The following is an 83,875-nucleotide window of genomic DNA, read 5'->3' as shown; positions in this document are numbered from 1 at the left end:
TACACTGATGTTGCGATGGCCGTTGGCCACGGTTAAGTGGAGAGCCGCATGCGCTGAAAGGTGCACGTGCGGTTCGGTGAGGAGAGGCAGAGAAATAGTTCGACTACGCTCTGTCTCTTACTCTACTTTGGATAGGAACGCGTTGGGCTTATTTAGCGGTAGTCATGGACTTGTTCGCAAGAAAACCTATAGGTTGGGCAATGTCATTATCGCCTGATACACAATTGACAGGTAAAGCATTATCAATGGCTGTTGAGCTACGTGAACACCCTAAAAATATCCTGTTCCATAGTGATCAAGGTAGTCATTATACAAGCATCAAATATCGGCAATTACTTTGGCGCAATCAAATAGAACAAAGTATGAGCCGACGTGGTAATTGTTGGGATAATAGCCCTATGGAACGCTTCTTTCGAAGCTTAAAGACCGAGTGGGTACCAACAACAGGATATGAACATTTTGCAGATGCTAAGAAAGACATAACTCAATATATTATTGGTTATTACAGCAAGATTAGGCCGCACCAATATAATGGTGGTTTAACACCAAATGAATCAGAGCGATTATTTAATGAAAGCTCTAAAGCACAGGCCAGTTTTCCTTGACCACTACATATTAACCTTTCAACTAAATCATGAACATTAACACCATTAGATATTAACGCATTAAAAATACCTTCTGGACTAGTTTGCTTTATGTTAAGGCTATCAACAGGCTCGCCATTCAGTCTTATGTCACCTTTATAATATGTATATGACGCTCTATCTTCTGGTGCGTAACTTACATTCTTAGCTTGATTGAATAGAAAATAAGGGTGATCTTCTTTGAAGCTAACTGCAATACCTCTGCCATCGCTACCGTAGTGAGTCCACATTAATTTGTTTGTGACATTCTTAGATAAAGAAAATACACCAATATTACAACTTAAAGCTTCTACAATCACTTGATTGAGCTTACCAACCATAGTTTTAAACTGGTATTCATCATAATCATCGATTGTTTTAAACCCAGTTTGGTCTTCAACCATAAATGGAAAAGATTCACCAAACCTTACTCCAGTTGGCTTTAAATACATGTTTTCAAGCATTTCTACAGAAGGAACTTTCTCTTTATTGTTAAATTGCCCTTGTAAATATTTTTTCTTTGCCCAAGCAATATCAACTGGAGAGAATTGATTGAAGTAAGGGTAAAATTTCGTTTCATTTTTATCATTGAGAAAAATAGGTTGAGTAAACCTAAAAAGACCATCCTCTAAAAAAGTGTAGCGAGGAACTAGCGTTTTTGTCTTTTTATAAGAAATTTCACCATAATACTTAACTAACAAATCACCAACCTCAATTTACGATGCGTAACATGTACGCTATGTTAAGTATCTGACTTTAAGTGGTAAAAATGATACTTATAGCCAAAGACCATACGTTATAGGGCATTTTAGCTCGTAATGTCTAGAAAATGATACGAGATGTATCCAAAAGTTATTGCTAATATCGGCGCATATGATGTTGATCATGTTATCAATTCTGATTCATTATAATTTGACAGTTAACCGCTCGAAACCAGGCATTTATCGGTTTGGTTAATAGTAAAAGCGGCTAGAACCTTTTTCTAAAAGGCCATCGGTCAATATGGAATACCAGAGAAAGTGATTATTAACAGCTGCCATTCCAACGCGTTAGCACTGCATTATGTCAATGTTTAAGATGGAAATTAGATGTGAGAGCAAGGGGCAGACTCGCTGGTGTAGGCTGTGGTCGATGATTTTTACGTGCGTGTAATTAGACTAAATTCTGCGACAAAATCGACAGATGAAAGCCCGTTAATTTTTCAATCAACTAGACCAACAGATGTATCTAGACAATTCAACAAAGCCGACGCAGGGGAGGGGGATTGCATGAATAGTTGGACAAAAGATCAAAGAATAGAACTAAAAATCAAGAATCTGTTTGGTTGACGTGCCACACCCACTAACCTTACAAAGTGAAGGGACAATGCCATTTCGGCATTTAAAGTAAGGGATTATAAATAATGAATAATAAAAAGATTGTTATTACGGCAGTTGCTGCCGCTATCTCGCTTGCGATATCAACACATGCCATCGCGACGACTTGTGATAATGCGGGCAGCCCTAACCCTGACACTGGTAATAAGGTAGATATTAGCCAGCAAATCTATGCAACCAGCAGTTCAAACGCTTGGGTGTATACAGACAAATATGAATACTTCCCTGATATGGCAGCGAAAGCGTTTGATAACATCGCTAGCAGCTCGCCGCATTGGGCAGAAAATACCTACTGGCGGCCCCAAAACCAAGAAAACGAATGGTTGGCACAAACTTTCCCGCAGCCCAAGCGCATCTCTGGATATACAGTAAAACCTGCCCACCAGAATATGGCCCCTGAACACTGGCAGTTCCAAGCCAGTGTTAACGGCACCGATTGGGTCACTCTAGACGAGCAACAAGGTGTCGAATTTACAGCAAGTAGAGACAAAATTACTTTTGCTATAACCGCTGAAAAAATAGCTGATTACACCTACTACCGTTTCTACTTTCCCTCTAACAGCAAAGCGATTGGCGTCAGTGAGATTGAGCTGTTCGAAGCCGAAGCATGTGAACCAACCCCGCCAGTGACTGACATAAGCAGTGTTGCTACCTACGAGTTCGAACGCCCTTGGTATGAACAATCCAGACAAGGATCCCATAGTTGGTATATAGGCTTGGATTACGCCCTGACGTATAACGGTCAATTGAAACTCTATGACCAGCTGGAAGGTGCGGTTGTAACTGGCGATCAAAGTGTAAAAATTCTGCAAATGGACAGCGGCTTGCCAGATTATCCCGGAATATCTGGAGGCCTAGATGCAAATGGCAGCAATCATTCAAACACAGTATCCAATATTCTCTATGGCTGTCTTGAGGAGGATGATTGGAATTCATACCGCTTTGTTCAAGGCTGCCAAATTAACGCTGACAAATATGCAGTCTCCTCTTACCAATTCCGGAGCCGTAATATCGAATATCAAAATCAGCCTCTGGAACAATTTGCCAACGATATATTTAACAGCAATACGCCAGATATAATGGCGATGGCCGTCGCCAATCCAACGAGCATTGCTCGTAAATCTTACGTTCACGGCGTACGGGTAGGTGATTTCATTTTTGATTCACTCGATATTCTCGCCATTAGCGCCCAACCAGGAAGCTACACCGATACTAACGCCACTATTGGCGGTAATTACTACAATGCCATTGTGGTAGGAACACCTACCGCAGGAAAAAATTACTCTACCGTTGCAGAAGTCGATAGCGAAGCAGGGGAGCGCTTCAAACCCGATGTCGTGACTACCACAAATAATGGCACTAATTCTAGTAGTTGGGCGGTTCCTTCAGTCGCGTCTTTTGTCAGCAAAATGCTCTCTGTTGCGGTACATAACCCCCACCTTGCCGATATCAATCATCCGGAAGCGGCAAAAGCCATCATTATGGCTGGCGCACATAAACAAGGCTTAACCAAGCAGGCCGATCCATCAATCGAAGATAGCCCTTTGGTTCCTTATGTTTGGAATAACATTCCGAGTAAGCCGCTTGACAGGGTGTTTGGCGCTGGCCAGTTTGACCAAGGTAACAGCTACCAGATATTTGATGCCGGTAAACAGCAAGCGGAGGCCGCTAACCAAAAAGAAACCGGTTGGGATACCACCGAAATCAGTGGTAACGGCAGCGAAATGAGTTACCACTTCACCTTGGCAGAAAATACCCCAGAGTTTTCAACCATACTGACCTGGAACCGGAAATTGACAGTTGAAAATGTGGAGTACACCAGCCACATGGCCGACTTGTCACTCGCGCTTTACCGAATCGACGCACAAGGCGAACAGCTTGTAGCAACAAGCGATGACACGGCGAACAATGTCGAACATATCTTTATCAATTCAGGGTTGGAAGCAGGTAACTACCAGTTACGTGTAACACTGAAAGACGATGTGGGATTAGAAATGATTCGCTATGGCCTTGCTTGGCAAAGTCGTGACAACTGGAAAGCGGATTCTATCTGGTAAGACAATTTAAACTGAGAAAGCCAGCGATAAGCCAAATACCGTTTACTTAACGTGAACGGTATTGTTCTCTTGTGGCTTTGTTGCCGCATTTACTATAAGTGTACTCTAAGTATTTAGATTTCTAGCTAGTCATTTTTATTTCTCAAACCAGCTTCTAGTGCTATTCCTCTCGTCTTTGCTGCTTCTTGGTACGCTTCAAATACATCTCCATCCTTACGGCCTGACAAGTGGAGCAAACCATGAACCACTAGCATGAAGAATGAGATTATGATGACAAAAATCGGAACTAAGCCCAATACGTCAAGTTTGAACAATGCAAACCCAAGTACCAAGAATATTGCTGAAATAATTACTATGGACTTACTACGTGAATGTTTTTTCATAGGAAAATAATATAAATAGAAATTTCGTATAGGCTACAAGCAATTAATTGCACATACTTTGAAATAGCCGACAAAGATAGAAGCTTATAACGTCTAACATAAGTTGCACCACGGCTAACTCACCAAGTACACTGGACTTCAGACCAAAACTGCGGAGTAAAACGTGTCAACTTGATGTTTTTATAGTTGGCGCCACATTTATTCGAACAATTTCACACTATTACTTCAAATGAGCTCTCATTTTCTCATCAGTCTGATCCCTCACTCGAATTTCTATCCAACACTAATTATGCAACGACATCAGTATGGTTAATATGCACAGAAATCCCTGATAGTTAGAAGAAAGACACATGCATAGCAATTCAGTTCCTTACACTTTGCCAAGAAAACCCAAATCACAATTACAGTTCTTAGCCAAAGTCACATCAATACCCCGCAATCTTCTGACTAATGCTGGCACACAAGAAATCGAAGCCTTATCAGCAATGATTCTATATAGACATTTAAATCGGCAACAAAGAATTGAAGCTATGACAATGATGCGCGCGGTTCAGAACAAAGCTTTAATGGGTACTTTAATTTCAAAAACTTTGGATACCACATTCGTTAATCCACAGTGGGGAGTATGGTCGCTTAACACTCAAGAGTTACAAAGCGACATTGAATTTCATTCATCTATCGATTCGGTGGCCGGATATGTAGGCGTTGGAGTTTCAGCATTAGGTGGAAAAGATTTCATAAAGAACATCTGGTCTCAAAAACGTATGGGTAAACAGAACTGGATAATGCTTGTTATTTGGGGTTGTGTTTACATCAATAAAAAAGAACTTAAAAAAGCACAAACAGAGCTGAATAATCGTACAACTATTAACACTTCAAGGCATTACTAATAATGATAAATTGGCTAGTCAAGATCGCTTTTTATGTCGTCCTATTCTCTTTCGTTATGTGGTATTGGGAAGAATCAGATAATACAACAAGAACAGGATTGTTCTATTTCCTGTTCTTAGTTTCTTTTGGACAAAATGCATATTACTCCCACAAACTATCCAAACTACAAGAGAACAAAAAGTAGCTGAGCGCCACCATAAGTGGCGCCATAACATTGAACATTGAACATTGAACATTGAACATTGAACATTGAACATTGAACATTGAACATTGAACATTGAACTTGAACTTCGTTGCTCGATGCCACATCCTCGTGCAACTACCACTAAATTTAAATTTTAGCCTGATTTCAAAAACAATAACCAATTACTTAAAATGGAGAAGTATCCTCGTAACCTTCAAATTCATTGCCACACTTTGAACATTTATAATGGCTAGTTTGCGCTGAAGTACTTAACATTTCTGTAAACAGGCCAATCACCATGTTCATTGCTTTTAGATAGATATTTGATGAACCTATATCTTTAGGCTCGAAACGTTCAGGCTCGATTTCATCGTGTGGAGTAACCTTTTCACATTCAGAACAATACAAGCGATATTGGTACTTCTGCATTATGATTTCCTTTTAAACTAGAGATAGTTAGACCAAATTCACCGAATGTAATGAGTCTGTTTGAGCGTCCTGTTAGTTTCTTTGGCTTAATTCACCTTCAGTTAGCAACTTGTACGCTAACGAAAGTGACGTTACTGTGATAATAGTAACCAAATAACTCAGGATACTAGTCACCACTTGTGGTATTCCAAATGTTTGTAATGGCACTAGGACTAAACTCAAAGTAATAGGAAATATTGCAACCACACTAAACATATATAGTGTTTTCCCTGAACTTAGGTGCCATGCATACGGAAAGGAAACACCTTTACCTATAGCAATTGCTGGAAACACAAGAGATAGGCGACACGCTACTACACCAAAAGCCACTATAATTATAATTACTGCTAAACCTAAAAAACGAGTCATAAACGTTATCGCTATAAATGCAGCCGTCAAGCAAATGTAGTGGCCAATAAACCAGATCTCAACTTTACCAAACTTAAACCTTCCCCATTTAGGTACAGAATCTACACCATGCAGAACGATTTTATGAACATTTATAGCAACAATTGCATTCAAAACGGTGAGAAAAACGTTATTCAAATAATGAAGAGGCTGGCTGTTAATGTAACTAAAGGCAAACTCCAAAACTAATGAAATAGTTATAGGTAAAATAGTTGCCAGAAATAATGCTTCTTTGTAGTACTTCGCATACAAAAATGAACCAACAACGGTTTTTCTAAACATATCGATAAGCTCTCTTAATAACACTAACATTATATTTAACGATCTAAGGTTGTATATTTCACAGTAATAGCACAACCACTTAAGGCCGACATAGCGCGATACTTGGAATAATATGTTCGCTCACTGACGAATATTCTAGCTCGTAATGTATTGTAAATTATACAAAACAGGCCTGTGAGTTACTGCTAACATCAATGCCTATGATATTGATCATGCTATCAATTCAAATTTGTTATGATTTGAAGGTTAATCGCATAAGATCATATCTTTATATATTGAGTTAAGAGAGAAATTAGCTTGGCAGTGTAAAGGGAAGTTAATGCGGGTTTTTGAGTCGACAGCGTTTCGACCAGTGAGTTATGCCGAAAAATTAGTATATATAGAGTGGCCTATATGGCTGCGTCATGGCACCAATCAAACATGGTGCGCTAAGTACAGCCTCATTGAAATATTCAGATCATGTCCGCAATACCAATAACGCAGTGCTCAGGGTAACTGCCTTAAATCCCTTATTTAGATAAATTTTTTAATTAAAACGAAATTTTTTACTTGGCGCGTAGGTCTTGTAGATAAGGCCGTTGGAATTACGGATGAAAAGTGAATAAGCAGGAGCAGTCAGATGACAGAACAGGCGATCGTGAATTGGGTTTATCAAATTGGGGCAGGGGATGCACCGTTTACCTTATTTTTCGCCATTATTCTGATGTCGTACTTACTGGAAGATGTCGCGATTGTTGCGGCTGCCGTGCTCGCTGCTAATGGTTCTTTGTCGTTGCCGCTTGCGGTATTAGCTGTTTTTGCAGGGATTGCGACGGGCGATTTAGCCTTGTATTACCTTGGGGCGTGGTCGGCACATTGGCGAGGCTTTCGTTACGCGATACTAACCAACCAAAGTATGCGCAGTGTACGCCTTCGGTTACAACGTAATACTGCAGCCAATATTTTCATTATTCGCTTTATTCCAGGCTTACGTACCTTGGGCTATGCCTTGTGCGGCATTTTCCGTGTACACCCATTACGATTTTTGACCGCAGTACTTGCCGCCACCGCAGTATGGACTAGCGTGGTGTTTACCTTGGTTTATCAGCTTGGCAGCCAAGCGTGGGTACAAACCAGCGCATACAAATGGTGGTTAATTCCGATTGCGGGGCTGATATTGCTTATCTCGAACCGCACGGTTAAACACCAGTTACAGCGGCCATTAAAGCGGCCGTCATTTTCATAGTTGTTACTTGGCTACACAAGAAACAGTTATCGTAATAACACTTATAACGATAAGCATATTTAATTTTAGGGAAGAGGCAAAAAGCCATGACAGTTAAGTCAATATTACAGTATCCACCTATTTCATCAGAGCCTCTTACGGCTGAGCATATTTCAGAACGAGCGGCTTCGCATCCTCCGCAGTTGTCGATCATTGAATCAGTTAGTCCTGTGAATATTGGCATGCCAGAAATGGAACCCGACACGGGTGTGAGTGTGTCGCGTTACGAGTTCTGGCCAGCATGGTTTTTCTATACGCCAGTGGTGATGCAAAGTCTGTGGCATGGGGTGAAATATCGTAATTTTGCGCTACCGTTAATTGCAAATCCGAGTATTGCACTTAGTGGCATGGTCGGTGAATCAAAGCATGACATTTTGTCTTTGGCGGGTTCAGAGGCAAAAAAATGGATATCGCCGTTTGTTACATTAACGCGTACCGATATGCCTGAATCAATGCAGTTGAACGATGCGCTGTTGGCGATGCAAGAAGAAGGCATCGATTTTCCTATCGTCGCGAAACCGGATATGGGGTGCCGTGGTGTGGGCGTGCAATTGCTCGATAGCGAAGCAGGAGTGCTGGAATACATATACACTTTCCCGCTGGGTGCCCGTTATTTATTGCAAGAAAAAGCGCCTTACGATGCCGAAGCAGGGGTGTTTTATATTCGTTACCCCGGCGAGAAAAAAGGCCGTGTAACGTCTATTACCTTGAAATACACCCCGTTTGTGGTTGGCGATGGTACGAGCACGTTAGCGCAATTGATTAAAAACGATCCCCGAGCAGGGCAGCTTAGTCACCTGTATTTACCGCGCCATCGAGACAAATTGGACTGGGTGCTAACTGAAGGGTGCCAGTTCCGTTTGGCGTTTGCGGGCAGTCACAGCCGAGGGTGTATTTTCCGTAATGGTAATAAATACATCACTGAACAGTTAGCTGAGCGTCTTGATCATATTTTTGATGATTTACCGGGTTTTCATTTTGGTCGGTTAGATGTGAAATTTCATGACATTAAAAGTCTGATGAAGGGTGAAAAACTGACTATTCTTGAGATAAACGGAGCCAGCAGTGAAGCCGCCCATATTTGGGATCGGAATACGCCTCTGAAAGACATCTTTAGCACCTTGTTGGTTCAGTATCGCACCTTGTATGAAATAGGTGATTTGCAACGTAAAGCGGGCCATAAAACACCCTCGCTATGGGCATTGTATAAAGCGTGGCGTGCCGAGAAAGCCTTGATTGAGCATTATCCCGCGACAGATTAAATCTCGTTGTAATTTAATGAATAAGAAGAGGTAATTATGACAATACCAGCTAGTTCAGCAACGCACGTTAACCCCAGTATTTCGCCTTTGGCATCGGATGTACATGTATTAGATTCTTGTGTAACAGGCAATGTGGATGTGATTGAACAAGGCATTGCGTTATTAGACACCTTGAGTGACGACGATTATCAACATGTGGCCATTCCGTATGTAAACAGCAGTATTGGTGAGCATTTTCGCCATAGTCTTGATTTGTATTACTCGCTGATGAATGAACAAAAAACGGGGATCATTGACTATGATTTTCGTCGCCGTGGTTCGCCTGTTGAGGCATGCCGCACAACAGCTTTACGCGAATTTGAACACATTAAACAATGGTTGCTGGCTTTGCGCAGTGGTGATATTTACCGTCATGTTGAAGTAAAAACCGAGGTGTCATTGCATCAACAATATTCTGAGCAGTTAACGTCGAGTATGGCGCGTGAATTGATTTTTGTAGCAGCACATGCGATCCATCATTATGCGCTAATTCGCGTGTCGGCATTATATTGTAATGCCGACGTTAGTGCTGATTTTGGTATTGCCCCCGCGACAGCGAGTTATTTACGAGGGCAAGCCTAATGTGTACGGCAACATGGATGTTAACATCCTCGGGTTATCAAATTTATTTTAACCGTGACGAGCAAAAAGGCCGACCAGAAGCTTTGCCGCCAACCCGCTTCGATAACACGGGCACTGAATTTGTGATGCCGGTGGATCCGGTAGGGGGAGGCAGCTGGATAGCGATGAACGAGCACGGCTTATCGTTGTGTTTGTTGAATTTTTATCAAGGTAAAATGCCGCAACAACCACTAATAAGTCGTGGTTTACTGATTAAACAGCTCGCCAATTGCCGCACTGCACATGAAGCATTAGCTACGCTGGATACCGTGCCTTTACTGCATTATGCGCCTTTCAGTTTAATGCTGTTTGATCCGGCGTTAACACAGTCACACGGCGAAGTGCTGGGTGTGTGTTGGAACGGTATTTCGCTTTCGACGATCACACCGCAAGCACCGATGGTGTCATCAGGGGTAGATTTGCACAATGTGACAGCGCACCGCCAAGGTGAATACCTGCGCTATATTGAACACGGGCTGACGGCTGAATCGCTGCGTGCGTTTCATGCCAGCCATGTGCAAAGAGATGAATCGTTAGCATTTAAGCGCAATGCATGCCATAGCCACCTTTCTGCCTGTATGCACCGCGACGATGCGCATACCGTTAGCTTTACGCACATTGAAGTAAGCCCGCAGTTATTAACCATGAATTATCATGCGGGATCGCTCTGTGCAGACAAAAACTGTGAAAAAAGAGAAATAAATGGCAATAAAAACCCGATATCCTCGTTCTTATTAGTCAGGAAGATGATTACTACACCAGCAGAACTCATTATTTAGAACATTTAAAACAGTACTTGAAATAACATTCGAAAAACATGACGTTCTGTTATAGGCAGAATGGTGATGAGCAAAAGGAAAGGGAAGACATGAAAGCATTAATGGGATTACTTTTATTATTAGTCAGTGGATCTGTATTCGCAGGCGACGCTATTTATACCGGATTATTTAGCAATAAAGCCTTAGACGGCTACGACACGGTGGCCTATTTCACCGAGGGTAAACCTGTAAAAGGGAACAGCGCCTACATTACTGAATATAAAGGCGCAGATTGGTATTTTTCATCTAAACAAAATCGTGATCTGTTTGTGAAGAACCCAGATAAATATGCCCCGCAATACGGTGGATTCTGCGCTTGGGCTGTAGCGGCTAAGAACGACCGTGCACCGGGCGATCCCCAGCAATGGACTATCGTAAAAGACACCAACAATGTGGCTAAATTGTACCTCAACTACGACAAGACAATTAAACAACGTTGGGAACAAGATATTTCAGGCTTTATCGTAAAGGGTGATAAAAACTGGCCGACACTGTTAGCTAATTAACAACTATAAATAAAAGCGCGTAAATAGAACTTATAAACCAGAACTCATAAGTTAACGTTTATAAATGAAAGTTCAGAAAAACGCGCTACCCATCCCTCATTTATTAATCGCCGTGCCGACACGGGGCGAGGGATACGTATATGCCTAAAAAAGAGAAGGATTACTTTATGAATATAACAACAACGACAGCTAATTCACGCCCTGCATTATTATCGTTAGCGGGTGGGCTCTCACTTTTTATTGCTTTTATCTTCGTGCAATCGCTGTTTTTTAAATTCACGAACTCGTACGAAACCCAATTTATTTTTGGCACCTTGGCGGGGTGGTCTGGCTTTACATGGTTTGGTGCGTATGGCGGTTATTTTATTGGTACAGCAGAGTTGATTGCGGCTGTACTGCTGTTTACTCGCTTTCATGGTGTTGGCGCTTTGATGGCGATAGGAATTATGACTGGCGCGATATTTTTCCACCTGTTTACGCCGCTGGGTATTGTGATGCCAGAATTTAATGCAGCAGGGCAGATGATAGGCACAGACGGCGGTTTGCTGTTTGGCATGGCGTGTTTGATTTGGCTATCGGCCGTTGTACTTGTTGTGCGTGATAGTCGTCAGCCACAAGGTTTTGTACATTATTTTCTGCATCGCTTTCTAAATCGTTTGCCACAAAAACTACAGGGGCATTCTGGTGGTACTGATACCGAAAATGGAGGTGCCGTATGAATCCGCAAAGCAGTCCGTTTCGTTTACCGCGCGTAACCCCCTTTGGTTTAGGTGAATCTGTTGCAGAATGGGCAACAGGGTTAAACCAACTTGATGCGCTATATCAGCAGCGACCAGCAGGGTTAAGTGCTCATGCTTTCATGCGCTATACCCTCGATGTGCTGGGTATTGAGTATCAAGTTACTAAAGGAAGTTTAGAGAATGTTCCGAAAAATGGCGCAACGGTTGTGGTGGCGAATCATCCGCTGGGCGCGATAGAAGGCGTGATGCTGGCAGAATTACTGGGGCATGTACGTAATGACATTAAAGTGTTGGCGAATCATTATTTAAAGCGTTTACCTGAAATCAGCGAGTTGTTTATTGCGGTAGATGTGTTTGAAGGCAAAGAGGCGATTAAAGCCAATATAAAAGCAATGCGAGAAGCTCATCAGCATTTGGCCGAAGGGGGATTACTACTGATTTTTCCAGCAGGCGAAGTGTCGAGCTATCAAGCTGCGTCAGATTCTGCCGAAGACGTGCAGGCTATGCCACACCGCTTGATCGACAAAGCATGGAGTCGCTCGGTGGCTAAATTGGTTAAACGTAGCCAAGCGACCACAGTGCCGATTTTTATTGACGGTCACAATAGTAAAACCTTTTACAGGGCTGGAACTATTCACCCTATGCTGCGTACCTTGTTGCTGGGGCGTGAGTTGCTGAATAAGCACAATCAAACCATGTCGATCGCCATTGGTGATGCAATTCCTTTTTCTGAATTGAAAGTGTTAGATCGCGACCAGAAAATCGTGAATTACCTGCGACTCAATACCTATTTATTGAGTGCGAATAATCCGTTACAAAGCAGTGACAATACTCAGCCATTAATCAATAACCCAACGCCTCATGAATCCACTACCCATGAATCTACAGCCTACGAATCTATTGCCCACGAATCTAAGGCTCATGGATCCGTCGCTTGTGAGTCAGAGACTGAAATCGCTGGTGAACCCGTGATTGCGGCTACTCCCCCTGCTGTGTTGCAAGCTGAAATGGATTTGCTTGAGCCGAGTTGTCACCTGTTAACACAAGGGGATTTCGATGTGTACTGCGTGCGATCTGCTGTGATTCCAATGATGATGCAAGAAATAGGACGAGTACGTGAAATCAGCTTTCGTGCGGTGGGTGAGGGCACTGGATTTGCGTGCGATGTGGATGACTATGATCCGCATTATCACCAACTTATTGTATGGCATAACACCCGTCACGAGTTGGTGGGTGCTTATCGTATGGGGCTGGTGGATGAGTTGGTCGAGAAACAAGGTATCGACGGTTTATATTCGCGTAGCTTGTTTAATTACGATGAAGCGTTTATCAATCAGTTAGGTACATCGATAGAGTTGGGGCGTTCTGTGGTCGCCGCGCCGTATCAGCGTAGTTTAAGTGCTTTACTACTGTTATGGAAAGGCATCGCGACGTTTGTTTCTCGTCACCCGCAGTACACCCATTTGTTTGGCCCTGTCAGCATTAGTAATGACTACAGTTTGGTGGCGCGTCAGCTTATGGTATCTACCTTAGCCGTTCATCATTATGACAACGACAAAGCGGTGTTAGTGAATGCCACTACACCATTGAAAGGCGATGGACAGGCCTTCTGGCATACCGATATGCTGTCTGCGTTAGGTGATGTGCAGCTGTTATCAAAAGTGTTAAGCCGATTAGAACAAGGTCGGGGTTTGCCAGTATTACTGCGTCAGTATCTTGGTTTGAAAGGTAAGTTGGTGTGCTTCAATGTCGATCCTGCATTTAATGATGCTTTAGATGGTTTGATTGTGGTGAACTTGGCGCAAGTACCCGAAAAAACCTTGGGTAAATACATGGGGCGTGAGCAAGCTAAAGCGTATTTGGCTACGCATAACATTGCCAACCAACCTCCTTCGTAAGGGCTACATCACCCAGAAGAATCCACAATAGGGCTGGTTGGTGTCAGCCTTCCTTGGCATTTGGTATTGATTAATTATTACTTATGTCTTTGATGTGTTTTAGCAAGTCATCACTATCAAGCGGTGGTAGATCTAGGTTGAGATCGGGTGGGGTGACCATGGGCACTTCATCGGGAAACAAGCCTTGAGGCAGCTGGTGTGCGATACCTCGATGGCAATCTATACAAGTACGTGCCGTACCGTACAAGAACTCGTGCTTCATTTTTTGTTGTACGTCAGGGTTCATATGCTGTAATTGGTGGCAATTTCGGCATTCGCGAGAATCGGTTTTCTGCATCGCCTTCCATACACGACGCGCCATAGTAAGACGGTGTTCTTCAAACTTCTCCATATTATCGATTGTGCCTACCATCTTGTGATAAAGCTCCATAGAGGCTTGCATCTTGCGTATCATTTTATCGACCCATGGTTCTGGCACGTGGCAATCAGGACAACCAGCCTGCACACCGCTTCGATTTGTATAATGCACACTTCTTTGCCATTCAGGAACAACAGCTTGCCGCATTTCATGGCAACTAGTGGCGCAAAAGGCTGTTGTATTGGTCATTTCCATTGCGGTATTAAAACCACCCCAGAAAATAATACCGACGAAAAAGGTAATTATTCCACCAATGGGAATTCCAAATAACCACCATTTTTTTGGTAGTGACCAAAGCTTTGCGGGTAATAACTTGAATTTCATTTGAGCCCCGACAACATAAATTAGTTTTCAACGATTAATCGAAAACAAGTAATATTCAGGCAGTATTTTGATTCTAGTATAATATTAAATGAAGTTGTTATTTGTTATCGAAAGTATTCGGGAGCGACTATGTTTCAGCTTATCGATAGGGCTATGCGTTGCTTTTTATTTATTCTAATTCTCTCTTTACCTTATGTTAATGCAAGTAATACTGGTCAATTAACTGGCTGTTTAAGCTGCCATGAAGGGATAGCCGATTTTTCTGAAGGGCCGATGACTCTGGCTATTACTGCAATATCAAAAACCTTTGATAAGCAAGGGTGTACAGTCTGTCATGGGGGAGACCCAACAGCTAAAGATAAAGAAAAAGCGCACGCTGGCTCCCCAGAATTACTGGTTGAATTAGGGGGCGCTCAGCATTTTTACCCTGATCCCGGCAGTATTTGGATAGCCGATAAAACCTGTGGTCTATGCCATGCTGGATATGTCGATCGAGTAAAAAAATCGCTCATGGGTACTGAAGCCGGTAAATTACAAGGCAACCTTTGGAGCTGGGGAATAGTTAATGATCATAATTCTAATTTGGGGAATTATGATATTAAAGATGAAGATGGCCCTGTTCCAAATATAGGTACACCAGCATATAAAAAATATATGACCCGTCTTGCTGAACAGCACCCGGATCAATTTCCCACTGAATTATCACAAGTTCAAGATGTAAATGTTGATGATATTCCCGACCACCCAAATCTTGCTGGTGTAACCTATTCTCGACAGCAATGTCAGCGTTGCCATGTTGGCGTTAGTGGTTCACAAAGACGCGGTGATTTCCGTGGTACAGGCTGTTCATCATGTCATGTTCCTTATGGCGTTGAAGGTTTATATGAGGGGGACGATCCCACAATAGATAAAACGCTGCCGGGGAAACTACTTGTTCACAAAATGCAGGCAACACGTAAATCAAAGATCACCCATAATGGGCTCACGTGGTCGGGAATACCTTCTGAAACATGCCGTAGTTGCCATAATCGCGGAAAGCGGGTTGGCCCAAGCTTTAATGGGATAATGGAGTTCCCTTATGGAAGCCCGTATACCCCAACGGGTGGTAAGCAAGAAAGCCTGCATGGAAAATATTACACTGAAATTGAAGCTGATGTGCATCACCAGATCCCAAGCCGAGAAGGCAACCCTTCTGGTGGGCTTCTATGTCAGGATTGTCATACTTCTATTGATATGCATGGTGATGGCAATATTCCTGGTACAACACTGGCGCAGGTTGAAATTGAGTGTTCAGATTGTCACGGCACACCAAGTCAGTTTCCTTGGGAATTACCGTTAGGTTATGGCGAAGAGTTCGGCGGTAAACTCGATGATAAAGCACGAGGTTTAGCCCATAAACTACCGAAGTTCATGAAGGTGGCGACAGTTTATGAAAAACGTGATGGTTACTTGCTGTCAGCAAGGGGGAACCCACTCGGTAATGTCGTTAAAGATGGCGATAAGGTGGTGGTGCACTCTGCTACTGGTTTAGATTTCAATGTGCCGGTATTAAAACAAATTGCAGACACCGATACTTGGAAAGATCCTTCAGCCAAAGTAGCAAAAATGGCCATTGATAAGCATATGGAAGGTATGGAGTGTTACGCCTGTCATGCCAATTGGGCTCCTCAATGTTATGGCTGCCATATAACCGTTGATTACTCTGAAGGAAAACAAGATGCAGACTGGATTGCGAATGTGAATTCGGTGGGCAAAGATGGCCTAACACCAGATGCCGTATTAGGTTCGAAAGGATTGAAATCGGCTGGTAAGGTTTCAGAAACGCGTTCGTACTTACGTTGGGAAACACCAATATTGGGTATTAATGGCGAGGGTCGGGTAACCCCATTAATGCCAGGGTGTCAGGTGATAACGACCGTTATCGACAAGGATGGAAATACCGTTGTTCATAACAAAATTTGGGGTACACCTGAAGGTAATGGATTAGATCACTCTCCTGTGCAGCCCCATACCATTGGGCGGAAATCCAGAGATTGTGAATCTTGCCATAGCGATCCTAAAACATTGGGTTACGGTATTAGTGATGGCGAGTATATGAGTAATATTAATAAGCCATACTATGCTGATCTCAAAGATGCTCAAGGTAAGGTTATTCCAAAAGAAGCCAAAGTTCAGATTCAACCCATCCCTGAACTCGAGCATGATCTTTCGAAGATCGTCGATCGTGACGAAGGTCAGATCGTTAGTGTTGGTTCTCACTGGCCATTGGCTGGTCCGCTGCCCAAAGAGATGCGTGACAAAATGGAACGTTCCGGTACTTGCCTAGGCTGCCATAACAAACAGCAAGATAAAGAGTTTTGGAACAAAGTTTCTCAGCCAGGATTCTTGAATAATGAGCAACACCAGAAGGCTGTACAAGAAGCAATTGAGGCGAAGGCCGAGTAACGGATTCAATAATGTATGGCAAAGGACGATTGTTTGCTAACTGAGTAGGAATTATGAAAGTTAAAGTGTTTTTTTCGTGGTTTCAAGCATTAAGTCTGACTATTTTGTTGTCGCTGAGTTCTGGGCTAAATGCAGAGTCTATTCATAAAAATGGTCATTTGAACTTTCAAGAGTTTGCTGAAATTTGTCTTGAAGGCGAGGCTGATGCCAGAGATGGTGCAGAATATGAGGTCTGGTGTGAGTTGTATCTCGCAGGATATGCTCAAGCTCTTGTTGCAAGTAAAACGGATAATATTTGTATATCACAAGAGCTCAATTGGTTAGACAAACTTAGATGGGATTTCGTCTATTGGTATTATCAGAATAAAGCGAAGCACCAGAACTCTTTAGCGAGTGGTATGTTGGCGTTTTTCCAAGAAAAATATGGATGTGGAACCAACCAGTCTGAATAGACAACGTTGATTTGTTCACCATAAGATCCGATGTGTAAATCATAGAAAGGCTGCCAGTAGGTGGTCTTTTTTACGTTATAAGGGCGTGCTTTTTATTTTATACCTTGCTCTTGACCTTCTAGTAACTGGAAGCTTTAAGCTCTTTCCATACCATCGAGAGATTCAGCTAATAACGCCTAAGAAGGTAACGTTATGAACCAGACAATTACAATGTTCCTCTTGGGAGTCTCGGTATTAGTAGGTTTAGCTTTTGCGAATTTTCTAATCATCGACGTTATGCCGCAGAAAGGCGGTGTATGGGGTGTTGTAGAGATAAATGATATACCACAAGCGGCTATGGATGTTGTCGTCCCACAGAGATTGGTCGGTGAAGATATGCACTCTAAGGTAATGACAACCATTAAAAGCTCAGGCGTGAAAATGATGGGACAAATGGACTGCTAGCACGGGCAACTAACAACGCATAGCAGCAGAAATAAACTCCAAGTGAATATGAAAGTACAAGCAAATTAATAAATCAATAATATAAAGGTTATTATCGCCATGAAAATGAACACTAAAAAGCTATGTAAAATACTCTGTGCACTGTGTTTAGGAATACCGGTAGCGTACTTTCTTTTTATTGGTAACTTTACGCTTGCTGCTGTTAGCGGAATAGCCATACAGTTGATTTTCTGTGGTGCAATGATGTTCATGATGATGAAAATGATGGGCTGTAACGATAAGAAAGACAAAACACAAGACGATGGCGACCAGCTTAAAGATACCGAGCGAGAATAGAAAAAGAAAGCTATCAGCGTTGACTAACTTTCTTATAATTATCGGTAGCATTCACATGCGCTCTAGACCGTCGTTATTTGGAGTCTTATTCAGGGAAGACGATGACTCTTAAGTTTTCAGCAATGATTAACGTGGCTTCGGTGGCCAGTTGAACCTCTTCTATCGTATATTCTGGGGCGATTTCTGTTAATAGCATCCCTTCTGGTGTTATCTCGATAACGCCCATTTCAGTGATGATCATATTAACTTGATGGGTGGCTGTTAGCGGCAATGTGCAGTGGTTCAATAGTTTATGTTTGCCTTTCGCTGTGTGCTCCATCGATACAATCACTTTCTTTGCACCCACCACAAGATCCATCGCGCCACCCATGCCGGGAACCATCTTGCCCGGTATAATCCAGTTAGCTAAATTACCTTGTTCATCGACCTGCAATGCACCCAAAACGGTGACATCAACATGACCACCACGAATAATCGCAAATGAGTCGGCACTATTGAAGTAGCTCGCGCCTGCTGCTGCGGTAATGGGCTGTCCGCCTGCGTTAACCAAATCAGGGTCGGTATTGGTAATATCAGCTAAGCTAGCAATGCCGAGTAGCCCGTTTTCAGATTGTAGAATCAGTTCGATATCACAATCAATTTCGTTGGCAACAAGAGACGGCATGCCGATGCCTAAATTAACCACATCACCATCGTTCAGCTCTTGTGCCACACGCCATGCGATATTGCGACGAATTTGATGTTTATCTAGCGCCATATTATTTTCCTCCCTGATAAACATAATCAACGAACAAACCCGGAGTATGAACGCACTCTGGTTCTATCTGACCCACATCGACGAGCTTTTCGGCTTCGACTATGACTAAGTCGGCCGCGGTTGCCATTAATGGGTTGAAATTCTGCGTAGTCTTTTTGTAAAATACATTGCCTTTGGTATCGACAATAGAACCTCGAATAAAGGCTAAATCAGCACGAAGGGGCTTTTCTAATAAGAAATCTTCACCATCTACTGTAATAACTTGTTTGTTTTCCGCAACGAGCGTGCCTAAGCCTGTTGGTGTTAGAATGCCACCGAGACCTGCGCCTCCCGCCCGAATTCTTTCGGCTAATGTACCTTGTGGTACTAACTCAACATCGAGTTCACCCGCATTCATCTGGCTCCCTGTTTCTGGGTTGGTACCAACATGTGATGCATACAGTTTCTTGATACGGCGTTCTGAAATAAGTCGACCTGAACCTGTAATTGGGGTGCCAGTATCGGTGGTGATCAAGGTGATATCTTTGATGTTATGTGCAAGTAAAATATCAATTAAGCCTTCAGGGGCGCCATTTGCCATGAACCCCCCGATCATGATTGTCATGCCGTCATAGAGTTTGCTGGCGATAGCTTCTGCTGAAATCATTTTTTTCATGTTGTGTTCCTTCTTACATTTTTAGGCTTATTTCGAGCAACGACGAACGATAACGGCTGTTCCCATGCCACCGCCAATACATAGCGATGCCAATCCATACTCTTTGTTTTGACGTTCTAATTCATAGATAAGGCTAACGAGAATACGGTTGCCTGATGCACCTAACGGATGCCCAAGTGCGATGGCACCACCGTTATGATTGGTGCGATCCAATATCCATTGTTGGTCGACATCGTGTTGTTCGGCTAATTGTTTAACCACGCCAAGTGCTTGCGCCGCAAAAGCTTCATTTAATTCAAAGTATTCAATATTACTCAGCGATAATTGGGTTTTATCGAGTACATTCGCAATAGCGGGTACTGGTCCTAGCCCCATCACGTCAGGTGAAACACCGGCTTGGCCGTAACCCACAATTTCAGCAATAGGTGTTAATTGGTAACGTTCAAGCGCTGATTTAGACGCCAGAATAATCGCCGCTGCACCATCATTGATACCTGATGCATTACCTGCTGTAACTGTTCCGTCTTTCTTGAAGGCTGGACGTAAGTTAGCGAGTGATTCTGCTGTGGTATTCGTCTTCGGATACTCGTCGGTTACAACGCAATTTTGCTGGCGACGGTGAGTCACATTTACGGGTTCTATTTCAGATTTAAAGCCATGACTTTCTAGTGCTATTGCTGCATTTTTTTGGCTAAAGAGGGCAAAGGCATCTTGTTCTTTTCGCGATATATTGAGTTTTTCTGCGATATTTTCAGCAGTAATACCCATGTGATATTGATTAAATACATCGGTTAGCCCGTCTTTAATAATACTGTCTTCAATGGTTTGGTTGCCCATTCGAACGCCAGCACGCATTTGATAAGACTGCAAAAAAGGGGCTTGAGACATGTTTTCCATACCACATGCCACAATGATTTCAGCATCACCTGAACGGATATGGCTAGCCGCATCCATGACGGTTTTCATGCCGCTACCGCAAATCATGTTAAGGGTATAAGCGGGCACCGTGTCGGGAATACCTGCGGCGATTGCTGCTTGTCTGCCTGGCCCCATGCCAATGCTGGCACTTAATACGTTACCCACAATCACTTCATCGATAAGCGTGGGATCAAGTTGGCACTGATTCAATGCGCCGCGAATGGCAATGGCCCCCAGTTCAGGTGCCGATACAGGGGCTAGAGAGCCGTTAAAACTGCCAATAGGAGTACGCTTTGCCGCTACGATGTAAATGGGTTCCATAACTTCATCCTGTTTTCATGGATTATCGAATACAGATTCAGTGTAAAAGGATGTTTGATTTGGGTGTTATCGCCATTAGATCAAACCCGGTTTGCAAAAATGCAAACCGCCACGATAGGAAAAGTCCGTATAGTAGAAAGAGTTAAAAATTCCTGTATATAAAAGGAGTAGAACATGAGTTATATGATTGCGTGTGCACCTTGCTGTTGGGGCGTGGAATCGGCTGGTAATCCTCATAATCCAGATTGGCTGCATGTATTACATGAAACAAATGAAGCTGGCTTTGCAGGATTAGAGCTAGGGCCATATGGTTTTGTGCCGTTAGATGCCGATTCAGTGAATACGGCTTTATTTATGAAAGAGCTTGAGATTTGCGCAGGAACGATTTTCGAACCGTTATCTGATATCGATAGCCAAACTGACATACTCAACAAAACAAAAACGCTGTGTGCTTTATTACAAAAAATCGGTACCGATAAATTGGTTGTTATCGATTGTGTTAATGATGTGCGTAGCCAGTTTGCAGGGTTAAGCGATTTAGCGCCACGGTTAGAAAATAGTAAGTGGTCGGTGATGATGAATACCATTCGCCAGATTAGTGCGATTGCTAAAGCATTTGATATTCGTGCGGTTGTTCACCCCCATGCAGGTGGCTATATCGAATATGAAGATGAAGTCGACCGTATGCTGGCAGATCTGACTCATGATGAAGTGGGGCTATGCCTTGATACAGGTCACTTATATTATGCAGGAATGGACCCAGCTAAAAGCTTGAAGCAGTATGCTAACCGTTTAGATTACGTGCACTTTAAAGACGTAAATGATGCTGTATTGCACAGTGTTATCGAATCTCGGGTTGGTTTTTGGCAAGCATGTGCTGATGGGGTGATGTGCCCAATTGGCGAAGGTGCCGTCGATTATGATGCAGTTCAACAAGTGCTGACTGAAATTGGTTACACAGGGTGGATAACCATAGAGCAAGAGCGCGATCCCCGTAATTCTTCTACAACGCTACCTGATATAAAGCGCAGTCGTAAGTATTTAGCGAAAAGAGGTTTTGGCTAGGGTTGATCTGTTAAGAAACAGCTCTTTTATATTTATGATCGTAGATGGATAAATTATATGATCGTTTCCGATCCTTGGTTTTATGCCACTGCAATTCCTGCAGTATTAATCTATGGGATCGGTAAAGGTGGTTTGGGCGGTGCATTAGGTATTATTGCCGTGCCATTAATGGCATTAACGATTGCCCCCACTCAAGCTGCCGCGATTCTTTTACCCATCTTATGTTTAATGGATGTCTTTGCGATAAAAGAGCATTACCGACATGCAGATTATGCTCAGATCAAATTAATGCTACCCGGTGCAGTAGTAGGTGTTGTACTCGCTGGTTTATTTCTGAGTGTTACGCCGGAAGCGGGATTGAAATTGTTAATCGGTGGGTTATCACTCTTGTTTTGTTTGCAGTACATTGCCTCTAGCCACAAAGTAAAGAAAAAACCGGGTGTGATATCGGGTGTAATAACGGCTTGGTTTTGGAGTGTACTGAGTGGTTTTTCGAGTACTGCTATTCATGCTGGTGGCGGCCCCGCTAGTATTTATTTATTACCGTTAAAGCTTGATAAAGTCGTGCTTGTTGCGACCATGGCTGTACTATTTGGCATTATCAATTTATTTAAATTAGTGCCTTACACATTACTTGGCGAGTTTGATCAAACCAATTTATTAACTGCGTTCATATTAATGCCGCTAGCCCCAGTTGGCGTAAAATTAGGGATTAATATATTGCACCGTGTTAGCCAAGATTTGATATATAAATTGTGTTATTTCTTTCTCTTTTTATCTGGCAGTAAATTATTTTGGGATGGGCTTGCGTTCTAACGCGTAAGTACGTCACTTAAATGATGGAAGAATAAAGAAGTAATACATTGTAGTCTTAGTGCTCAATATTGCCCTCAAAGCTTAGCTTGAGGGCTTTTTCGTTTGTATATTCTCTAAGCTTAATACAACCGCTATTACGCTGAACAAGCGTGACAATTAGCTACCGTAATAAAGGCAAATACGTTTACCGTTCACTTCTTGAATATCAAACGGAATATTGTAGATATCTTCCATGATATTCTTTTGGATTACATCATGTACTTTGCCACTTTTAATCACTTCACCTCTGCGCATCGCGACGATATTATCGGAATAACAAGACGAAAAGTTGATATCGTGAATAACAATCACCACGGCTTTTTTTAGCTCGTGAGCGAGTTTACGAAGTGTTTGCATAATCTCGACCGAGTGTTTGATATCAAGATTATTTAAGGGTTCATCAAGAAAAATATAGTCAGTGTCTTGGGCTACAACCATCGCAATAAAAGCCATCTGACGTTGACCGCCACTCAGTTGATCAAGAAATTTATCTTGTATATTCTCAATATCTAAATGGCTAAGCGCTTGATCAATAATATGATTATCTTCAGCTTTAAGTCGCCCTTGGCAATGAGGAAATCGCCCAAAAGCCACTAATTCACGAACTGTGAAACGCATGTTAACGTTATTAGACTGACGTAAAACCGCTAAACGTTTAGATAATGCTTGGGTATCCCATTGTGATAAGGGCTTTTCTGCAATCAGTACTTCACCTGCGTCGCTTTCTGTTAAGCGACTCGCCATTGATAGCAAGGTACTCTTACCTGCACCATTAGGACCAATAATGGATGTGACTTCTCCTAATGGAAATAAGGCATCGGCATTTCTAACAACGAAAGTATCGTTATATTTTTTTGATAATCCAGTTAATTTAATCATGTTTAATCGAACTTATTACGCATTAAAAGAAAGAGAAAGTAGCCACCGCCAACAAAGTTGATGATCACGCTAATCGTGGTATCAAAGGCGAACACCTTTTCAATTAACCACTGCCCACCAACGAGTAAAACGATGGATAGCAAGCTAGAAGCAAGCATTAAAAAACGATGGTGATAACGGCTGAACATTTGGCGCGTTAAGCTGACAACAATTAAGCCAAAGAATAAAATAGGGCCAACTAATGCTGTGGATATTGCAATCATTAGGGTAATACTCATCATTACCTGCATGGTGATTTTATGCGTATCTACTCCCAAGCTTTTTGCGTTATCAATGCCCAGCCAGAATACATCTAACTTATTGGAAAGTCGGTATAGGTAGGCAAGGCAAAGTGCAAGCGGCAAGATAGACCAATAAACGAGTTCACTGTTAACGTTATTGAAACTTGCAAACATTGTGTTTTGTAAGTTAGCAAACTCATTAGGATCAAGCAGCATGGTAAAGAAATTCGCCACACTGCTAAATAAACTGCCGCAAACAATACCAATCAGTAAGAGTGTAAATACGTTGCTGTTTTTGCGTCGGAAATAAAGACTAAATAACAGCATAGAGAAACCACTCATAATGGCAGCTGATATCAGAAAGTTGATTTTTGCATCAATAAACCAAACGCTCATACTACCGAACATAACCACAATAATGACTTGAATCATGACATAGAGTGAGTCGAAGCCAAGAATTGATGGTGTCAAAATACGATTGTTGGTAATGGTTTGAAATACCAGTGAAGACGTAGAAATCGCGACGGCTGCCAATATAATCGCGAGTATTTTTGGTAACCTTAAAGAGAGAAAGAAAGCATAGTTTTGCGCATTAAGCCCTTGGCCAATGAAATAGCCAATAATTAATATGCTGATTAAAGCCAATGAAAGTACTTTATATGAATCACGCATTCGACTTGTCTCTTAGCACTAAAGTAATAAACACAACACCGCCGAATATACTAATGATCATCGAAATTGGTATTTCATAAGGGAAGATAAGGACGCGTCCGAGAATGTCACAAGCCAGTACCATAATCACACCCCAGTAGGCTGTCCATGGTAGGTTTCGACGCATATTATCACCCATAAAAATAGCGACTAGATTAGGTACAATAAGACCAAGAAAAGGTATTACCCCTACAATCATCACAACCGAAGATGCTAGAACCGCGACGATCAAAACACCGATTAAGATGATCTTCTGATAATCGAGCCCTATATTTTTTGCAAAGCTTTCCCCAACGCTAGCAGCGCTGAATTGGCTAGCATAATAGTAGGCAATCATTCCTGCTGGCAATGCGAGATACAGAAACTCATAGTTACCCTGTAACACTGAGGCAAAATTAGCGACTGTCCATGCTGACATTGTTTGTACTAGATCAAATCGGTAAGCAATGAAAGTGGTTAACGCAGAGACGACATTGCCGTACATGATGCCAATAAGCGGAACCAGTACAGTATTTTTGAATTTTAGTTTTTGTAGAAAGCGAACAAAAATCAGTGTGCCAACCACAGAAAAAAGAAAAATGATGGCAAGGTTTGCCCATTGGCTGACACCGGTAAAAAATACCAAACTCAGTACGTAACCGAGTAGGGCACAATCAACCGTACCCGTGGTAGAGGGGGAGGCGAAGCGATTTTGGCAAATTTGCTGCATGATAAGGCCAGCAACACTTAATCCAGCACCAGCAAGCGCAATAGATAATAAGCGAGGCAGGCGACTTGAAAAGAAAATTGTTTGGTTTTGAAGGTCGCCACTGATCACGCCTTGTAAACTGATGTCTGCAACACCAATGAAGAGTGACGTTATGCTTAGTGTTATTAGCGCGATAAAAGCAGAGAGAATTTTGATGTTATACATAGGTTATATAATGTGTAAGAGCCCAGAAAAACTGGGCATTCTATGATTATTTATTAGCAGAATTGACATCGTCAATCATGATTTGAGTTGCGTCCATTCCTGCAATGGTGAGATACCAAGCGCTAGGGTTTAAATAAACGATGCGGTTATTTTTATAAGCGGGTGTCGATTTCATTAATACGTTATTGAATAAAGCTTGTGCTTTACCAGAGCTTTCTCCAATGGCACTTTCACGATCGAGAATGAAGATGACGTCAGGCGCGGCTTCAGCAATAAACTCAAACGAAATCAAATTACCATGCGAATTTTGTGATTCTGAAGAGCGTGCTTCTTGAAAACCGAATTCATCAAAAATGACAGAGAAACGGCTTTTATGACCAAACATAGAGATGTTATTACCACTATTCATAATGGCTAATGTCTTGAGGTTTTGGCTCTCAATTTTTTTACGAGTATGAGTAAGCTGCGATTGTGTATTAGTAATAATCGTTTCAACTTGTTCTTCTTTGTCGAAGATTTTCCCTAGCATGCGCCAATTTTTTTGAGTGTCATTCCAGTAGTCACCATTATCCACCATATACATTACCGTAGGGGCAATTGAAGACAGTGTTGAATAGGAATCAACCATGCGGCTTTCGGCAATAATAATGTCAGGCTTTAGCGTGAAAATGGTTTCAAAATCGACTTCTTTCATGCTGCCGATTGAAGTCGTTTCACCTTCGCCGTATTCCTTTAGGTATTCTGGAAGCATATTAGTAACGACGCCAACAGGCTTAATACCCAGACGATTTAATGTATCTAAACTACCATGCCCTCCAACCACCACAACACGCTGGGGAGTGTTTTCAAGAGTTACTTTGCCAAGCGAATGTTCGATGGTAATGCTTTCAGCCTGCGCTATAGCACTTAACGTGAAAATGCTAAAAAGAGTCAGTATTTTTAGGTATGAAGAAAAACGCATTGTCAGATAAACCTAACGTTTAAGAAGTAATAATTCTCATTATTAGAACGCAAACGAGAATGATTTTTATTGATAATGATCATTTTTAAAAGCGTAAGTAGGGTTTTGACGGGGGAAAAGTGTAACGAAATACGTCTAATGCAGAGTTAAGGACACTTAAAGCCTGCAATGGGTTCTTTTTCTAGATTCTTTCTAGTGAAAAATATGAACTCAACTGCAGGCCTTATCAATTTTAGCTTTCGGTTTCAGCTCTCAGATTTATTGCTTTTTAAGTTGTAGAAAACTGAGTATTGCAAGCAATGTGAAGAAAGCGGGATCACTCCAGCCAAAACCAACGAATATCCCTTTAACACCGGCATAGACGGTAATAATCACACCGAGAACATTGGTGATGACTAAAGCGAGCAACAGCTTCTTCGCGATCACACCCTGGCCGATGTCTCTTAACATCAGGCTAATTGCGGCGATACCACCCAGAAAGATACTGGTATGTTGCGAAAGGAAATAGGCGTATTGGTCATTTAATTCCACACCATACATCGGCCATATCAGGTCAGGTATAAAAAACAGTGCCAGTGCAAATACTAGATATATACAGCCATGCAGGGTTAAAAAGGATTTGTTATTCATAATTTTATCTCTGGTTGATAGGGCCGTTATTGATTGCTGTTAGCGGTTGGTTGATGTCAAAGATGTGTCCGCGAACTTCACCTATTCCCATTTGCTGTAAACGTGCGGTGTGCATTTGTAGGTATGCCTGTGCACTGGCCTCGTCTTCAAACAGATAGATGCCACCACCCAACTTATCTTTGGCACTTTCAGTCCAAATTTTCCAGATCATGCCTGGTTCTCGGTTAATAGATTCGGCAAGTTCAACGAAGGCATTTGCCATATCTTCACCAAATGGACCGTTAAACTCAAAATCAACCTGTAGTAATTTTGTCATTGTTGTCTCTCCGTATTTGAGTAATACCAGTCTAGACAAGTATCTGACCAGTTACTTACCGAATGGTATAAGCCATTTTGTTGGCTGTGTTTTCTGTTGTTGGGTCTATTATTATCTATAAAAAATAAACAGAAAAGTTCATAATATTGCCATTAACTGTGGAAAATTTAGACCAATGAGATTAAAGACAACGCTCGACCAGTGGCTGACACTGTATGAAATAGATCGAGCTGGCAGTATTCAGGCTGCAGCTGTGGTATTAAACAAAAGCCATACAACGCTGATATATGCAGTTAAAAAGCTTGAAGGGCAGCTGGGAATATCACTGATAGAAGTACAAGGGCGCAGAGCTGTGCTAACAGAAGATGGTAAGTCATTATTGCGTCGTGCAAATACTTTGCTAGATCAAGCGCATGAACTGGAAGTGATCAGTGAGCAGCTATCGAAAGGGATTGAATCTGAGATCACTATTGCGATCGATCACCTTTGCGATCAGGAATGGTTGTATCAGCCTATGGCGGAATACTTAGCTCAAAATAGCACTACGTCGATTCAGGTAGTGGAAACGTCACTATCGAAAACCACAGAAATGGTTACCAGTGAACAAGCGGATATCGCTATTATTAATCTGCCTATTACAAATTACCCTGCAGAAGCTTTTGGTATTACGACTATGGTTCCTGTGGTTGCGGCACATCATCCGTTGGCGCAAAAGGCCTCTCTTAGCCTTACTGATATGTCTGCAACCAGTCAAATTGTGATCAGGGATTTAGGCAGCGAAACAGACAGAAACAGCAAGCAAGATGTCGGTTGGCTAAAATCACAGCAACGTATTACTGTAGATAATTTCGATCATGCTTTTCGTGCCATTGAGCAAGGTGTAGGATTTTGTCGCTTACCAGAGCACATAGTGAAAAGTCGTGCGAACGATAAAATAGTGGTACTTAAGATTGAAAATGCTGAGCGCTACCAAGTACCTCTGCACTTAACCTTACCCAAGGGTGTGAAAACAGGGCTAGCAGCAAAATGTTTTTATAATATGCTGCAAAATGCCGCCAGTAAAAGAATGTAAAATCAGTAATAACTCAAATAGACGGTGAAGAAATGTATAGCTTTGAACAACTTAAAATATTTGTAGCCGTGTGTGAGTGTGGTTCTTTTTCGGCAGCTGCCAGGCAGTTAAAACGCGCACAATCGGGAGTAAGTCAGTCGGTATCTAACCTTGAAATTGCACTAAACCAACAGTTGTTTGATCGTAGCCGTAATGTTCCAGTGCTTACTGCACAAGGCACGGCATTATTGCCAATTGCAAAATCTATCTTGCATCAACAGCTTCACTTTGATCAAAAGGTAGCATCGCTCGATCAGCAACATGAACACGAATTAGTATTAGCTATTGAAGAAAGTTTGGTGGATGCAAAACTGTTAGAAAAGTTAAGTGAACTTGCCGATCAATTTCCTATCACCAATATTGAGATAGTCTCTGCTTCTACTTTTGATGTTGAAAAAATGGTGAGTGAGGGGACTGCGCAAATCGGTATTATCTACGCTGATGGAAAGATGCAAAACGAGATGGATTTTTTCACGTTGGGTTATAACCGATTCATAACGGTTGTGTCACCCAGCCATCCGTTATCAAGTCTGAAAAGTGTGAAAGATACGGACTTAAGAAACTATCGCCAGATTGTGCAGCGATCTTCTCAAGGTAAAGAGCTCTGGTTTAGCTATGGAATAAGCATTAAAGCGTGGTATGCGAGTAACCATTTGATGCTACTTCATCTTGCTCAGCAAGGTATTGGATGGGCGGTTATTCCTGAAAGCTTGGCTGCTTCTGCCATACGAGAAGGGAAATTGGTATCACTCAATCTAGAATATGAACCGAATGGTTGGATCAACACAATAGATTGCATTACCTCGAGAAGACATCAATCAGGCCCTGTACTTCAAGCGGTATGCTCAATGCTTAAAACGTATATGAAAAGCGAAATATTTACGTGATTGTCGGCATCATTATGTTCGTTTTTTATTACCGTATTTATTATAGATTTTGAGTGATGGTACATAACCATCACTTTGATTATTAATGTTTTACTTCATGACTTATTCTTCTATCTAATCCTGCTTTTAATCCAATACTGCTTTTTTCATGGTTACTGCTGGTGATTCTTTTATTTTACTATTGTTGCATCTGCAACAAAAAGGAGTACACTTCTCGTGTCGAAATATTGTTGTATAGGTAACAAAAATGAAAAAAGATAAAATTTATCAATACGCCATCTATGTAGTTCTAAGTGTCACCATTGGGTTTTCTGCTTTTCTTATCACTTCTGACAATGTTGCCCCTTTTACGACTCAAGCAAGTATGCAAAAAACGGTCGCAAATATTGCCCCGGAAGTAACAGGCGTTGTTACGAAGGTAAATGTTGAAAATGGTGAAACAGTAAAAGCGGGTGATGTTTTGTTTTCTATTGATAGTCGCAGCTATGAATTAGCGGTACGTCAATCACAAGCTGAGTTACATCAAGTACAAGAATCGAACTCAGCAAAGTGGCAAGAACTACAAGCGGCTAACCAAACATTAGCGCAGCGAAAAATTGAATGGCAGAACGCCAAAACAAAATTGACACGTTACCAATCGCTGTTATCAAAAGGTTTGATCACCCAACAAGAATTTGATGATGTGCAAATGAATGACAGCGTTGCTGAAAGGGTTGTTCAATCTGCGCGTGCTGATAGTTTACGTATTCAGGCAGAGCTTGCGACGGAAGATAATAATGCTGCGGTTGAATTGGCAAAAGCCAAGTTAGAACAAGCAGAGCTGGATTTATCGCATGCGGTTGTTGTCGCTAAAATTGATGGCACTGTGAGTAACTTACAGCTTCAAGCGGGTACTTATATGAATAAAGGTACCGTCGCCATGTTTTTGGTTAATGAAGCAAATAGTTGGTTAAAAGCCGATTTTAATGAAAAAGGTATTTCACACTTAATGGTTGGTACCTCTGTGCTAATTGCTTTCGATGCGATGCCCGGTCAATTGTTTGAAGGACAGGTTATTAACCGTGATAGTGCTATATATGACGCATCTAGTCAGAACAGCATGTTATCAGACGTTACCAATGACAGCCGTTGGATTAGAGAGCAGCAAAAAATCCGTACACGTATTCAGGTTGATGGTGTCGACTCTGCATTAATTTCAGGCTCTAAGGCGAGTGTTATTGTCAAAAATGGCAATGGTTTGATTGATGCTATCGGTTATAGCTGGATTCAGTTAGTCGCTTATTTTCGCTATATCTATTAATTGTAAAGAGTGTGTATAAGGGGATGCTATGTCAAAAATAATGCCTAATTTGAGTACTGGTGGTGGCTTTAGTGCTAGCACGAATGAAGCGCTTAGAATCGCCTTTACTATCACAATTTGTATGTTAGCTGGAAAGTTGTTGGATTTAGACTCAGCTGTATATTTAGCATTATATCCATCAATTGTGATGACAAAAGCAAAAGACTATTCGCTTAAAGGGCTAGTGAAAATGTTTGCGCCCACTTTTCTTGCTGCATCAACGGCGTTACTCGTCGTTGAAGTGTTTCAAGATCATCCTTTTATTGTATGGACAATAAGCCTTATTTTTATCGATCAGTTACGACGTCGTGCAAATACACCTGCAAAATTAGGTGGAATGTTAATGCCGACATTTAACTGGATTTTGGTTGTCGTATTTGCACAAACAACGACAATGGATATGCCAGATCGTATCCGAGAAATACTCTTATCCATGATCATTACGATTATCGTGACAAAAGTGATGGTATGGATATTTCCCATGAAAAAAGGCAACAAGCCACCAGTATTTACACCACAATATGTTACGTATCAAAACCGCTTGGTATCAATGGGATTAATTGGCTGCGGGTTAGCATTTTTAATGATTGTGGATTTAATTTCAGCCACATTCTGTATGGTGCCTGTTATTGCTGCTGCAACGCAGTTTTCACGCAGTAAATTTATTGATGTTGTCGAGCGCCGTTTTATCACTCAGGTAGGTGGCTGTGCAGTTGCTGTTGTTTTCACGATATTTATGGCTGGGCACCAAAACATTATAGGGTATTACGTATTAGGATTAGGATTGACCGTTTTTATTATCGCAAAATTAATGGTGACCTCTGAAGGCGTATCAAAAGACATTCATGGTGATGCATTGTTGGCCACCATGTTACCGATTCAGCTGTATATTGGAAATAATACCCTAGGTTTGGAAAGTACCTTCTTACGAGCATGGGAACTTACAGTGACTTTAGGTATATTATTTATTGTTTATACCCTTACAAAAACGCGCGTGAATCAAATTGCTTCGTTAACATAACGTCGCAGCACTTAATGAAGTATGAGATAACCATGACCAAGCCAATTACAATGATTCCAGAGTTAGAGAACAACACATCTTTCATGTTGGGTTTAGCCTATAAACAGTTTAGAACCATTGCTAACCAAACATTGGCGATAGAGTGTGATATTACATTGGAAATGCTGGGTGCATTGCGAGTACTGGCGCATTTGGGTGAAGTACCTCAGCAAGCATTAGCAGAAGCATTACGTCGTGAACGCTCGGTGACTAAGCGTTTAGTGGATAACTGCATTAAACGTGATTTGGTTGAAGTGCGTAAAAGTGAGCTGAATAAGAAAGCCCGTTACCTTGTATTAACCAAAAAAGGGGTTGAAGTGAAAGACAAAGCGCACCAGCAACTGAGTGCGCTTGTCGACGACTTTTACTCACCGTTAACAACACAAGAGCGAGGGTTAATTCTGTCTTTATGTAAGAAGCTTATTCGCGATGATATCTTTTTGACGGGTGAATGATGTCTTTATAGCTTGGCAAATTAAAGCGTAAGGTGCAGGGTACGTCGTATTGATTGGCAGCGCTTTTTATCTAAAGGATCATTAAGGTAAATACCTTTATCTTCAGCACTTTTTCGATAAATAAGGGCTTTTGCTCGGTCGCCACTGTCTAAACGATCATATTCTTTTAATGTACGAATTTTCAGTAAGTTGTATTTAGAAGAATCGCTAGAGTCGATATTTTTACAATATTCCATTGCTCCAGCATTAGCTCCTAGTTTTGCGGCATCGCTGAATAGGGCGGCTTGAACTGAAAACGAACTTAATAAAATCGCACTAAGACCAAGAATAGGAATATATTTTTTCATTTGATTCTCCGAAACAGTAATTATCAGACAGGTGCAGTTTGCCCAATTCGGTGAATCCTTTTTTACCTTTATACGCCATTTAATGAAAAAAGAGAGTCGATAGTTAGACGAATAAACATCAATCGATGAAACGCAGAGAGATAGGCGGTAACAGAAAAAATCAGTGATATAGGTGCAACTAGTACAGGTATGTTACTGAACTGAACAGTTTAATTTTAGTGCTCGGCTTACTTTCATTTTTACCGATCGCCAGTGAGTTTTGGGTACTTTGGGGGCGCAATTCAATAAGTGTTGGAATTCTTGTTCTGAAGGTTGTACTTCACCACCATGAGCGAGAATAATGGAATCTGGCTTTAAGGCGATAATTTTATGTAATGAATTACGGTAGCGATTAGGATAAAAAACAGGGAAGGGTGGAATATAGTTACCTTTTACTTTTACCATTAAATCTGCCACATAAACACGATTACTTGGAATATGATATAACGATATATCCCTATCGGTATGACCTTGAGTAGCAAGAGCGACCCAGTCAGGAAAATTGGGTAAGGCATCACCATCGTTAAGCTTATAGTCTGTTTTTAGCTTACTCGAATACCAGATATTGCGGCGTGGTTTCTTCATGCGCTTTGCCACCCATTTGGCGAGTAGCATGTCGGTTAAATGCATGAGCACCCCTTCAAGCCCGTTATACCATTGACCTGGCACATTCGCTGCTGCAATTTTACAGCCTGTTAAAGTTCGTAGTTTATGTGCCGCCCCAGCATGATCAGGGTGCATGTGGGTAACAATGATCAGGTTAAGATCGCTCATTGGTCTTTGTAGTGTTCTAATAATAAAGTGCTTTAAAACAGGTATATCCGCTCGGCTACAGCCATCGAGTAATAGCAGTTTATCTTTATACTCAACTAAATAAATGGATTGAATATAACCGTCTAATTTATGTAATTTCATCGTAAAAGGGGCACACTTCAGGTTAATGATTAGTTGAACATTTATAATAGCCCTAAGAATGCATATTGCCCAACTGATCTGACCATTAAACTACCTGACGATTTAAAATAGTATCTAACTACACTCGAAAATCAGGTTTTATACTAAGGCGGCTGTGTGGCGTAGTTTTAAACTGAAGAGATAAAGGGAGGGGGAATAACGCCAACCAGATGGTCAGCGTATTTTGAATATCTTGAGTGCTTAGCGCAATCAGATCAATCTATCGACGTCGAGGTGCACGCGATCTTTCTTTATGGGCAGAAGCCGCTTTTGCTTGAGAAAGCTCAATTGATTCAACAGTCAACACCATTGGCTCTCGTGGCAGAACGCCTACAGCAAAGATACGCTTACGAGGCGGTAATGAAAACTCTGCTTCACTTGCTCTTGGCATACGCTTAAAACGAGATAGGTAAAAGTTTTCTAACTTCTCTCTAGCCCATTCTGTTTTACGAAAGAATTTAACGCAACCTTCTAGGGTTGGGTTGGTGTTAAAACAGTGAAAACGCATAGCAGTTCCAAGGATCTCCCAGCCATAAAAGTCGATAAGTTCTGTTAGTAAAACCTCTAACTTAAGGCCATGTAACGGGTTGTTTTGTTGTTCTTCTATCATTGCGATTCCTAAAACGGGTATTTATAGCGTGATCTCCGCCTATTATACTGTGTACTTGGGTTGAATGAATACAATTTAATCCACTATTCATTAGCAATCGCTATCTACACGTTTAACCTCATAAATGCCGGTTACTCGTACAGCGCTATAACTGACATAACAGTGGTTATTCAAATCACTAGCTTGCTCAAAAGATAAAATATCCGTATCAAAATATCGACCCTCTATTTCATTGTCAGTTGATTCTCATTCTCATAATTTGAGATTATAAAGAATTAATAACATTAAAATTCTCACCAGGTGAGAATTGCGTTTGTGTTTTGCTTTAAAGAGGATTAAAAATGTTAGAGAAGACAACATCGAGTAGAAATCTCTTGAGCCCAAATCAACGGTTATTACAAATTTTACTGACGATCTCCTCATCTTCTGAACCGCTATCAGCACAGATGATCAGTGAACAGACAGATACGCCAGTGAGTTCTGTATATCGCTACATAGCCACGCTTCGTGAATGGAATTTTATTGAAGAGCAACCGAGTGGTAAGCGCTATACGGTTGGTCCTGCTGCGCTGCAACTAATGCGTAATTTTCATACGTTTTCGCCTTTGTCTGAAGGGGTTAGACCTGTACTAAAGCGCTTACAAGATCAAACCGGCGAGATGTCGGCTTATATGGTTCCCGTTGGGTTTAATGCTTTATGTGTCGAAATGGTAGATAGCCCTTATGCGTTAAGGTGTAGTTATCAGCAAGGCCAAAGCCAGCCGCTTATTTTAGGTGCCTCATCAAAAGTAATATTAGCGCAATTTAATGAGAAGCGATTACTCAGTACGTTAACGCATTTTGGCATTGTGGATGAGCATGAAAAAGCTAAGTGGTTCAATGAATTGCGATGTATTAAAAAAGAAGGTTATGCGTTAAGTACGTCTGAATTTGATCTGGGTGTATCCAGTGTGAGTGCTCCAGTATTTTTGAATAAAAAAGTGGTGGGTGCCATTAGTGTAATGGCGCCTGAAGAACGCATTAATAATAAAAAAAACAGCATCATATTTGCTGTATTACAAGCTGCTCGAATGTTGCCTCCTGAATGGTAATGCAATAGTCCGGCTATATTAGGAGGCACAATGTTTTTTAAACAGTTAAATCAGTGGTTTGTTCGAGTTATTCCTAATAGTTACCATAGTTCAACAACTTTTCGTTCTTACACTGAACAGTCTCAGGTTGGTGCGGTATTATTGGGTGTTGCTTCAGACTTGAGCCTTGGTCGTTACCGTGGCCGTTTAGGTGATAGTGACGGACCTGAGAGTATCTGCCGGGCGCTAAAAAAAGAGTATAAAGGTTCACCTTCTTTTCCATTGTATGATGCGGGCATTATTGATGAACTCGATGGGCTTGAATTTAATGAATTACAAGCTTTGCAATATCAGAAAATAGTCGGTTTTTTTGATAAAGGTCATTTCCCTGTCATATTGGGTGGTGGGCATGAAATATCAATTTCTAGTTATCAAGCGCTGTCTGATTATGTTAATCAACCAAAACATATTGCACATCAGCTTAATGATAATAATGAAGAGAAAGGGCGTCAGGCTCGAGTAGGGGTTATTAATTTCGATGCACATTTCGAATTACGACCAACATTATCGCCAAAAGTCGGATCAGTATTCCATTCTATTGCGAGTTATTGTACAGAGCATCATCGTCCTTTCCATTATTTAGGTTTAGGTATATGCAATCGAACTAATTCACAATCATCATTTGAATATGCAGAGAAATTAGGTTGTCATTGGCTATTAGATAAAGAAATGACGATGCGAAATAAAAAGATTGTGCAGAATAAGATTGATCGTTTCTTGAGCGAGATTGATTATATACATATTAGTTTTGATCTGTCGGTTTTTTCTGCAACTGTCGCTTCAGGTGTTAATTTGTCGCGGGTTCAAGGGGTTGAGTGGTCGATTGTTGAGTATGCGCTTAAGCGAATTATCAGCAGCGGAAAAGTGAAAATATTAGATGTTGTTGAATTAAACCCAGAGTTTGATTACGAAGATCAAACGGCACGCATAGCGGCAAAAGTCGTGAGTACCGTTTTAAGTAAACAAGCCATGTTGTGAAAAGTGGCGATCTATTATTAGCCTGATCACTCAGAGCTTTATGCGCAGTCTGGCAGTGCCTTTATCTGTGCTGTTATTAACCTCGTCATGAACACTTTCATTAATTCCTGCATTTTCTAAAGCCGCGGGTACTGCACAGCACAATAGCACTTCATCGTCATTGATTGATGAAGTGTGCTCTGTTTGATAAGCCACTTTACCGGATACAAGTTTGGTTTTGCATGCGCCACACTGACCACTTCGACAGCCAAATTCTGGTGTTAATCCATGTGCTTCTGCAAAGTCGAGTAATGAACCGTCTTCTTTTGACCAAGCTTGCTCTACGTTGGAATCGGTAAATTCGATGATGGCTTCTGTTGCTGCTGGCAAAGGTTTGAATAGGCGAGTGGCATTGTCTGCGTTTCTTTTGAGTGACGCGGGCCCAAATTCTTCAGCATATATTCTGGCATCACTGATTCCGAGACCACGTAATAGTGCGTACGTGGCTTGCATAAAACCGGTAGGGCCACATAAATAAACGTCGTAATCATCCAAGGGTAATATTGCTTGTAATAACGCTTTTGATATTCGCCCATGATGATGAAAGTCTTCACCGTGTTTAAGATGTTTATCTATTTTCCCTAGAGACCAAAAGGCTCTGATCTTTCCGCCCGAAGATTCGCTTATTGTATTCAGCTCTTCAAAAAAAGATCGTTGTTCTTTATTTTTCGCTGCGCCGATAAAGGTGATATCGCGAGTAAAGTGGGTACGCATACCTTCCTTCAGTGCATGACGCACCATTGATACCATTGGAGTTATACCGACACCCCCAGCCAGTAATACTGCGGGACGTTTTTCTGTGGTATCAAAAGTAAAATCCCCACAGGGAGCCTTGGCATAAAGGGTATCTCCAACGTTTAAATTATCATGAAGATAATTCGAAAAAATACCATCGGGAACATTGTTGTCAGTTGAGGTTTCGCGTTTTACGCTTATACGATAATGTGAATCTGTTGGCGCGCTTGATAGGGTATAAGTACGGATCTGTTTCTGTCCTTTAATGTCGGCTTTAACCGTTAAAAACTGACCCGGTTTGAATGTGGGTTGCTGGTGATCTTGAGCTTCTAAATAGAAAGAGGTTATTACGCTGCTTTCTTTTATCATCTTGGTGACACTATACGGTAGCCATTTACTCTTAGCTTCTTCGCTTTTATGTTCTTCGCTTTTATGTTCTTCGCTTTTATGTTCTTCGCTTTTATGTTCTTCGCTTTTATGTTCTTCGCTTTTATGTTCTTCGCTTTTATGTTCTTCGCTTTTATGTTCTTCGCTTTTATGTTCTTCTCTTTTATGTGTATTAGCTTGTTGACGGTTTTTTGCCGCTTCCCAAGTATCTGTTTGTAGAGTACTGGGTGAGAATTGATCTAATTTCCAGCGTAACGGTAATCCGTGACGAATCCATCGGCCGTGATCGATGCGAAATGTCCATAAGCGTTCAGCCCCTTCAAAGTATTTTGTTTCTGGGCTATCCCATAGAATTTCAACGGTTCCGGTCAGTGTTAACAGGTGACCATTTTCAAAATCTACAAACAATAAGCCTGCCTTTGAATTTTCAATGAAATTGCCAAACGTGTTGAAATGAAAATTCCCCGAATAGTCTGGAATCGTTAATGTTTTGTCATTATCGACTCGAATAAAGCCCGGCTTTCCACCGCGGTGAGACACATCTGCACCCTCACTGGCTAAGGTGTTGTCTGGGTCATGATTGTCGACATAACTCGCGACAAAGAATGTGTCGCTATTCGCAATCAATGCTTTGGCTTGTTCGTCGAAAGTGTGGATGTGTTCGATGCTAGGTGTTGGTAATAAGGTAGGGTCGAGCATGTCGAGTTCGCGAGTTTGGATATATTGTGGGCAATTACCAAAGGCTTGATCAACATGCAGTTGAAAGCCATTTTCTGAGTGCTCAGTAACATGGGCTGCTAAGCGATTACGTCGTCGAGTGGTCAATTCAATACCCAGTAAGCCCAATCGAGTTCCCTTCTTAATGGCATCAGCCAAAGGATCGCCAACAACAGGTACAGTGTTGATTGTTAAGATTCTGTCGTCACTAGAGCGCATGAAACCAGGGTCATTGAATAATATTGATGCCCACGGCCACCCATTGCCATCGGCATGCCCAATAAAAACAAATGATAATTGATTATAAAATTCACGGTGTTGTTCTGGCATAAAATCACGGATAACTTGGCGACCAAAGCGCTCCATTTTTTCACGCACCCCAAGGCGACTTTGTGCTGCTTGCTCTCCTTGATGAAAAGGTGAGTCTTTCGGTTGGTGTGATGCGTTCTCTGTCGATGATGAATACGATGGCGTTTTCATATTACGTATCCTGCTTATTATTATTGTATGGGGGTGTGGTGATTACCTGACAATAACGGTGTGAGAGTGATTGTCAGGCATGTCGCTAAGTTAAGCGTTTAAAGCCACAGTATTCAAACCAGCTGCACTTGTTTGCATATAAAGGAAACCCGGTAGATTTTCAAAACGCGTCAACCAAGCACGAATATTGGGATACGCTTCAAGGGAAATATCCCCTTCAGGTGCATGTGCAATGTAAGTGTAATTGGCAACATCGGCAATCGTTGGATTTTCGGTTACCAGCCAATTACGGCCTTCCAAATGGTTCTCTAGTTGGGCGAGTATTACATGTGCTGTAACCGTGGCTGCTTTTTTATCGAGATCAGCCCCAAACACATTAATGAGACGTGCTGTAGCGGGTCCGGAATTCACTTTGCCTGCCGCAACAGAAAGAAAACGTTGTACTTTAGCGGCCTGAACAGCGTTTTTCGGTAACCATGTGTGTTTGTCGTCATATTGAGTGGCTAAATAAACAAGGATAGCGTTTGAATCAGAAAGTGTAATGTCGCCATCATCAATGACAGGCACTTGACCAAAACTATTTTTCTGCAAAAAAGCCGCTTCCTTATGTGCGCCATTGGCGAGATCCACATCAATAATGTCGGCTTCCAATGCAAGAAGGGATAAGAATACTTCGATTCGATGTGAGTGGCCTGAAAGTGCGTGGCGGTATAGTTTAATTGCTGACATAAGTTTCTCTCCAGTGTGGGTAATCATCATTGTGTTGCTGATGGAGTAAGTATCGGTGTTAATGGTTTGTTGATAAAGAGTGTTTCCATTGAATGATTGTCAATGCTACATTGACAGTTATGGACACTTTAGATGGCATGAAAACAATTGTTGCAGTGGTTGAAACGGGTTCATTCACCGCTGCAAGTGAGCGTCAGAGTTTATCGAAAGCACTGGTGAGTAAATATGTAGGTGAAGTCGAAAATCGCCTAGGTGTACGCTTATTTAATCGCTCAACCCGACGTTTGGCACTGACTGAAGAAGGGCAACGTTACTATGATCAGGTGATTCCTTTGTTGGAAGAGTTTGAGGCATTGGTTGATAACGTAACTGGAGAGCAAACGACCCCACGAGGTCTGCTGCGGGTTAGTGTTCCGCAAACATTTGGTGAGATGAGATTGTCACCGTTGATCCCCAAGTTTCTAGATGCCAATCCAGAGATGAGTATCGACTTACAGTTATCGGATCGAAAGATTGATATGTTGGAAGAGGGTATTGATGTCGTCATTCGAATCGGCGGTGTTGATGACTCAAGCTTGATTGCAAGGCGAATTAAAACGCTACCGTTATTATTGTGTGCATCTCCTGCATATATAGAACGGCACGGAGAACCTGAAAATGCTCAGCATATTAGCCAGCATCACTGCATCATAGACAGTAATTTTCGAATTGGTAAACAGTGGCCAATTGTATCGCCAGATGGGCAAACGGATTTAATTGAAGTCAGCTCGAAAATCGCAGTGAATAGCCCGCGAGCGGTAAAGGCAATAACAATGGCTGGTGGAGGGATAGGTATGATTCCACGTTTTATTGTGGAATCAGAAATGGAGGAGGGGCTGTTACAAGAAATCTTGCCGGGCTATCGCACGCTAGAATTTGGTTTATTTGCGATATACCCACACCGCCGTTATTTGTCGAAGAAAGTACGCTGCTTTATTGATTTTTTAGTCGCTGAGTTTTCAGAATAGCCACTAAGCCACTAAGCCACTAAGCCACTAAGCCACTAGTCAACTAATCAATGCAATTTCATAATTGATGATTTGGTTGCCAATATGCACGTTGACGTCGTCGTGTAATTCTCGACCAATTAACGCTTCCCCTAACGGAGACGTAGGAGTAATAACAATAATATCTTTTTCATCAAAACGAACTTTTAAACCGCCAGCAGATGGAGCAAAAAAGACGTATTTGTTGTTATCATCTTCATCGATAAGTTGTATTAAACACCCTAAAGTGACAATTTTCTTTTCTGTATCATTTGCGATATCTATTTTTTTGAAGGCCAGAATATCGGCTTCACATTCTGCTACTCGCTGAGCTTGACCATGCGCTAAATACGATGCTTCTAACGCTAATGTGTCATATTGATTTTCAGCCACATTTTCATCATTCGTTGCCGTATTGTATGCACGTAATGCCGCTTCAACAGCACCTTGATGCGTCGCCTCTAATGCGGAAATCATCTGTTCGAGTAACAAGGTTTTATCCATACCTACACGTTTAACCATTTTGGATATAAGTAAAGGCTATATCCTAGATAGTCAAACGTGACGAGTAAAGAATAAGCGTATAAATATTACGAGGCGGCAACCATTGGAATGAATCGTGAGCGGATAGTGTCATAACACCAGTTATACACAATGGCATAAACAAGGAAAAAGATAACAACACCAGCATCCATTATAAATACCGTCCAAAAATCGAGTTGTAGTACCCACATCATCAGAGGGAAACTAACAAAGACCAAGCCCAATTCGAAACCAAGACCATGGCCAATTCGTATTTTTAATCCGCGAGATGCACGATTTTCACCGAACACACGGTCAAAAACGAGGTTGTAGATATAGTTCCAAGTCATTGCGATCATAGAAAGCCCGATGGCTAAACCAGCAACAGATTTGGTGTCTGCTTTCGTTACAAAAGATGCGGCTACCATGAAACAAAGTAGTGCAATTATTTCGAATAATACACTATGAAAAATACGTTCTTTAAATGACATTTGAAACCTTCGAGACGTTATGGGTAAATCATGTGGTATATAATCATCAATAAATGAGATGATTGATAGTTAGTTATTATCAGGAAAAGTGATATGTGCAATTTAGAACAGCTAAGAATGTTTGTGGTTACAGCACAGTTGGGTTCATTTTCTGCCTGCGCGCGTAAGCTTGGGAAGGTGCAATCAGCAGTAAGCCAAGGAATCGCAACACTAGAAATTGATTTAGATACGCAACTCTTTGACCGTAGTACCCGCAAACCGTCACTGACACTAGAAGGGCAACGTTTATTATCATTCGCGCAGGCTATTTTGCAGCAAACGAATGAATTAGAAAACGCGGCAAATGCGTTGAACAATAATAATGAAACCCAATTAAAATTAGCGGTGGATGATGCATTATTATTGCCAGTGTTATGGCAAATATTGTCTGATTTTTCAGTATTATTTCCTGCCACAATCTTAGATTTTTATACCGTTTCTACGCCTGATGTGTATGCATTGGTGCATTCGGGTAGGGCAGATATAGGGTTAATGTTCGCAAACAGTGGTTTTCCTCAAGATGTTGATCTTTGTTACGTGGGCAGCTTGCCTTTTCATGGTGTTGTTAGCCCTTCGCACCCTTTAGCTTTGTTAGAAACGGTAAAAGCGGCTGATTTAATCCCTTACCGGCAGTTGTTGATTAAAGGTATTGAGGGGCAAGAATTGTCTCACTTTCCTATGATTTCGGCGCATTTATGGTGGGGGAATACATTTAATGGGGTGAATCAGTTAGTTAAAAATGGTATTGGTTGGGGGTATATTCCTAGCCATATGTCTGATGAGGGAGTTGCAGAGGGGAAGATGGCTCGGTTGAATTTAAGCTTCGATCATAAACCTTGGCGCGTTCCTATTGATCGTGTGATGTCGAAGAAAAAAGCCAAGGGCCCTGCTTTAACGTGGCTAGCCGATGCTCTAACTGGTTTACTTGAAGACTAGAAAAGGCTGACCACCTATTCGATGATCAGCCTTAGTTATTAGCTTTGCCTATCTAGCTTGTTTATAACGCTTTATTGCTGACTGTATGCAATTAAGCTTTCACGATATAGCTTTAAAAGCGCTTGATCGTCAACGGCAATGCCTACGCGTTGATTAGGCATTGATGACCATTCATCATTCATATATTTACGTTCATCAAATTTTTGAATCGTCATACCTTCTGCTGGGCCATCCGTTACAACCCGTACAGCACCTTCACGTAAGGTAAACAAGTCGGGGTTGATGACATATGCGATGGCCGAAGGATCGTGAACATGGCAACCATTCAGCCCAACTTTTTGAGAGTAGAAACGTAAATAGTAACGGCTTACATCCCAAATAAATTGACCTACTTCACCAGCATCATCGCGTAGCTCATCGAGATATTGGCCAGTGAAAAAGCTTTGTTCAGTAACATCTAAACCAATTATAACGACTGGCCACGAGGCGCAAAAAACGATATCTGCCGCGTGGGGATCATCATGAATATTGGCTTCAGCATACGGAGTCACATTGCCACGGTGATCATTCATTCCAAATGCACCACCCATCACAACAACTTCTTTGACTAAGTCTGCAATCTCGGGTGCAGCTTCAAGTGCTAGGGCAATGTTGGTTAATGGACCAACGGTGACTAATGTAATTTCGCCGGGGTTAGCTTTAACTGTGTCGATTATGTATTGGTAAGCAGGGCGAGGGTCTGCTTGTTCTGTAATGTCATCAGGTGCAGTGAGATCGCCAAATCCGGTTTCACCGTGTACAGCAACGGTCGCGCCAACGGGTGGGCGATGAAGCGGCTTACTTGCCCCTTTTGCGATATCTGCGGTGAAATTGAATTTCTGTTTTAAATAAAGCGCATTACGGGTGGCATTGTCGATAGTTGCATTGCCATAAACCGTTGTAATTGCAACTAAATCTAATGTAGGGTGTGCTTCGGCAAATAAGATTGCCATTGCATCATCAATTCCAGGATCGGTATCTAAAATAATTTTTGTTGTCATGTACTCGTTACCTAGTTTTTTACAGAATAACTATTAAAACAAACCTTTCGTTATCAAGAGGTAGCTTGGGTATATATAACAAAAGTGTCAATAAATGATGTGCCTTATAGTAACGATATTGTGGTGTGTTCCTGTGATTGTTATCACAATCAGTGCAACTCAAATTTTTATGTATGAGTTGCTATGAATTAAAGAGTTATTGGTTCAATCAGATACCGTAATAATAGAAGTGGCTAAAAAGCGGTTTAATTTCCATTAAGTATAAAATAAGGTTATTTAATGTAATCTGAGCATGTATTTTATATTGACGTGTAATCTTTGTAGAAATAAAAATATGACAGTGAGTCGCAAGCTGAAATGAATAAATAGTGTTTTTCTTGTAAAGTAAAGTGATATAAATAAAGATAAAACAACAGCTTACAAGTAATGTAACTCCTAGGCTAAGTACAGTGTTAAACAACCATATGCAACGTATTGCTATTTAATCAACATGAGAAAAGTAATCGTGCTATGGTGTATATCTTATCAATTTTGTGATTTCAATCCTTTCTATTTGAATTCATTTCATAACATCGGCTTTGGTTCAGTACTGCCTGTAACGATGCATGGTTTTCTGATTACTTTGCACAGAATTACATCAACTTTTCGGGTTTGAGTAGAGAAACGGTGAAGTATGATTTAGATAAAGTTTTGTAGTGGCATTGACGACCAGTTCGATGTTATTGATTCCTCCTCTCATTTATACAGAGCTTCGTTTGATGAAACTCTAAGATTCTAAAACCCTAATACTCTGGAATGTTTACGATAAAGCAGACCATAAAGAAATTGGCCTGTTGGCGAAATTGATCATTAGTTCATAAAGTCACATATATGGAATTTTTTACAAAAAAGGATACGACGACATGAATACATCAAAAGTAGGAGTCATTGGGACTTCACGAAAAGAAGATGAGCGACGGTTTCCAATTCATCCAGAGCATTTGCTGCGAATTCCTGAAGACCTTCGCCGTCAACTAATTTTTGAAGAGGGTTATGGCGAACCATTTGGCATTTCAGACTCGGACATTGCAGCCCTAACAGGAGGCACTGCCAGTCGCCACGAATTACTGGCCGACATTGGCAGGGTTATCATTGCCAAACCAGTATTAGATGATTTACAAGAACTGCGCGAAGGAGGAACACTTTGGGGGTACGTGCATTGTGTACAGCAAGAAGACATTACCCAAGCGGCGATAGATCGTAAACAAACGCTTATTGCCTTTGAGGATATGTATATTTGGTCTGCTAATGGTCAAGTAGGTCGCCATACATTCTATAAGAATAACGAAATGGCTGGTTATTGTGCGGTATTGCATTCCTTGCAACTCAAAGGCATCGATGGGCATTACGGTGATCAACGTAAAACAATCATTTTTGGTTTTGGTGCCGTTAGCCGTGGTGCAATATATGCTCTAAAGGCGCATGGTTTTAGAGATATCACTATCTGTATTCAGCGCCCAGAAGACGAAGTGCGTGAAGAAGTACTCGATTGTAACTACGTGAGAATTCGAGCTGGTAGCGAGGGTGAGGCACGTATGGTGGTGGTAGATCACGATGGAACCACACGATCACTGACAGAACTGATCAGTGAAGCAGATATCATTGTAAACGGAACGTATCAAAATACAGAGAATCCTATCAACTTTGTTATTGAAGCAGAAAGCGCATGCCTTAAACCCAACAGCTTAATTATTGATGTAAGTTGTGACGAAGGAATGGGATTCTTTTTTGCCAAACCAACAACATTCAAAAGTCCGATGTTTAAGTATGAAACCATCGATTACTACGCGGTGGATCATACCCCTAGCTATCTGTGGGAAAGTGCAACGCGATCAATTTCTGCAGCTCTAATTGTTTATTTGCCCATTGTATTGGCGGGTCGAGATAGTTGGCATCAAAATGATACGATTCGAAAAGCGATCAATATTGATGGTGGCGTGATACAGAATCCTTCCATTCTGTCGTTTCAAAAACGTGAGATGTATTACCCTCATGGGTACTTAAATCCGATTGTAAATATTGTCTCGAGTAGTGCAGTCTAAAAACTGACTTTAGCCGATGTACCTTTGTTCTTCGTCTGAGTTAGGCGTTAACTTGTCTACATTTTAGCTAATATAAATCACCCGAGCTAGAGTAATATCTCTAGCTCACTTTTATATATGGATTAATGATATGGTGCATGGCATTTATGTGTTAAGTGCTTGTTCTAAGTCAGCAATAATATCATCAATGTGCTCTATGCCCACAGATAGACGGATCATTTCAGGGGATACGCCCGCTTGATTTTGTTCTTGCTCATTGAGTTGTCTGTGTGTCGTCGATGCAGGGTGACAGGCTAAAGATTTTGCATCCCCGATGTTGACCAATCGTTTGAAAATATTCAGTGCATCATAAAAACGAACGCCAGCCTCATACCCACCTTTTAATCCAAAAGAGAGGATCGCAGATGGTTTACCTTTCATGTACTTTTTAGCTAATGAATAATGCTTTGAATCAGGAAGACCCGCATAATTAACCCACTCTACTTTATCGTGCTGGCTGAGATACTCAGCGACTTTAAGAGCATTTTCAGTATGTCTTTCCATTCGAAGCGATAAGGTTTCTAAGCCTTGCATTAACATAAATGCATTCATAGGGGATAGAGCAGAGCCAGTATTACGCAATGGTACTGTGCGCGCTCGCCCAATGAAGGCCGCTTCACCAAATGCTTCAGTGTATACCACACCGTGATAAGAAGGTTCAGGTTGGTTAAAGACAGGGAAGCGATCTTTGTGCTCAGCCCAAGGGAATTTGCCTGAGTCGATAATCATGCCACCGAGTGTTGTACCGTGGCCACCGACGTATTTTGTTAAAGAATGCACCACGATATCGGCGCCAAATTCGATAGGTTTACATAATACGGGTGTTGCAACGGTATTATCGACAATAACAGGGACACCTTGCGCATGAGCAAGCTTTGCGACTCGTTCTAAATCAATGATATTGCCCGCTGGGTTACCAATACTTTCGCAGAAAATGGCTTTGGTTTTTTCATCGATAAGTTCCGCTAAGCTTTCTGGTTTATCGTCTTTCGCAAAGCGTACTTCAATACCTTGATTTGGCAACATATGAGCAAACAAGGTGTAAGAACCACCGTAGAGCTGTGGTGTTGCAACGATATTATCGCCAATTTGTGCCAACGTTAGAATGGCATAATTGATGGCTGCACTGCCTGCACTTACGGCTAATCCTGCAATGCCTCCCTCTAGTGCTGCCATGCGCTTTTCTAGCACATCGTTGGTTGGGTTCATAATACGAGTATAAATGTTCCCTGGTACTGCTAGGTTAAAAAGGTCAGCACCGTGTTGTGCGTTATCAAACTCATAAGCGACAGTTTGGTAAATTGGCGTTGCGACAGATTTTGTTGTTGGATCGGTTTCATAACCAAAGTGGATCGAGAGTGTTTCGTCTTTCATTGTTCTTCCTTGAATATATTGAATGGACAATTTTTTATTATGCCAAATTTTTTAGATAAAAACTGATAGGACGGGAGTTTTTGCTACCTTAACGAAGAGCAAATTGATTTTCTTAAATAAGCGCCTTGCTAATTACCTCTGTCGATAATACTGCTTGAGATTTATTCGCTTACTGCTTACTTGGTTGCTTTGTGTTTTAAGCCACATTTCTTTCAACAAATTACTTCTATACTAATGGATAATCCGACTGAAAAGGGAATGCCGATGCTAAATGAAAGCCATGCCTTTATCTTAGATTTTCCTGAACTTACATCAGATATTGTTCAGCTCAACCACGATGATCCAACATTCAAAGCCGATCTTCAGCAGTATCATCAACTGGATTATGATATCCGCCAGCTGGAGATATCGGGTAGTCCGATTGATGATGACAACATGAACGATCTAAAGCTTAAGCGTGTTGAGTTAAAAGACATGTTATATAAGCAACTAACCAAGCATCATGAGCAAGCAAGTAATTAACCCATTTGAACATACAAAGTGTCTGTGTCGCCAAGATTTGTCTTGATGGCACAATCTTAATCCAGATTAAGGATTTTGCTCTAGAAAAATGAGATATTGTCGGTAATATTTACTATTGCTCATCGCACATAAAAAATGCACAGAAATGAACAGCCATGCTTATTGTATGGCTGTTCTTTTTTATTCCGTTATAAAAGCTGATGAATAAGACGAAAACGATTTTTAAGAGGATTAGACTTGAGCACTTTGTTTACAGAAACCCGCATTGGCAGCATGGCATTAAAAAATCGTTTTATTAGAAGCGCTACGTGGGAAAATATGGCAACAGAAGATGGCCATATGACGGATAAACTGTACGCTATCTACGAAGAGCTAGCTAAAGGGGGCGTCGGCCTAATTGTAACGGGTTATGCGAATATTGTAGAAGAAGAGAAGCCAAATGCAGGCATGATGGGAATGTACAATGATTCCTTTATCGATGAATACAAAAAGCTGACCGAGTTAGTTCACATCAATGATTCTAAAATAGTGATGCAGCTTGCTTATGGTGGAACAAAAACAACCCACAATGTCGGTGAAAGGGTGATCTATGCGCCGAGTGAAGTGTGCGAAAAAAGCACACAAACATTAGGCAAAGCGATGACTAAGGACGAAATAGGTTATATCGTTCAGGCATTTGCTCAAGCAAGCCGAAGAGCCCAAGAATCAGGGTTTGATGGTGTCGAAATACACGCAGCACATACCTATTTAATCAATCAGTTCTTAAGCCCATATTACAATCAAAGAGAAGATGAATATGGTGGCAGCTTAGATAATCGAATGAGATTGTTATTAGAGATCTATGCTGAAATAAGAAAGCTTGTCGGTGATGAGTATCCAATATTAGTTAAATTGACGGCATCTGAGTTTTTTGAGGGTGGCTTAACTTTTGATGAAACACGTATCGTTTGTAAAAGATTGGAAGTGATTGGCGTGAATGCAATCATCATCTCAGGCAATATCCATGGTAAGGCTAATACCATGATTGGCGAGTCTTTTGATGGATATACTATTCAACAAGAAGGCTATTTCCATGAATATGGGCATGTTATTAGCGAAGAGGTGAATGTACCCGTTATTACCGTTGGTGGATTAACGGATATTGATGCGATAGAAGAGATTGCGAATAAAACCAATATTCAATATTTTGCTCTCTCTCGACCTTTGTTGTCTGAACCGCATTTAGTTAAGCGTTGGAAAGAAGGTAACAGAGCGCCAGTTGAGTGTGAAAGGTGTTCAAAATGCCGGACAAAACGTGGCAATTTCTGTGTTGTTAATAAGAAAAGAAAATCGCAATTAGCTCGCTTATAAATAAGCAGTAACACATTTCTGTTTAGAATCGAGTCAGTAAATCATTGCTGACTCATTCACGTTAGTTCCGCAAGGTTGAGGTCACGACTTCGACCTCATTTATCGCTTGAGCTTGTAAAGGTTACCATTATCGGTGCTGAAGAAGATCTCTCCTTCAGGGGATACTTCAATGTCTCTGATACGTTCGCCGAGTTCAGAAAGGATCCGATCTTCAGCAATAGCTTCACCCTCGTTATTAAGGGTGACTATATTAATGTGGGTTAACTTGAGCGCACCCGATAATAATTTACCCTTTAACTCTGGAAATTTTTCGCCTCGATACAACACCAAACTGCCAGGAGCGATTGAGGGGATATAAACCTTAACTGGCGATTCGATGCCTTCTTTTTCTGTGGCTTCGCCTACACTGATTGGTCCCCAATATTCTTTACCGTAAGAAGTAATAGGCCAGCCATAATTAGATCCTTTTTTGATTAAGTTAATTTCATCACCTCCGCGCGGCCCGTGCTCAATTGACCAAAGCCTCTGACTCTTATGATCAAAGAATAAGCCCTGAGGGTTTCGATGCCCGTAGCTCCATATATCATCCAGAATGGCTTTGTTGTTTACATAGGGGTTGTCTGTAGGTGTGCTACCGTCTGGATTCAAGCGTAAGATTGAGCCAGCATGATTCATGGTGTTCTGACCATTTTCTCGTTCGCCACGGTCACCTATCGAGAAGTAGAGGCTGTTATTATCAAACGTAATTCGACTGCCGAAATGCCTGCTAGTATCGGTTTGGGAGATTGAAATAAATACATCTTCCCAATCTGAGAGTACCTCGTTACGGTACTTCGCCGATGCAAGCGTTGTGACGCCTTTACCATTGATGTTTTTACTGTAAGTAACGTATATTTTATTTTCATCGAAAGGGGAGAGCGCAATATCAAGAAGCCCACCTTGTCCTTTAGCCCAAACGTTTGGAATCTCAGCCAAAGTCTGCTGTTTACCTGTTACTAGATTGATGTGTTTAATTGCTCCATTTCTCTCCGTGATGAGCATAGTGCTGTCGTCAATGTAGGCCAGTCCCCATGGTATGATTAACCCACTGGTCACTTTTTCTGCTTCATATGCATGAACGGTATTCGCAGCCAAAAGGGTAAGTATTAACACACTTATTTGTTGGGGTATTTTCATCGACTTAGCAGCCTTCTTGTATTGGTTTTCTTGAAGCTTAGTGTTTTGATAGCGATGCCGTAGAGAATGTTTTCTAAACTGTAATTTAATCGACCACCAAGTCAAAATTGCACAAAAAAACCTTAAAAAAATGCTAAGTAGTTAAATGGAACCGATAAGGTACTGCTTATTTATTCAGGACCAAGATTTTGTTCAGCAATAATTTCCTCTACTTCATGGTAGTTAAGTTTATAAGCAAGGTAATAACGAACAGACCATAGCGTCATTTCTGAAGGAAAGTGCCAGCCTAAAAAGTGTGTGGGGGTGTAGTGGCATAATGATAAAAGTAATGAGTGCTGATGAAGGTCATTACACAGCACTCCGGTTTGCAGCAAAACCGAGGAGCTTTGCCGATGGTCATTTAACTTCTGTAAATAAGCATGACTTCTTGGTTATTCATGAGCGTCTGTTAAGCATCTTCTTCTTTGCCATTAACGTATTCGAGAATATCTCCGGGTTGGCAATGTAAGTGCTTACAAATAGCATCCAACGTTGTAAGACGGAGTGCTTTAGCACGGCCGTTCTTAAGTACTGACAGGTTCTGCTCGGTGATGCCAATCTTTGCTGCAAGCTCGTTCGAGCGCATTTTTCGCTTTGCTAGCATCACATCTAAATTAATGATAATTGGCATAAAATCGCCTTAGATTGTTAATTCATGATCTTCTTTCATGTCTTTCGCGAGTACCATAACATGTGAAGTTACACGCACCATGAGACCAATGACAAAAATTGTCAACTCAGAATCTGAAAAATAGAGGCCAGTATTCAACTCTTCCTCACCAATGGATAAAACTACACCTAATAACAGATCGGAAATTGCACTGATAAAGGGTAAAGCAATCATAAAATTGGCGGTTTTCTTTAGACAGGAAACATTATTTAGAGTGAATACACTTCCGGCTCGATAAAGGCGGAATAGTTGTATAAGTTGCCAGATCATCGCCATATAAATAACGGTAGGTAAAATGGCGAAAGGATAGCCCATTAACATTTTTGTTGGTGTTAACGGTAAGTTCACTGGGTAGGCGAATGATACGTTGATAACATCGCCTGATTCAACCATCGTGCCGTAAATCCACATAAAGGAATCGTAAAGAGGGGCTGTGATTAATATGGCCCAAAGTAAAATTAGCAGTTTTTTGCTTAGCTTCTGGATGGCGTGTTGGTGATGCATGATTCATTCCCCAAATAAGTTATGGGCAATAGATTGACATGACTGATTGTATTTGGCAATAATAAGTTACCTTAAAACGATAATTTATTATTAATAAACAATGAGAAGTTTATGTGGAAACGCGCCCTATGTATGGTTACGTTGGCTCAAATGATTGGCTGCTCAAGTATGTCTGTCGAGGAGTGTAAAGCGGCGGATTGGCATGCTGTCGGGGTGATGGATGGTCAAAATGGTGTTCCGGCTACGCGAATAAATGATTATTCGAAAGATTGTAAAGAAGCAGGAATAAGAGTTGATCATGCTGCTTGGTATGCCAGTTATGACTTAGGGTTATCATATTACTGTATGCCTGATAATGGCTATCGTATTGGTCGCTCTGGGGGGAGATACTTTGGTGTTTGCGATAGTTCTTTGTTTGTTGAGCAATACAATCAGGGGCAAAAAGAGTACAGGGTTGAACAACATATAAGGAAAATTGATAACGAACTGAACTCGATAAAGCGCGAATTAAAACTTTTGGAAAAGCACGATAAATATAATAGTGATGAAGGTAAACGTCTTCGTAGACGTGAAGTAATGCTTCACTCAGAAAGACGTTCATTGATGGTGCCTACCATACAGTACCACTTCACATTTTGAGGTCGTTTTATTACTGTCCTTTCGTTACTACTGGACATCGTGTACGAAGAAACCTGTGGCTTATTCGTGGCGAATGGACGAAACGTATATCAACGGAAAAGACCATAGGTCTGCATGGTCTAACAGAAAAAGTGGTTATTGACGGTAGCCATTCCAAAGCGTTTAAAGGTGCTTTAGTGTAGACACATACTCGTGTGGTATCAGCAGATTATCGTATAATTGGTAGAGATGTTGTTTAGTAGACATGTACCCATATTTGGGGATTTAAGCAGTGCTATAGTTAAAATCCAATCACTAGGGAGGTGTTTATGACTTTCATTCAGTCATTTGGTGCTGCAGAGACGGTTACTGGTTCCTGTCATTTTTTACAACTTAAAAACGGGCCTAATATACTGGTCGATTGCGGCTATTTTCAAGGTGAAAATGAAGAGCAGACCTATGCGCCTTTTGATTTCGATCCTAAAGATGTCGATATTATTTTACTTACCCATGCTCATTTGGATCATGTCGGACGTGTTCCTAAACTTGTTAAAGAAGGATTTGACGGTAAAGTTGTCGCCTTGCGCGCGACAATGGATTTGGCTGAGGTCATCTTAATGGATAGCGCCAAAATTGCAGAAGAGGATTATAAAACTGCATTTAAAAAAGCGCGAAGAACAGGTGACGAAAAACAGGTTCCTCCACCTATCTATACCAGTGACGATGCGAAAGCGGTGTTTGATTTAATCATTCAATACGCCGACTACAATAAAGCCATTCAGCTTGTGCCCAGCGTTAAGGTTACCTTTAGAAATGCAGGCCATATTCTTGGCTCTGCAACCATTCAAATAGAGATAAGTGAAGAGGGGGAAACTAAATCGCTAGTGTTTAGTGGGGATCTTGGCAGCCGTCGAGACATTATTATGCCCCCCCCATCTTTTGTTAAAAAAGCCGATGCACTTTATATTGAATCAACCTATGGAGATCGTGATCATCGCCCTTTAAAAGAGACTATCGACGAGTGTAAAGAGATTATTATCAATACCTTGAAAAACAAGGGTAATGTACTGATCCCATCCTTTGCGATTGAACGGACCCAGGAGATTCTGTTACTTATTAAGCAGATGTATTACGATAAAGAGCTGCCCGTATGTAAAGTGTTTTTAGACTCGCCCATGGCGATACGCGCGACACAAATCTATAATAATTACCATGCAGAATTAAATGCTTCCGCCGACAAACTATTGTTACGCGACGGCACTGTTTTTGACTTTCCTTATCTGCAATATTCATTAAAAGCTAAAGATTCTAAGCTCATTAATAAGGAGGAAAGTGGCTGTATTATTATTGCTGGTAGCGGAATGTGTACTGGTGGGCGTATTTTGCATCACTTTAAACATCGTTTATGGGATGATCGTAACAGTGTTATCTTTGTTGGCTATCAGGTGAAAGGTACTCTGGGACGGCAAATGATAGATGGGGCCGAGTCCATTCAGCTTTATCATGAAAAAATTAATGTGAATGCCAAAATACACATGCTCAGTGGATTTTCAGCACATGCAGACCAAAGCGATCTGCTAGCTTGGATGAGTGAATTTGAACAGCTAGAGAAAATTTATTTAATACACGGCGAGTCTGACAAGCAGGCTGTGTTTAAAGACGTGATTAAAGAACAGCTGCATAAATCTGTCCATATTGTTAAATATGGCGAAAAAATTTACGTTTAGAACATACAAAATAACCCCATTTTATCATTATAATTTGGGGTTATATTCTCTCCCGTAATCTATCGGTAATTTATTCTTTTGCTGAAGTGATGGTTGCTATTTGTTACTGATACCCCAATGATAAGCCTATTAATTGTACCTTTGCTTGCTAATGATTAAGCCAAAGATCCAATTCCAACATTCGTCCCAATTGAAGCGGGCAAAACGAAAGGCGTATCTATGCAAACTCAACCTACGTCAAATGAAACAGTTCAAAGTACAAGTTCTCAGCCAAATGCTAAAGGTAAAAGTCTAAGTATTTTATTTGAATTAGTGATGTTTATTCGACCCTATAAAGGGAAAGTCTTGGCTGCACTCGTCGCACTTATTTTTACAGCTTCTCTGACTTTATCTGTAGGGCATGGAGTGCGAATCTTGATTGATGAAGGGTTCATCCAACAGTCGATACAAGATCTCGAACGTGCTATTCAATTTATTCTTACGATAACAGTGCTTATTTCAATCGGGACATTCTTTCGGTTCTATTTAGTTTCTTCAGTGGGTGAGCGAGTAAGTGCCGATATAAGGCTTGCGGTGTTCAATCACGTCATTACTTTGCATCCCAGCTATTTTGAAATCAATGGTAGTGGTGACATCATGTCGCGTATCACCACTGATACCACCTTGCTACAGAGTATTATTGGTTCTTCATTTTCGATGGCGATGCGCAGTGCATTAATGTGTGTAGGTGCAATTATCATGCTATTTGCGACCAACATAAAATTAACATTAATTGTATTAGCATCGGTGCCATTTATTCTTGTACCGATACTGGTATACGGACGCCGTGTAAGAGCTTTGTCACGCAAGAGTCAAGATTCGATGGCCGATGTTGGGAGTTATGCGGGTGAAGCTATCGAGCACATTAAGACCGTTCAAAGTTACAGTCACGAAGCGCAAGAAAGAGAGTCGTTTTCTAATGAAGTAGAAAAGGCATTCGAAATTGGACGCCAGCGCGTTAAGCAGCGTGCCATTTTGATCTCAGGCGTGATTGTGATTGTTTTCAGTGCTATCGCAGGCATGCTCTGGGTGGGTGGTAGCGATGTAATCAACGGTACTATGTCGTCTGGTGACTTAGGTGCTTTTGTCTTTTATGCGATCATAGTCGCTTCATCATTAGCGACTATTTCAGAAGTTTTAGGTGAATTACAACGAGCCGCAGGCGCGACAGAAAGGTTAATTGAAATACTCCAAGTAGAAAGTCATATTGTTGCTCCTAGCCAAAACATCACTTCTCCTCAAGCGCTGTCTGCTGAAGTCGCGTTTGACGATGTCACTTTCCACTATCCTTCAAGGCCAGACCAAGCTGCTGCTGAACATCTAAATTTAAGAGCAGAAGAGGGCAAAGTTCTCGCGCTTGTTGGCCCTTCAGGTGCAGGCAAAACGACACTCTTTGAACTATTGCAACGTTTTTACGATCCTCAATTAGGCAAGGTCACACTAGGTGGTGTCGATATTCGTCAATTTGATCCGCATGAACTACGTAAACAAATGGCACTTGTACCACAACAGCCTGCGCTATTTAGTCATGATGTTTTCCACAATATTCGTTATGGCAACCCACAAGCGACAGATGAACAAGTTATTGAGGCGGCTAAAAAGGCGCATGCACATGAGTTCATCATGAATTTACCTGAAGGGTACAATAGTTTCCTTGGTGAGCGAGGAGTAAGACTTTCTGGTGGTCAGCGACAGCGTATTGCCATCGCAAGAGCCATTTTAAAAGATCCGAATATATTATTACTTGATGAGGCCACCAGCGCATTGGACAGCGAAAGTGAACACCATGTTCAACAAGCTTTGAAAGAGTTGATGCGTGGCAGAACGACGTTAATTATTGCTCACCGTCTTTCAACTATTCAACATGCCGACCAAATTGCAGTATTGGATCAAGGACATTTGGTTGATGTTGGAGATCATCAGTCATTATTGAAAAGCTGTGACTTATACCAACGCTTGGTAGAACTACAATTCAAACGGATGACTAGTTAACGCCGTTACGCAAGCCTTTTCCACAGCATAATAGGTAGCTTAGGTAGTAATAATGCAATAGTTTCTTAAAGTATGGTGGTTTGCTCTTATTACGTAAAAGTTTATAGCATACGCTATAAATGAGGTGTATAAATAGCATATGCCAATTATGGAGGCTTCATGCCAAGACCCAAAATCCCGAGAAATATTTGCGGTCGTCCCGCTGACAGTTGCTTTAAACCCAACAGGATTCCAATGAGTCAGCTTGAAAAAGTTCAACTTGCCGATGATGAGTTTGAGGCGTTGCGACTGGTTGATCTATTGAAAATGCAGCAACAAGAAGCAGCTATCGTGATGGGGGTCTCTCGGCAGACTCTGGCCAATATTCTGAAATCAGCCTGTTTTAAGGTAATGGACTGTCTTACTCAGGGCAAGGCTCTCATCATGCACCACGAAGAAGAAAAAGAAGAGTGAAAGATGAACAATACGGAAATGAGAATTTTACAGAATGAGATAGAGAAATTCGACTTATTCAAGTCAACGTTTCTCTTGGAAAAAGTGAATAAACAAAATAGTCACCAACACTGTATGTTATGTGGCACACAATCAACCTTTGGTTTGAAACTTGATTTTTATAATGATCAAGAGGGTGTTGTTTGGGCAAAGGCTAAAGGGAGTATTCATCAACAAGGTTACCAAGGTATTTTACATGGTGGTTTTATTGCTGCGTTACTTGATGCCGGTATGTGTCACGCGATTTTTAATCAAGGTGTTGAAGCTGTAACCGGTGATATCAATATCCGCTACCTTGCAGAGATTCCACTCACAGCAGATATTATTATTCGAGGGAAAATAAATTCTTCCTATTTAACACTCTATAAAGTTGAAGCAGATATTTATGTTGAGCAACAACTTATGGCAAAAAGCACAGCGCGTTTTATGAAACGCTAGAAAGGCTTTGTTGAATAAGTAAATAGGGGCGTTGTTGTAACGATATGCCGACGATTTATCGCCAACTAAACGAATATCTGTATTTAGTATTCTATTGCTCTATAAAGCTCACCTATAACAGCGTAGGATCAAGCAACTTTAGATAGACCAGGTTTGCACTCAGGTGCACGAAGATAAAAATCATGAAACTAACAGAAAAAGCATCACTTACTAATGCTTTACTTATTTCTATTTGTACACCGCAGTTTAAAGGCGATGAGGCAAAAGACTCACTTGCAGAACTTGCTCGCTTGGTGACTACTCTAGGGTTTAAAGTCGTTGGCACGCAGTCGCAAAAGCAAAGTTCGACCCAAAGAGTCAATGTTTTGGGAACAGGAAAACTGGCTGAAATTGCGCACCTCACTGGTAATCAAGGCTCGGTTGATGACGCAGATACTGAAGATTTCTTTGATGAGACAGAGTTTGAGGATATTCCTTCAGAAAACCTGCCATTTGCATGTGCTGATGTAGTGGTATTTGATTGCGATTTAAGCCCATCACAGCTGCGAAATGTGGAGAACCAATTAGGCGTACAAGTGTATGACCGTACCGGGATTATCATTGAAATATTTAGCCGTCATGCTCGTACCCGAACTGCACGGTTACAAGTTGAAATGGCTCGCCTTAATTATGTCGCACCACGACTTAGAGAGTCTACCGTTGGTGATAATGAACGCCAAATGGGTAAAGGCGCAGGTGAAACAAACCTAGAATTAGACCGCCGTAAAGTACGTGATCAATTAGCTGAATTAAAGCGCGAGCTGGCTAGTGTTCAAGATGAAATGAAAGGCCGACGTACACAACGTTCTGAGCTTTTTTGTGTCGCTTTGGTTGGTTATACCAATGCGGGCAAGTCATCAATGATGCGAGCGATCACCGGCAGTGAAGTATTAGTAGAAGACAAGCTTTTTGCAACACTTGATACCACAGTACGAGCGTTGTACCCAATCACTCAACCTCGAATCTTAGTTTCAGATACCGTCGGTTTTATTAAAAAATTACCTCACGATTTAGTAGCCTCATTTCATTCAACCTTAGCTGAAGCCCATGATGCTTCATTGTTGTTGTATGTGGTTGATGCTTCAGATTCTTCTTTTCGTTCACAACTTGATGTTGTACACGAGGTATTGGAAGAAGTGGGCGTTGAAGGGGCCCAAAAGTTACTGGTACTGAATAAATCAGATCAATTGAGTACTGAGCAACAGCAGGCATTGATGGAAGAATTTCCTGATGCCATGATGACGTCAACCCGTAACCCTTTAGATATCGCTAAACTGCACAAATATATTGTTGGCGTTTCTGAGCACGGGATGATTGAAGATGAAATCATTGTTCCTTATACCGCGAAAGGTATCATCGGTGAAATTCGCTCTAGCATGAGTGTGACAAAGGAAGAGTATGAGTATAGTCATATTAAACTTACCGTACGCTCAAACGCGATTGACTTAGCAAGGTTAAAAAAGTTGATGCTGACTTCATAAAGAGGACAATGTGAACTGCTATAACCTTAATATAAAACCTCTCACTTTAGGTCGTTATTTAGCCTTAGTTGAGAGGTTCTTATTTATCATTTTTTATCCTTTATTCAAATCTTCTTTCATTTGAATAAAGGGATTGATGCTGCTTAAGCCAACTATTTTTGTGTTGTTAGCAATATGAACCGTCCATGTTGCACCGTTGCATTCCCAAGTAACGTCACCGACTTGATCTGCTGTGACCTTTACATAGTCTGATTTAAGAAAGCGGAATAAATACAGCGGCATGTTGACCAAATTCGTTGGTCTATTAAAAATCAATGGGACAAGATAACTTTCACGATCGCCAGCACGTAACGCTTTTAACTTTATAAGCTCGACGCCGTGCCCGTCATATAATTTTATAAATAGTAATACGAGAATTACATAACAAGTGAACGTAGCTATAGCATTGAATATACCTAATAATTCTTGCATCTTTCCTCGCTTAAAACCTAACGGTTTGATGAACTGTCATACCCCTTACTTTCGTATTCTCTACTATCACAAAATTAAAAAAACGCGCAGGTGTCTCATAATATAAAGAAAGTTGTTACTGACGTGCATCTACATCGATGTTGGCAATGTCACCCCCCCTAAGCTGAAGATTTAAAGCTTTGTTAAGCTGACAAAGCCGTTAGGGATAGGGAACCATACAAACAAGAAAATTGCCCGACAGGTAAGTCAACTCGGGGGTTGGCTTGCCTGTCAGTTTTTTACTTTGGGCTGATTATGGCCTTTTTACCTTAGTGCTTTCCTTGTTATTGTTCTTCTATCTGATTTAGCGTTACAGCTCGCTTGCAACTTGCGGGTTGGCTCTTTTCTTTATGATAAAGGTGATAACCACAAGCAGGGCAACAATACCGATTAAGAATGGCAGTAACTGCATAAACTGGCCACTGCGGGTAAAGGTGATTGCCAGCATGATCAGCCAGCCGCTTAACATCGGAATAACGGTGCGGCGGACGATATCAAAAGGGGACAGTCCCGATAGCCCAGCGACCGCAATGATGACTCCGGCAATCGGCGAGATGGTCCGTCCCATACCGGCAGATAGCTGAATTGGCAGGATCATATCGGCGACATTGGTACCAATTTTTTCCGCTATTTGTGGCACCATCGGCGCGAAGGAGAAGAAAGCTGCATTGCCGGAGCCCATGAGTGCTGAGATTGAAAAGGTCAGTACAGCCATAAACAGCACAATCACACTGGCTGCAAAGCCTGCACTGCTTGCCATGTTCAACAGTGCTTCAATAGCCCCTATTGATTTCAAACCCATAGCGAAAGTCTGACCTGCAATGATCAAGGTAACCACAGTGGCGAACACTTTGCCCATGTCATTGAAAATCCCCTGCAACTTTACAAATACCGGCTTGGCTTGTTTATGGCGAAGGTATTCACACACCAAACCAATAAAGATACTCAGCAAGATCGCAGTATCCATCCCCACTCTAATCGTACCGACACCCATTTTGCTGAAAGTCATCATAAAAAACAGCGGTAGCATTGGTAGTAGCAGGTAATAAAGAGGCGCGTCAGCTTCTGTTTCGTCAATTACCCCCTGCAATTGCGCAGACTGTTCTTCCGGAGCCATTTTGCTATCAAAATAGCGCTGTACGAGAGCGTGGATACCGGCAACAATCACAATTAGCATGCTGATCACCGGAAGCTGCTCGTTCACAAAATAATCGGTGATATCCATCCCGGCAGTTTGTGCCGCAAGGATTGAATTGCCAGAGCCCGGACCGAACTCAATCGCACAGGTACTGGCAAGTACCGCCGCGACGGCGGCTTTACTGCAGCCTAAGCGAATCAATACAGGATAAAGCGTTGCCATCAGCAACAGACCCAGCCCAGTTGCACTGGAAATAAACAGCGACAGTGCCTGACCCAAGATCAGGGCTAATGCCAGCATCAGATAGGGAGAGTTCAGTTTCATCAATGGCTTTGCAGCTACCTTAACCATCACTTGGCTGGCACCTATAGCCGACATGAACATCGCAAAGCCGCCGATCAGCATGATCTTAAGACCTAAGCCTCCTGCTCGGTGGCTAAACGTATTCCGGATATACTCGAAAATATCAAAACCAAGCCACCCTGTTGATTTATCGACAAAAGCTGCATCGTTGGTAAAAATAGCGATGGTCATCATCGCAATACCGGTTAAAAACAGTACGGCCTGTGGGTTGTAATTTTTTAAAATCAGTCGGCCCGCAAAAATGAGTCCGATCAATGCTATAAGTAAGCTCATGATTATTCCTTTATTCAAAGTTACCAGTGACCAGAAGATTATTATCAGCCAGCATTGTTTGGCCCTTAGCGATCACACCGTGCAGAGTAAAGTCATCGTTAAATATACAAATATCAGCATCTCGGCCCGTCAGAATTCGCCCTTTATTAATACCCAGTGAGTCAGCAACATTAGCTGTCAACATGGCAAAAGCCTGCGCAGGTGAAATCCCTTGATCGATAAGTTTTGGCAGCAGCAAAAGGTTATTATCTACATCGGCAGCGGTCAGTCCGGTTAGTTCACCCTGAGGATTGAACTGAGGTAAGCTGCCGTTACCATCGGAACTAATAGTGATCTTGCTGGCTGCAATACCCGACTCTAACGCCAGTTTCACAGCATGCTCGGGCGGGGTGAAGCGGCTGCCGCCGGAGGTAATATCAATACAACCGCCACGTAAAGCAAACACAATAGCTTCATCAAACAGCGCCTCGGTTCTAGCCACATGGGTCGGTGAGAAATGATGAATCGGGAGTCCCATATCAAGCAGTTCATTAATCTGCGAAAAAGGTTGTGACAGGCTACCCATATGGGTATGTAACACTCCTCTTTTTCCCGATAACAGGCTGGCAATACGGAGATCGGAGACGATTCGTGCTAACTCTTGTGTAGTCGGAAATGAACCGCGGTGATCGGCCAGCGCGATTTTTACCCCGAGAACACTGGGAATGAAAGTGAGATCATCACGGATATTGCCAGTAATGGTTCTGGTTGGCACTTCATAAGAGCCTGTGTGCATAAAGGCGGTAATGCCTTCCTCTGTCAGTGCAGCCGCTTTGGCGTAAAGATCTTTGGGTGAGCGAGATATACCATCGGTGCCTAGAACACCAACAACGGTAGTGGTTCCTGCCTCGATCAGTTTTGATAGTGTGACCTGAGGGGTTCGGCTGGCGAAGCCTGCTTCACCTCCTCCTCCAGTAAGATGGATATGCTGATCAATCAGTCCCGGTGCGACTATTCTCCCCCCGCAATCGATGACAGTGACATCACTCAGTCCTTTTATATTCAGTGTTTGTTCAATTGCCACGATCTTGTCATGGGCAAGCAGAACATCGGTTCTGCCAACATGCTCGGGGCAGTAGAGATCAGTATTTTTCAGTAGGGTAAACATAATTGTCTCTTAGTATTATTTGGGATAAATGCTTCAGACCACTTGATAAAAAGTGGCGGAGGAACTAACAAAAACTACCGCTTTATACGGCTTCTATTCATTGATAATCAGCATACCCTTACTTTAACTATGAGTATTTTGTTTTCCATTGCTGATTTCGAATGATAGTATGCACTGAGATCATAAAGACAAAAAAAAAGGAAAATCAAATGGAATTCAAGTGGTTAGATGACTTTATGAGCCTGCGGGATCTGGCGAATTTCTCGGCTGCGGCACAAGCAAGGCATGTTACCCAGTCGGCTTTTAGCCGTCGGATCCAGGCTTTGGAGGTATGGGTTGGTGTAATATTATTTGATCGTACCTCTTACCCGATTGAACTAACCGAGCACGGGAAAAAATTTGTTCCCTATGTGGAAAACTTGCTTGGTATGATAAAAGTGACGAAAGACGATTTTTCTCAGGCATCACTGAAAACAGACAAATCCGTTCGTATTGTCTGTCTCCATTCTTTTTCGGTAAATTTGCTGCCTAGTCTGTTTAGTCAGGCCAAACAATTATTCGAGGGACTCAATTTTGCGGTTAACCCGTCGGTGCAGGGAATAGATAATCACTTTCAGGCACTGCTCGACAACTCTAACGATATACTTTTTGCCTACAACACCAAGGGAATGCGTCCTTCGTTTTTAATCGAAAATAAACTCGATCGTTGTTTAGTCTGCAAAGAAAGTATTATTCCAGTTATTTCTCCGAAGTTACTCAAACAGCACCCGCACGATCAGAGCTATCCCTATCTGGCTTATTCTGAACATACTTTCTTATTTAATGTTGTCGAACCCTTAACCAAAAGGCTTAAGCTTCCACTAGAGCAGGTCTTTGAAACAACACTTAGTGAATCACTGATTAAAATGGCTGTTAATGGAGCAGGTATAGCCTGGGCACCTATGCATGCAATTGAAAGCGAATTAGAGCAAGGTTTATTGGTTCAGGCATTTACTGATCAGCCTGAAACGGTAATTTCTTTGGAGGTTGTCTGCTATCGTTCGAAAAACCCGACACGCCCCGCTATTAATCAGTTTTGGCAAGGGATCGCTCAGGTTGTAGTCCAACCGAGCTGAGTGCAGTTGTTACGCCTTACCACTGCCTATGTACTCGGTATTTCAGAGCTAATCTGCTTTTCGAACGTTGCCGCGTTAAGATCATCACACCTCTTTCCACTAAATCGTATTTGACCAATTTTTCTAATGCAGATTACTTACCTATTGCTTCATCGTTTAGCGGCTAGATAAATGGAAAAAGCCTTAAGCTTCTTTGCGCACATACTTATGAAGAAATTTATGCGTCTGAGTAATTAATAACGCAAAGAACAAAGATGATGGTTGGCCATAGTGCCAGCCCTTTTTTGTGTTGCCTACATTTTCCCATATTCACTTCTGCTTAACACTCTCTTACGTGTCGATTTACCATGAGTTGTAAGCTTTTATACCGATAAATGATTACAGACTGTGCTTAATTAATAACTAATATAATCCATCATTTGTATGAGCTGAATTCGAATTTCATTACTGGTTTGACTGTGCCAAAAACCACTAGCAAAAGCCAATAATGGGATCCCAAACATAATAATAAATATTACCGTCATTAACTGCTTACTTGAAAGGTGCCAACCGTTACGAGTTTTAAAACCTAATGCTTCTTTTTTAGGGCAAGCCGAAACACAACGCATGCAAGCTTGGCATTCGTCGGTACGAATTTGTGTTGCGGTATGAATTATGATGTTAGAGGGGCAGGCTCGCGTACATTTGTCACAATTCATATCACCACGTTCATTTAAGCAGTGACTCTTTTCCCTACGAATTTTAAAAATACTGATAAAGCTCACTAAGCCTAAAAGTGCGCCATAAGGACAAAAATAGCGACAGAACGCTCGTTTACGCCAAGCGGCCATGAATAACATAATACCTAACACCACTAACGTGATAGTGCCCGGTGCAACAAATAGCCATGCAGTTTTTACATCTGCAATTTTGTGGTAGTTACCGTTAAGGTAATACGGAATATTAGCAGGGTGCATACCAAGTGAAATGAAGGTAAAAAAGGCCAACAACAGATATTTAATCATACGAAAAGGCCAATCTAACCATATTGGTGCCAGGTAGGATTTTTTAATGAATTTTAGCCGCCAATTATAGATGTATTCACCAGCTAAGCCTAAAGGACATATCCAACCACAAAATGCTCGTTTACAAATAATTCCAGTAATTAATACGGTAAATAACATTACCGCACCAGCTGGATGCGTTTGATCCCAAAAGCCAAGGCTAACAATCGCTTTAATTTCAATGGCGGCGGCGATAGGTAAGAAAGCATCGGTCACGTCAGGGCGTAGAAAATTCGGTGAAATTTGTGCGGTTAATAGTGCCGTATGAACTACATATTGAATGGTGACAAAAAAGAAAGATAACGCCATAGCATGCTGACAAACTACACGAAGAGTATTTGGTCTTTGATTTGCTTGCGCCGCTTCAGGACGAATTTTGTGGAAACCAGTAATAATAACCACAGCTAAGACTAATGCTAATAATAACGGCCAGTATAATGTGGCGAAGGTTGCGCTGATCACAATGATTGTGGCAGCTGCTGCACCCAGTTTTTTGCCACTAGTATAAAGTAGGCTTACGCTATACATTAAAGCAAGCATTAAAGTGATTGATTCAATAAAAGTCAAAACGGCACCATTCGAATTTTTAGCTACATTATAAGAAGTTCTTAGCAGCAAATCTGATGGTAAAATCAACATCTACACTTTCTTTGATACGCATTAAATTTAACGTAAAATAGAGTACTACTTTAGGGTGGAAATCTAGGAGAAAATGAATAAATTTGGCTAGTTGCAAAAGATTTGTACTGGTGTCTTGATGTTTTGTTTAAGCCCGATGGTCTTTCTTTATACATCAACATGATTTATTACATTCTGCATTATCAGTTTGCCATTTATATCATCGTGTTAAGTGGCTAAATTCAAGTCGCTCGTCGTTGTTATAAACGTTTTATAGCGCCCTACGAGTTTGGGATGGGGTAGGTAGCAATGAGTGTTGCTATCAAGAGCTAAAGATACGCCAATGGTAAGCCCCCAAAATAAGATAGAATGCGCTCGCCAACTCAGAAAAGACCCATTACCATATACATCGTAAGCGCTCCATAAACCCCGCATTCAATTAACTAAAATTACACTCTATGATCTTGTCTTTAATAATTTACGGAGACGAGATCATGGCACCACGCCGTAGCGACCAGGAATGGAAAACCTTATTTCATCTGTGTGAGGAAAGCTCTCTCACCATTAAAGAGTTTTGCCGTCAAAATAACCTGACCACTTCATCTTTTTACGCTAAACGACAACAATTAAAAGTATTCAGTGAGCAACAATATAGCGGCTTTGTGCGTGCGCAGATCACCGAGCGCACAATGCAATATCACGTTGCCCCACCTCCCGTCGCTAACATGGCGCTGAGTATTGGATATATGAAATTAAGCATTTGTAGATTTTCGTAAATCGATTAACGGCTTGGCTGCGCTGGTTGAAAGTGATACCGATTTGCCTCTTAATACTGGTGCGTTGTTCCTGTTTACCAACAAACAACGTGACAAGATCAAAATACCTTACTGGGATAAAACAGGCTTCGCTCTTTGGTATAAACGACTTGAAAAGAACAAGTTCAAGTGGCCGTTAAAAGAGAAAAATCAGGTGTGCTGGGTGTTGTTATACCGCTTTTAGTATAATAAATACCATGAAAACGATGCCTGATATTAACCCTCAAAGCCAAGATGTCACTGCGCTTCAAGCGATGGTGCAGTCTCTCATGGATAAATGTGAGCGGTTAGAAACAGAAAAGATATCTCTTGTTGAGCAGTTTAAACTGGCCTTGGATCGCCAGTTCGCTAAACGTGCTGAATCCTTTAAACCTTATGATGAAGCACAAGGTGACTTGTTCAATGGAGTTGAGCAAGAAGCGACTGCACCAGTGCAGACAGAAGTGGTCACCACTTCAGATAAGAAAGTTCGTGGTAAGCGCAAGCCTCTTCCTAAAGATCTCCCTCGTGAACGCATCGTTCTTGATCTAACCGAGGAAGAGAAAGTCTGCGCATGCTGCCACGGCGAGTTACACAAAATCGGTGACGATGTCAGTGAAAAACTTGAATTCATCCCCGCTGTATTGAAAGTACTGGAATACGTTCGTCCCAAATATGGCTGTCGGCAATGCGAGCAAAATACACAAAGCGTTGCTATAAAACAACAGCCAGCACCGACAGCTCTTATCCCTAAAAGCTATGCAACAGAAAGCTTGCTTGCCAATATTATCCTCGGTAAATACCAATATACCTTACCGCTTTATCGTTAGGAAACGCTGTTTTCACAGGCGGGCATCGATCTACCAAGAACCACAATGGCGCGTTGGGTTATGCAGGCAGATGAAACACCACTCAATGTCCTGAAGGAAAATAAGCAATGTTATATGTGGGTTTACTGCTCGGGGGCTGACTCCCCCAAGGCATCTCTTGATGGTGTGAAAAATATCGTGTTGTTCGACTACCACAACAGTCGTTCACGGGCTTGCCCCGAGTCCTTTCTCGGGAAGTATAACGGCTATCTGCAACCGATGGTTATAAAGCGTATGACGGTCTCGCTTATGTTGAAAATCTAGGATATATGGCCCACGCACGTCGTAAGTTCATGGATGCCAAAAAGCTTCAAGGAAAAGGGAAAACAGGTAAAGCGAATGTTGTGCTGGCTAAAATCCAGAAGCTTTACGCCCTTGAAGCGAGGATAAAAGGCTGTACTGCGGCTAAGCGATTAAGTGAACGACAAGAACACGCCATTCCGATACTGAATGACTTGTTCCAGTGGCTGAGCAAACAAAATATCGTCTCGTCGAGCCAATTAGGAAAAGCAATAAAATACACGTTAGGTCAATGGCCGAAACTGATACGTTATGTTGAGGATGGGCATTTATCTATCGATAATAATCGAGCGGAACGAGCCATTAAACCACTGGTTATAGGCCGAAAAAACTGGTTGTTCTCTGATGCTCCCAAAGGAGCGGATGCCAGCGCAATGCTTTACAGCATCATCGAAACAGCAAAAGCAAACGACTTAATCGTGTATGACTATCTGGTTAAGTGCATGAAAGAACTAGCCAAGTCTGAACCTGATATCGATTCACTTCTCCCGTGGCACATCTACCATTAAGTAAGCCCCCGTGGTTTTATGAGTCGCTTACCTCTTTTACCGCTATTAATCGCCATTCTTTAACAAGAATACCCTTGGTAGTAAGTATTGAAGCTTCAAATGTGCATTGCAAAATCTGCCTTAGCGGCAGGTGGGTAACATAGTACGCCTTAGTGGAGGCTTGAGCCCAGTGCAGTGAAAGTTGCACGCTGGGTTCTTTGAAGGGCGGCACTCGGTAACGGGTGTCGCCTATCCGCCATCAACGAGTCAATGGATCTGTGCTGGCGCGGATTTGGTATTTTAGTTTATACGATAATTGGAACCTGAAAAGCAAAGGTGGCGCCACCGATTAAAGTCAGTTCTACGTCACGAACCATCTCTATAAAACAGCCATCCTCATCCACTTGGTACCCTTGTTTTTCTGCTTGCTCAAACAGCCCTTTAATCGCTGCGCTGTAGGCTATATCTGATACCAAATAGACTTCACAGCACAGGTAATACCCCTCAGGGATCGAGTGATCAAAATGTTCACTGGATACTTGCCAGTTCCCAACGGTATAAGACATATCCTTCCATGGATGGTTTAATTCTGAGATTGGAGTCGCGCATAATAATTGCGTGCTTTTTTTGCCGATAGTGTCGAAAATTACATCCCAGTCAAAATCAGGCATGTGTTGTATTTTCATACCACGTTTCGGATACCAAACTAGCTCGCATGGTAAAGACTGCGCTAATTGTTTTTCTAACGAATGGTCTTTCCCCGGATGGGCAAGTTTTTCCAGTAGCTGAGAGGTATCTTCTGGGGTGCCAGTTGAAATAAGATCACGAATGCATTTCGCTGTCATACCGAGCTTTTGTTTGAGCACTTTCGCCATAGCCTGCGAGGAAGAGTAGCCACACAAATGCGCGATTTCGGTGATCTTTTTGCCGTCATCTATAAAGAGTAGGTTAACAGCATTTTGCAGACGAACCCGGCTTAAGTATTGCCCCGGCGTCTCATTGAACAGCAGAGTAAACTGACGATGGAAATGGTATGGGGAAATGGCACTTTGCTCGGCGATTTGTTCCCAAGATAGGCCTTCAGCCAAGGTGTCATGCATTAAAAGCAGAGCTGTTTCGAACCTTTTTCTATGGTGTTCAGGAAGAGGCGCAAGCAGCGCTATTTCGGGAACAAGAGTATAAGAGGTATCAGAAGAATCTGTCATAGCAGCAGTCAGAATATGTTTGTAACTTCTACTATGACGATTGGCGGTGGTAAAAGCAACCTGTAGGCTGCTGATCATGATGCAACCTCTTGCGCGATATCGCTTTGTGATAACTCATCCAGTGATTTTTTCCGGCTGACAGAACCTAACAGCACCGGAATTAAAATTAGGGTGACAGCAGTGGCAAACAGCTCACCAAATACCAATGAAACGGCAGCTGGTTTCAGGTATTGAGCCTGTTCAGCAGTTTCACTCAGCAGCGGAATAAGGCCACACACTGTCGTAATGGTGGTGAGGAAAATAGCCCTCATTCGGCTCGTTCCAGCCGTGATTAATGCCTGATTAAGCGGCATACCTGCGCGATATTCAAAATTAAAGCGTGTGATCAGTACCAAAGAGTCATTAATAACGATGCCTGTCATCGCCATCATTCCGAACATAGACAAAATACTGATCGGTAAATCCATCAGATAGTGGCCAAAAATTGCGCCAGCAAAACCAAATGGGATAACAGCCATAATAATGAGCGGTTGCCAATAAGATTTGAGAGGTACTGCCAGAAGAATATAAATTAGTACCATCGTAAGAATCATCGCGGACTTAAACCCTTGTTGTACTTCTCCCATCTCTTCAAACTCGCCGCCGGCTTTAATGCTGACGCCCGGATAACGCATTTGCAAAGACTCGATTGTCAGTGCTAGCTGCTGCATGGTTTGTTCAGGAGACTGGATATCACGGTTTTGATTCCAATACACATTCACTACTTGCTCGCGGTTACGGCGGTACAGAATTTCAGGCTCTCGTTCCGAGCTGAGCGTGGCGATATCTCCCAGTGATATGGTTTGCCTGTTTGGTAAAATGATCGGGGTTTGTAGCAGCTGCACTTGCGTCATCCGTTCACTTTGAGGGTAACGGACGATCACTTTGGTCTCTTGACCCTGTTCCAGTAGTCGGTGAATTTCTCTTTGACCAAACGCTTCGCCAGCCAGTCGTGCAATTTTATCTTGTGTCAGTCCAAGCTGGCGACCATAAGCGTTGAGAGTAATGCGGATTTGCTCTTGTCCTCCTTTACCATCATCGAATACATCTGTAACGCCCGGTTGCTCAGTCAATCCTTTTGCCAGCTCAGTAGCCGCTTGTTTAGCCAACTCGCGATCGGATGCTGAAATGCTGACAAAGGTACCGCCAGCTGGCGCATCTGCTGAGGTGAATTTGACTGAGTACGTGCCCTCTATTTGCCCGGTTAAGTGCCGCCATTCATTTGTGATCTGATTACCAGGCAATGTAGATAGTGCCTCATTGGTCAGCTCGGCAGTCACTTCGATGTCGCCATAACCGTCTGACCATGCAAGCAAATTAACCAGTGGCTTTTCTTCCAACTCATAATCATGTTGCAAAGAGTCACTGAGTTGTAATGCGGTAAGCTCTAGTTTATCCAGTGCCTTAGCCTGTAAAGGCAGTGGTGCGCCATCTTCTAATGTCAATTTGGCTGTAATGTATCGACCTGGTATTTCAGGGAAAATCGCACTGCGAATCGTACCAGTTGACCACATTCCGTATGCAAGGATAATAAATGCGCTAAAGCCAAGTAGAGACGCAAACTTATTGTGCAAAGCTGTTTGTAGTATCGGGCGATAGAAGCTTTGGTTCACTGTATTTAGACCGTTTTGAGCGATAGCTTGAATACGTGCAATCAAGCCTGTTTTTTTGTGGCTGATTTTCATTTCAGCCAAATGGGAAGGCAAAATAAACTTACTTTCAATCAAAGAGAAAAACAGCGCAAAAATAACGACAGCGGAAAAGCCCGCCAGCAGCTTAGCAAAGTCATTGTTGATCCAAAGCATTGGTGAAAATGCAGCTATTGTAGTCAGTACACCAAACACAGTTGCAACCGAGACCGAATGCACACCTTTCCACGCAGCTTCTCTGGCATTGGTGGTTTTTTGCCGCTCTGAATGAATGGCTTCGCCGACGACCACTGCGTCGTCAACTAAAATCCCGAGCACCAAAATAAAGCCGAACAAAGTAATGTCGTTAATACTGTAATTCATGATGTTCATGGCACTCAGTGTGCCGAACAGTGCAATCGGAATTCCGACTGCTACCCAGAAAGCCAGCTTAAGATCGAGGAATAAGCCCAGAAGAATGACAATAATTAATAGCCCTTGCCATGCGTTGTTACCCAAGCGAAACAGCTGCTCTTCGATATAGGGTGCCATATCTGCCATGGTTGATAGAGTTACATCGCTTGGGAGGCGTGCGCGTTCAGTATCTAGCGTCTTTTTTATCGCTTCACTGACATGCATTAAATTGTCTGTCTGACGGGTGCTGACTAACAGTGCAATAGCATTTTCACCATTATTACGAACTATTGCGCCGCTGTCTTCATAGTCTCTGGTCAGGCTGGCTAATTCACCTAGGCGAATGCTGCCTGTTGGGGTAGAAACGACGTCCAATGCGTGTAGTTTTTGCAAATCATCAGCATAACCATCGCCTCGAATGATCATGCGACCTTTCTCACTTTTTAGCTCTCCTGTTCTTGCTTCTAATGACGACTGTTCAATTTTATCGGCCAGATCTGCAAGGCTTAGGCTGACATTACGCAGTTTGTCTATATCAGGCTCTATCACCAGTAAAGGGGCTCGGCTGCCCCAGTTGGATACCTTAGAGATTTGAGGATGCTTCTTCAAAGCCAGTTCAACTTGCCTAGCAATTGGTTGTAACTGGCTATCAGATCTTGGCGCAGAGATGATCACAAATGCTGCAAGGTTGGTGAATTCGTCACGAGTTACCTGAGGGCGCTCTGCTTGAGCTGGAAAACCGCTGATGGCATTGACCTGATTTCTCACATCATCAAGTAACTTATCCAGCTTGGCATCGGCAGTTTTTCTGACTCGTACTGTCGCCAGACCAGCACTGGATTGGCTGGTGATCTGCTTGATGCCACTAATACCGCTGATCGACTCTTCAATACGCTGAGTCACACTTTCATCGATTTGCTTTGCACTGCCTCCAGGATATGCCACATTAATGACCAAACTGGATGGCGCGATCTGCGGAAAGGATTCAACACGAAGTTGCCCAAAAGCCAATACACCACTGGCGATGATGGCGAACATCAACAAGTTGGCACTAATCGGATTATTAATAAACCATTTTGTTAACCAGCTCATTGGATATTCTCCTTACTCGCAAGTGCGCTTGCCGTCATTTGTGAGGCAACGTGCACACCCGTAAGCATCGAAAGTAAGGGATAGGTGACCACTAATCTTTCTTGTTGTGGATTGTTATTAAAAATGACATAAGCGTGGTGACGGCTCTCTTCTACCAGCGTGATGCTTTCTACGCGTAGCTTGTCGCCTTCATCAATAGTCCAAACTTGTCCGTCTCTGGTTAGTGCACTGAGAGGTATCTGCATCACTAAATTGCGCTCGACCAGAGTGACTTTAACGGTTACTTGTTGATTAGGAAGCAATCTTGGAAATTCTTGATAAGGTTGATTAACAGCCAGTACGACTTGTCTTTGGCGACTAGATCTGTCTGCTTGTGGGGCGACATAACGTACTGATGCAGCCCAGCTCTGTCCCTGCCTGTCTGTAACTTGGACTTGTGGTTTTTCCAGTACCGCTGTGATTGCTGCCCATTGTTGTTCTGGTACAGGTAAATACACATCCAAACTTGCGCTAGCGGCTAATTTAAACATAGTTTCCCCAGCTTCGAGCTGTTGACTTGGGCTAATATCACGGCTCAGAATCACGGCATCAAATGGTGCGGTGATAGTGGCATCTTCCAAGTATTGTTTGGCACTCGTGTAGGCTTCTTTAGCTTGTAATAGATCGGCTTTGGCTGATGCAATCTGCGGTTCACGTCGGGCATAGGCCGAACTTGTCTTGTGAGAAAGCATCTTCATTGCAACCGTTTGTTCATGTTGTTCGCGTTGAAGCGTGAGTTCAGCTTGTTTCATTGCGCTACGAGCTTGAGCCAGCTGTGACTTAAGGTGCGTGGTATCAAGTTTAGCCAATATGTCGCCTTGCTTTACCAGAGTTCCTGGCTCTGTCTGCTTGGTTAAACGCAGCAGTTTCGCACTGCTTTGCGCTTTAATTTCTACTGGCCAGCGCGCATGCGTGGTGCCTAATAAAGTAATAGTTGGGCGATAAGCTTGTGGTACTACTTGAGTGACGGAAACGGGCTGCCTGAGCAGAGCTTTTGTAATTGGTTGAACAGGGTCTGGCTCCAAAATCACAACTAGGGCACCCGCACCGACAATTAAACAGAGAGCTAACACTATCGGGAGTATTTTATTCATTTTCATTGACTGTTCTCCTGTTGTAATTCGGTAGTAGGCGTTGGGGCTTTCTTATTGAGACGCTGACTGATTTCCGTTAAACGAGACAGGGTTTGTAGTGTAATTGGCAGTAAGACTGCAGCTTCTACAAATTCCAGAGAGTAGGTCACGATAGAGAAGATATGTCCGGCCGTAGGATCACTAATAAGAGTGGTAATTGAGAGATTGATAATGACGAAGCTGAATAGCACCAGAAAAATTAAGCCGTACACGACAGCTTCAACGTCAGAAATCATAATTTCACGGCGTTTAATGCGCTCAAGATGACGACGAACACTACGAAATGGCACGTGAGACAGCACAGTAACCTGATGTTCCATTCGGTTGTTTAGCGAGCGATTAAGCCGGATAAAGTAGCCATGGAATCGGGCGTACACTATTAGCATTACCATTCCGGCTATTACCGCACTGATGCCAAGTTTTATATGAAAAACAGCGAGAATGATGATAGAGGCAATTAATTGGATAACGGCGGTTAGTAACGGCGGAATGTCGTTTTCAAGGAAATCGACCAATTCTCGGGACATATCGAGTCGAGCATTGCGGGTTGATATTCGGTGGTGACACATTTGGTTATCGACAGATACTCCCACTTCGACCCGAATCGCACCGTAAACGCGAGTGTCATAAATACGGCGAACGACTGATACCACAATAAGTAGCACTAGTAAGGCTGCTAACAAAAACAGATCCGTTAACTCACCGTTCAGTAAGCTATCGATAGTAAACCCGACGAAAAGGGGGAGTAGTACCATCAGCATATTTTCCAGTACAACCATTAACCAAGTAATGGTGACCTTACTTTTGTGCTGTTTCAGGATAGATTTAACGGTAAATTCAGTAGTGGCGGGCACAATAAATGCTCTTGTTTATCGACTTTGAGCAAGTATTCATGAAATGAATAATTAAAAAGTGTCTCAGATTGCTGAAATCAAGGTGAGGGGGAGTTGCATGTTCCTCTTATCATTAGAAATCAAGCATCTTCCATGATCATGAGTATAATTGTACATTCAAAAATAAAGATCTATCGTTATTTTAGATTCACATTATATTTGAGATGAAAAAATGATTTTAGATTTAGGCTTTCGCAGCATGCTGAGTATAAATAGATACCTTCGAATTGGGGATACTATTCGTATGCCAAGATCAATTCCAGCAGTTACAACTATTAATCATGACGATGAAGTTGACCCTGCAACTGTAGGGATGACGATTGATGGGGTTGAATCAATTTGGCGTTCAGTTGAAGAAATTTATAGAACAGGTACTCATCCAGGTATTTCATTGTGTTTTCGTCGACGAGGTAAAATAATTCTGCATAGGGGAATTGGCCATGCCAGAGGAAATGGCCCTCGTTCGCCTAAACGTGGAAATAAAGTACTCATGCAACCGGAGACACCCGTATGCTATTTTTCAGCTTCAAAAGCTGTGACAGCATTTTTAATACATCTTCTTAATGAAGACAAATTAATCAATTTACATGACACTATCAGCTTTTATTTTCCTGAGTTTGGCCTGCACGGTAAGAAAAACATTAATATTCATCAAGTCTTATCCCACCGTAGTGGCATACCTGGACTGCTCAAAAATATTCCGATTGGATCGCTTTCGGATAATGATGAAATTTGGAGACTCTTGTGTGAGACAGAGATATCTTCGCATCATAAGGAAAATCTAGCTTATCATGCATTAACGGGTGGGTATATTTTAGAGCGTATTATCAATAAAGTAACCAATATGGATATTCAGCAGTTTTTGGATGAACGAGTACGAAAGCCAATGAATATGAAGTATTTTAGATATGGTATCGCGCCTGAACAAGCAACGAGTATAGCCGCCAACTATACCACAGGATTCAAGCCTATGTTTCCTGTTTCGAGCCTGATAAAACGAGCCTTAGGTGGCTCTATTAAATTGGTCACAGAAGTGAGTAATACCTCCCTGTTTAATAATGCTGTTATACCTGCCGGAAACCTCATGGGCACAGCGGAAGAGATGAGCCGTTTTTTTCAAATGCTATTGAATGATGGTGTTTGGGAAGGGAAACAAATCTGTCAACCGATGACGGTTCGGCATTTGACACAAGAATATTGTTCCATTCAATTTGATCGAACGCTGATGTTTCCGATGCGATATAGCGCAGGTTTAATGATAGGTGGTGAACCTTTTGGCTTATGGGGGAGACATAGTTCATCCGCATTTGGTCATATTGGGTTGATTAATAAATTTTGTTGGGCAGATCCGGCCAGAGATATTTCAGTTTCATTGCTTACGACGGGAATGCCTATTATAGCCAATAATATCCCTCCCTTAATAAATTTGATGATAAACATTAATCAGCATTGCTCAACCAGAACCTGTTGAAAGTATGTCAAATCCATATAAAGTGAAGGTACAGCAATGGGCTGCTGGCTTGAGCTTACTATGCCGATTAGGTTCTATGGCCTCTCTCCTGAACAAAATTGCTAGAGTTGAAATACCTGGTCAAGCATGTCCTGGATTTATCCTAAACTCAGCTTTAGGAGCGAAATTAAAAGTAGAATTACCAAAAGACTTCTGGTTCACTCTGGATCTTAAAGGAAAATCCGCAGATAGTATTGATTTTGAAAGTAATATTCTCTATTGGAGTGGTGAGAAGATATCGGAAGCTTACAATAAACATATACTCACTTTCTTCCAATATAACCGCACTTCAACTGATAGTTCGCGAAGCCGCTATAACCATTCAGTCTGAAGTCTCTTTATTGTTATAATACTTTATTTGGTAACTTGTTGTTAATTAGCACATTCAACCCTGTTGCGGCCGTTTTTCTTGGCTTTATACAAAAGTTTGTCGGCTGCGCTGAACCGTGATTCCGGCTGGGTGGAGAGCAATGGGATGATTGTGCTGACGCCATACTCAAAATAAATCGAATTTATATAAACGCAATTAACACGACCACTATCACCATGATAAATTTCGGGGGGTAGTTTTTTGCGTATTTAAAAAAACCCTCTGAGCGAAATCGCCAGAGGGTTTTTTTATACCTAAAGTTTAATTTAATTAATGAAAATTTAAATTTTCTGAGTTGTTTAAAATAGGGCAAACTTTACTTGGAGCGAATATGAAATTAACAAAGAATGAAGAGATAGATAATTCGGCTCCGCAGGTGCCTGGTGAAGCAAAGGCTCCTTCTGGTGCGGCTGAAACAACGCCAGTCATCATTTACGGAAGGCGTCGTATCAAGGATGACATGTTAGAAGAGTTTAAGATCCAATATCAAACGTTTTCCAAGTCTGTCTACGAAAGCAATCCAGACGTTAAGGCTATCTTTGCATTTCCTGATAAAGATGAACCATTGGTTTACTGGCATGTTATCTGGGTTAAGAGTGCAAATACTTTTGCTAACGATTGGGGTCGACCAACGCCGAGTGAGCCGTTATGGGCTACTTATAAGAGCACAGAAGAAGATCCTGATACACTGATTGTGTATGGTGGTTGGGATAAGGATACACTTGCTGAGACTCAAAATATTCCATGTGTGCGTTACGATTTTAAGAAAAGTATGGCTGGTTTTATTAAAGCTGATGGCGTAGGGGAAGAGGGCCCTGCATTATTCGGATTTACAATGCGCTATGTTAAACAGGGCCAGATGAAAGATCTGGGGACTTCTTTTCAGACAGTATGTAATTTATGGTATGAAAAAATCCCAGGGATCTTGATGGCAGCAGCATTTCCTGACGAAAAGAATCCGAATTTAGTCCATGACTTAAGACTCTTTGCAAACCATAACGCGTTTTTGGCGCATGTAGATAAGTTAGAGAAAGAGTTAACGGATGCTATGGGGGGTTGGTTTGAAAATTACGACACAAGCATCCCATTCTCAGGTCAGCTTTATGCTGCCAGCACGAAAGATGATGCTTTGCATACAAGCTCTATCAAATCCAGTTCAACGCCGCGAGCCCAGCTTGAGACGTTCCATTTTGGGGAATCTGGCATGTTAGGCCAAATGCCAAATATGACGAGAAATGACTCGCGAGTAATCAACTTTAATAATTAGTAACATCAGGCCAGTGTTACGGCGCTCATGCCTCTACATTGGCAGGTGTGATATGTATTAACAATAATGAGAACTCCTTCAAATATAAATCCTTTAAAGGAGCCATTAGTTAGAGGCAAACTGGGCTTTGTTTGTTCCCCATAAACCAAGAAACCCATCTTCTTTTGGAGTTTAGGATGAAGCCCTCCCTAAGGCTAATTCCACTGGCAATCAGTCCGTCGACGTTATCGTCATCTTCTAGTGTTGTGAAACGCCAGTCTTCACTGTTTATCCGTTCCCCTTGCATAAGAGCATCATTGAGCTGCTGGCTCACAACGACGATAGTTAGACCTTTCGTTTCATTGATGCCTAAATCTGGCTCAGAAATACTTCCTACGGCAACAGGCACCTTAACAATACATGTTCTCTCATCTTGACGAGTAAATGTATAGCTCGCTTCTCCGACTCGACCTTTAAGCCAAAGGAGTTGTCCTTGCGTCATATTGTCTACAGTTAGAATACCAAACGGCCCTGAAGGCGATACAGTTGAGGCGTAACTGAACACTGAGATAAAAGCAGCCAAAAACATGTTTAGAAGTATTAGCTTTTTCATGCAAAGGTCTCCCCATCTCTGTGAGTATGGGTCGATTGCACCAACAAATACATCAACCAAAATGGCCCTACTACCGGAATAAAAAAGACCAGTCCCCAATAGCCAGATTTGTCGATATCGTGCAGTCGACGAACAATTGCGGAAAGCATAGGAATGAAACTTACAACGCTATAAATAGTGTCAAACCAAGTCGTCATGTCCATAGCGATATCTGCCGCAATACATCCGATAGTCACCAATGTATGCACCAATATAAATATCCAAAATTCTTCGCGGGACGAGCGGCCCGAAAAGTCTAAGCTTCGCTTCCAAGCGATAAAATAGAACTGCATAAATGTCACCTCCGTAATTGATTAGTGATGACATTTTGCTACGAATAAGGGGAGTAAACGTCCCCAAACGGGTTTTAGGTCGTCCCAAAACGGGTATTTGTCTATATTTAAGTTTTAATTATATTTCATCGAGTTATCCTTAATGCGACTCAATAAAGTACCATTTTCTTAATCTAGGACCTGCTATGCTTGCGATTCCCGTTCCGTTCGTTGTCTCTATGTTACTCGGCTTACTGGCGATAACACTTTATGTCCGATTCTCACAGCAAGCTAAAGTCGCTAGCCTGTTTTTAGGGCTATGCGCTGCGACTACGGCAATGGTTGGTTTACGCTGGACATTTGAGATCGAAGCTTTCAGCATCGCACAACCTATTCTGGCTTCCACCATTCCTATCGCTGCGTGGTATACGTTTGCACATGCAAGTCGCGATCAAGGCTTCTTGCCAACTAAACATTTTATTGCGCCACTACTTGTCGCTGTTAGCTCTGCCACTCAACCTTGGTTGGCACTTCCACTAGATGAAGTTCTTACCTTAATTTACGTCGGCTACGGAATTGCACTTATCCGCTTTTCGACCAAAGAAACTGCGTTGATTAATGTCTCGCTGGGGAATTGGGAAGGTGTTAAGAAAGCAGAGAGTATTGCTGGATGGATGCTAATCTTTTCAGCGTTTGTCGATACATTCATGTCTTTGGATCTCACGTTCAACCAAGGTGAACTATCACTCTATATCCTCACTACGGCACATTTGATCCTTTTACCCGTGTTATCGATAGCTGTAGTCGTGGTAGGTATCAATACTCCTGTTTCAGAGGAGTCACAATTACACAAAATGAACAGCGATAGTGAGGAGTCAACCCGTCCCCCTATCATGACGAAGGAGCGCGCTAAAGAAATCACTTCTACATTAGATGCTAGAATTCGCCAAGACTCACTTTACCTCGACCCAGAGCTGACTCTTTCCAAACTGACTCGTAAGTTAGGCGTACCGGCGAAACAGATTTCAATCGCAGTCAATCAAGTCCATGAACAGAACATTTCTAAGCTCATCAATGAGTATCGCATTGAGCACGCCAAACATTCTTTGATTACGTCACAAGACACCATTACCCAGATCTTCATGAACTCCGGCTTTCAGACCAAGTCCAACTTTAACCGCGAGTTTTCAAGAATGACGGGAATGACGCCAAGTGAATATCGAAAAAGTAGCTCTGAGCACTCTAAGTGATTTTTACCATCAATATTGGACAATTTGATAATTAACTTTGCCATTCAATATAATGCTGCAACCTCCTTCTTTTACCCATTAATCGTTTAAATCTAACAACGATGGCTGATTGAATAATACTTGTAAGATATTAATAAATTGGCCGACATGAAGACCATCCATCATCCCGTGGTGTACTTCTATCGAAAGAGGCATTCTCATGCGATCACCATTTTGAGTTAATTTCCCTAACGCCATTTTGGGAATGCTGTCTGGATGCTTGGTGTCTCTTGCATGCGTCATGCTGGTGAAATCAACCCAAGGCAGTACTGTCATATGAATAGTATCTTGACGTATTTCTTTGCCAATAAACTGTTCCACAATAAACGACGAATTTTTTATTCTTATTTCGGTTTTAGTCGCACTCTGGGTGAATTTTTTAAAAATAGACGCATAGGGCAGATCGCAAAATCTTACCGTATCGTCATTGGCGAGCAAGGCAACACTGACACTCATGGGGGAATATATGCGAAGCGTTTAAAACTTTCGAAGATCTAAGTTTCAGTATAAAAAGCATACTGGATTTTTATGGTGAAAAATTCACGATAACTTTTGCATGACTACTTAGTCGTTTTGCATTTTACAGTGATAATAAACGGTAATAACATTTAGGCTGAGTTTAGTTGTTGGTTATCTTTCTCTGTGCATATTTAAAACAATAGAAATTATTAATATTTGTTGTGGCTTGATGGCAGCATTATTTGGGCGCTACGTAATTCGTAGTGCCCAAGTAAATGAAATTACGGACGTGTCGGTGAGATAGTTAATGGCTCTAACGTTGCGACGGCATTACCAGATGCCGCCGGGTGGTCAACATAAGACGTATCTTGCAATAGTGTATAGTAAACATCGACAAAATCATCATCGTTAACTAACACTCCATCAGGGATTGCTTCAATGATTTTTCCTGTAATTTGTGGAATCACAGCGTAAGCTTGAACTTCTGGATCCGGGATCATTTTCAATACTTCTTCTGCGACTTGTACTAAAAGTTTGGCCAGTTCTTTGTAATCAGTGCCGTCATCTTGTTCCATCAATATCATATCGGCAGCCCCCCAGCGATAACGAGACCAATGAATAACAACCTGGTTAGGGTAGTAATCTTTATTATCATAATCTAGGTAGGGCATTTCTACTAAGTCGATAGTTGGTTCGTCTCGGCTCGGATTAACTCCGGTTACGATTGCGTACACTTCGGCTTTACCAGAAATCCACGGTTCTTCATCATCAGATAAACGAATCTTCTTAATGACAGTGGTTGAGATAGGAGCTGCTGAAAGGCTGCGAGTACTGCTCTTCAATTGAGCTTGTTGTGTGTTTTCATCATAGCTATGCAATGCAGCAGGTTGCCCTAATTTGTTCATTTCAGCCTGCATTGCTTGCAGTCCAGCTTTGAGCTCCTTAGCGCTATTGTTGTCAACTACAAACACTGGTACTTCTGGTATTTGGTATACATCAAGTTGGTGAAGCTGACCATAGACATCATAGGCTTCAATGTACTGCCATGACTCGTCATCCCCTGTAGGCTCAAAAGCAAACAAAGGACTTTGGCCTTCCTTCCATTCCTGTACCATGGACGTGTCAGCAAGTCTCAGCTCAAGCAGTTCATTGGTGAAATTTGACACCCCTTTTACTGTTCGAATATTGGTGTCGGTTTTTTGCATTTGCTGCGTAAATGGCGATTGTGGTTCTTCCGCCAACAGCGTTGATAGTGAAATAGTTAATTTCTGATCGGATATTTGTGATTTGAGAGTTTGCTCAATATCCGTGTAATTTTCACTTAGCTGTTTGGCTAATTTTTGTTTTTGCTGTGTAATCGTATCGGCATTTTGACTAGGTGATTGATGGGAGGTTGTGTCATCAGACTGACATCCAGCAAGCACTAAACTTAATAATAAGCATGTTGGTGTTATTTTATTCATTGTATACCCCTAAGGTATTTTAATAATAATGATATTAAAGTTAAAGCTCTAATATCATTAGGCTATCACGACATGAGTCATAATTTATATGAATACTTCCACGAAAATAAATATCGCAGGGGTATCAAATGAATGCTATTCATTAAAAATGGGAGGAACATCATAAACGCTTTTTGATGTGAATGAACCTATCGATTGTGAGCAGAAGAAAATTGAGCTACTTGGTAATAAATATATCTGTAAATATATATTCATACTAAGTGATAGTTAATAAACACATTAACGTATGCCACCAACTAGAATGCACAGCGATAACTGCTCCTGTATGATCTAAGAATTGAATCAAGCGTTGAACACAGCTCTTGTCTCGCTTAATCGCTTCAAATTTCCTCTCATTGTATTGTTGAAAATTGTACTGCCTTAAAGATTCGTTATTGGGTATTAGTACACCTTCGATATCGATGAACAGTACGCACTTTTGTTCGATATGTAGGTCTATAGAAAAGAAGCCAAAATCATCTATATAAACGCGCCTGGTCAACGCTTCAGGGTTTGGAATCATTACGGATGATAAATAAGGGTCAGTTTGATTTATGGTTTCTATGGCGTGATCTCCTTACTTGTTCAGATTTCGCGATCGGACTTTAGCAAAGAATAGAAGTACTCATTCCACCATTAGTTTGTTTTAACATGTTTGATATGCTTCGCATATATTAAAACAACCCCCTATGCCTTTTGTTAGCATTTCCATCTAATATCATGGGTCAATTGAGCCTTTTACCGATAAAGCATCACGGTAATTGTTCAATAGTATAATAAAGTGCTAAAAGTCACAGCCTCTGAAGATCATTCAGTACAAATTTAGTATTGGGTAACTCCACAGCTCATTTTATAGTGATACACAGCGCCTGTTAGTGATTAAAGCCATTAAAATTAATGACTTGTAATTATTCCTTTCACCAATAGAGGGCATGATAATTGCGATGGAAATGTCATACTCCTTAGTTTGCCGAATTCCTCTTGGCTATTGTTCTCTTATTGGTAAAGAGACTGTTCAAAAGTACAGTATTCACAGGCTTCTGGAAGATATGCAGTTATAGAAAGAACAAACCAATAATCTATACACCTACAAGGAGTTTCTTATATGTCCAAACTAAGACTTTTGTCGACGCTAATCGGCTGTGGCATTGCAGCGAACAGCTTTGCGATGAATCCACAACCTGATCCGGAAAATCCTACCGGTTACATTGTTTCACGTGTTGAGCTGAAAAAAGCAGAAGACGTACAAACCGCTAATCCAATGTACGCCGTCTGGGCAAAAGCGCTCGAAACGCGTCCAAATATCATCGTTGACGCCATTGAGCCAAAAGCGGCAAGCAACCCAGAAAACGTCAAACGTGTAGAACGTGTTTTCCCACAAGAACAATGGGACTTCCTGACCCAAATGGCAAAAGAAAAAGCGCCTGAGTACACTTATACTCGTTTCCTGCGCGCCATTGGTAAGTTCCCGGCATTCTGTGGTGAATACACCGACGATCGTAAAAGTGAATCAGATGCAATCTGTAAAAAATCGGTCATTACTGCATTTGCCCATTTCTCACAAGAGACTGGCGGCCACATTACGAAAGAAAACATTTGGGATAACCCCCTTGGTCTTGAAGAATGGCAGCAAGCCTTAGTACACGTGCGTGAAATGGGCTGGTCTGAAGGCCAGGAAGGTTACATCACCGGTTGTGGACAAGATGATTGGCAGAATAAACGTTGGCCATGTGCTGCTGGCCAGGGCTATTTTGGCCGTGGCGCCAAGCAACTGTCTTATCACTTTAACTACGGCGCTTTCTCAGAGGTGATGTACGATGGTGATGCCACCGTTCTTTTAAATAACCCGGGCTTGGTCGCTGATTCATGGCTGAACCTTGCATCGGCTATCTGGTTCTTCCTAACCCCGCAAGCGCCTAAGCCTGCGATGTTGCACGTCATTGACCGCACCTGGACTCCTTCACAGCGTGAAATCGATGCAGGTATCGGCTACGGTTTTGGTACCACAATAAATGTGATCAACGGTGGTATCGAGTGTGGTGAGCAAAATAAAACTAAGGGTCAACCGGTTAACCGTATTCGTTACTGGGAAGGCTTAGCTGCTCACTACAATATTCCTGTTGAGTTGGATGAGGAAAACACCTGCTGGCAGCAAATGCCATATGGCAGCCTGAACCTGAATGGTGCAACAGACGTACTGTACACGAACTGGGATGGCAACTGGAAAAATCACGCTGACCGCCCAGATGGCGCGTCGTTTGAGTGTGAACTGGTTGGTTTTCAAACGGCTTATTCAGCTCTGGTTCCAGGTGACTACGAGAAATGTGTAACCAACTTCTATGGTTCTCATGCCAACTGGCCAGAAGTGCGTGTAGTCGAAAAAATCGACATTATTGACGTTGATCCAAATGGCTGGAAGGCAAACGCAGTTTATAACACGGGTGAGCGGGTTGTTGTTAATGGTGTGACCTATGAAGCTAAGTCTTGGACACAGGGCGACGACCCAGAGCAAAGTGGTGCGTGGGGACCTTGGAAAATAGTTTAATTTAAACTTTTCCTTAATAAATAGCCGCCTTCTAGGAAGGCGGCTTTGACTATTGAGCTGAATTAGAACGAAGTACGTTTGTAACGACGGTATTGAGATTGCCAGGAGTTCGCGTCGATCTTCTCCATGATGCGCTCATCGGTGTTTTTCGGCTTTGTTGAAGCGCTCAGATAATGCTCAATAATTCCATTAACACTGAGTTCAGTTATCATGGCCAATCTATTTATACAGGTTGGCTATTTAACACATGCCTTACAAACACAATGACGCCAAACGCCATCACTTCAAGAAACATACCTACGCGCTAAATAACTATGGTGAGTACAATCAGGCTCTCAAGCAACGCGGGCGGTTCGACATTTGGATATCTGGTTTTGTCGCAAACTGGGGTGCTAGGTTATGATCATCCTCAACATTCATCACTTCCAACATTATGACCATTAAATTCACAGGCCGTCATTTTCCTTCCGAGATCATACTGCAGTCCGTTCGGTACTATCTTTCCTACAAGCTGAGCTACCGTGAAATTGAAGAGATCTTGGCAGAGCGTGGCATCAATGTTGACCACTCAACATTGAACCGCTGGGTCATCAAATATGCCCCCTTACTGGAACATCGTGCCCGACAAGTGAAAAAGCCAGTCGCGTCTTCGTGGCGGATGGACGAAACCTATAGTGTGCCCGGAGTTCAGGGCGAGCATGGAAGCTTAAATGAACCACGAGTCTATCTGAAATACACAAGCGCGGTAGCAGGAGCTAATTTGTGTTTGTGGCTATGTCTGGTTGTGCAGGCATATG

At 41.9% G+C, this 83,875-nt stretch carries 78 protein-coding genes and 4 pseudogenes; 44 read left to right on the top strand and 38 right to left on the bottom strand.

Features of this window, described 5'->3' with window-relative positions:
• Positions 1 to 116: 116 nt before the first annotated feature.
• A pseudogene (locus C9J12_RS22680) lies at positions 117 to 605 on the top strand (IS3 family transposase); the annotation flags it as partial.
• Here the strand turns inward: C9J12_RS22680 and C9J12_RS22675 are convergent.
• Entirely contained in the window at positions 503 to 1,324 is an 822-nt protein-coding gene (locus C9J12_RS22675; RefSeq protein ID WP_107244771.1) for a hypothetical protein, read from the bottom strand. The pseudogene C9J12_RS22680 and the gene C9J12_RS22675 overlap by 103 nt on opposite strands.
• Before the next feature lie 701 nt (positions 1,325 to 2,025).
• Between C9J12_RS22675 and C9J12_RS22665 the strand changes: the two genes are divergently transcribed.
• Positions 2,026 to 4,056, top strand: a complete 2,031-nt coding sequence (locus tag C9J12_RS22665) for a discoidin domain-containing protein (RefSeq protein ID WP_107244769.1) — start codon at positions 2,026 to 2,028, stop codon at positions 4,054 to 4,056.
• Positions 4,057 to 4,789: 733 nt separating this feature from the next.
• The gene (locus tag C9J12_RS22655; RefSeq protein ID WP_107244767.1) at positions 4,790 to 5,329 is read left to right on the top strand and encodes a hypothetical protein; all 540 of its coding nucleotides are present in this window, start codon (positions 4,790 to 4,792) and stop codon (positions 5,327 to 5,329) included.
• Positions 5,330 to 5,700: 371 nt separating this feature from the next.
• On the opposite strand, the gene C9J12_RS22645 is transcribed toward C9J12_RS22655, so the two are convergent.
• On the bottom strand, positions 5,701 to 5,943 hold the full coding sequence (locus C9J12_RS22645) for a hypothetical protein (protein ID WP_107244765.1): 243 nt from the start codon (positions 5,941 to 5,943) through the stop codon (positions 5,701 to 5,703).
• Between the two features lie 72 nt (positions 5,944 to 6,015).
• Positions 6,016 to 6,672 (bottom strand): hypothetical protein, encoded by a 657-nt coding sequence (locus C9J12_RS22640; RefSeq protein ID WP_146150102.1) that lies wholly within the window; start codon positions 6,670 to 6,672, stop codon positions 6,016 to 6,018.
• A 619-nt stretch (positions 6,673 to 7,291) separates the two neighbouring features.
• Here C9J12_RS22640 and C9J12_RS22635 point away from each other — a divergent pair.
• From C9J12_RS22635 to C9J12_RS22605, 7 genes are all read left to right on the top strand, one after another.
• Positions 7,292 to 7,897, top strand: coding sequence for a DedA family protein (locus tag C9J12_RS22635; protein ID WP_107244763.1), 606 nt, complete (start codon positions 7,292 to 7,294; stop codon positions 7,895 to 7,897).
• Between the two features lie 221 nt (positions 7,898 to 8,118).
• On the top strand, positions 8,119 to 9,198 hold the full coding sequence (locus C9J12_RS22630) for a D-alanine--D-alanine ligase (RefSeq protein ID WP_107244780.1): 1,080 nt from the start codon (positions 8,119 to 8,121) through the stop codon (positions 9,196 to 9,198).
• A 36-nt stretch (positions 9,199 to 9,234) separates the two neighbouring features.
• On the top strand, positions 9,235 to 9,819 hold the full coding sequence (locus tag C9J12_RS22625; RefSeq protein ID WP_107244762.1) for a DinB family protein: 585 nt from the start codon (positions 9,235 to 9,237) through the stop codon (positions 9,817 to 9,819).
• A complete protein-coding gene (locus C9J12_RS22620; RefSeq protein ID WP_107244761.1) occupies positions 9,819 to 10,637 on the top strand; it encodes an NRDE family protein in 819 nt (272 codons plus the stop codon). The genes C9J12_RS22625 and C9J12_RS22620 overlap by 1 nt, the downstream gene beginning before the upstream one ends.
• A gap of 89 nt (positions 10,638 to 10,726) precedes the next feature.
• Positions 10,727 to 11,182, top strand: a complete 456-nt coding sequence (locus C9J12_RS22615) for a YHS domain-containing (seleno)protein (protein ID WP_107244760.1) — start codon at positions 10,727 to 10,729, stop codon at positions 11,180 to 11,182.
• A 167-nt stretch (positions 11,183 to 11,349) separates the two neighbouring features.
• Positions 11,350 to 11,901 carry a hypothetical protein gene (locus C9J12_RS22610; RefSeq protein WP_107244759.1) on the top strand — a complete coding sequence of 184 codons (552 nt, stop codon included), beginning with the start codon at positions 11,350 to 11,352 and terminating at the stop codon, positions 11,899 to 11,901.
• Positions 11,898 to 13,820, top strand: a complete 1,923-nt coding sequence (locus tag C9J12_RS22605) for a lysophospholipid acyltransferase family protein (RefSeq protein WP_107244758.1) — start codon at positions 11,898 to 11,900, stop codon at positions 13,818 to 13,820. The genes C9J12_RS22610 and C9J12_RS22605 overlap by 4 nt, the downstream gene beginning before the upstream one ends.
• Positions 13,821 to 13,890: 70 nt before the next feature.
• Here the strand turns inward: C9J12_RS22605 and C9J12_RS22600 are convergent, their stop codons facing one another.
• The gene (locus C9J12_RS22600) at positions 13,891 to 14,562 is read right to left on the bottom strand and encodes a NapC/NirT family cytochrome c (RefSeq protein ID WP_107244757.1); all 672 of its coding nucleotides are present in this window, start codon (positions 14,560 to 14,562) and stop codon (positions 13,891 to 13,893) included.
• A 129-nt stretch (positions 14,563 to 14,691) separates the two neighbouring features.
• Here C9J12_RS22600 and C9J12_RS22595 point away from each other — a divergent pair, with 129 nt between their 5' ends.
• The 4 genes from C9J12_RS22595 (at position 14,692) to C9J12_RS22580 (ending at position 18,239) form a co-directional block, all read left to right on the top strand.
• The gene (locus C9J12_RS22595; RefSeq protein WP_107244756.1) at positions 14,692 to 17,007 is read left to right on the top strand and encodes a cytochrome C; all 2,316 of its coding nucleotides are present in this window, start codon (positions 14,692 to 14,694) and stop codon (positions 17,005 to 17,007) included.
• Positions 17,008 to 17,060: 53 nt separating this feature from the next.
• Positions 17,061 to 17,459 carry a hypothetical protein gene (locus tag C9J12_RS22590; protein WP_107244755.1) on the top strand — a complete coding sequence of 133 codons (399 nt, stop codon included), beginning with the start codon at positions 17,061 to 17,063 and terminating at the stop codon, positions 17,457 to 17,459.
• A 192-nt stretch (positions 17,460 to 17,651) separates the two neighbouring features.
• Entirely contained in the window at positions 17,652 to 17,903 is a 252-nt protein-coding gene (locus tag C9J12_RS22585; protein WP_107244754.1) for a hypothetical protein, read from the top strand.
• 99 nt (positions 17,904 to 18,002) lie between these two features.
• The gene (locus C9J12_RS22580) at positions 18,003 to 18,239 is read left to right on the top strand and encodes a DUF2933 domain-containing protein (protein ID WP_107244753.1); all 237 of its coding nucleotides are present in this window, start codon (positions 18,003 to 18,005) and stop codon (positions 18,237 to 18,239) included.
• Positions 18,240 to 18,324: 85 nt separating this feature from the next.
• Here C9J12_RS22580 and C9J12_RS22575 read toward each other — a convergent pair whose 3' ends face one another.
• The 3 genes from C9J12_RS22575 to C9J12_RS22565 are packed head-to-tail and all read right to left on the bottom strand — an operon-like array spanning position 18,325 to position 20,890.
• A complete protein-coding gene (locus C9J12_RS22575) occupies positions 18,325 to 18,996 on the bottom strand; it encodes a 3-oxoacid CoA-transferase subunit B (protein ID WP_107244752.1) in 672 nt (223 codons plus the stop codon).
• 1 nt (position 18,997) lies between these two features.
• A complete protein-coding gene (locus C9J12_RS22570) occupies positions 18,998 to 19,651 on the bottom strand; it encodes a CoA transferase subunit A (RefSeq protein WP_107244751.1) in 654 nt (217 codons plus the stop codon).
• A 27-nt stretch (positions 19,652 to 19,678) separates the two neighbouring features.
• Positions 19,679 to 20,890 carry an acetyl-CoA C-acetyltransferase gene (locus C9J12_RS22565; protein WP_107244750.1) on the bottom strand — a complete coding sequence of 404 codons (1,212 nt, stop codon included), beginning with the start codon at positions 20,888 to 20,890 and terminating at the stop codon, positions 19,679 to 19,681.
• 174 nt (positions 20,891 to 21,064) lie between these two features.
• Between C9J12_RS22565 and C9J12_RS22560 the strand changes: the two genes are divergently transcribed.
• Both C9J12_RS22560 and C9J12_RS22555 read left to right on the top strand, forming a co-directional pair.
• On the top strand, positions 21,065 to 21,955 hold the full coding sequence (locus C9J12_RS22560; RefSeq protein ID WP_107244749.1) for a TIM barrel protein: 891 nt from the start codon (positions 21,065 to 21,067) through the stop codon (positions 21,953 to 21,955).
• Between the two features lie 57 nt (positions 21,956 to 22,012).
• Positions 22,013 to 22,771: a sulfite exporter TauE/SafE family protein gene (locus tag C9J12_RS22555; RefSeq protein ID WP_107244748.1), complete on the top strand. Its 759-nt coding sequence runs from the start codon at positions 22,013 to 22,015 to the stop codon at positions 22,769 to 22,771.
• Between the two features lie 156 nt (positions 22,772 to 22,927).
• On the opposite strand, the gene C9J12_RS22550 is transcribed toward C9J12_RS22555, so the two are convergent.
• The 6 genes from C9J12_RS22550 to C9J12_RS22525 all read right to left on the bottom strand — a co-directional run bounded on the left by C9J12_RS22550 (position 22,928) and on the right by C9J12_RS22525 (position 27,501).
• Entirely contained in the window at positions 22,928 to 23,689 is a 762-nt protein-coding gene (locus tag C9J12_RS22550; RefSeq protein ID WP_107244747.1) for an iron ABC transporter ATP-binding protein, read from the bottom strand.
• 2 nt (positions 23,690 to 23,691) lie between these two features.
• Positions 23,692 to 24,642, bottom strand: a complete 951-nt coding sequence (locus tag C9J12_RS22545; RefSeq protein WP_107244746.1) for an iron chelate uptake ABC transporter family permease subunit — start codon at positions 24,640 to 24,642, stop codon at positions 23,692 to 23,694.
• Complete coding sequence (locus tag C9J12_RS22540) at positions 24,635 to 25,594, bottom strand: ABC transporter permease (RefSeq protein ID WP_170111851.1); 960 nt, start codon at positions 25,592 to 25,594, stop codon at positions 24,635 to 24,637. The genes C9J12_RS22545 and C9J12_RS22540 overlap by 8 nt, the downstream gene beginning before the upstream one ends.
• A gap of 46 nt (positions 25,595 to 25,640) precedes the next feature.
• The gene (locus C9J12_RS22535) at positions 25,641 to 26,555 is read right to left on the bottom strand and encodes a siderophore ABC transporter substrate-binding protein (protein WP_107244745.1); all 915 of its coding nucleotides are present in this window, start codon (positions 26,553 to 26,555) and stop codon (positions 25,641 to 25,643) included.
• 258 nt (positions 26,556 to 26,813) lie between these two features.
• On the bottom strand, positions 26,814 to 27,185 hold the full coding sequence (locus C9J12_RS22530) for a hypothetical protein (RefSeq protein WP_107244744.1): 372 nt from the start codon (positions 27,183 to 27,185) through the stop codon (positions 26,814 to 26,816).
• Positions 27,186 to 27,189: 4 nt separating this feature from the next.
• Entirely contained in the window at positions 27,190 to 27,501 is a 312-nt protein-coding gene (locus C9J12_RS22525) for a monooxygenase (RefSeq protein WP_107244743.1), read from the bottom strand.
• A gap of 175 nt (positions 27,502 to 27,676) precedes the next feature.
• Between C9J12_RS22525 and C9J12_RS22520 the strand changes: the two genes are divergently transcribed.
• From C9J12_RS22520 to C9J12_RS22500, 5 genes are all read left to right on the top strand, one after another.
• A complete protein-coding gene (locus C9J12_RS22520) occupies positions 27,677 to 28,573 on the top strand; it encodes a LysR family transcriptional regulator (protein WP_107244742.1) in 897 nt (298 codons plus the stop codon).
• Between the two features lie 32 nt (positions 28,574 to 28,605).
• Positions 28,606 to 29,499 carry a LysR family transcriptional regulator gene (locus C9J12_RS22515; RefSeq protein ID WP_107244741.1) on the top strand — a complete coding sequence of 298 codons (894 nt, stop codon included), beginning with the start codon at positions 28,606 to 28,608 and terminating at the stop codon, positions 29,497 to 29,499.
• Between the two features lie 247 nt (positions 29,500 to 29,746).
• Positions 29,747 to 30,799: an HlyD family secretion protein gene (locus tag C9J12_RS22510; RefSeq protein ID WP_107244740.1), complete on the top strand. Its 1,053-nt coding sequence runs from the start codon at positions 29,747 to 29,749 to the stop codon at positions 30,797 to 30,799.
• 28 nt (positions 30,800 to 30,827) lie between these two features.
• Positions 30,828 to 31,859, top strand: coding sequence for a DUF2955 domain-containing protein (locus C9J12_RS22505; protein ID WP_227876434.1), 1,032 nt, complete (start codon positions 30,828 to 30,830; stop codon positions 31,857 to 31,859).
• A 32-nt stretch (positions 31,860 to 31,891) separates the two neighbouring features.
• A complete protein-coding gene (locus tag C9J12_RS22500; protein WP_107244739.1) occupies positions 31,892 to 32,353 on the top strand; it encodes a MarR family winged helix-turn-helix transcriptional regulator in 462 nt (153 codons plus the stop codon).
• Positions 32,354 to 32,373: 20 nt separating this feature from the next.
• Here the strand turns inward: C9J12_RS22500 and C9J12_RS22495 are convergent, their stop codons facing one another.
• From C9J12_RS22495 to C9J12_RS22485, 3 genes are all read right to left on the bottom strand, one after another.
• On the bottom strand, positions 32,374 to 32,700 hold the full coding sequence (locus C9J12_RS22495) for a hypothetical protein (protein WP_107244738.1): 327 nt from the start codon (positions 32,698 to 32,700) through the stop codon (positions 32,374 to 32,376).
• Positions 32,701 to 32,892: 192 nt separating this feature from the next.
• Positions 32,893 to 33,654 (bottom strand): MBL fold metallo-hydrolase, encoded by a 762-nt coding sequence (locus tag C9J12_RS22490; protein ID WP_107244737.1) that lies wholly within the window; start codon positions 33,652 to 33,654, stop codon positions 32,893 to 32,895.
• Between the two features lie 259 nt (positions 33,655 to 33,913).
• Positions 33,914 to 34,303 carry a VF530 family protein gene (locus C9J12_RS22485; RefSeq protein ID WP_107244736.1) on the bottom strand — a complete coding sequence of 130 codons (390 nt, stop codon included), beginning with the start codon at positions 34,301 to 34,303 and terminating at the stop codon, positions 33,914 to 33,916.
• 341 nt (positions 34,304 to 34,644) lie between these two features.
• Here C9J12_RS22485 and C9J12_RS22480 point away from each other — a divergent pair, with 341 nt between their 5' ends.
• Both C9J12_RS22480 and C9J12_RS22475 read left to right on the top strand, forming a co-directional pair.
• Complete coding sequence (locus C9J12_RS22480; protein ID WP_107244735.1) at positions 34,645 to 35,394, top strand: IclR family transcriptional regulator; 750 nt, start codon at positions 34,645 to 34,647, stop codon at positions 35,392 to 35,394.
• Positions 35,395 to 35,424: 30 nt separating this feature from the next.
• Positions 35,425 to 36,411 (top strand): formimidoylglutamase, encoded by a 987-nt coding sequence (locus C9J12_RS22475; RefSeq protein WP_107244734.1) that lies wholly within the window; start codon positions 35,425 to 35,427, stop codon positions 36,409 to 36,411.
• A gap of 30 nt (positions 36,412 to 36,441) precedes the next feature.
• On the opposite strand, the gene C9J12_RS31225 is transcribed toward C9J12_RS22475, so the two are convergent.
• Positions 36,442 to 38,769: a pyridoxamine 5'-phosphate oxidase family protein gene (locus C9J12_RS31225; protein WP_227876433.1), complete on the bottom strand. Its 2,328-nt coding sequence runs from the start codon at positions 38,767 to 38,769 to the stop codon at positions 36,442 to 36,444.
• A gap of 90 nt (positions 38,770 to 38,859) precedes the next feature.
• Positions 38,860 to 39,498, bottom strand: a complete 639-nt coding sequence (locus C9J12_RS22465; protein WP_107244733.1) for a glutathione S-transferase — start codon at positions 39,496 to 39,498, stop codon at positions 38,860 to 38,862.
• Between the two features lie 119 nt (positions 39,499 to 39,617).
• Between C9J12_RS22465 and C9J12_RS22460 the strand changes: the two genes are divergently transcribed.
• Positions 39,618 to 40,505 (top strand): LysR family transcriptional regulator, encoded by an 888-nt coding sequence (locus C9J12_RS22460; RefSeq protein WP_107244776.1) that lies wholly within the window; start codon positions 39,618 to 39,620, stop codon positions 40,503 to 40,505.
• 39 nt (positions 40,506 to 40,544) lie between these two features.
• On the opposite strand, the gene C9J12_RS22455 is transcribed toward C9J12_RS22460, so the two are convergent.
• The gene (locus tag C9J12_RS22455) at positions 40,545 to 41,027 is read right to left on the bottom strand and encodes a GreA/GreB family elongation factor (protein WP_107244775.1); all 483 of its coding nucleotides are present in this window, start codon (positions 41,025 to 41,027) and stop codon (positions 40,545 to 40,547) included.
• Positions 41,028 to 41,113: 86 nt separating this feature from the next.
• Positions 41,114 to 41,536, bottom strand: a complete 423-nt coding sequence (locus tag C9J12_RS22450; RefSeq protein ID WP_107244732.1) for a PACE efflux transporter — start codon at positions 41,534 to 41,536, stop codon at positions 41,114 to 41,116.
• Between the two features lie 93 nt (positions 41,537 to 41,629).
• On the opposite strand from C9J12_RS22450, the gene C9J12_RS22445 reads away from it, so the two are divergent.
• Positions 41,630 to 42,511 (top strand): LysR family transcriptional regulator, encoded by an 882-nt coding sequence (locus C9J12_RS22445; RefSeq protein WP_107244731.1) that lies wholly within the window; start codon positions 41,630 to 41,632, stop codon positions 42,509 to 42,511.
• A gap of 71 nt (positions 42,512 to 42,582) precedes the next feature.
• On the opposite strand, the gene C9J12_RS22440 is transcribed toward C9J12_RS22445, so the two are convergent.
• Complete coding sequence (locus tag C9J12_RS22440) at positions 42,583 to 43,551, bottom strand: nucleoside hydrolase (protein ID WP_107244730.1); 969 nt, start codon at positions 43,549 to 43,551, stop codon at positions 42,583 to 42,585.
• A 902-nt stretch (positions 43,552 to 44,453) separates the two neighbouring features.
• Here C9J12_RS22440 and C9J12_RS22435 point away from each other — a divergent pair.
• Positions 44,454 to 45,632 (top strand): N(5)-(carboxyethyl)ornithine synthase, encoded by a 1,179-nt coding sequence (locus C9J12_RS22435; protein ID WP_107244729.1) that lies wholly within the window; start codon positions 44,454 to 44,456, stop codon positions 45,630 to 45,632.
• Positions 45,633 to 45,776: 144 nt separating this feature from the next.
• Here the strand turns inward: C9J12_RS22435 and C9J12_RS22430 are convergent, their stop codons facing one another.
• On the bottom strand, positions 45,777 to 47,045 hold the full coding sequence (locus tag C9J12_RS22430) for an O-acetylhomoserine aminocarboxypropyltransferase/cysteine synthase family protein (protein WP_107244728.1): 1,269 nt from the start codon (positions 47,043 to 47,045) through the stop codon (positions 45,777 to 45,779).
• A 264-nt stretch (positions 47,046 to 47,309) separates the two neighbouring features.
• Between C9J12_RS22430 and C9J12_RS22425 the strand changes: the two genes are divergently transcribed.
• Together C9J12_RS22425 and C9J12_RS22420 are read left to right on the top strand one after the other, a co-directional pair.
• Positions 47,310 to 47,567, top strand: coding sequence for a YdcH family protein (locus C9J12_RS22425; RefSeq protein WP_107244727.1), 258 nt, complete (start codon positions 47,310 to 47,312; stop codon positions 47,565 to 47,567).
• 237 nt (positions 47,568 to 47,804) lie between these two features.
• Positions 47,805 to 48,917, top strand: coding sequence for an NADH:flavin oxidoreductase (locus C9J12_RS22420; RefSeq protein WP_107244726.1), 1,113 nt, complete (start codon positions 47,805 to 47,807; stop codon positions 48,915 to 48,917).
• Between the two features lie 99 nt (positions 48,918 to 49,016).
• On the opposite strand, the gene C9J12_RS22415 is transcribed toward C9J12_RS22420, so the two are convergent.
• From C9J12_RS22415 to C9J12_RS22405, 4 genes are all read right to left on the bottom strand, one after another.
• Positions 49,017 to 50,093 (bottom strand): PQQ-dependent sugar dehydrogenase, encoded by a 1,077-nt coding sequence (locus C9J12_RS22415; protein WP_107244725.1) that lies wholly within the window; start codon positions 50,091 to 50,093, stop codon positions 49,017 to 49,019.
• 170 nt (positions 50,094 to 50,263) lie between these two features.
• A complete protein-coding gene (locus C9J12_RS30485) occupies positions 50,264 to 50,467 on the bottom strand; it encodes a hypothetical protein (RefSeq protein ID WP_146150101.1) in 204 nt (67 codons plus the stop codon).
• Positions 50,468 to 50,541: 74 nt separating this feature from the next.
• Positions 50,542 to 50,763, bottom strand: a complete 222-nt coding sequence (locus C9J12_RS22410; protein WP_107244724.1) for a helix-turn-helix domain-containing protein — start codon at positions 50,761 to 50,763, stop codon at positions 50,542 to 50,544.
• Between the two features lie 9 nt (positions 50,764 to 50,772).
• Positions 50,773 to 51,306 (bottom strand): DUF2975 domain-containing protein, encoded by a 534-nt coding sequence (locus C9J12_RS22405; RefSeq protein WP_107244723.1) that lies wholly within the window; start codon positions 51,304 to 51,306, stop codon positions 50,773 to 50,775.
• Between the two features lie 111 nt (positions 51,307 to 51,417).
• On the opposite strand from C9J12_RS22405, the gene C9J12_RS22400 reads away from it, so the two are divergent.
• From C9J12_RS22400 to hflX, 6 genes are all read left to right on the top strand, one after another.
• Positions 51,418 to 51,945: a DUF2799 domain-containing protein gene (locus tag C9J12_RS22400; protein WP_107244722.1), complete on the top strand. Its 528-nt coding sequence runs from the start codon at positions 51,418 to 51,420 to the stop codon at positions 51,943 to 51,945.
• 308 nt (positions 51,946 to 52,253) lie between these two features.
• Positions 52,254 to 53,651: an MBL fold metallo-hydrolase RNA specificity domain-containing protein gene (locus C9J12_RS22395; RefSeq protein WP_107244721.1), complete on the top strand. Its 1,398-nt coding sequence runs from the start codon at positions 52,254 to 52,256 to the stop codon at positions 53,649 to 53,651.
• A 219-nt stretch (positions 53,652 to 53,870) separates the two neighbouring features.
• Complete coding sequence (locus C9J12_RS22390; RefSeq protein WP_107244720.1) at positions 53,871 to 55,682, top strand: ABC transporter ATP-binding protein/permease; 1,812 nt, start codon at positions 53,871 to 53,873, stop codon at positions 55,680 to 55,682.
• Positions 55,683 to 55,841: 159 nt separating this feature from the next.
• A complete protein-coding gene (locus C9J12_RS22385; RefSeq protein ID WP_107244719.1) occupies positions 55,842 to 56,135 on the top strand; it encodes a DUF134 domain-containing protein in 294 nt (97 codons plus the stop codon).
• A 3-nt stretch (positions 56,136 to 56,138) separates the two neighbouring features.
• Complete coding sequence (locus tag C9J12_RS22380; protein WP_107244718.1) at positions 56,139 to 56,612, top strand: PaaI family thioesterase; 474 nt, start codon at positions 56,139 to 56,141, stop codon at positions 56,610 to 56,612.
• 182 nt (positions 56,613 to 56,794) lie between these two features.
• Positions 56,795 to 58,132: a GTPase HflX gene (hflX, locus tag C9J12_RS22375; RefSeq protein ID WP_107244717.1), complete on the top strand. Its 1,338-nt coding sequence runs from the start codon at positions 56,795 to 56,797 to the stop codon at positions 58,130 to 58,132.
• A gap of 93 nt (positions 58,133 to 58,225) precedes the next feature.
• On the opposite strand, the gene C9J12_RS22370 is transcribed toward hflX, so the two are convergent.
• The 3 genes from C9J12_RS22370 to iadA all read right to left on the bottom strand — a co-directional run bounded on the left by C9J12_RS22370 (position 58,226) and on the right by iadA (position 61,563).
• On the bottom strand, positions 58,226 to 58,603 hold the full coding sequence (locus C9J12_RS22370; protein WP_107244716.1) for a hypothetical protein: 378 nt from the start codon (positions 58,601 to 58,603) through the stop codon (positions 58,226 to 58,228).
• Between the two features lie 349 nt (positions 58,604 to 58,952).
• Complete coding sequence (gene dcuC / locus C9J12_RS22365; RefSeq protein ID WP_107244715.1) at positions 58,953 to 60,416, bottom strand: C4-dicarboxylate transporter DcuC; 1,464 nt, start codon at positions 60,414 to 60,416, stop codon at positions 58,953 to 58,955.
• Positions 60,417 to 60,426: 10 nt separating this feature from the next.
• Positions 60,427 to 61,563: a beta-aspartyl-peptidase gene (iadA, locus tag C9J12_RS22360; protein ID WP_107244714.1), complete on the bottom strand. Its 1,137-nt coding sequence runs from the start codon at positions 61,561 to 61,563 to the stop codon at positions 60,427 to 60,429.
• A gap of 209 nt (positions 61,564 to 61,772) precedes the next feature.
• Here iadA and C9J12_RS22355 point away from each other — a divergent pair, with 209 nt between their 5' ends.
• Positions 61,773 to 62,678, top strand: a complete 906-nt coding sequence (locus C9J12_RS22355; RefSeq protein WP_107244713.1) for a LysR substrate-binding domain-containing protein — start codon at positions 61,773 to 61,775, stop codon at positions 62,676 to 62,678.
• A 395-nt stretch (positions 62,679 to 63,073) separates the two neighbouring features.
• Here the strand turns inward: C9J12_RS22355 and C9J12_RS22350 are convergent, their stop codons facing one another.
• On the bottom strand, positions 63,074 to 64,288 hold the full coding sequence (locus C9J12_RS22350; RefSeq protein WP_107244774.1) for a 4Fe-4S binding protein: 1,215 nt from the start codon (positions 64,286 to 64,288) through the stop codon (positions 63,074 to 63,076).
• 545 nt (positions 64,289 to 64,833) lie between these two features.
• On the opposite strand from C9J12_RS22350, the gene tnpA reads away from it, so the two are divergent.
• The 3 genes and pseudogenes from tnpA to tnpC all read left to right on the top strand — a co-directional run bounded on the left by tnpA (position 64,834) and on the right by tnpC (position 66,811).
• On the top strand, positions 64,834 to 65,115 hold the full coding sequence (gene tnpA / locus C9J12_RS22345) for an IS66 family insertion sequence element accessory protein TnpA (protein WP_107244712.1): 282 nt from the start codon (positions 64,834 to 64,836) through the stop codon (positions 65,113 to 65,115).
• 13 nt (positions 65,116 to 65,128) lie between these two features.
• Entirely contained in the window at positions 65,129 to 65,338 is a 210-nt protein-coding gene (tnpB, locus tag C9J12_RS22340; protein WP_170111850.1) for an IS66 family insertion sequence element accessory protein TnpB, read from the top strand.
• Between the two features lie 13 nt (positions 65,339 to 65,351).
• Positions 65,352 to 66,811 (top strand): annotated as a pseudogene (gene tnpC, locus C9J12_RS22335) (IS66 family transposase).
• A 284-nt stretch (positions 66,812 to 67,095) separates the two neighbouring features.
• On the opposite strand, the gene C9J12_RS22330 reads toward tnpC, so the two are convergent.
• Genes C9J12_RS22330 through C9J12_RS22315 form a run of 4 tightly spaced genes read right to left on the bottom strand, consistent with a single transcriptional unit; the run spans position 67,096 to position 73,194 of the window.
• Complete coding sequence (locus tag C9J12_RS22330) at positions 67,096 to 68,073, bottom strand: helix-turn-helix transcriptional regulator (protein WP_227876432.1); 978 nt, start codon at positions 68,071 to 68,073, stop codon at positions 67,096 to 67,098.
• The gene (locus C9J12_RS22325) at positions 68,070 to 71,168 is read right to left on the bottom strand and encodes an efflux RND transporter permease subunit (protein ID WP_107244710.1); all 3,099 of its coding nucleotides are present in this window, start codon (positions 71,166 to 71,168) and stop codon (positions 68,070 to 68,072) included. The genes C9J12_RS22330 and C9J12_RS22325 overlap by 4 nt, the downstream gene beginning before the upstream one ends.
• Positions 71,165 to 72,307, bottom strand: coding sequence for an efflux RND transporter periplasmic adaptor subunit (locus C9J12_RS22320; RefSeq protein WP_107244709.1), 1,143 nt, complete (start codon positions 72,305 to 72,307; stop codon positions 71,165 to 71,167). Before C9J12_RS22320 ends, C9J12_RS22325 begins: the two co-directional genes overlap by 4 nt.
• The gene (locus C9J12_RS22315) at positions 72,304 to 73,194 is read right to left on the bottom strand and encodes an ABC transporter six-transmembrane domain-containing protein (RefSeq protein ID WP_107244708.1); all 891 of its coding nucleotides are present in this window, start codon (positions 73,192 to 73,194) and stop codon (positions 72,304 to 72,306) included. The genes C9J12_RS22320 and C9J12_RS22315 overlap by 4 nt, the downstream gene beginning before the upstream one ends.
• Positions 73,195 to 73,405: 211 nt before the next feature.
• Here C9J12_RS22315 and C9J12_RS22310 point away from each other — a divergent pair, with 211 nt between their 5' ends.
• From C9J12_RS22310 to C9J12_RS22300, 3 genes are all read left to right on the top strand, one after another.
• Positions 73,406 to 74,704, top strand: coding sequence for a serine hydrolase domain-containing protein (locus C9J12_RS22310; RefSeq protein ID WP_107244707.1), 1,299 nt, complete (start codon positions 73,406 to 73,408; stop codon positions 74,702 to 74,704).
• A gap of 4 nt (positions 74,705 to 74,708) precedes the next feature.
• The gene (locus C9J12_RS22305; RefSeq protein WP_107244706.1) at positions 74,709 to 75,074 is read left to right on the top strand and encodes a hypothetical protein; all 366 of its coding nucleotides are present in this window, start codon (positions 74,709 to 74,711) and stop codon (positions 75,072 to 75,074) included.
• Between the two features lie 370 nt (positions 75,075 to 75,444).
• Positions 75,445 to 76,380: a hypothetical protein gene (locus C9J12_RS22300; protein ID WP_107244705.1), complete on the top strand. Its 936-nt coding sequence runs from the start codon at positions 75,445 to 75,447 to the stop codon at positions 76,378 to 76,380.
• Between the two features lie 109 nt (positions 76,381 to 76,489).
• On the opposite strand, the gene C9J12_RS22295 is transcribed toward C9J12_RS22300, so the two are convergent.
• Positions 76,490 to 76,972 (bottom strand): hypothetical protein, encoded by a 483-nt coding sequence (locus C9J12_RS22295; RefSeq protein WP_107244704.1) that lies wholly within the window; start codon positions 76,970 to 76,972, stop codon positions 76,490 to 76,492.
• On the bottom strand, positions 76,969 to 77,304 hold the full coding sequence (locus tag C9J12_RS22290; RefSeq protein WP_107244703.1) for a DUF805 domain-containing protein: 336 nt from the start codon (positions 77,302 to 77,304) through the stop codon (positions 76,969 to 76,971). The genes C9J12_RS22295 and C9J12_RS22290 overlap by 4 nt, the downstream gene beginning before the upstream one ends.
• Before the next feature lie 185 nt (positions 77,305 to 77,489).
• Between C9J12_RS22290 and C9J12_RS22285 the strand changes: the two genes are divergently transcribed.
• Positions 77,490 to 78,533: a helix-turn-helix domain-containing protein gene (locus C9J12_RS22285; protein WP_107244702.1), complete on the top strand. Its 1,044-nt coding sequence runs from the start codon at positions 77,490 to 77,492 to the stop codon at positions 78,531 to 78,533.
• Positions 78,534 to 78,611: 78 nt separating this feature from the next.
• Here the strand turns inward: C9J12_RS22285 and C9J12_RS22280 are convergent, their stop codons facing one another.
• Positions 78,612 to 79,028: a CatA-like O-acetyltransferase gene (locus tag C9J12_RS22280; RefSeq protein WP_107244701.1), complete on the bottom strand. Its 417-nt coding sequence runs from the start codon at positions 79,026 to 79,028 to the stop codon at positions 78,612 to 78,614.
• A 284-nt stretch (positions 79,029 to 79,312) separates the two neighbouring features.
• Entirely contained in the window at positions 79,313 to 80,494 is a 1,182-nt protein-coding gene (locus C9J12_RS22275) for a DUF3103 domain-containing protein (protein ID WP_107244700.1), read from the bottom strand.
• A 1,144-nt stretch (positions 80,495 to 81,638) separates the two neighbouring features.
• Between C9J12_RS22275 and C9J12_RS22270 the strand changes: the two are divergent.
• Together C9J12_RS22270 and C9J12_RS22260 are read left to right on the top strand one after the other, a co-directional pair.
• Positions 81,639 to 83,075 (top strand): annotated as a pseudogene (locus C9J12_RS22270) (chitinase); the annotation flags it as partial.
• Between the two features lie 436 nt (positions 83,076 to 83,511).
• Positions 83,512 to 83,875: pseudogene (locus C9J12_RS22260) on the top strand (hypothetical protein); the annotation flags it as partial.

Origin of the sequence: Photobacterium frigidiphilum, from assembly GCF_003025615.1 — a bacterium.
GTDB lineage: Bacteria > Pseudomonadota > Gammaproteobacteria > Enterobacterales > Vibrionaceae > Photobacterium > Photobacterium frigidiphilum.
Note: the sequence above shows the minus strand (reverse complement) of the source record. Positions and strands in the feature narration are given on the sequence as shown.

What these genes read in the sequence shown, in the direction of transcription:
- C9J12_RS22665 (WP_107244769.1), top strand. Translation starts at nt 2,026, where the DNA reads ATGAATAATAAAAAGATTGTTATTACGGCAGTTGCTGCCGCTATCTCG.
- C9J12_RS22655 (WP_107244767.1), top strand. Translation starts at nt 4,790, where the DNA reads ATGCATAGCAATTCAGTTCCTTACACTTTGCCAAGAAAACCCAAATCA.
- C9J12_RS22645 (WP_107244765.1), bottom strand. Translation starts at nt 5,943, where the DNA reads ATGCAGAAGTACCAATATCGCTTGTATTGTTCTGAATGTGAAAAGGTT.
- C9J12_RS22640 (WP_146150102.1), bottom strand. Translation starts at nt 6,672, where the DNA reads ATGTTTAGAAAAACCGTTGTTGGTTCATTTTTGTATGCGAAGTACTAC.
- C9J12_RS22635 (WP_107244763.1), top strand. Translation starts at nt 7,292, where the DNA reads ATGACAGAACAGGCGATCGTGAATTGGGTTTATCAAATTGGGGCAGGG.
- C9J12_RS22630 (WP_107244780.1), top strand. Translation starts at nt 8,119, where the DNA reads ATGCCAGAAATGGAACCCGACACGGGTGTGAGTGTGTCGCGTTACGAG.
- C9J12_RS22625 (WP_107244762.1), top strand. Translation starts at nt 9,235, where the DNA reads ATGACAATACCAGCTAGTTCAGCAACGCACGTTAACCCCAGTATTTCG.
- C9J12_RS22620 (WP_107244761.1), top strand. Translation starts at nt 9,819, where the DNA reads ATGTGTACGGCAACATGGATGTTAACATCCTCGGGTTATCAAATTTAT.
- C9J12_RS22615 (WP_107244760.1), top strand. Translation starts at nt 10,727, where the DNA reads ATGAAAGCATTAATGGGATTACTTTTATTATTAGTCAGTGGATCTGTA.
- C9J12_RS22610 (WP_107244759.1), top strand. Translation starts at nt 11,350, where the DNA reads ATGAATATAACAACAACGACAGCTAATTCACGCCCTGCATTATTATCG.
- C9J12_RS22605 (WP_107244758.1), top strand. Translation starts at nt 11,898, where the DNA reads ATGAATCCGCAAAGCAGTCCGTTTCGTTTACCGCGCGTAACCCCCTTT.
- C9J12_RS22600 (WP_107244757.1), bottom strand. Translation starts at nt 14,562, where the DNA reads ATGAAATTCAAGTTATTACCCGCAAAGCTTTGGTCACTACCAAAAAAA.
- C9J12_RS22595 (WP_107244756.1), top strand. Translation starts at nt 14,692, where the DNA reads ATGTTTCAGCTTATCGATAGGGCTATGCGTTGCTTTTTATTTATTCTA.
- C9J12_RS22590 (WP_107244755.1), top strand. Translation starts at nt 17,061, where the DNA reads ATGAAAGTTAAAGTGTTTTTTTCGTGGTTTCAAGCATTAAGTCTGACT.
- C9J12_RS22585 (WP_107244754.1), top strand. Translation starts at nt 17,652, where the DNA reads ATGAACCAGACAATTACAATGTTCCTCTTGGGAGTCTCGGTATTAGTA.
- C9J12_RS22580 (WP_107244753.1), top strand. Translation starts at nt 18,003, where the DNA reads ATGAAAATGAACACTAAAAAGCTATGTAAAATACTCTGTGCACTGTGT.
- C9J12_RS22575 (WP_107244752.1), bottom strand. Translation starts at nt 18,996, where the DNA reads ATGGCGCTAGATAAACATCAAATTCGTCGCAATATCGCATGGCGTGTG.
- C9J12_RS22570 (WP_107244751.1), bottom strand. Translation starts at nt 19,651, where the DNA reads ATGAAAAAAATGATTTCAGCAGAAGCTATCGCCAGCAAACTCTATGAC.
- C9J12_RS22565 (WP_107244750.1), bottom strand. Translation starts at nt 20,890, where the DNA reads ATGGAACCCATTTACATCGTAGCGGCAAAGCGTACTCCTATTGGCAGT.
- C9J12_RS22560 (WP_107244749.1), top strand. Translation starts at nt 21,065, where the DNA reads ATGAGTTATATGATTGCGTGTGCACCTTGCTGTTGGGGCGTGGAATCG.
- C9J12_RS22555 (WP_107244748.1), top strand. Translation starts at nt 22,013, where the DNA reads ATGATCGTTTCCGATCCTTGGTTTTATGCCACTGCAATTCCTGCAGTA.
- C9J12_RS22550 (WP_107244747.1), bottom strand. Translation starts at nt 23,689, where the DNA reads ATGATTAAATTAACTGGATTATCAAAAAAATATAACGATACTTTCGTT.
- C9J12_RS22545 (WP_107244746.1), bottom strand. Translation starts at nt 24,642, where the DNA reads ATGCGTGATTCATATAAAGTACTTTCATTGGCTTTAATCAGCATATTA.
- C9J12_RS22540 (WP_170111851.1), bottom strand. Translation starts at nt 25,594, where the DNA reads ATGTATAACATCAAAATTCTCTCTGCTTTTATCGCGCTAATAACACTA.
- C9J12_RS22535 (WP_107244745.1), bottom strand. Translation starts at nt 26,555, where the DNA reads ATGCGTTTTTCTTCATACCTAAAAATACTGACTCTTTTTAGCATTTTC.
- C9J12_RS22530 (WP_107244744.1), bottom strand. Translation starts at nt 27,185, where the DNA reads ATGAATAACAAATCCTTTTTAACCCTGCATGGCTGTATATATCTAGTA.
- C9J12_RS22525 (WP_107244743.1), bottom strand. Translation starts at nt 27,501, where the DNA reads ATGACAAAATTACTACAGGTTGATTTTGAGTTTAACGGTCCATTTGGT.
- C9J12_RS22520 (WP_107244742.1), top strand. Translation starts at nt 27,677, where the DNA reads ATGAGATTAAAGACAACGCTCGACCAGTGGCTGACACTGTATGAAATA.
- C9J12_RS22515 (WP_107244741.1), top strand. Translation starts at nt 28,606, where the DNA reads ATGTATAGCTTTGAACAACTTAAAATATTTGTAGCCGTGTGTGAGTGT.
- C9J12_RS22510 (WP_107244740.1), top strand. Translation starts at nt 29,747, where the DNA reads ATGAAAAAAGATAAAATTTATCAATACGCCATCTATGTAGTTCTAAGT.
- C9J12_RS22505 (WP_227876434.1), top strand. Translation starts at nt 30,828, where the DNA reads ATGTCAAAAATAATGCCTAATTTGAGTACTGGTGGTGGCTTTAGTGCT.
- C9J12_RS22500 (WP_107244739.1), top strand. Translation starts at nt 31,892, where the DNA reads ATGACCAAGCCAATTACAATGATTCCAGAGTTAGAGAACAACACATCT.
- C9J12_RS22495 (WP_107244738.1), bottom strand. Translation starts at nt 32,700, where the DNA reads ATGAAAAAATATATTCCTATTCTTGGTCTTAGTGCGATTTTATTAAGT.
- C9J12_RS22490 (WP_107244737.1), bottom strand. Translation starts at nt 33,654, where the DNA reads ATGAAATTACATAAATTAGACGGTTATATTCAATCCATTTATTTAGTT.
- C9J12_RS22485 (WP_107244736.1), bottom strand. Translation starts at nt 34,303, where the DNA reads ATGATAGAAGAACAACAAAACAACCCGTTACATGGCCTTAAGTTAGAG.
- C9J12_RS22480 (WP_107244735.1), top strand. Translation starts at nt 34,645, where the DNA reads ATGTTAGAGAAGACAACATCGAGTAGAAATCTCTTGAGCCCAAATCAA.
- C9J12_RS22475 (WP_107244734.1), top strand. Translation starts at nt 35,425, where the DNA reads ATGTTTTTTAAACAGTTAAATCAGTGGTTTGTTCGAGTTATTCCTAAT.
- C9J12_RS31225 (WP_227876433.1), bottom strand. Translation starts at nt 38,769, where the DNA reads ATGAAAACGCCATCGTATTCATCATCGACAGAGAACGCATCACACCAA.
- C9J12_RS22465 (WP_107244733.1), bottom strand. Translation starts at nt 39,498, where the DNA reads ATGTCAGCAATTAAACTATACCGCCACGCACTTTCAGGCCACTCACAT.
- C9J12_RS22460 (WP_107244776.1), top strand. Translation starts at nt 39,618, where the DNA reads ATGGACACTTTAGATGGCATGAAAACAATTGTTGCAGTGGTTGAAACG.
- C9J12_RS22455 (WP_107244775.1), bottom strand. Translation starts at nt 41,027, where the DNA reads ATGGATAAAACCTTGTTACTCGAACAGATGATTTCCGCATTAGAGGCG.
- C9J12_RS22450 (WP_107244732.1), bottom strand. Translation starts at nt 41,536, where the DNA reads ATGTCATTTAAAGAACGTATTTTTCATAGTGTATTATTCGAAATAATT.
- C9J12_RS22445 (WP_107244731.1), top strand. Translation starts at nt 41,630, where the DNA reads ATGTGCAATTTAGAACAGCTAAGAATGTTTGTGGTTACAGCACAGTTG.
- C9J12_RS22440 (WP_107244730.1), bottom strand. Translation starts at nt 43,551, where the DNA reads ATGACAACAAAAATTATTTTAGATACCGATCCTGGAATTGATGATGCA.
- C9J12_RS22435 (WP_107244729.1), top strand. Translation starts at nt 44,454, where the DNA reads ATGAATACATCAAAAGTAGGAGTCATTGGGACTTCACGAAAAGAAGAT.
- C9J12_RS22430 (WP_107244728.1), bottom strand. Translation starts at nt 47,045, where the DNA reads ATGAAAGACGAAACACTCTCGATCCACTTTGGTTATGAAACCGATCCA.
- C9J12_RS22425 (WP_107244727.1), top strand. Translation starts at nt 47,310, where the DNA reads ATGCTAAATGAAAGCCATGCCTTTATCTTAGATTTTCCTGAACTTACA.
- C9J12_RS22415 (WP_107244725.1), bottom strand. Translation starts at nt 50,093, where the DNA reads ATGAAAATACCCCAACAAATAAGTGTGTTAATACTTACCCTTTTGGCT.
- C9J12_RS22410 (WP_107244724.1), bottom strand. Translation starts at nt 50,763, where the DNA reads ATGCCAATTATCATTAATTTAGATGTGATGCTAGCAAAGCGAAAAATG.
- C9J12_RS22405 (WP_107244723.1), bottom strand. Translation starts at nt 51,306, where the DNA reads ATGCATCACCAACACGCCATCCAGAAGCTAAGCAAAAAACTGCTAATT.
- C9J12_RS22400 (WP_107244722.1), top strand. Translation starts at nt 51,418, where the DNA reads ATGTGGAAACGCGCCCTATGTATGGTTACGTTGGCTCAAATGATTGGC.
- C9J12_RS22395 (WP_107244721.1), top strand. Translation starts at nt 52,254, where the DNA reads ATGACTTTCATTCAGTCATTTGGTGCTGCAGAGACGGTTACTGGTTCC.
- C9J12_RS22390 (WP_107244720.1), top strand. Translation starts at nt 53,871, where the DNA reads ATGCAAACTCAACCTACGTCAAATGAAACAGTTCAAAGTACAAGTTCT.
- C9J12_RS22385 (WP_107244719.1), top strand. Translation starts at nt 55,842, where the DNA reads ATGCCAAGACCCAAAATCCCGAGAAATATTTGCGGTCGTCCCGCTGAC.
- C9J12_RS22380 (WP_107244718.1), top strand. Translation starts at nt 56,139, where the DNA reads ATGAACAATACGGAAATGAGAATTTTACAGAATGAGATAGAGAAATTC.
- hflX (WP_107244717.1), top strand. Translation starts at nt 56,795, where the DNA reads ATGAAACTAACAGAAAAAGCATCACTTACTAATGCTTTACTTATTTCT.
- C9J12_RS22370 (WP_107244716.1), bottom strand. Translation starts at nt 58,603, where the DNA reads ATGCAAGAATTATTAGGTATATTCAATGCTATAGCTACGTTCACTTGT.
- dcuC (WP_107244715.1), bottom strand. Translation starts at nt 60,416, where the DNA reads ATGAGCTTACTTATAGCATTGATCGGACTCATTTTTGCGGGCCGACTG.
- iadA (WP_107244714.1), bottom strand. Translation starts at nt 61,563, where the DNA reads ATGTTTACCCTACTGAAAAATACTGATCTCTACTGCCCCGAGCATGTT.
- C9J12_RS22355 (WP_107244713.1), top strand. Translation starts at nt 61,773, where the DNA reads ATGGAATTCAAGTGGTTAGATGACTTTATGAGCCTGCGGGATCTGGCG.
- tnpA (WP_107244712.1), top strand. Translation starts at nt 64,834, where the DNA reads ATGGCACCACGCCGTAGCGACCAGGAATGGAAAACCTTATTTCATCTG.
- C9J12_RS22330 (WP_227876432.1), bottom strand. Translation starts at nt 68,073, where the DNA reads ATGATCAGCAGCCTACAGGTTGCTTTTACCACCGCCAATCGTCATAGT.
- C9J12_RS22325 (WP_107244710.1), bottom strand. Translation starts at nt 71,168, where the DNA reads ATGAGCTGGTTAACAAAATGGTTTATTAATAATCCGATTAGTGCCAAC.
- C9J12_RS22320 (WP_107244709.1), bottom strand. Translation starts at nt 72,307, where the DNA reads ATGAAAATGAATAAAATACTCCCGATAGTGTTAGCTCTCTGTTTAATT.
- C9J12_RS22310 (WP_107244707.1), top strand. Translation starts at nt 73,406, where the DNA reads ATGATTTTAGATTTAGGCTTTCGCAGCATGCTGAGTATAAATAGATAC.
- C9J12_RS22305 (WP_107244706.1), top strand. Translation starts at nt 74,709, where the DNA reads ATGTCAAATCCATATAAAGTGAAGGTACAGCAATGGGCTGCTGGCTTG.
- C9J12_RS22300 (WP_107244705.1), top strand. Translation starts at nt 75,445, where the DNA reads ATGAAATTAACAAAGAATGAAGAGATAGATAATTCGGCTCCGCAGGTG.
- C9J12_RS22295 (WP_107244704.1), bottom strand. Translation starts at nt 76,972, where the DNA reads ATGAAAAAGCTAATACTTCTAAACATGTTTTTGGCTGCTTTTATCTCA.
- C9J12_RS22290 (WP_107244703.1), bottom strand. Translation starts at nt 77,304, where the DNA reads ATGCAGTTCTATTTTATCGCTTGGAAGCGAAGCTTAGACTTTTCGGGC.
- C9J12_RS22285 (WP_107244702.1), top strand. Translation starts at nt 77,490, where the DNA reads ATGCTTGCGATTCCCGTTCCGTTCGTTGTCTCTATGTTACTCGGCTTA.
- C9J12_RS22280 (WP_107244701.1), bottom strand. Translation starts at nt 79,028, where the DNA reads ATGAGTGTCAGTGTTGCCTTGCTCGCCAATGACGATACGGTAAGATTT.
- C9J12_RS22275 (WP_107244700.1), bottom strand. Translation starts at nt 80,494, where the DNA reads ATGAATAAAATAACACCAACATGCTTATTATTAAGTTTAGTGCTTGCT.